Source organism: Arthrobacter sp. FW306-06-A (assembly GCF_021870055.1).
Classification (GTDB): domain Bacteria; phylum Actinomycetota; class Actinomycetes; order Actinomycetales; family Micrococcaceae; genus Arthrobacter.
Genome location: NZ_CP084552.1, coordinates 2,785,341 through 2,899,840, shown reverse-complemented (window position 1 = coordinate 2,899,840; position 114,500 = coordinate 2,785,341). Strand labels below are relative to the sequence as shown.

The following is a 114,500-nucleotide window of genomic DNA, read 5'->3' as shown; positions in this document are numbered from 1 at the left end:
GGGATGCGCAGGGCTTCGAAGATCTCGTCGTAGAAGTTCTGCGCGCCCAGCAGGAGCTGGTGGACCAGCTTCAGGAACTCGCCGCTGCCGGCGCCCTGGATGACCCGGTGGTCGTAGGTCGAGGTCAGGGTGAGGACCTTGCTGATGGCGTTCTGGGCGATGATCTTCTCGCTGGCGCCCTGGAACTCGGCGGGGTAGTCGAGGGCGCCGACGCCGATGATGGCCGCCTGGCCCTTGGAAAGACGCGGTACCGAGTGTACGGTGCCGATGCCGCCGGGGTTGGTCAGGGACACCGTGGTGCCCTGGTGGTCCTCAGCGGTGAGCTTGCCGTTGCGGGCGCGCTTGATGAGGTCCTCGTAGGTGTGCCAGAACTCGGCGAAGTTGAGGGTCTCGGCCTTCTTGATGTTCGGGACCATGAGCAGGCGGGTGCCGTCGGGCTTGGGCATGTCGATGGCGATGCCGAAGTTGACGTGGGCCGGCTGGACCGCGACAGGCTTGCCGTCCACCTCGTCGTAGTACACGTTCATCGACGGGAACTGGGACAGGGCCCGGATCACGGCGTAGCCGATGAGGTGGGTGAAGGACACCTTGCCGCCGCGGGCACGGGCCAGGTTGGAGTTGATGACCACGCGGTTGTCGATGAGCAGCTTGGCGGGAATGGCGCGGACACTGGTGGCGGTGGGCACCTGGAGGCTGGTCACCATGTTGGTGGCGATGGCCTTGGCCGGGCCGCGGAGGACGGAGACGACGTCTTCCTCGGGAGCCGTGGGGGCCTTGACGTTCTTGGGCAGCTGGGCCGGGATGGGCTGCGAGCCGGTGCCGGCTTCGGTCTTCTTGCCGCCATCGCGCGCTTCGGTTGCGGGGGCCTTCTTGACGGGCGCGGGGGCTGCTGCAGGGGCAGCGGCTGCCGGTGCGGCCGGGGGAGTGGCAGGGGCAGCTGCCGGCGACGGTGCCGGTGCTGCGGGAGCCGTTTTTACGACAGGGAGTTCCCGGGTGGGAGGGTTGACGGCGTGCGCGGAATTTCCGTTGGAAGATGAACCGTTGCCCGAGTCGAAGGATTCAAACAGGGGCCACCACTTGGCGTCCACTGCATTCTTGTCCTGTTGGTACTGCTCGTACAGTTCGTCAACGAGCCACTCGTTTCCGCCAAATTCCTCTGGTAGACGGTGGCTTGGCTGCTCTGGCACTTGAAATACGCCTCTTCCATGAGTTTGATTTCTCTTTGGCCCCCCGGTGCTTCAGCACTACGTTCGAACCAGTCTCTGTCCTCTGAACCCGGACCTTTGCAAGTCTAGTGAGCATTCCGTGTTAACTGCCAATAAGGGTGACCCAAATCATGATGTGGCGGACGGGGGCCGAAATATGGCGGCTGTCCGGTGTCGCCGCCAGGTCCCCGGGCCAGGACTTCGCCTCCTTCCGGCCGCCGGAACAGGGCGTTTTCCGCCGTCCGGCCGGGCCTTGCGGCAAGGGGTGCTCCTGTAGACTGAAATTCTTATGGACAGTAAATCTAGGTGCCGGCCTGGGCGCTGTCAGCGGAGCATGAAGAGAAGCGCCGCGCAGTCCGCCCACAGAGCCGGCAAACCCCGACAACGCGCCCATCACCAGCCAACGGCCCAGCTTGCCGCAACCCGCACGGACCAGGCATCGGTATCTGCCGACCATCCTCCGCCGGGACGAAACAGCTTCCCAACATTCCCATTGAGCACGCTTGAGGCATTTTCCGCACGTCAGGCGGGATGCTGAATGGAGTGGCTTCTCCTTGCAGCAGGCTTGCTGCTGATCGCCGGCACCGGATTCTTTGTTGCCGTCGAATTCTCCCTCATCGCCCTGGACCAGCCCACTGTCCAGCGGGCAATTGACGACGGCGACACGGGGGCAGTGCCCCTGCTCACCTGCCTCAAGTCCCTGTCGACCCAGTTGTCCAGTTGCCAGCTCGGAATCACCTTGACCACACTGCTCACCGGTTACGTCATGGAACCGTCAGTAGGCCGCCTCCTTAAGGCGGCGCTGGCCGCCGTCGGGCTTCCCTCCGTGGCGGTGGAGTCCGTCTCGCTCATCCTGGCGATGGTCCTGGCGACGCTGCTGTCCATGCTCCTGGGTGAGCTGGTGCCGAAAAACATGGCGATCGCGCTGGCCTTCCCCGTGGGCCGCGCCCTGGCGGGGCCGCAGCTGGTTTTCACCGCGATCTTCAAGCCGGCCATCCTGGTCCTCAACGGCTTTTCCAACAGGATCCTGCACATCTTTGGGCTGGAAGCCAAAGAGGAAATTTCGGGAGCACGGACGCCGGCGGAGCTTGCTTCCCTGGTTCGCCGGTCCGCGGCTATGGGAACGCTCGATGCCGGGACCGCCAACTTCATTGCCCGCACCTTGAATTTCTCGTCGCGGACAGCAGCCGACGTGATGACCCCGCGCATCCGGCTGGAGACGATCGACGCCGACCAGCCGGTGTCCGATGTGGTGGATGCGGCACGCAGGACCGGGTACTCGCGGTTCCCCGTCATCGGTGACTCGGCCGATGACATCCGCGGCCTGGTGCACATCAAGAAAGCTGTTGCCGTTCCGTGGGAACGCCGCCAAAACCTCGAAGCCGGCGCCATCATGACCGAGGTGCTGCGCGTGCCGGAGACCATCCACCTGGATGCGCTGCTGGCAGAACTGCGGGAAGGAAACCTGCAGTTGGCCGTGGTTCTGGATGAATATGGCGGAACCGCAGGCATCGCCACCCTGGAGGACCTGGTGGAAGAGATCGTGGGGGAGGTGGCGGACGAGCACGACAAGGTCCGCCCGGGACTCCTGCAAAGCGCCTCCGGCGACTGGTATTTCCCGGGGCTCCTCCGGCCCGACGAACTGTCCGAACAGATCCCGGGGTTGAGTGTTCCCGACGAAGCGGCCTACGAAACCGTGGGCGGCTATGTCATGAGCAAGCTGGGCAGGATCGCCGTCGTGGGCGACACGGTGGCCGTCAACGGCGGAACACTGAGCGTCACCAGGATGGACGGACGCAGGATCGACCGCATCTGCTTCCACCCGGCAGCAGCAGAAGCGGCTGCGCAGGATGCCAATGACAGGAGCAAGCCATGAGCGACTGGGCCGGAATACTCTGGCTGTGCTTCCTCCTGCTGGGCAACGCTTTTTTCGTGGCTGCTGAATTCGCAATCATGTCAGCCCGCCGCAGCCAGATTGAGCCGTTGGCAGACACCGGGTCCAAGCGGGCCCAGACCACCCTGCGCGCCATGGAGAATGTCTCCCTGATGCTGGCCTGCGCGCAGTTGGGAATCACCGTCTGCTCGCTGCTGATCCTGCTGGTGGCCGAGCCGGCCATTCACCACCTTCTTGCTGTTCCCATCGAGACGGTGGGCCTGCCGTCGGAAGTGGCTGATGTCGCTGCCTTCGCAGTGGCCCTGATGCTGGTGACGTTCCTGCACGTGACGTTCGGCGAGATGGTGCCCAAGAACATCTCCGTCTCCGTGGCGGACAAGGCAGCCCTGTTCCTGGCTCCGCCGCTGCTGTTCATCTCGCGCCTGGTCCACCCCGTGATTTCAGTCCTTAACTGGTCGGCCAACCACATCCTGAAGCTGATGCGGGTGGAACCCAAGGATGAGGTGACGTCCTCCTTCACACTGGAGGAGGTGCAGTCGATCGTGCAGGAGTCCACGCGCCACGGTTTGGTGGACGACGACGCCGGGCTCATCACCGGCGCGCTCGAGTTCTCCGAACATACGGCGCAGGACATCATGGTGCCGCTTGAAAAGCTCGTCATGCTGCCGGCTTCCACCACCCCGGTGGAGTTCGAAAAAGCCGTCAGCCGTACGGGTTTCTCCAGGTTCCCGATGCTGGATGACGAGGACATGCTTTACGGCTACCTCCACGTGAAGGACGTGCTGTCCATTCCGGAATCAGGTTACGAACTGCCGATTGCCGAAAGCCGCATCCGCTCGCTCGCCAACCTTTCCCTGGGTGACGAGATCGAAAAAGCCATGTCCGTCATGCAGCGCACCGGGTCGCACCTTGCCCGCGTGATCGGCCCTGATGGCAACACAAGGGGCGTCCTCTTCCTTGAGGACGTGATTGAACAGCTTGTCGGTGAAATCCGGGATGCAACCCAGGCCACCGGCATTCGCCGACTGGGGCAGCCGAACGGAGGCTGACTTACCGTGGCGCTCCTCGGGCAGGCAGGGGCGCCACGGTCCAACCAGTCTCCGTGAAACCTAAATAGGAATCATTCGCATTTGGGTATAGGCTTGTGTCTGTTGCCTTCCCTTCCTGTGTGAACTGAGGTTTTTCGTGCGCCGTACAGCCACTGCCAGCTCCTTCCTTGCCGCCGTGACAGGCGTCGGTCTCCTGCTCAGTGCATGCAGCGGCCAACCGTCGCAGGTCCCGGACGCGGAGCAGGGTATCAACGTCGTGGCATCAACGAACGTTTACGGCGACATTGCCCGGACCATCGGTGGTGACAAGGTCAAGGTCACCTCGATCATCAACAACGCCGGGCAGGATCCGCACTCGTACGAGGCGACCGCCCAGGACCGGCTGGCCGTGTCCAAGTCCCAGCTGGTCATCGAAAATGGCGGCGGCTACGACGACTTCATCCATACCTTGGTGGAGGGCAGCAGGATCGACAGTGCAGGCGTGCTGACCGCCGTCGAAATTTCCGGGCTTGCCCACCCGGAGGATGCCACGGCCGGCCCGTCGGCAACACCCGCGGAGGAGTCCGGCGCACACAGCGGACACGACCACGGCGGCCTGAACGAGCACGTGTGGTACAGCCTGCCGGCCATGGAGCGCGTGGCCGATGCCATTGCGGGCAAGCTGGCGTCGCTGGATCCGGCCTCGGCCGCCTCCTTCACCGCCAACGCGGACTCCTTCAAGTCCTCCCTGGCACAGCTTCACTCCAAGGTGGACGCCATGAAGGCGGCCACGCCGGGCAGCCGCGTAGCAGTCACGGAGCCAGTCCCGCTCTACCTTTTGGAGGAGGCCGGCCTGGTCAACGCCACGCCTGAGCAATACACCGCTGCCATCGAAGAGGGCAGCGACGTTCCTCCCGCGGTGCTGAAGGAGGCCACGGACCTGGTTGGCTCGAAGTCCGTACGCCTCCTGGCCTACAACGCCCAAACGGAAGGCCCGCAGACGGAGGCACTCAAGAAGGCAGCCGAATCCGCTGGTGTTCCGGTGGTCGACTTCACCGAGACCCTGCCTGAAGGCAAGACCTACCTGCAGTGGATGACGGACAATGTGAACAACATCAGCAAGGTTCTGGAGACAAACTAGGTGAAATCCGTCGTAAGCCTCAAAGGGGCGTGCCTCGCGTTCGGTCAGCGCACCCTTTGGGAGGACCTGGACCTGGACATCAGGCCCGGGGAGTTTTTCGCCGTGCTGGGCCCCAACGGCAGCGGCAAGACAAGTTTCCTCAAGGTCCTGCTGGGCCTGCAGAAGCTGCAGTCCGGACAGGCAACCTTGGGCGGCCGCCCGGTGGAAGGGGGCAGCAGCCTGATCGGCTACATTCCCCAGCAGAAGTCGTTCGCGCCGGACACCCCCATGCGCGCCCGCGATTTGGTGGCCCTCGGCGTGGACGGCCACAAGTTTGGGATCCGGCTTTCAGCCCGCAAGACCAACCGCAGGGTGGACCAGTTGCTGGAACTGGTGGGAGCCTCCGACTACGCCAAAGTCCCGGTTGGCCAGCTCTCAGGCGGAGAGCAGCAGCGGCTCCGGGTGGCGCAGGCACTGGCCACGGACCCAAAGGTGCTGCTCTGCGACGAACCGCTGCTGTCCCTTGACCTCCACCACCAGCAGGCCGTCAGCGCCCTGATCCACCAACAGAGCCGGGAACACGACACCGCCGTCGTCTTCGTGACCCATGAAATCAACCCGATCATCGACTACGTGGACCGGGTCCTGTACCTGGCGGGGGGACGCTTCCGCGTGGGGGCGCCGGAAGAGGTCATGACCACCGAAGTGCTCTCAGACCTCTACGGCAGCCACGTGGAGGTCATCCATGCCAACGGCAGGATCGTCGTCGTCGGCCTGCCGGATGCCACCACGCATCACCACCACGAGGCGGACGCGCTGGCAGGGGAGGTGGCCTGATGGACGCCGACAGCATCCTGGGCGCCATCTTCAACTTCGACAACTATGGCGAACTGCTGGTCCTGGTCCAGAACTCAATCTGGGCAGGCGCCATCCTGGGCCTCCTCGGCGGGCTGGTGGGAACATTCGTCATGAAACGGGACCTTGCCTTCGCGGTCCACGGCATCTCCGAACTTTCCTTCGCAGGTGCCGCCTTTGCCCTGCTGGTTGGGGCGGACGTGGTGTTTGGCTCGCTCATAGGCTCGGTGGCGGCCGCCCTGCTGCTGGGCCTGATGGGGGTCCGGGCCAGGGATAAGAACTCCATCATCGGCGTCATCATGCCCTTCGGCCTGGGACTTGGCATCCTGTTCCTTTCCCTGTACCAGGGCCGTGCGGCAAACAAGTTCGGCCTGCTGACCGGCCAGATCGTCTCCGTGGACACCGTCCAGCTGCAGGCCCTGGCGGGGACCGCCGTCGTGGTTGTGCTTGTGCTGGTGGCCGTGTGGCGTCCGCTGAACTTCGCCAGCGTTGACCCGGAGCTCGCCGAGGCCAGGGGAGTGCCCGTCCGAACGCTGGGAATCGTGTTCATGATTGTGCTGGGCGTCAGCGTGGCCCTGTCCATCCAGGTGGTGGGGGCCCTGCTGGTGCTTGCCCTGCTGATAACGCCCGCAGCCGCGGCGCTGCGCGTAACGTCGTCGCCGGCAGCGGTGGTGGTCCTGAGCGTGGTCTTCGCCGTGACGGCAACCGTGGGCGGCATCCTGCTGGCCCTGGGGGGACGGATCCCGATCAGCCCCTACGTCACCACGTTGTCGTTCCTGATTTATGTGGTGTGCCGCATCATCGGTTCCGTGCGCGACGCCCGGGGGATCAACGGCCGGGTCCTTACAGTTTCCCGGCAGCCTTAAGGGCGGTGCAGTCGGGGCAAAGGCCGAAAATTTCCACGGTGTGGTCCACCTCGGTGAACCCGTGTTCGGCCGCCATGCGCACCGCCCACGTTTCCACCGCGGGTGCTTCCACCTCCACTGCCTTTCCGCAATTCCTGCACAGCAGGTGATGGTGGTGGCCGGTCACGGCGCAGCGCCGGTACACCGCCTCGCCGTCGCCGTTGCGCAGCACGTCCACCAGGCCTTCGTCGGCCAGTGACTGCAGGATCCGGTAGGCAGTGGCGAGCGAAACGGAGACGCCCTGGTTCTGCAGGATCCGGTAAAGCTCCTGCGTGCTGACAAAGTCATCGAGATCGTCCAGGGCCGCGCTGACGGCCTTCCGCTGTTTGGTGACGCGCTGTTCCTTGCCGCCTCCTGCCGGGGATGGGGCGGCGGAATCAGCCTTGACGCCGATCGGCATGGACGAACTCTCTTCCGTGGGGGGCAGACATCAAGATTACCAGTCGGTGCCTGGCAGCCGGATTTCGCCGGCAGGGTTCGTGGACAGCCTTCAGGAACGGAACCTAGGCTGGCGCTATGAAGCTGACCAAGTACACCCATGCCTGTGTCCGTCTTGAGAAGGAAGGCAGGGTCCTGGTCCTCGATCCGGGCACCTTTTCCGAATCGGCAGAAGCGCTGGCGGGGGCCCAGGCCGTCCTGGTGACGCACGAACACGCAGACCACCTTGACACCAAGGCCGTGGTGGAAGCCCTGGAAAAGGATAAAGACCTGGCGCTGTTTGCCCCAGCGGGCGTCGCCGGCCAGCTGCGCGGGGAAGCCCCGGAGGCAGCGGACCGGATCCACACCGTGGAACCGGGGGCGTCGTTCCAGGCTGCCGGCTTTGACATCCGCAGCTTCGGGGGACAGCACGCCCTCATCCACCCCCAAATTCCCTTGGTGGCGAACATCGGCTTCCTGGTGGACGGCAACGTGTACCACCCGGGCGACTCGTTCATCATCCCGGACGGCATCGACGTCCAGACCCTCCTGGTCCCGTTGCACGCACCGTGGAGCAAGTCCGCGGAGGTGGTGGACTTCGTGATCGGCGTGCGGGCGCCGCGGGCGTTCCAGATCCACGACGGGCTGCTCAATGAGAACGGCCTGGGCATCGTCGAAGGGCACGTGAAGCGGATTGGCGCCAAGTACGGCACGGAATACCGGCACCTGGCCCCGCGCGAGTCCGTGGAAGTCTAGGCCACCGCCCCGGTCCACTCCCCGGTGTCCAGGAAGCGCGCGATTGCCGCTTCGTAGGGTGCCGGATCCAGCCCCTGGGAAGCCAGCCACTCCTGGTTCCAGTGCGTGCCCGCATAGCGGTCGCCGCCGTCGCACATCAACGAAACGACGCTGCCCCGCCGGCCTTCGGACAGAAGCTGCGCGACTGTTTCCCAGACGCCCCAGAGGTTGGTGCCCGTAGACGGGCCGGCATGCAGGCCCGCGTAATGGTGCAGGTGGCGCATCGCGGCAACCGACGCCGCATCCGGCACCCGGACCATCCTGTCTATAACCGTGGGGATGAAGCTCGGCTCCATCCGGGTCCGCCCAATTCCTTCGATCCGCGAGGGAACGCTGGCGGGCTGTCCATCTGCCTCACCCAGCCAGCCGGGGTAGAACGCGGAGTTTTCGGGGTCCACCACCAGCAGCTTGGTGGGATATGAGTGGTAGCGCAGGTACCGGCCGATGGTGGCGCTGGTCCCGCCCGTGCCGGCGCCCACCACTACCCAGTCGGGGACGGGGTGCGGCTCAAGGCTGAGCTGGCCGAAGATGGATTCGGCGATGTTGTTATTCCCGCGCCAGTCCGTGGCCCGCTCTGCGTAGGTGAATTGGTCCATGTAATGCCCGTTGCAGGTGGCGGCTACGTCTTCTGCCACGGCATACACGTCCGGGGCGTTCTCCACCAGGAGGCAGGAGCCGCCGAATTGCTCAATCAGGGCGATCTTTTCCTGGCTGGTGGTGCGGGCCATGACGGCGATGAAGGGAAGTCCCAGCAGCTGGGCAAAATACGCTTCCGATACCGCAGTGCTGCCGCTGGAAGCCTCGACGATGGTGGTGTCCTGCCGGATCCAGCCATTGACCAGCCCGAACAGGAAGAGGGACCTTGCCAGGCGGTGCTTGAGGCTGCCGGAACGGTGTGTCGACTCGTCCTTGAGGTACAGCTGGATGCCCCAGTGCTCCGGGAGCGGTACTGCATAAAGGTGTGTATCCGCGGAGCGGTTGTTCTCCGCTTTGATGGTGCGGATGGCCTGGTCCGCCCACTCCCGGTCCCTTGCGCCGCTGCTCCTGCCGGTGCTGCCCTCGATCGTCACTAATCCAGCGTACCCGCGGTTCGGGAGCCGTCCGTCTAGAGTGGGACCCGTTGGCAAAACAAGGCGTAGGGAGTGCAATGAAGCCGTTGATCGACGTCCCGGAACTTGAGGCAAGGCTTGCCGCCGGATACCGGACGGTCCTACTGGACGTGCGCTGGGCCCTGGGCGATCCGCACGGCCATGAACACTACCTCGCGGAACACCTGCCGGGCGCGGTCTTCGTAGATCTGGCCACTGAACTCTCTGATTCGTCGGTTCCGGACCGCGGGCGGCACCCGCTGCCGGCTCGGGAACAGTTCCAGGAGTCGGCACAGCGCTGGGGAATCCGTAACGGCGACGTGGTGGTTGCCTACGATGACAGTGCCAACATGGCGGCGGCGAGGCTGTGGTGGATGCTGCGTGACGCAGGCTTGGCAGCGGTCTACCTGCTCGACGGCGGCCTGGCCGCCTGGCGGGCAGCCGGACTTCCGCTCGAGTCGGGCCCGGTTCAGCCCAGCCCCGGCGACGTGGAGTTGGGCAGCGGGCACATGCCTGCGCTGGACGCCGGTGCTGCCGCCGGCTGGGCGCACAGCGGACTGTTGCTCGATGCGAGGGCAGGGGAGAGATACCGGGGCGAGGTTGAGCCCGTGGACCCGCGCGCCGGCCATATCCCCGGGGCGGTCAGTGCCCCCACCGCGGGCAACGTCGATAACGCCGGACGCTTCCTGCCGCCGGGGCAGTTGCGGCGGAGGTTTGCGGACCTCGGGGTCCAGGACGGAACGCCGGTGGCGGTTTATTGTGGCTCAGGCGTTACGGCAGCCCATGAGGTTGCTGCGCTGGAAGTTGCCGGGTTCCGGGCAGCGTTGTATCCAGGCTCTTTCTCCGAGTGGTCCAACCGCCCGGAACTGCCGGTCGCGATCGGCGCGGAGCCAGGGGGCGTCGGGTCGGATCCCGGCGACGCCGGAACCCCGGCTGGAAAGTCCGCAGGAGCCGGGGGTAGCGTCGCACTATGACACCAGGACGCCCTGTACCACCGCCCCTTGCCAAACCCATCACCCCGGCCCCGGAAAATGCGCCCGCCCCTGGCAGTGTGCCAGCGACGGAAGCCGGTGCTCTCGCCGCAGCCTACGGTGCAGCGTCCGGGGACAGCGGCCTTGTACCGCTGACAGTGGCCCGCCGGGCACCCAAACCGGACGACGTCGAAATCGCCATCGAATTCTGCGGGCTGTGCCACTCGGACGTGCACGCCACCCGCGGCGAGTGGGGCGGCCAGACCTACCCGCTGGTGCCAGGCCACGAAATCGTGGGAACTGTCAGCAGGATCGGCTCGGACGTCACTGACTTCGCGGTTGGTGAGAGGGTAGGCGTGGGCTGCATGGTGGACTCCTGCCGCGAGTGCGACAGCTGCCTGGACGGCCTGGAGCAGTACTGCGAAAACGGCATGACAGGCACCTACGGTGCAAAGGACCGCAGGAACGGGGACGCCATCACCCAGGGCGGCTATTCCTCGTCGATCGTGGTGGACCGCCGCTATGTCCTGCGCGTCCCGGACTCACTGGACCCGGCCGCCGTCGCGCCCCTGCTGTGCGCGGGCGTCACGACGTTCTCCCCGCTGCGGCACTTCGACGTCGAAGAAGGCGACGTGGTGGGCGTGGTGGGCCTGGGCGGACTGGGCCATATGGCCGTCAAGCTCGCCAAGGCCATGGGCGCGAAGGTGGTGGTGTTCACCACCTCGGAGTCGAAGGTCGCCGCCGCCCTGGGACTGGGGGCCGATGAAGTTGTCCTCTCCCGGGACGAAGCCGCCATGGCTGCCGCGGACCGCACCATCGACCTCATCATCGACACCGTTGCCGCCCCGCACGACCTGAACCCGTTCTTCCGCACCCTGCGCGTGGACGGCGCACTGTTCCAGCTTGGCCTGCCGTCGGAAGCCATGCCGCCGGTCAACCCGGGCGCCCTCATCCGCCGCAGGATCGCGTATGCCGGGTCATTGATTGGCGGCATCGCCGAAACCCAGGAGATGCTGGATTTCTGCGCGGAGCACGGCGTGGTGGCCGATATCGAGATGGTGTCCGCCGGCCAGCTGAATGAGGCCTACGACCGGATGGTCGCTGGAGACGTAAAGTACCGGTTCGTGCTGGATACCAGCACGCTGCAGCCAGCCGCCGAGGAGGCAAACGCATGAGCACGCTGTTCACGAAGATCCTGAAGGGCGAGATCCCCGGCCGGTTCGTATGGCGCGAGGACGATGTGTCGGCTTTCCTGACCACGGGCCCGCTCGCCGACGGCCATACACTGGTGGTTCCCACCGAGGAAGTGGACCGCTGGACGGACGCCCGGCCGGAAACCCTTGCCAAAGTCATGGAAGTGGCGCGGCGGATTGGCGCCGTGCAGGTGGACATCTTCGGTGCGCGGCGTGCGGGCCTGATCGTGGCCGGCTATGAAATCAACCATCTGCACGTCCACGTGTGGCCCTCGCGCAGCATGGCCGACTTCGACTTCGGCTCCGCGGACCAGAACCCGGATCCCGCGGTCCTGGACGCCAACGCGGAGAAGCTGCGTGACGGGCTGCGCGCAGCCGGCTACGGGGAGTTCGTTCCGGCGTCCTAACCTTTGTTCCCTGCCCGCCGCTGCTGCGGCGGGCAGGGAAAGGGTCAGTCCCTGCGTGGCGTCATGGCCACCATGCCCGCATAGGTGAAGCCGCCGCCAAATCCGAACAACAGCGCGGGGACGTCCGCCGGGATCTTCCCGGAATGCCACCATTTGCTCAGTCCCAGCGGCACGCTGGCAGCGGACGTGTTCCCCGACTCGGTGACGTCGGTGATGACGACGCGGTCCGACAGGCCCAGGGCTTCCGCCAGCGGCTCGATTATGCGCAGGTTGGCCTGGTGCGCTGCGAGGACCTGGATGTCGTCCAGTCCCAGCCCGGCGCGGGCCACGATTTCACGGGCGCGCTCCGGTGCCTTGGTGAGGGCCCACCGCAGCACTTCCCGCCCGTTCTGGGAGAACCTGCCCAAGGGAGGCGAGATGCGGACGGCGTCCGCCATGCCACCCTCCGAACCCCAGACCACCGGGCCAATCCGGGGCATTTCGGATGGGCGTACGACGGCGGCCCCGGCGCCATCGGCGGTGAGCACGGCCGTCGCGCGGTCCGTCCAGTCGGTAACTGCCGAGAGGGTCTCGGCGCCGACTACGATCGCGTGCGAGGCGCTTCCGCTGCGGATCGCCTGGTCCGCCACGCCGAGGGCATACTCGAAGCCCGAACACGCCGTGTTGACATCCATGATCGCCGGTCCCCGGCGGTTACCGCCCAGGCCAAGTGCCTCGGCTACGCGGCCGGCAGTGTTGGGGGATCGCTCGGCCGCTGTGGTGGTGGCCACCACCACGAGGTCAATGTCTGTGGCCGCAACCCCGGAATCGGCCAAGGCCATCCGGGCTGCGGGGATTGCGAGGTCCACCACGGTTTCACCCTCACCGGCGATATGCCTGGTGACGATGCCGGTGCGCTGGCGGATCCACTCGTCGCTGGTGTCCATCATGCCTTCGAGCTCATGGTTGTCCATGATGCGCGCGGGCTGGGCGTGGCCGAGCCCGGCGATCTCTGTCCCTGCCGGTCCTTGGGCAAGCGTGAGCTTCATGTGTTCCTCTCGTAGGGGAGTGCTAGGCGGGTGCCAGCGCCTTGTTGAGTACGGCGCGGATACGTTTCTCGGAGACGGAGTAGGCCGTGCCGAGCTCGACGGCGAACAGGCTCACCCGAAGCTCCTCGATCATCCAGCGCACCTGGGTTAACTCCTGGCCCGCACCCCGTCCCGGCAGCAGCGCCGAGACAGCGTCGTCATAGTCGTCCTCGAGCCGCTGCACCACTGCCATATTGAGGGCATCCCGCTGGACGTTTCCGGGCAGGCGTTCCAGCCGCTTCTCAATTGCGGCCAGGTAGCGCGGCAGCTGGCTCAGCTGGGCGTGGCCCGTGCGTGCTACAAAGCCGGGATACACCAGCTGCTCGAGCTGGCTTTTGATGTCGTTCAGTGCGCTGATCAGGGCCAGGCTGGTGGTTCCCTTGAGTTGCTTTTCGATGCGCCGGGTGCTGGACAGGATCCGCTCGACGACGGCAGTGACCGAGAAGACCGTGTCGATCAGTTCCGCGCGCACCACCTCATACAACGCATCGAAGGCCTTGCGGTTCCATGGAAGTTCCACAGGGGTGAGCTTGTCGATGGCCGCCAGCGCGCAGTCTGCGATGAGGGCGGACACCGAACCGTGCGGGTTTTGGCTGAAGGTGAGCTTCTCGGTGTTGCTGAGGTGCTCCAGGACGTACCGGTCAGGCGCCGGAACGCGCAGTGCCAGCAGCCGGATCACGCCGCCGCGCATTGCCTCGGACTGTTCCTCCGCGCTCTGGAACACACGCAGCGACACCGAGGTCCGCTGGTCCACCAGTGCCGGATAGCCGGTGATGGTGTGGCCCTTGACCATGCTGCTCACCTGGCGCTCGATGGTGCCGACAGTCCACTCCGTGAGGCCATCCTGCTCCACAAACCCAGCCGCGGCAGGGGCTTGCGGCACCCGGGCGGCCTCCTGGCGTGTGGCCGGCCCGCCGTCGGACGCCTTCCCGTTGCGCCGCTTGGACGTGCCGGCAGCGCCGGGCGCCGTGGATGCCGGGGTGGCACCGAGCGATTCGGCGATGGCGCGGCGGGTGGCCGGTGCAAGCCGTTCCTGCAGTTCCGCAAGGTCCTTGCCTTCGCCCAGGACCTTGCCCTTGCTGTCCACCACTTTGAAGCTCACCCGCAGGTGCGGCGGGACGGCGTCCCAGTTCCAGGAGCCGGGCGGGATGATGGCGCCCCGGATCCGCCGCAGGGCAAGCTCCAGGGACGGTTCCAACTCGTCCTTGGCGGGATCGAAGTCGGTTTCGAGGACGGCCACCGCCTGCCGGGCGACGTCTGGGGCGGGGACGAAGTTCTTGCGGACCTGCTTGGGCAGTGACTTGATGAGCGCTGTCACCAGCTCCACGCGCTGGCCCGGAATCAGCCACCGGAACGGCGCGTCGTCGAGCTGGTTCAGGAACAGCACCGGCACTTCGGCCGTGACACCGTCGGACGGATCGGGGGCAGAGCCCGGCGCCACGGGATGGAATTCATACGTCAGCGGGAGCTCGAAGCCCTTGTGCAGCCATGTCTTCGGGTACGCCGACTCGTCCAGGTCGTCGGCGTCGTCGCTTAAGAGCAGCGATTTGTCGTAATCCAGGAGGTCGGGGGTGTCCCTGCGGGCATCCTTCCACCATTTGTCGAAGTGCCGCTCGGAGACCACGTCGGGTCCGATCCTGGCGTCATAGAACTCGAACAACGTCTCGTCATCCACCAGCAGGTCGCGGCGGCGCATGCGGGCCTCGAGTTCCTCCACCTCGTGCAGGAGGGCGCGGTTGCGGTGGAAGAACTTGTGGTGGGTTCGCCAGTCGCCCTCCACCAAGGCATGCCTGATGAACAGTTCCCGGGCCACCACCGGATCCACCCGGCCGTAGTTGATGCGCCGCTGCGCGATGATCGGAACGCCGTAAAGGGTGACCTTTTCGTAGGCCATGACGGCGCCCTGCTTGGTGGACCAGTGCGGTTCGCTGTAGCTGTGCTTGACCAGGTCCGGAGCCACCTGTTCGGCCCACAGGGGATCGAACTTTGCGGCCACCCGGGCCCACAACCTGCTGGTTTCCACCAGCTCGGCGGCCATGACGAACGTGGGGGACTTTTTGAACAATGCGGAACCGGGGAAGATGGCGAACCGGCTGCCCCGGGCGCCGGCGTATTCGCGCTTGCGCTCATCCAGGATGCCGATGTGGCTTAGGAGCCCGGAGAGCAGGCTGATGTGGATGCCATCGTGGTTGCCTACGGGGTCGGCCAGGCGCTTGTTGTCCAGCGTGATGCCCAGAGGCCGGGCGAGCTGGCGCAGCTGGGTGAAGAGGTCCTGCCATTCCCGTACGCGCAGGTAGTTGATGAACTCGGCGCGGCACAGCCTGCGGAAGGCTGATGAGGATAATTCCTGCTGCTTCTCCTGCAGGTAGTTCCAGAGGTTGAGGTAGCCGGTGAAGTCGGAATTCTCATCGCGGAACCGGTTGTGTTTTTCCGCAGCCAGCTGCTGCTTGTCGGTGGGACGTTCGCGCGGGTCCTGGATGGTGAGGGCCGCCGCCAGGACCATGACTTCCCGGACGCAGCCCCGTTTTCCGGCTTCCACGATCATCCGGCCCAGGCGGGGATCAACGGGCAGTTGGGCGAGTTTCTGCCCGACGGCGGTGAGCCCGCCGCCTTTGGTTCCGTCCCTGCCGTCGGCTGCTTCCGCCCTGCCGTCCTTGCCCTGCGTGCGTGGGGGAGCAAGGGCGCCGAGCTCGCGAAGGAGGGTGACGCCGTCGTTGATGGCCCGGGTTTCCGGCGGTTCGACGAAGGGGAATTCCTCAACATCCTTGGGGCCTTTCGCCACGCCCATCGCCGTCATCTGGAGGATGACGGCTGCCAGGTTGGTCCGCAGGATTTCGGGGTCCGTGAACCGGGGGCGGGACTCGAAGTCCTCCTCGGAGTACAAGCGGATGGCGATGCCGTCCGACACGCGGCCGCAGCGGCCCGAACGCTGGTTGGCCGATGCCTGGGAGACGCGCTCAATGGGCAGGCGCTGGACCTTGGTGCGGTGCGAATACCGGGAGATGCGCGCCGTACCGGTATCGATGACGTACTTGATGCCCGGAACGGTCAGGGATGTTTCCGCCACGTTGGTTGCCAGCACGATCCTGCGCTTGCTGCCGGGGTGGAACACCTTGTGCTGCTCCTGCAGGCTCAGGCGGGCGAACAGGGGGAGGATCTCGGTGTTGGCGAGTCTCCGGTTGGACTGGATGCGGGACTGCAGGGCCTCGGCGGCGTCGCGGATCTCGCGTTCACCCGAGAAGAACACAAGGATGTCCCCGGGCGCTTCCGCTGCCAGCTCATCCACGGCGTCGCAGACGGCATCCAGGGGATCGCGGTCCTCTTCGAGCTCATCGTCGGAGGCCTCCTCATCGTCCGCGGCCGGCTGCGTGAGGGGACGGTAGCGGATCTCCACGGGGTAGGTCCGGCCGGAGACTTCGATGATGGGTGCCGGATTTTCCGGGGTGCCGAAGTGGTTGGCGAACCGTTCGGGGTCGATGGTGGCCGAGGTGATGATGACTTTCAGGTCCGGGCGCTGCGGGAGGATCCGCTTGAGGTAGCCCAGGATGAAGTCGATGTTGAGGCTGCGTTCGTGCGCCTCGTCAATGATGATGGTGCTGTACTTGCGCAGGAGTCTGTCCCGCTGGATCTCGGCGAGCAGGATGCCGTCGGTCATCAGCTTGACCTTGGTCGCCTTGCTGACCTCACCGGTGAACCGGACCTGGAAGCCGACCTCCTGGCCAATCTCGACGCCGAGCTCCTCTGCGATGCGCTCGGCTACCGTCCGGGCTGCCAGCCGCCGGGGCTGTGTGTGCCCGATGAGGCCCTTCTCACCCAGACCCAGCTCAAGGCACATCTTGGGAATCTGGGTCGTTTTTCCGGAGCCGGTCTCGCCGGCGATGATGGTCACCTGGTTGGCGGCGATGGCGGCCATCAGGTCCTCGCGGCGCTCGGAAACCGGCAGCTCGGCGGGATAGGAGATATGAAAAGTCATGGCTGCAGACAGTCTACTGCCGCCACCAACGGCCCTTTATGCCAATTCCGCCTGCAGCGCAGCCTTCAGCTTTGGGCGTCGGCGTCCGCATCGTCGTCCTGCCCGGGACGGAACGCACCGGCAGATTGCTCGGAGGCAGCCCGTGCGGTGTCGACCAAAATGCGCCACGGGCCCGTAAGGGCCTGTTCAGGCAGGGCAGCCCTCCGCTGCCCTGCCGTGATGGAGTAAATGAAACGGTCCGGCTGCGGAGCCTCGAAGGCGGCGGCCGCGGCCCGCGGGGTGCTGGGGACCGCATCCCACGGGCAGGCCTCCACGATGGGTTGCCACTGGCTCAGGTCGCGGTCTGTCTGGGCGTCCACCGTCCACACCCTTGTCATGGCCGCGATCCCGCCGGTGCGCTCCACCTTGATCTTCATGGCCTGGCCCCTGGGCTTCCATTTGGCCCCGCGGCCACGAGCGGGCCCCAGGGCAGCGGTTAAACCTTGACCTTTACAGTTTCCCACGCGGCCCCTACGGCGTCATGCTCCCGCGAAGCGGCGCCGAAAAGGTCGGCGGCGGCACGCATTGTGGCGCGGGCAAAAACCGTGAAGGTTGCCGCGGCCGGCAATGAGCCATTGGTCAGGGTCTCGTACCAGATCCGGCCGGGCGCCTCCCAGGCACAGCCGCCCAAGGCAGACGCCACCTGGTAAAAGGCGCGGTTGGGGATGCCGGAGTTGATGTGGACTCCACCGTTGTCTGCGCTGGTCCGGACATAGGAGTCCATGGAATCGGGCTGCGGGTCCTTGCCCAGCACGTCGTCGTCGTAGGCGGTCCCCGGTGCTTTCATGGACCGCAGGGCGAGGCCCTGGACCTTGTGGGTGAAGAGGCCTTCGCCGATCAGCCAGCTTGCCTCCGCAGCTGACTGGTTTTTCACGAACTGCTCCACGAGCGCGCCGAAGACGTCCGACATCGATTCGTTCAAGGCACCTGCCTGGTTCCGGTAGGCAAGGCCGGCCGAGTATTGGGTTACCCCGTGCGCCAGTTCGTGTCCAATGACGCTCAGCGACTTGGTGAAGCGTTGGAAGACGTCACCGTCACCATCGCCGAACACCATCTGGCTGCCGTTCCAGAAAGCGTTGTCGTACAGCTTGCCGAAGTGCACCGTGGCGTCCAGCTTCAGCCCGCGCCCGTCAACCGAATCCCGTCCGAAGGCGTCCGCATAAAGGCGGTGCGTGTGCCCCAGCCCGTCGTAGGCTTCGTCCGCGGCGGGATCGCCGGTGGCGGGCCCGCCTTCGCCGCGTACAAGCCTGCCCGGGAGCGTTTCCTCCCGGCCCGCATCATAAATGGTGCGGCTGACGGGACCTGGTTTTACCTGGCGCAGTCCGGGCGGGAGTGCCGGCACAGCCTGTGCGCGGGCGGCCTGGAACGACTCGACGTGGCCCAAGGCGTTCCTGGCAGCGTTTGCCGCCGATGAGAATCCGGGCGCATCCTGCTGCGCGAGCCGCCGCAGCAGGTAGGGCGGAACGATGGAACAGAACTGAACGTGCATGGCGTACTCCCTCAGCTAGGTGTTTTCAGCCTATGAGGGGCCACCGACAATCAGTGGCAGGCCCGCCTCAGGGAATTTATTGGCCTGCCGGGCGCTGCAGCGCGCTCCGGTGGGTACGGTAGGCGCATGGCTCAAACCGAAACCCCCGCCAAGTCCGGCTCCACGCTGCTGACGGTCATCGTCGCCTTCGCGGCCAACACGCTCGTGGCCGCGGCGAAGACGGTGGCGGCTGTCCTCTCCGGTTCCGCCTCGATGGCCGCGGAGGCTGCACATTCCTGGGCAGACACCGGAAACCAGGTCTTCCTGTTCTTTGCCGAGCGGCGGTCTTCCCGCCCCCGGGACAAGAGCCATCCCATGGGCTACGGCCGGGAAGCCTACGTCTGGTCGATGTTCGCCGCTTTCGGTCTGTTCACCGCCGGCGCGGTGGTGTCGATCATGCACGGCGTCCAGCAGATTTTTGAGCCGGAACCCGCATCGGACTTCGTGGTGGCCTACGTGGTCCTGGGCGTGGCCTTCGTCCTGGAAGGGATTTCGTTCGCCCAGGCCTTCCGGCAGACCCGGAAAGCGGCCCATGAGCTGGAACGGCACACGCTTGAACAGGTCCTCATCAGTTCAGATCCCACCCTGAGGGCAGTCTTCGCCGAGGATGCGGCGGCGCTGATCGGCCTCGTCGTGGCCTTCGTGGGCGTGTTCCTGCACCAGGTCACCGGATCACCGCTGCCGGATGCGATCGGTTCGATCGCCGTCGGCGTGCTGCTCGCCGTCGTCGCCGTCGTACTGATCGACCGCAACAGGCGCTTCCTGGTGGGGCAGGGCGTCACACCCGACATTGAACGGTCCATGGCCCGCCGTGTGCTGGAGCACCAGGACATCGCCCGGCTCACCTACCTGCACCTGGAATTCGTTGGCCCGCGCAAGCTGTACCTCGTGGCGGCCGTGGATCTCCAGGGGGACCACCCGGAGCACGAGGTTGCGGTGGTCCTGCGGCGGATCGAGCGCGAGCTGGAGGACCACGAAACGGTGGAGGAGGCTGTGCTCACCCTGGCCACGATGGACGAGGCAGCGCTGCGTTTCTGAGGGCACACGTCCCGCTCAACAAACGAAACCCCGCCGCTTCAATGAAGCGGCGGGGTTCTTTGGTGCCCTCGATAGGATTCGAACCTACGACCTTCTGCTCCGGAGGCAGACGCTCTATCCCCTGAGCTACGAGGGCAATCCGGATATCCTGCCGTTCCCGGCGGGACGTCCTAGAGCTTAGCAGGAAGGTGCCCTGCAAGGGAAAACCGCCTCCGGCGCCGGCTCCGGAGGGCCGGAAAGGCGGGCTCAGTAGCCCGAAAAGGAGTCCGTCCGCACCCGGCGCGCGCCTGCACGGCCGGCTGCACGGCGGAGTGCCGCCACGCTTGCGGGGGAGCCGGAGACGTAAACGTCCCGCCGGGAAATATCGGGTACCAGTGCGGCAAGGGCCGCTCCGTCCAGTCGGCCGTCCGCACCGAAGCTTCCGGCGCCAGAGAGGCTGCCGGCGGCAGGGGCCAGGCCCGACGGCGGCACGGACCCGTCTGCGAGCCGCACCAGCACGCGCACTCCGGAACTCCGTAGTTCCTCCGCGTAGGCCACCTCCTCATTGCTCCTGGCCAGCACCAGGATCACCGCGTCCCGTTCCTGCAGCGCACCCGAGGCCAGATACGAGATGAACGGTGTAATTCCGATTCCCGCCGCGACAAGAAGCACGGGCCGGCGCGGATCGCGTGGCAGGACGAAGTCCCCGCCCACCGCCGTGGCAGCCACCTCATCGCCCGGCCGGAGCGCCAGCAGCGCCTCCTTCGCCGCAGACAATGACCCGTCCGTCCGCACGCCAAACTTCACCAGGCGGCCGCCTGGGCCGCCCGCAAGGCTGAAGACCCGGCGTCGTCCTTTTCCGTCCGGCTTGGCCTGGGGAAGATCCAGCTCCATGTACTGCCCGGGAAGGAAGCGCACCGGCCGGGCAGGTTCGAAGGAGAACTCGGTGGTGGCGGGCGTCAGCGGGCGGGCGCCGGCGAAGCGGAGTTTCACGGCTCCGCGCTGGCCCGCCAGGAAGGCCAGCAGGTTGCCCGCAAGCAGCGCTGCCTCCGGTGAATTGGCAAAGATTCCCAGGTTCCAGGGGACCGCGAAGAGCACGCCCACCAGTGTTGCGAGCGCCAGCTGCTGCCAGCGCCGTGGCGGCAGCGTCAGGGGCTCGGTGAGCATGAATCCCACAAAGAAGAGCACCGGCCGCTGGGCCAGGGCCTGCCAGGCGCCCATCCCCGCTGTCATGCCGGCGCGAAGCAGCTCGAGCATGATGATGGCAGTGGCCACCGCCGTAAACAGCGACGCCATCAGGAGCTTGCGTGTCCGGTACAGGACCAGCAGCACGCCGGGGACCAGCAGCCAGAGCATGGCGGGCGTCGCTGCCCACCACGTGGCGATGTTCAGTCCAGTGAGTCCGGTGGCGAAGGCACCTGCGGCGGCTGGGTTGAAGATGTGCCGGCCACGCCACGCCAGGGTGTATTTGGACGCGGACGCCAGGATGCAGGCCAGCGCCACTCCTGCCAGGTCCATCGACTGCAGGGACGGCCAGAACAGGAAGTAGAGCAGCAACCCGGTGATAAGCGCCGACTCCGTGTGGGGCCGGACCCGGAAGAGCGCCGCCATGGCCCTGTTGGAGGCATAGGTCAGGGCCAGGCACAATGCCAGGTGCGCCAGCATTTCCGGGATGCCGAACGTCAGCCAGCCCAGCACGTTCAGCAGCAGGCTGTAAGCGGCCAGTGCCGACAGGACCAGCAGGACAAGCCGGTACATGGTGAACCTGCCGACGACGGTCTCCACGCGCCCGGCCAGGTAATGCGCAGGGCGGGCTTGGGGTGCTTCCACAGGGTTCATGAAAACAACGCCCCTTCAAATCCGGCGGAATAGGCGGCGCTGCCGTCGGAAAAGACGGTCAGCCAGGAGAAGTCGAAGGTTTCCTGCAGCGTTGCCCCTGGCACGAAGAAGAGCGCCGTGGCGAGCGCGTCAGCCACCAGGGCGGTGTCTGCCAGCGTCCAGGTGGCGACGGCGGTGCGCACCGGGTGGCCGGTGGTTCCGTCCAGCACGTGGTGAAGTCCGTCGCCCCAGGCACGGCGGTTGGCGGCGGAAGCACAAAGAGCCCGGCCGTCCAGATGGATCATGCCGATCGCCTGCTCCGGGTTGTAGGGATGTTCGAGCGCTACGCTGACGGGTCCTGCGCCGCGGGCCAGGAGGTCGCCGCTGGCATCGATGAGGAACTCACCCATTCCGGTGGCCTCAAGTTCCGCCGCCAGGAGGTCCACCAACAGTCCCTTGCCGGCGGCGCCGATGTCCAGTACCACAGGGGTGCTGGCGGTCAGGACTGTTCCGGACCAGCGAAGGACCGCCTCCCATTTTGGCGCCGGGAGGGGCGGGCCGGCGGGCAGGAGCGAATATGCTGCGTCATACCCCAGACGCTCAAGGCTGCCGCCAATCAACGGCGTCATGGCCCCACCGGTAAGCCGATAGAGCCGGCCGTACAGCTCGCCGAGCGCGGCGGCCTCGCCGGGAAATTCATACTGCCCCGGCTCCCTGGCCAGTTCCCCGACCAGCGAGTCGGAGCGGAAACGGGACCAGTCGGCGTCGAACTTTTCGACCCTGTCCAGCAGGCGCCTGCGAACGGACGCCGGCAACGGCAGGGGAGTGCTGACTGCCCAGCCGGTGCCGATCCCCTGAAACGAGAAGTCCTCCCAGTCCGCCACGGGCACCGCCTACTGCGCCTCGGACTTGATCTTCTCCACTGCCTGGTTGAAGCCTCCGCTGGTCAGCGAGGAACCGGCAACCTTGGAAACGTTCAGTTCATCGATGTTCTTACCCACCACCTGGGCTGCAATGCCACCGGCAAACTGGCCCTGGAACTTCCGCGTGTTCGGATTCGACGGGTGCTGGGTGATCTGCACGTCCGTGACCTTTCCCGCGGCAAGGGTCAGCTGGACGCCCACGGTTTCGGTGCCGTTGGGCGAAACGTAGTTTCCATCGGCGTTGTAGGTGCCGTCCTTGTACTCGGCCCCGCTGGCGGCCAGGGAGGAGGATCCTGGGGTGGGTGCCGGGGCGTCGGCGGGTGTGCTGTCGGCGGACGAGGGTGCGCAGCCGGCAACGGTTCCCGCCAGCGACAAGCCGGCGATACCGGCAAAAAGACCGTTGCGGACTGCGTGCATGGATGGGCTTTTAGGGCTGGAGGGTCTCATGAAGGCTCTCGATTCACTTTCGGGGCGGTACCGGATCACCGATGCCGTGCGGCAGTGGCTATGCTCTAGTCAACGCCGGATGCATGCGAATGGTTCACGTATGGCGGGGCTCACTCCTTTCCGTGACGCCGGGCGCAGTCACGGCCGCCAAATTCTTTGCTGTCACTGGCCCCCGGTAGGCTAGAGGGGTGACTCCCGAAGAACTTTCCCTCGCCATATCCGCCTGCCTCAAGGACGCCGTCGCCGCCGGCGATATTGCCCTTGCTGTATCAGCCATTCCGGCTGACGTGCGCGTGGAGCGACCCAAGAACCGGGAGCACGGTGACTGGGCCACCAACATTGCCCTCCAGCTCGCCAAGCAGGCGGGCACCAACCCGCGCGAGTTCGCCTCCATCCTCAGCAGCCGGCTCAAGGCCATCGACGGTGTTTCCGCCGTTGACATCGCGGGCCCGGGCTTCCTGAACATCACCGTGGACGCCGCAGCCGCCGGTGCCCTGGCGAAGGCCATCGTCGAGGCCGGCCCGGACTACGGAACCAACACAGCGCTCGCGGGGCACACGGTCAACATGGAGTTCGTCTCTGCCAACCCCACCGGTCCGTTGCACATCGGGCACACCCGCTGGGCCGCGCTGGGCGACTCCATCGCGCGTGTGCTGCGCGCTTCCGGCGCCGATGTTACGGCCGAGTACTACATCAACGACGCCGGCTCGCAGATGAACACCTTCGCCAACTCCGTGTACTCCCGGCTGCATGGCCTTCCCGTGCCGGACGGCGGCTACCCCGGCCAGTACATCGCCGATCTGGGACATGAGGTACTTTCGGCGCATCCGGACATCCGGGAACTCACCGAAGTTGCCGCCCTGCCGGTGATCCGCGCCGCCGCCTACGAAGCACAGATGAAGGACATCAAGGCCACGCTGGCAGACTTCGGCGTCGCGTTCGACGTCTTCTTTTCCGAGCAGGAACTGCACGACGCCGGCGCCATCGAAAGTGCCGTGGCGCGCCTGCGCGAACAGGGCCACGTGTTCGACGACGGCGGGGCGGTCTGGCTGCGGACCACGGACTTTGGCGATGACAAGGACCGCGTGATGATCCGCGCCAACGGCGAGCCCACCTACTTCGCCGCCGACGCCGCCTACTACCTGTCCAAGAAGGACCGCGGCTTCACGGAGAAGATCTACCTCCTGGGTGCCGACCACCACGGCTACATCAACCGGCTCAAGGCCATTGCGGCCGCTGCAGGCGACGATCCCGAGGTGAACATCGAGGTGCTGATCGGCCAGCTGGTGTCGGTCAACGGAGCAAAGCTGTCCAAGCGTGCCGGCAACATCATCGAGCTCAAGGACCTGATTGACTGGCTGGGCAAGGACGCCGTCCGCTATTCGCTGGCGCGTTTCCCGGCGGATTCGCCCTTGACCCTGGACCCGGACCTGCTGAAGAAACACAGCAATGAGAACCCTGTGTTCTACGTCCAGTACGCCCACGCACGTTCGCGCGGCGCTGCGCGCAATGCCGTTGACGCAGGCGTGGAGCGCACTGTGGACGGCAAGGACAGCTTCGACGCTTCCCTCCTGGACCACGCAACCGAAAACGAGCTGCTGTCCTACCTGGGCAGCTACCCGTCGATTGTGGCCAAGGCCGCGGAGCTGCGCGAACCGCACCGGGTGGCACGGCACCTCGAGGCCATCGCCGGCGCGTACCACCGCTGGTACGACGCATGCCGGATTGCCCCCATGGGTGAAGAACCCGTCACCGACCTGAACCGCACCAGGCTCTGGCTCAACGACGCCACCAGCCAGGTACTGGCCAACGGCCTTGACTTGCTTGGCGTCTCCGCGCCGGAACGGATGTGATTCCCATGCCTGCACAGGACACCAACCCTGCATCTCCGCTGGCCCCTGAATGGCTTTCGGTCCCGGCCGACCTGAATGTCCTGGAGCCAAAGATGTGGGCCAAGGATGCCGGCCGGAACGAGGCCGGTGAACTCACCCTGGACGGCGTTCCCGTGAGCGACCTCCAGCGGAAGTACGGCACCCCGCTGTTCGTTATGAGCGAGAACGATTTCCGGGCCCGGGCCCGGGCCTTCAGCGATGCATTCAACGATGCGTTCGCGGACATCTGCGGCGGAGTGGACGTCTACTATGCCGGCAAATCGTTCCTGTGCACCGCCGTGGTGCGGTGGGTCGAAGAAGAGGGACTGCGGCTGGACACCGCCTCCGGCGGTGAGCTCGCCGTCGCGGCGAAGGCCGGGATTCCTGGTGCCGACGTTGCCCTGCACGGCAACAACAAATCCGACGGCGAGATCCACCGTGCGCTGGACATGAAGCTCGGCCGGATCGTGGTGGACAGCCTGAGCGAACTGGTCAGGGTGGGCGCCATCGCCGAACGCCGGGGGGAAGTGGCCAAAGTCATGCTCCGGCTCACGCCGGGCGTCCATGCGCACACCCACGAATTCATTGCCACGGCCCACGAGGACCAAAAGTTCGGCCTGTCCATGGCCGCCGACACCACTGACCAGGCCGGCGTCTCCGCTGCCGAGGAGGCAGTGGCGGCGGCAGCTGCGCACCCCGCCATCGAACTGCTGGGCCTGCACTGCCACATCGGCTCGCAGATCTTCGAACCGGACGGTTTCGCCCTGGCCGCGCAGAAGCTCCTGCGCTTCCTGGCCGGCATGCAGGAAAAATACTCCATCATCATGCCGGAACTGGACCTCGGGGGCGGCTACGGAATCGCCTACACGCCGGTGGACACGCCCCGCCCCGCAGCGGAGATCGCGAACGCAATGGCCGCCGTCGTGCGTTCCACCTGCGCTGAGCTTGGCATCGACGCACCCCGCATCTCCATCGAGCCCGGACGCGCCATCGTGGGCAGCACCACGTTCACCCTGTATGAAGTGGGCACCCTGAAGACCGTCCACGTGGACGCTCCCGCGGCGTCCGGCGACGGTGACGCGGGCAACAACGTTACGTATCCGCGCCGCTATGTTTCGGTGGACGGCGGCATGAGCGACAACGCCCGGCCGGTGCTCTATGACGCGGATTATTCGGCTGTCCTGGCCTCCCGCACGTCCGGCGCGGCCCCGCAGCTGTCCCGCGTGGTGGGCAAACATTGCGAGAGCGGCGACATAGTTGTTAGAGATGTATATCTGCCCGAGGACGTGGCAGCCGGTGATCTGCTCGCTGTCCCGGGAACCGGCGCCTACTGCTGGGCCCTCTCGAGCAACTACAACTATCTGGCCCGGCCGGGCGTTGTCGCGGTGCGCGACGGATCTGCCCGGCTGATTGTCCGCGGGGAAACCGAAGAAGATTTGCTGAGCCGCGACATGGGAGCCTGAATGACGGAAATGCGAACGCTGAAAGTGGCCCTGCTGGGCTGTGGCAACGTTGGGGCCCAGGTTGCGCGGATCCTCATTGAGGACGCGGACGCCCTTGCAGCACGTACCGGCGCCCGCCTGCAGCTCAGCGGCATCGCCGTGCGCAACGTCAATGCCCCCCGCGACGTGGACCTGCCCCAGGAACTCTTCACTACCGACGCCGACACCCTGGTCAAGGACGCTGACCTGGTCATCGAACTCATGGGCGGCATCGAACCGGCGCGCACGCTGATCCTTTCCGCACTGCGCAACGGCGCCTGCGTGGTCACCGGCAACAAGGCACTCCTGGCACAGGACGGCCCCACCCTCTACGAAGAGGCCGACAAAGCGGGTGTCCAGCTGTCCTACGAAGCCGCCGTGGCCGGAGCCATTCCCATCCTCCGCCCCATCCGCGACAGCCTGTCCGGCGACCGCATCACCCGGGTCCTGGGCATCGTCAACGGCACCACCAACTTCATCCTTGACCAGATGGACAGCACCGGTGCGCAGTTCGCGGACGCCCTCGCAGAAGCCCAGCGGCTTGGCTACGCGGAAGCCGATCCCACTGCCGACGTCGAAGGCCACGACGCTGCCGCGAAGGCTGCCATCCTGGCCTCGCTTTCCTTCCATACCCGTTTCTCCCTGGACGACGTCTACTGCGAGGGCATCACGTCCGTCAGCGCCTCGGACATTGCCGCCGCAAAGGATGCAGGCTTCGTCATCAAGCTGCTGGCCATCGCGGAGAAGTTGGCCGGAGCCGACGGCAACGAAGGCGTCTCCGTCCGCGTCCATCCCACCCTCCTGCCACGCGAACACCCCCTGGCCGCCGTCCGCGGTGCGTTCAACGCGGTGTTCATTGAAGCCGAGAACGCCGGCGAGCTGATGTTCTACGGCCAGGGCGCCGGCGGAACCCCCACCGCGTCGGCCGTCCTGGGCGATCTTGTGTCAGCAGCCCGCCGCCTGGTCCTTGGTGGTCCCGGACGCACCGAAACCACCACCGGCCATGTTCCGGCGCTGCCCATCGATGCTGCCACCACCAGCTACTACATCGGGCTCGACGTCGCCGACCAGCCCGGCGTCCTGGCCAGGATCGCCCAGTTGTTCGCCGAGCACGGTGTCTCCATCGAAATCATGCGGCAAACCATCCACCGCGACGCCGGGTCCAATGTGGAATCGGCCGAACTGCGGATCGTCACCCACCGCGCGTCAGAGGCTGCCCTTGCGGCCACCGTCGAGGCCGTGAAGGGCCTGGACGTCATCAACTCAGTTACATCCGTTCTGCGGGTAGAAGGAGTCTAAGTGGCTCACCAATGGCGCGGAGTCATCCGCGAATACGCTGACCGTCTGCCCGTGACGGAATCCACCAGGGTCATCACCCTGGGCGAGGGCGGCACCCCGCTGGTGCATGCGCAGAAGCTCTCCGAACTCACCGGTTCCGAGGTCTACCTCAAGGTGGAGGGCATGAACCCCACCGGCTCGTTCAAGGACCGCGGCATGACCATGGCCATGACGGCGGCAGTCGCGTCGGGGGCCAAGGCCGTCGTCTGCGCTTCCACCGGAAACACTTCCGCCTCCGCGGCTGCCTACGCAACCGCCGCCGGCCTCAAGTGCGCCGTGCTGGTTCCTGAAGGCAAGATCTCCATGGGCAAGCTCAGCCAGGCCATCGCCCACGGCGCCACGCTGCTCCAGGTGGACGGCAACTTCGACAACTGCCTGGACATCGCCCGCAAGCTGGGGGAGTCCTACCCTGTTTTCCTGGTGAACTCCGTCAACCCCGCCCGCATCCAGGGCCAGAAGACCGGCGCCTTCGAAGTGGTCGACGCCCTGGGCGACGCACCGGACATCCACGTCCTGCCCGTGGGCAACGCCGGCAACATCACTGCGTACTGGAAGGGCTACAAGGAGTACTCCGCTCCCTTCGAATCCGAGACCGCCGGCACCCTGCCCGCAGTGTCCACCAAGACCCCTGCCATGTGGGGCTTCCAGGCCGCCGGGGCAGCCCCCTTCGTTGCAGGCCACCCCATCACCGAACCCGACACGATCGCCACGGCCATCCGCATCGGAAACCCCGCCTCCTGGGACGGGGCCGTGGGCGCCCGTGACGAATCCGGCGGACTCATCGACGCCGTCACCGATGAAGAGATCCTGAACGCCCACCGGTGGCTGTCAGCCAGGGAAGGTGTCTTCGTGGAGCCCGGCTCCGCCGCAGGCGTGGCAGGCCTGCTGAAGAAGCACGCCGCCGGCGAAGTTCCCAGCGGAAAGAAGATCGTCATCACCGTCACCGGCCACGGACTCAAGGACCCCCAGTGGGCCCTGCGCACCGAGGACGGCAGCGACGTCCAGCCGGTCAAGGTCCCGAACGACGTGGTTACCGTCGCCGCCGAGCTGGGACTGGAAGAAAAATAGCCTTGGACACCACCTCGCAGGCCGCTGTTGGACTGCAACTGATTGAGCCGGGCCAGTGCGTCACTGTCCGCGTACCCGCCACCACGGCCAACCTTGGGCCCGGCTACGACAGCCTGGGGCTCGCCCTGGCCCTGCACGACACCCTCACCGTGGAAAGCCTGGATACGGACGAACTCGTGTTCGAGCTCAGCGGCGAGGGTGCCGACACCCTGCCGCAGGACGCCAGCCACCTGGTGATACGCGCCATGGATGCAGCTTTCGAGCGCTTGGGTTACCGTCACGCCGGGCTGAAGGTGACCGCCCAAAACGTCAACCCGCACGGCCGTGGGCTGGGCTCCTCCGCGTCCGCCGTGGTGGCTGCGGTGTCGGCCGCCAACGCCATGGTGCCGGCCGAAAGCCAGCGTGGAAAGGAGTGGATCCTCCAGCTCACCAGCGAACTGGAGGGTCACCCGGACAACGTGGCACCCGCCATTTTCGGCGGACTGGCGCTGTCATGGCAGGACAGTGAGCAGTACAGCAGCACCAGCGCCACCGTTGCCGGAACCGTCATCCCCATCGTGGCAGTCCCGGACTTCGAACTCTCCACCGAAGCGGCCCGCGCACTGCTGCCGGCATCGGTGGGACACCATGCCGCGGCGATGAATTCCGGCCGCGCGGCGCTGTTGATCCATGCGCTGACGCAAAAGCCTGAATTCCTGTTGCCGGGCACGGAGGATTACCTGCACCAGAGCTACCGCGCCGAGGCCATGCGGCCCAGCGCGGCCCTGATCGGCGCGCTGCGCCGGGCCGGGTACGCGGCCGTAGTGTCCGGGGCTGGACCCACCGTCCTGGTCCTGGCCAACGGTGAGCTGCAGGCAGCTGACGCACTGGCTTTCATCCAGGCCTTTACGGCAGAGAACACGCCGGACATTGGCTGGCGTGTGCTGAAGCTCGCAGTGGACGTCGAAGGTGCTAAGGTGGACTTGCACCGGCGGTAATTCCGCCTATCTGATCTGCTCCTGCATTCAGTTGCTATTTGATCTACGACTGTGAATGTATTCCGGTGCCGCCTGCTTGGTCTGTCGCAGGAATCTGCAGCATCCAACTGCCCCTGAACCGTCAGTCCGGCGTTGTGCCATGGGCGCAGCGCAAGGTGAATCAGTATCCGGCCCTGCTGGCCGAAATCCAACCGGCAAGGCCGAACAATCCCGGCTGCAGATCTGAACTGCAGCCCAGATCAAATCATCGCGTCCAGCTCCCAGTCTGGACGCCGTCGAGGGGGAAGGATCCTTCGTGACCGAAACCACTGAGCTGTCACCAGCTGTGGAACACACAACTTCTGCTGCCGAACCAACGGCTGCACCCGCCAAGAGCAGCGGCCTCGCCGGCCTGAAGCTCGCCCAGCTGCAGGCCCTTGCCAGCCAGCTCGGTATCTCCGGCGGATCCCGCATGCGCAAGGGGGACCTGGTCTCGGCCATCTCCGCCCACCGCGCCGGGACCCTCACCGCCAAGGCCCCCGCAAAGTCAGCGGAAAAGGCTCCGGAAAGCACCGTGGCTCCGGCTTCGACCGCACCGGCTTCCGCGGTGGACGCCCCTGCCGCAGAAGCTCCTGCAGCGGAAGGCACCCGTGCCCGTGGGCGTGGCCGCAGCCGCCGCGCCGTCAGTGACGGCGTGGTTGCCCCCGCAGCCGAAGCTCCCGTCGTGGAGACCGCAGCCGCGCCCGCCCCCGCAACTGTCGAAGCGCCGTCGGCCGCTCCTGCGGAAGCACCCGAGGCCACGGAAGGTGCTGCAGAGCGCCGCCAGCCGCGCACCCGCAACCGCCGCCGCAGCGAAGCCCCTGCCGCCTCCGTCCAGGAAGCCCCGGTGGAAACCCCGGCAGAGCAGCCGGCCGCTGAACAGCGTTCCGGCGAGCAGCGTACCGAAGCCCCCGCAACTGAAGCGGGCGACGCCGGCCAGCGCACCGAACGCCGTGAAGGCGGCCGCACCCGTGGCCGTGACCGCGATGCCGACGGCGGCCGCGACAACCAGGGCAGCCGCGAGGCAGGCCAGCGTGAAGGTGGCCGGGATAACCGCGACAACCGCGACGGCGACGATTCGGACGGCGGAAACCGCCGCAACCGCCGCAACCGCCGTGACCGGAACGACCGCTCCGGCGGCCAGGACCGGGACAACTCGCGCAATGACCGCTTCCGGGACCGCAACGACCGCCGCCGCGGCCGCAACCAAGGCCCGGACGTGGACGACGTCGAAGTCACCGAAGACGACGTCCTGCTGCCGGTTGCCGGCATCCTGGACGTCCTGGAGAACTACGCGTTCATCCGCACCTCCGGCTACCTGCCCGGCCCCAACGACGTCTACGTCTCTTTGGCGCAGGTCAAGAAGTACAACCTGCGCAAGGGCGACGCCGTAGTCGGCGCCATCCGTGCACCGCGGGAAGGCGAGGACCGCAGCCAGCAGTCCAACCGCCAGAAGTTCAACGCTCTGGTTCGCGTCACCTCCGTCAACGGCAAGACGCCGGAAGAGCTGAAGGACCGCGTCGAGTTCGCCAAGCTCGTTCCCCTGTACCCGTCCGAGCGCCTGCGCCTGGAGACCGACCCCAAAAAGATCGGCCCCCGCGTCATCGACCTCGTGGCACCAATCGGCAAAGGCCAGCGCGGCCTGATCGTCTCCCCGCCCAAGGCAGGCAAGACGCTCATCCTGCAGTCCATCGCCAACGCGATCACCACCAACAACCCTGAGGTCCACCTCATGATGGTGCTGGTTGACGAACGCCCCGAAGAAGTCACGGACATGCAGCGCACCGTCAAGGGTGAGGTCATTGCCTCCACCTTCGACCGTCCCGCCGACGACCACACCACCGTGGCTGAACTCTCCATCGAACGCGCCAAGCGCCTCGTGGAAATGGGCATGGACGTGGTGGTCCTCCTCGACTCCATGACCCGACTGGGCCGTGCCTACAACCTGGCAGCACCGGCCTCCGGCCGCATCCTGTCCGGTGGTGTGGACTCCGCAGCGCTCTACCCGCCCAAGCGCTTCTTCGGCGCCGCCCGCAACATCGAAAACGGCGGCTCACTCACCATCCTGGCCACCGCGCTCGTCGAGACCGGTTCCAAGATGGACGAGGTCATCTTCGAAGAGTTCAAGGGCACCGGCAACATGGAACTGCGCCTGTCCCGCCAACTGGCCGACAAGCGCATCTTCCCCGCAGTCGACGTCAACGCCTCCGGCACCCGCCGCGAGGAAAACCTGCTGTCGCCCGAAGAAGTCAAGATCATGTGGAAGCTGCGCCGCGTCCTCTCCGGACTCGAGACCCAGCAGAGCCTTGAACTGCTCACCAACAAGATCCGGGAAACCCAGAGCAACGTCGAGTTCCTCATGCAGGTACAGAAGACGACGCTTGGTGCGAAGTCGGATAACGACAAGTAGCTGAGTTACGGGGCGGGGTGCGTATACCTCGCGTGGTTCGCCGCGCGGGTTTTCCGCCCCCGCCTTCGTCGTTCGGTTTTGCCGCCCCCGCCCCTTCGCTGGGCGGCTTACGATCTTCGATCGTTCGCCGCCCAGCTCTGGCAGGCCCGATGCCACTCCCGGGGCGGCAAAACCGAACGCCTCCTCAGCCGGGTCACCTGCCGTGCGCGGAACTGGCCACGGCCACGTCCCGCTTATTACTAGACTTGTACAAGTCGAAAGAGGTTTATAGATGTTTGAGTCCGTACAGGGCCTGCTTGATGAGCATGATGCCATCCAGGCGCAGCTCGGGGATCCTGCTGTTTATGCTGACCAGCGGCTGGCCCGGAAGCTTGGGCGGCGGTCGGCTCAGCTCAATGGCATTGTTGAGGCGTACCACAAGTGGGAGGGCCTCCGGGATGATCTTGCCGCTGCCAAGGAGATGGCTGCCGAGGATCCCGAGTTCGCTGCCGAGGTGCCTGAACTCGAGGCCGCGCTGGAGACTGCTGCGGCCAAGCTTCGCCGCCTGCTCATTCCGCGCGATCCGGACGACGCCCGCAACGTGATCCTTGAGGTCAAGGGCGGCGAAGGCGGCGACGAGGCTGCCCTGTTCGCCGGCGACCTGCTGCGCATGTACACCCGGTACGCGGAATCCCGCGGCTGGAAGACCGAAATCATCTCCGCCACCGAGTCCGACCTTGGCGGGTACAAGGACGTCCAGGTGGCCGTCAAGGGCAACTCCAACGATCCCGCCGAAGGCGTTTACGCGCGGCTCAAGTTCGAAGGCGGCGTGCACCGCGTGCAGCGCGTGCCCGTCACCGAATCCCAGGGCCGCATCCACACGTCCGCCGCCGGCGTGCTGGTCCTGCCCGAAGTGGACGAGCCCGAAGAACTCGAGATCAACCAGAACGACCTCAAGATCGACGTGTACCGGTCCTCGGGTCCGGGCGGGCAGTCCGTGAACACCACCGACTCCGCCGTCCGAATCACGCACCTTCCCACCGGCATCGTGGTGGCCATGCAGAACGAGAAGTCGCAGCTGCAGAACCGCGAAGCGGGCATGCGCGTCCTGCGGGCACGCATCCTGGCACATCAGCAGGAGCAGATCGACGCCGAAAACTCGGCCCAGCGCAAGTCGCAGATCCGCACCATGGACCGCTCGGAGCGCATCCGCACCTACAACTACCCTGAAAACCGGATCGCGGACCACCGCACCGGCTACAAGGCGTACAACCTGGACCAGGTCATGAACGGCGACCTGGAACCGGTCATCCAGTCCGCCATCGAGATGGACGAGCAGGCCCGCCTGGACGCCATCGGCGACTGACCGGAACTACGCCATGATCGAGCCCACCTCAGCGGCGCCGTCCCAGACCCTGGCCGCGGCGGTCCGGGAGGCCGCTGCGCTCCTGGCGGAAGCCGGTGTGCCGAGCCCCCGGGCCGACGCTGAACTCCTGGCTGACCACCTCCTTAACGTAGGGCTGGGGCGACTCCGCTCTTTGATGCTGGGTGACACCCCCGCACCGGAAGGCTATGCCGAACTCGTGGCCGAACGTGCTCGCCGCATCCCGCTGCAGCACATCACCGGGGTTGCGCATTTCCGCTACCTGGAACTGGCAGTGGGGCCCGGGGTGTTCATTCCGCGACCCGAGACGGAGTCCGTTGTCCAGCTGGCCATCGACCGCGTCAAGGGCATGCCGCATCCCCGGATCGTGGACCTGGGGACCGGCTCCGGTGCCATCGCCGGCTCCATTGCCCACGAGGTACCCGGCGCAGAGGTCCACGCCGTCGAATACAGCCCCTTCGCGCACGCCTGGGCAGCTAAGAACCTGGCGCCGCTGGGCGTGAACCTCATCCTGGGGGACCTGCGCGACGCTTTCGCCGAACTTGACGGAACTGCCGACGTCGTTGTTTCCAACCCCCCGTACATCCCCGCCGAAGCCATCCCCAACGAACCCGAAGTAGCCCTGCACGATCCTCCCGAGGCACTGTACGGCGGGGGAGCGGACGGCATGGAACTGCCGACGGCGGCCGCGGCCTCCGCTGCCCGGCTGCTGCGGCCCGGGGGGTACTTCGTCATGGAACACGCCGAAGTCCAGGCGGGCTGGATTGCCGCCATGCTTGCCAGGAGCGGAACCTGGACAGCCATCACCACGCACCTGGACCTGAACGGCAAGGAGCGCGCCACCAGTGCCGTGCTCGCGGACCAGTCCACACGGAATGAAAGAATGGGCCAGTGACCACAACTTATGACTGCACCATTGACGACGAGCGGGCCCGGGGCCTGGAACACGCGGAGCGTGCCATCAGCGAAAAGAAGTGCGTCGTGCTCCCCACGGACACGGTTTACGGCATCGGCGCGGACGCATTCTCACCGCAGGCCGTCACGATGCTGCTGGTATCGAAGGGACGCAGCCGCACCATGCCGCCGCCCGTCCTGATTCCGCGCATCAACGCCCTGGACGGCCTGGCCACCGAGGTGTCGGCGGACGCCCGGAAGCTCGCCGAGGCCTTCTGGCCCGGCGGCCTGACCCTCATCCTGCATGCGCAGCCGTCCCTGGACTGGGATCTTGGCGAAACCAAGGGCACCGTGGCGCTGCGGATGCCCGCCGACGACGTTGCCCTGGAACTGCTGACCCTGACCGGTCCGCTTGCCGTTTCCTCCGCCAACCGCACCGGCCAGGCCCCCGCCCAGACGGCCGCAGCGGCGCGCGAACAGCTTGCAGACTCGGTGGAGGTGTACCTTGAAGGCGGCGCCCGCCCGCTGGAAGGTGAGGCCGGCGTACCCTCAACCATCGTTGACGCCACAGGGCCCGTCCTGCGCGTGGTGCGCACCGGCGCCGTGAGCCTGGACCAGTTGCGGGAGCACGTCCCGGGCGTCCTTGGCCTGGGCGAGATCCCGATGGCTGAAGCGGAACCCGCACCGGAGCAGCAGGCCTCAGGGGATGCAACGGACGACGCCGGTCACGCACCTGCGGTGTCCGGCTCCTCCGCGGTGACGGCTACTGACGCAGAACCGACCACGCCGGCCGGGAACCAGCAGCCTTGATGGCCCTGGACCGCCAGCAGATCCCCGTCCTGGACGTCCACGCGACACCCCTGCGCGTTTCCGAGCTGGTCGAGGAGCTCAACCGGTTCATCGAAGACGGATCAACCCGAACCGTCCTGGGCCATAACCTGCACAGCGTCACGCTCACCTTGTCCGATGACGGCTTCCGCCGCTTATATGAAGAAAGCGACGTGGTGCTCCTGGACGGCGCCCCGGTGCTGTGGCTGTGGGGGAGGACCGGTAACGCCGAGGGCCCAGTGATGGATTACCGGCTGGGTTCCACCGACTGGCTGCCTGCCCTCCACGAGGTGCGCGGCCTGGAGCGGATTGCCGTGATCGGCGCAGGCGCGGAAGCGAACGCGGGCGCCGTCAGCAGGTTGAAGGACATCGTTCCCAGCGCCCATGTCGCCGGCTTCCCGGGGGAGGGCTGGGGACCTGCCCTTGAGGACGAGGTTGTGGCGTGGCTGCACCATGAGCAGCCCCAGTTGGTCCTGCTCGGACTCGGCATGCCACTCCAGGAGGAAGTCCTGCAGCGGCGGCTGCGCGACGTGCCACCTGCCGTCTACTGTGCCGTGGGCGGCGCCATCGAACAGTTGGCCGGTGTGCAGAAACTTGCTCCGCGCTGGCTGGGCAGGATGGGACTTGAGTGGGCATGGCGCCTGCTCCTGCATCCCCGCCGTGTTGCCTATCGCGTGCTGGGGGAGCCGTGGGTCCTGCTGTGGCTGCTGGTTGCCAGGCGGATGAAAAACCGGGGCAGGGCCTAGAACTTCTGGTCCTCCAGCGGAGCGAAGCCCTTGCCGCGAAGGCCGGTGCTGAACGAACGCGCCCAACCCAGGAAGCCCCGCAGGTCGCGACGCTGCAGGAAGTAGCCCAGGTAACCGCCGACGTCGGCCACGAACGATCGCACCCGGAAGTACCGGCGGATGAGGTAGCCCCGGTTCCGGTAGTAATAGAAGCGCTTGAAGGCGGAGTCTGGAACGATTACGTGCCAGCGGGCACCGTAGACATGCTGGGTTTCCGAGAAGGCATGCGGGTGCGTAATGGCGGTGGTGGTCACCGTGCCGAACCGTACCCCCGCCTTGCGGAGCCGGATGGTGAAATCCACCTCGTCGCCGCGGATGAACAGGCGCATGTCGGGCAGGCCGACTTTGAAGAACACGTCTGACCGGATCAGCGCGCCGTTGAAGAAGTGCCCGTCGTCGGGCAGAAAGCCGCGCTTTTCAACCTCCGCGCGGTCGTGCGTGACTTTGCCGTCAAGGCGGAAGAAAAAGGACAGCCGGTCGGGATTTCCGGGCGCTATCACCAAGGGGACCACCGCTTCCAGGTCGCGGGCCTCAGCCTCACGAAGCAGCGTGGCGAGGCATTCCGGATCGGCCGGCTCGGCGTCGTCGTCCATCATCCAGACCCAGCGCGCGCCGCTGGCCACCGCCTTGAGCGCAGCCAGCGCGAACCCGCCGGCGCCGCCCAGGTTGGCTTCGGAGCGGACATAGTCAACGTTGGGGTGCGCCGCCGCCACCTCCGCAGCCGGGGTGGTGCCGCTGTCCACCAGGCAAATGGTGTCCACGTGGCGGCTCTGGGCGTTGATCGACTCCAGCAGGACGGACAGTTCCTTGGGCCGGTCGAAAGTCACGGCGGCAACCGCAATGCGGGGGGTCATGGGGGTCCTTTCCGCATGGCTGCCAGGGAGTTCCCCACCTGTTGTGCGCCCGTGTGGCGCGGAGCCATGGTGCCGGTGGCACTAGTATCTTTGACTAGAGTCCACTGTAATACAGCCCTGTAAGGCGCTGCGCGTAAGTCTGGCGCACTGCCTGCTGCGCGCTCGGCGACGGAGAAGTTTCATTTATCGAAGAACAGATTCCCGGCCAATGAGCCCTTCCACCACGGACCGGCTGCCGGCACAGCTGAACGGCTTCGACACCATTACTCCCCAGACGGTGCCTGCCCCATGATCATGTACCTGCTTATGGGGCTGACGGCTGCCATCGTGTCCTACGCTGCCACGTGGGGCGCCCGGGTGGTGGGCCACAGGCTCGAGCTGCACCTTCCCATCCGCAGCCGGGACATGCACTCCATCCCCGTTTCCAGGCTGGGCGGTGTTGCGATCTTCCTGGGGATCATGGTGGCGCTGGTCGTGGCCAGCCAGTCTTTCTTCGTCAAAGACATCTACCGGAACAATTTCTCACCCTGGGGGGTCCTGGCCGGCGCAGCCGTTATCGTCCTGGTGGGCGTGGCGGACGACCTGCTGGACATCCGGTGGTGGGTCAAGCTGATCGGGCAAAGCGCAGCCGGCCTGACAGTGGCCCTCTTGGGGGTCCGAATGACCATCATCCCCTGGATTCCAGAGCCCATCTACCTGCAAAACGAAACGCTCCGGGTGGTGCTGACAGCGGGGCTGATCGTCACCACCATGAATGCCTTCAACTTCATCGACGGACTGGACGGCCTCGCCGCCGGGGTGGCCATTATCGGCGGCACGGCTTTCTTCTTCACCGCCTACTGGGTGCACCGTAATGCGGTGCTGCTGGACTACTCGGATCTGGCGACCCTCATCACGGCCGTGCTGGTAGGCGGCTGCCTGGGATTCCTGCCGCACAACTGGTTTCCGTCGAAGATCTTCATGGGTGATTCCGGCGCCATGCTGATCGGACTGCTCATGGCTTCGGCCGGTGTGGTGTCCACGGGGCAGATCTCCTCGGGCCTCTACGACCGCGCGAACGGCATCTCGACGGTGATCCCCATCCTGCTTCCGTTCGCCGTCCTGTTCCTTCCGCTGCTGGACCTGGGACTGGCCGTGGTGCGCCGGACGGCCCGTGGACGTTCCCCGTGGTCGGCGGACCGCGGCCACCTGCACCACAAGCTCCTGGACATCGGCTACTCCCACCGCACCGCCGTGATCCTGATGTACCTGTGGACGGCAGTGCTCTCCTTCGGTGGCCTGGCGTTCGCAATCTTCCCCTGGCAGATCGTGCTTGCGGTCGACATCTTTGCCACGCTGGTCATGGGACTGGTCACCGCGTGGCCCTACCTGGCGCGGGGAAACGGGGAAACCAGGGCGTAACGCCGGTTCTGAATTATTTCTATCTCGTGTAGAATTTAGGGGCAGCCCAAGCTGCCACTCCACCCCCTGCCTCCTGGCGTTTTGCCATGTGGTGCCGACGATTGGGATCGAATGACCTCCAACGCCGAGTCCGGACCTGCCTCCGGCAATGGTCCCGTTGGCGCCTCCGGTCCCACGCCTTCACTGTGGCTGAACCTGCTCAAGCGCAGTTCCATCGCCGCGGCGGCGGGACTTGTGCTGTGTGCCATCCCGGCCGCCCTCCTGAACGGGTTCACCGGCGCCGTGTCGAGCGTCCTCGGTGGCCTGCTGGTGATGCTGTTCTTTGGCATCAGCCTGCTGGTGGGGCATTTCGTGGGACGCCGCAACCCGTCGGGGGCGATCGGCATGTTCGTCGCCACCTACTTCATCAAGGTAGTGGGCTTTGCCGTGGTCCTGTTTGCCATCGGTGCTCCGGAATGGCTCCACGGCCGATGGTTCATCATCGGCGCGGTGGTTGCCGTCGTCCTTTGGCAGGCTGCAGAGATCCATGGCTTCAGCCGCGCCCGCCTCCAGATCTACAACGATCCAGAAGACAGCGGAGCAACCGATGAGTGACCCGAAGAAGTCCGCGGGCGCTGCCCACGGCAAACGTGGATCCAACAGCTCCGCGCCCGCTGCTTCCGACGCTTCCAACGATGGCGGCTACAACGCTGGAATGGCTGTATTCAGCTACATCATTGGCGGAATCATCGTCTGGAGTTTGATAGGGTGGGGACTGGATTATCTGTGGGGAACGCGCTGGATCGTGCTCGCAGGCGCTCTGCTTGGAGCCGTCGGAGGTTTCTACCTTTCCCACATGCACGGCCTCACCAGTTCCCGCAAAAATGCTGATGAGCGCCATGCTTCCAGCGCACCGTCCCAGGACGGAGAAGATAATGCCAAATAATTTCACAGGGGGAACAGCAGGCTGTCAGGCTGCCGGACCCCGCCCAACGCCCAATGATGGACACTGCAGAGAGGAAACGCGTTGATCGCGCTTGCGCTCCCGGCCCAAGATTCAGGAGAGTTCACTCCTCCTGGTATTAACGAAATGCATTTGCCGGCAATCCTGCCGTGGGGTGCCGCAGAAGGATTCTCCAAGCAGATGCTGCTGGTCCTCCTCTCTGTCGTCTTTATCGCCGTCTTCTTCGTGCTGGCCGCACGCAAGCAGCAGCTGGTACCCGGCAAGCTCCAGTTCGCCGGCGAGGCCGCCTACGGCTTCGTCCGCAACGGCATTGCCAAGGACATCATCGGCGGCAGGGACTTCATCAAGTACGTCCCGCTGCTCTTCAGCCTGTTTTTCTTCATCCTGGTCAACAACATCTACGGTGCCATCCCGGTGTTCCAGCTCCCCACGTTCTCGCACGTGGGTGGAGCGTACGTGCTCGCCGGCCTGGTCTACATCACCTGGATCGCCATCGGCGTCAAGAAGAACGGCCTGCGCTACTTCAAGCTGGCCACCGTCCCCTCGGGGGTACCGTGGTACATCCTGCCGATCGTCATCCCCATTGAGATCATCTCCAACTTCGTCGTCCGGCCGGTCACCCACAGCCTCCGTCTGTTCGCCACGATGCTCGCAGGCCACCTCATCGTGATGATCGCCGGCTCCGGCATCGAGTACCTGATCATGCAGGAGAACGTCCTGCTGAAGGGCACCTCGGTCCTGGTCCTCGCCGGTGCCATCGCCATGTACATGCTCGAGGCCCTGATCATGGTCCTGCAGGCCTACGTCTTCACGCTGCTGACCGCGATTTACATCGAAGGCGCGCTGCACGCCGACAGCCACTAGGCACCCCGCCGGGGGAGCCATGCTCCGCCGGCACACCACAGTCTTCCCCTCGCGGGGATGAAGCAACCCAAACAACCTGCCGCACAAAGCGGCATCTTGAAAGGAAAAAAAATGGAAGGCTCCATCAACGGCTCCCTCAACCTCATCGGCTATGGCCTCTCGGCTATCGGCGGTGGTATCGGTGTGGGTCTCGTGTTCGCTGCCTACATCAACGGCGTCGCACGCCAGCCGGAAGCCCAGCGCGTCCTGCAGCCGATCGCATTCCTTGGCCTGGCGCTGACCGAAGCACTCGCCATCCTGGGCCTGGTCTTCGCTTTCGTTCTCAAGTAAACCTTCAGAACCTCAGCGAACATTCAGAACCGAGTAGATAAGGACGGGTGAAATATGCATCAGCTGATCATCTCAGCCGCCGCTGAAGGCGACGTCAACCCCCTTGTTCCCAATGCCTGGGAAATGCTGGTTGTCTTCGTGGGCTTTGCCATCCTCTTCTTCATCGTGGTCAAGTATGTTGTCCCGATGTTCGAGAAGACCTTTGCAGAGCGTGCCGAGGCCATTGAAGGCGGCATCGCCAAGGCTGAAAAGGCCCAGGCTGAGGCGTCTGCTGCACTCGAAGAGTACAAGCAGCAGCTGACCGACGCCCGCACCGAAGCCAACCGCATCCGTGAGGAAGCCCGCGCCGAAGGTGCCCAGATCCTCGCGGATCTCAAGGAGAAGGCGGCAGCAGAGTCTGCCCGCATCACGGCACAGGCTCACGCGCAGATCGAATCCGAGCGCCAGGCGGCCGTTGTGTCCCTGCGCTCTGAGGTTGGCACCCTGGCCACCACCCTTGCCGGCCGCATCGTGGGCGAGTCCCTCGACGACGACGCACGCGCAGCGCGGGTAGTGGACCGCTTCCTGGCAGATCTGGAGTCCCAGAACGCAGGTGCAGCAAAGTAATGGCAGGCGTATCGAGCGAATCGCTGGCAACAGCGCTGGCAGAGTTGGAAGCAAAGCTTCCGACTGCGTCGCTGCAGCTGGCAAAGGAACTCTTCGGAATTCTGGGAATGGTGGACAGCTCGGCTGGCTTGCGCCGCGCCCTGACTGACCCGTCCCGCAACGGTGACGAAAAGTCGGCGCTGGTCAAGCAGCTGGTTGGCGGAAAAGTCTCCGCTGATGCTGCAGACATCGCAGGCGGACTGGCCAGCCTACGCTGGGCCAACGCACGTGATATCGGCGATGCACTCGAGACTCTTGCCGCAACGGTGGTCATTTCCGTTGCTGAAAACAAGTCGGCCGTTTCTGCCTCCGGAATCACTGGCCTGGAAGAGCTGGAGAACGACCTGTTCTCCTTCAACCAGGCTGTTGCCTCCAGCCACGAGGTACAACGTGCTCTGTCCGAACCACAGGCCAGCAGTGCAGCCAAGGTTGCACTCGCGGAGAAGCTTGTGCCAGGTGCCAGTGAGGAAGCGAAAGTCCTCATTGCCCAGGCTGTGACCCAGCCCCGCGGTATCAAGCCCACCCGGTTGGTGCAGCGGTTCGCTGAATTGGCAGCCAAGCGGCAGCAGCGCTGGATTGCAACGGTCAGCGTAACCCGTCCTTTGACGCAGACACAGCTTGCCCGCTTGCAGGCTGGCCTGAATGCCATGTACGGGCGGGAACTGAAGGTCAACCTCAATGTTGACCCGGCACTCATTGGCGGCATCCGCGTCCAGGTTGGTGACGAAGTGCTTGACGCTTCGGTCCTCACCAAGCTGGGTGAGCTGCAGCGCCAGCTGGCCGGCTAGCCGGACAAGCACAATACAACTGATAGAAACCCCGGTCACCGCTTGCGGTGATCACAAACAGGAGAGCAGGGACTGCAGATGGCCGAATTGACCATCAACGCCGACGACGTCCGTAATGCGCTGAACGAGTTCGCGGCGTCCTACGAACCCGGGAACGCAGAGCGCGTAGAGGTCGGCCGCGTAACCACCGCTAGTGACGGCATCGCCCGTGTTGAGGGTCTTCCCTCGGTCATGGCGAACGAGCTGCTGCGCTTTGAGGACGGCACCCTGGGCCTGGCCCAGAACCTTGACGTCCGCGAAATCGGCGTCATCATCCTCGGCGACTTCACCGGCATCGAAGAAGGCCAGGAAGTCCACCGGACCGGGCAGGTTCTGTCCGTGCCCGTGGGCGATGCCTTCCTTGGCCGCGTTGTCGACCCGCTGGGCGTGCCCATCGACGACCTCGGCGAGATCAAGGCCGAGACCACCCGCGCACTGGAGCTTCAGGCCCCGGGCGTAACCCAGCGCAAGTCGGTCCACGAGCCGATGCAGACCGGCCTCAAGGCCATTGACGCGATGATCCCGATCGGCCGCGGCCAGCGCCAGCTGATCATTGGCGACCGCCAGACCGGCAAGTCCGCCATTGCCATCGACACCATCATCAACCAGAAGGCCAACTGGGCCTCCGGTGACGTGACCAAGCAGGTCCGCTGCATCTACGTTGCCATCGGCCAGAAGGCGTCCACCATCGCCGCCATCCGCCAGACCCTCGAGGACAACGGCGCATTGGAGTACACCACCATCGTGGCTTCTCCCGCCTCTGACCCCGCTGGCTTCAAGTACCTGGCACCGTACGCCGGCTCGGCCATCGGCCAGCACTGGATGTACGGCGGCAAGCACGTCCTCATCGTGTTCGATGACCTGTCCAAGCAGGCCGAAGCCTACCGCGCCGTGTCGCTGCTGCTGCGCCGCCCGCCGGGACGCGAGGCTTACCCGGGCGACGTCTTCTACCTGCACTCCCGCCTGCTGGAGCGTTGTGCCAAGCTCTCCGACGAGCTCGGCGCCGGCTCCATGACCGGACTGCCGCTGATCGAGACCAAGGCGAACGACGTGTCCGCCTACATCCCGACCAACGTCATCTCCATCACGGACGGCCAGATCTTCCTGCAGTCCGACCTCTTCAACGCCAACCAGCGCCCCGCTGTTGACGTGGGTGTCTCGGTGTCCCGCGTTGGCGGTGCCGCTCAGGTGAAGTCCATGAAGAAGGTCTCCGGTACCTTGAAGCTGGACCTGGCCCAGTACCGCGACATGCAGGCGTTCGCGATGTTCGCATCCGACCTGGATGCAGCGTCCCGCCAGCAGCTGACCCGTGGTGCCCGCCTGATGGAACTGCTCAAGCAGGGCCAGTACTCGCCGTTCCCGGTCGAGGACCAGGTCGTCTCCATCTGGGCCGGTACCAACGGCTACCTGGACGACGTTCCGGTCGAGGACATCAGCCGCTTCGAGTCTGAGTTCCTTGAGCACCTGCGCCACAAGTCCTCGATCCTCACCACGCTGGCCCAGACCAACGTGCTGGACGATGACACCGTTGCAGCCTTGAAGTCCTCGATTGTGGACTTCAAGAAGGGCTTCTTCGGCGAGGGCGACAACCTGCTGGTCGGTGCCGGGCATGAAGAGCATGCCCCCATCGACGAGGCCCAGGTTGACCAGGAAAAAATCGTCAGGCAGAAGCGCTAGTTCCACTGGCCGAGTGTGCCGGGCCCACGGGTCCGGCACACCCGGTTCACGGAACGCTAGGAAAGGATAAGTATGGGAGCCCAGATCCGGGTCTACCGCCAGAAGATCAGCTCGACCACGTCGATGCGCAAGATCTTCAAGGCGATGGAACTGATCGCTACCTCGCGCATCGGCAAGGCCCGTGCACGTGTAGCAGCTTCACTGCCTTACGCGAACGCGATCACACGCGCCGTTTCTGCTGTCGCCAGCCAGAGCGAGATCGACCACCCGCTGACCACTGAGCCCGAGCAGATCCGCCGTGCCGCCGTCCTGGTAATCACCTCGGACCGCGGCCTTGCCGGCTCCTACTCGGCCAGCGTCCTCAAGCAGGCGGAAGGTCTCATCGAGCTTCTTCACGAAGAGGGCAAGGAAGTCAAGACCTACGTCGTCGGACGCAAGGCACAGGCCTACTTCGATTTCCGGAACCGCGAGTATGCGCGGGTCTGGACCGGAGGGACCGATGCGCCTGAGTTCGCCACGGCACGCGAGATCGGCGAAGCACTGCTGTCGGAATTCGCAACTGAGTTCGAAGAGGGCGGCGTGGAGGAGATCCACGTTGTTTACACCCGCTTCAAGTCCATGGTCACCCAGGAGCCGACGGTCATCCGCCTGCTGCCGCTGGAGGTCGTGGAAGAGCAGGCCGAATCTGAGTCTGACCTTCTGCCGCTGTACGAGTTCGAGCCGGAAGCGGAGCGGGTCCTTGACGCCCTCCTGCCGCGCTACATCGAATCCCGTATCTTCGCGGCCATGTTGCAGGCAGCAGCCTCCGAGCTCGCCGCGCGCCAGCGGGCGATGAAGTCCGCGGGCGACAACGCAACAGACCTGATCAAGAAGTACACGCGTCTGCGCAACACGGCCCGCCAGGCTGAAATCACGCAGGAACTCTCCGAGATTGTTGCCGGTGCCGACGCCCTCGCGTCCTAGCCTCCACTGCCTCGGTTCCCGCGGAACCTGCACCACCACAGATACACTTAACCCCACGCCATCTACTGAATGAAGTGAGAGAGATGACTGCCACTGCTACCGAACACGTAGCCGCAACGTCCGGTGCATCCGGCCGTATTGCGCGCGTAATCGGCCCGGTTGTCGACGTCGAATTTCCGGCTGACGCAATCCCGTCCATTTACAACGCTCTGACAACCGAGATCACCCTCAACGGTGTCACCAAGACCATCACGTTCGAGACCTCCCAGCACCTGGGTGACAACCTCGTTCGCGCCATCTCCCTCCAGGCCACCGACGGACTCGTCCGCGGCACGTCCGTGGTGGACACTGGTGCCCCCATCTCCGTTCCCGTCGGTGACGGCGTCAAGGGCCACATCTTCAACGTCCTGGGACAGCCCCTGGACGTTGCCGAGTCAGAGTTGGAAATCACCGAGCGCTGGCCCATCCACCGCAAGGCTCCCAGCTTCGCTTCGCTCGAAGGTTCCACCGAGATGCTGGAGACCGGCATCAAGGTCATCGACCTCCTCACCCCGTACATCAAGGGTGGAAAGATCGGCCTCTTCGGTGGCGCCGGCGTGGGCAAGACCGTGCTGATCCAGGAAATGATCACCCGTGTTGCGCGCAACTTCGGTGGTACGTCGGTATTCGCCGGTGTTGGCGAGCGTACCCGTGAGGGCAACGACCTCTGGGTTGAAATGGAAGAGGCAGGCGTCCTCAAGGACACCGCCCTTGTGTTCGGCCAGATGGATGAGCCGCCGGGAACGCGCCTGCGCGTGGCCCTGTCCGCGCTGACCATGGCGGAGTACTTCCGCGATGTGCAGAACCAGGACGTGCTGCTCTTCATCGACAACATCTTCCGCTTCACCCAGGCAGGTTCCGAGGTTTCCACCCTCCTCGGCCGCATGCCTTCGGCCGTGGGTTACCAGCCCAACCTTGCGGATGAGATGGGCCTCCTGCAGGAGCGCATCACCTCCACCAAGGGCCACTCGATCACCTCGATGCAGGCCATCTACGTTCCCGCGGATGACTACACCGACCCGGCACCGGCCACCACCTTCGCGCACCTCGATGCGACCACGGAACTCTCCCGTGAAATCGCCTCCCGTGGTCTGTACCCGGCCGTGGACCCGCTGACGTCCACCTCCCGAATCCTGGACCCCCAGTACATCGGCAAGGACCACTACAACACGGCCGTCCGTGTTAAGCAGATCCTGCAGAAGAACAAGGAACTCCAGGACATCATCGCCATCCTCGGTGTCGATGAGCTCTCCGAGGAAGACAAGATCGTCGTGTCGCGTGCACGCCGCATCCAGCAGTTCCTCTCGCAGAACACCTACACCGCCAAGCAGTTCACCGGTGTTGAAGGCTCCACGGTCTCCATCAAGGACACCGTTGAAGGCTTCGCGGCGATCTGCGACGGTGAACTCGACCACATCGCGGAGCAGGCGTTCTTCAACGTCGGTGGCCTTGATGACGTCGAGCGCCAGTGGGCCAAGATCCAGGAACAGACCAAGTAATATGGCTGAGCTTGAGGTTGAGATTGTCGCAGCGGACCACTTCGTGTGGTCCGGAGCGGCCAAGATGGTCAAGGCCCGCACCAGCGATGGTGAAATCGGAATCCTGCCCGGCCACTCGCCCCTGCTGGCGATCCTGGCCGAGGGTGAACTGGCAATCCAGCCGGTGTCCGGAGACCGTATTGCGGTGGACGTCGACGGCGGGTTCTTCTCCGTCGACAACAACCGCGTGGTGATCGTTGCTGACAACGCCCAGTTGGGCGGCTCGGCTACCGCTGGGATCCGCTAGCACGACCTTGATGGACGCACCGGGTATTACGTTCATCGCACTGGCAGTCGTGTTCGGATTGCTTATTTTTGCACTGTGCCTTTCGGGGGTGCGCCGCTTCAACCTGCGGCGTGCCCTCGGCACGGTGGACGCCTCCATTTGCGTAGCTGGAAACAGCTGGCAGATGGGGGTTTGTCGTTATCAGGACAACGACCTTGAATGGTTCAAGCTCATCTCGTTGAGTGTCCGCCCCAAGTACACGTTCAAACGCAGCTCCCTTGAGCTGCTCGGCCGCCGGAAGCCTACTGAAGCGGAGGCGGTGAAGGTACAGCCGGACGTGGTGATCGTCGAACTTCGCTACGAGGGGCAGGACCTGCACCTGGCCATGAAGTTCGACGCCTATACCGGACTGTCATCCTGGCTGGAAGCAGGTCCTGTCATTGGCGTGGGGACCTGGCGCTAGCCAACGTGGACTGGCTTTTAGACATCCGGCTCACCGACGGTCCACTCTATGGAACCGTGCTGGTATTGGGAATGGGCGGCGCCGCCTACCTCCTGGTGCCGCCTTGGCGCGCCGCCATGGTTCCGGTCCATCGCGTCCGGGCGTGGGCGGTCCGTATCCTCACGGCCACAGCAGCCGCATTTGCCCTGGTCGGCACGGTCCACTGGGCGCTCATCAACATCTTCACCATCTTCCCCGAGGACCTGCCCGACCCCGTCCTGCTGTGGCTGGTGCCGGGTGTGGCGGCCCTGCTCCTGTGCCTGCTCCGGCTGCCCAGGACGAGTTGGAGCGGCCGCGGGGGAGGGATCCTCGCTGCGCTGCTGGTGGTGCTGCTCTCGGCGATCCAGATCAACGCCTACTTTGGCCTGAACAGGACCGTCAGTGACCTGCTGGGTACGGCCCTGGCCCGCATTCCCGCGCTGGAGCAGGACCTCATGCGCCATGCCGGGGAACCCGACGGCCTGCCCCTGCGGGGCTGGAAGCCGCAGGGGGAGTTGCCTGCCGGAGGTGTCCTGCGCAAGTCCGCGATCCCCGGAACGTTGTCCGGGATGAACACCCGCGACGCCTACATTTACCTTCCGCCCGCCTACTTCGCAGCCAACCGCCCCGCCCTGCCGGTGCTGGTCCTGGTCGCGGGCCAGCCTGGCGGCCCTGCCGACTGGCTTACCGGCGGCGCCATCCGCGGCCATATGGATTCTTTCGCCGCTGCCCACGGCGGGGTGTCTCCGGTGGTGGTCATCCCCGATCCCAACGGCTCGCAGTCCGCCAACACCATGTGCATGGACAGCCGGATCGCCAAAGCGGACACGTACCTTTCCCAGGACGTTCCACAATGGATCGGTTCCACCCTGGCGGTGGACACCAACCACAGCCACTGGGCCATCGGAGGTTTCTCTTTCGGCGGCACGTGTGCGGTGCAAATGGGGACCAGGCATCCCGACATTTACGCCGACGTGCTGGCTTTCTCCAGCGAAGCGGAACCGGCAATTGCCAAGGAACGGCAGAAGACCATCGACGCGGCGTTCCCGGGGAACCCCGACGAATTCACCCGTCAGACTCCACTGGAGATTATGAAACACCAACGGTTCGAGACCCACGGCATGTACCTCACCGCAGGGCAAAACGATCCGGAGTTCGTGGCCAACCTCCAGACGCTTGCCGCGGCAGCGCAGAATGCCGGCTTTACGGTGCAGGCACACGTGGTGGAACACACCGGCCATTCCTGGGACACCTCATCCAAGCGTTTTGCCGACGCGCTGCAGTTCCTTGGCGACCAGTGGGGGTTGCAGTGGTGACCACCAGGCAACCCAACCGCACGGCCGCCCTGATGTGGGCCTCCGTCGGACGCCCCGCAGTGCAGCAGGTCCTGCGCACGCTGAAGTCCATGCCGTTCACCCTCGGCGTGGTTGTTGCCTTCCTCGCCACCGCTGCCCTGACCGGAAGCTTCCTGGACGGCCCGCCGGAGCAGCTGCTGGGGCTTGCGTCCGTCAGTGGCCCTGGCCTGCGGGGCGGGCAGTGGTGGTCGCTGTTTACCAGCCTCTTCTTCGCCACCAACCCGCTTGCGTACATCACCGCATCGCTGATGATTGTCCTGCTGCTGGGACTCGCCGAACGAAGGCTGGGCCGCCGGGCCGCCGTCGGACTGTTCTTCGGCGGCCAGTTCGCGGCCGTCACCGTGTTCCTCCTGGTGACCCAGTTGGCGGGATATGTGGGTGACGGCTGGTTGGACACCATGGCCGACGACAACCTGATTGGACCCTACGCCCCGGTGCTGACGGCCGGGCTGGCCGCCAGCGCACGGATCACCCTCCTGTGGCAGCGCCGGCTCCGTACGGTGGTGTTGTCCATCTCGCTGCTCCTGGTTCTCTATGTGGGGCACGCAGAGACGGTCATCGGCCTTATCGGCGCGCTCCTTGGCCTGTTGGCCGGTTGGTGGATCCAGGGGGACCAGGGGCGCCTCCACCGCCACCGGTCCACGGGGCGCGAGACCAGGAACCTGCTGGCCCTCACTGTTGCCGTCTTTGCCGTGGGGCCTATACTGACCGGCATCACGCGGGCGCCCACGGGCCCGCTGGCCCTGCTGCGCGACGTCGTGCTCAGCCCGATGCCCACCCTCAGCCAGCTTGTGTTCAACTGCGGCGCCACGGTGGACGCGTCCTGCCTGGAGACCGGAAGGGCAGGATTTGCCGGGCCGTTCGGTTTGGCCCTGGCGGTGGTGCCGGTCATCCTGCTGCTGATCTGCGCGGACGGCATGCGGCGCGGCCGCCGGCTGGCCCTTAACATCGCCCTGGCCATCCAGCTGGCTGTTACCGCGCTGGCCGCCGTCTACCTTGCCTTGTTCGCCCTTGTCCCGTCCCGCCTGCAGGGCACGCATGCCACGCCGCTGTCCTCGGCCTTCGCGCACGTGCTTCCGCTCGTGGTTGTCCCGCTGCTGCTGGCGGTCGTCCTGTGGCTGAACCGGCGGCAGTTCCGCGTGCAGACGCGGCCAGGCGCCCGGCGCGTGCTCGGTGCGGTGGTCTGCGGAACCTGGCTTGCCCTGGCCAGCTCCTACACGGTGGCCTGGTTCTGGTCCGGGGGACTGGCCCGCGACGGCGGTCTGCTGGGTCTTTTCGCCGAGCTGGCCCGGCAGTACGTTCCGGTGCCCATTCCACAACATTTCCGCCGGGTCTTTCCTGAGCAGGACAGCGCTGAGGCGATGCTGTTCGCCTACTCGGGTCCGGTGTTCTGGCTTGTAGCCCTGGTGGCCGTGTGGTGGGTGCTGGTGGGCCGGCACCACGGCCTCAACTTCGGGCGGCAGGACCGGGACCGCGCCCGGGAGCTGCTCCACCGGGGCGGCGGGCCCCTGTCCTGGATGGCACTCTGGGAGCCCAACACCTACTGGTTCAGCCCGGACGGTGCCGGTGCCATGGCGTTCCAGCAGCATGGGACGGTGGCGCTGACCCTGGGCGGCGCCATCGGTGACCGGGCGGCTGAGCAGCGGGTGACCGAGGGGTTCCTGGATTACTGCCGCAGCCAGGCCCTGGTCCCCGCGCTGTATTCCTGCGACGACACCATGTGGCCGATGCTCAGGGAACGCGGGTTTTCCCGCGTGGCCGTTGCCCAGGAGACCCGGCTGGCGCTGAACGAGCTCGAGTTCAAGGGCAAGGAATGGCAGAACGTCCGGACAGCCCTGAACCGCGCCGCCAAGCTGGGGGTCCACGCGGTCTGGGGCTCCTACCACTCGCTGCCGCCGGCGCTGCGGTCGCGGTTGAACGAAGTGTCCGAGGAGTGGGCGGCCACCAAGTCGGTGCCGGAAATGGGCTTCACGCTTGGGGGAGTGGACGAACTTGATGACGAGGAAGTCCTCTGCTGCTTGGCTGTGGACGGTAACGGCACGGTCCACGGCGTGACAAGCTGGTTGCCCGTGTACGACGGCGGGCGGCTGGTCAGCCGGACATTGGACGTCATGCGCCGGGGCAGCGAGGGATTCCCTGGGGTAATGGAATTCCTGATCGCCTCGGCTGTCCTTGAGCTGCGGGATTCCGTGGACGTTATTTCCCTGTCCGGCTCGCCGCTGGCCAGCCGTCCGGACATCGAGCCCGAGACTGGAGCCGCTGCAGAGGATACGGCCGCGGCTAAGGGCCAGGAGGACGCGGGTGCCACCGACGAGGGAGCGCAGAACCTGGTCAGGATCCTGGATCTGGTAGGCCACGCGCTGGAGCCTGTCTACGGCTTCCGTTCCCTGGCGGCCTTCAAGTCCCGGTTCAAGCCGGAGTACCGGGCGCTCTACCTGTATTACCAGGACCCGCTGCACCTGCCCGCCATCGGCCGGGCGCTGACCCGGGCCTACCTCCCCGGCCTATCCCTGGCGCAGGGCGCCCGGCTGGTCCGTAAATTGGTCACCTGACGCCGGATAGGCTGCCAAAATTGTGCCGCTGTAAAGCACCCCGGGAGAAATCCTGCATTTAGGCTGCGTAATTCCGGACAAAACAAAATGGTCCCCGGCGAAAATTGCCGGGGACCATTTGTCGCTGGCGGCCACGGAAAGCGGCCGGGCGGTTTACTTAGACGACAGTTACGCCGGTGGCCTGGGGGCCCTTGGCACCCTGGCCGATTTCGAACTGAACGCGCTGGTTCTCGTCGAGGGTCTTGAAGCCGCCGGTCTGGATTTCGGAGTAGTGAACGAAGACATCGCCATCGGAGTCGTCCGGGGTGATGAAGCCGAAGCCCTTTTCAGCGTTGAACCACTTGACGGTTCCCTGTGCCATTTATTTCTCCTCATTGTGGAACTTTTTAAGAACGGCACACCTCGTGCCGCCCTTGGTCACTCCGCGAGAAGAATCCTGGATTGCCTTCCCCGGGAGGGGTCCGGCGCTGCAGGAGCTTCGCGCTCGCAACATGTCTTGCGAGCATGAAAAACACCTACACAAAGACTGAGATAAGAATTTCATGCCCATTCCCGCAGGTCAACGGCCCGGACAGCAAAAAAGCGAAAATTTAGGTAAAAAACAGGTGACGAAGAGGTCTGGCCTGAACGCAGCCATTTAGGTGCCTGAAGCAACAAAGGAAAGTCGCTTAGAAGAGCCGCGATTCGCTGTCGTCAACTCCGCGCATGGCGTCGTAATCAAGGGTTACGCAGTCGATCCCGCGGTCGTTGGCCAGCACCTTTGCCTGCGGCTTGATCTGCTGGGCCGCAAAGATGCCCCGCACCGGTGCCAGCAGCGGGTCGCGGTTAAGGAGTTCCAGGTACCTCGTGAGCTGCTCCACGCCGTCGATGTCCCCCCGGCGCTTGAGCTCAATGGCCACCGTGGCGCCGTCAGCGTCCCGGGCCAGGATGTCCACGGGACCAATAGCGGTGAAGTACTCGCGCCTGATCAGCGAGTAGCCCTCGCCCAGCGTTTCGATCTGCTCGGCCAGCAGTCGCTGCAGGTCCGCTTCCACGCCGTCCTTGATCAGGCCGGGGTCTACCCCAAGGTCGTGTGAGGACTCACTGATCTTCTCGTGGATGTTGATGATGAGCCGGTCATCGGTCTTGGCCGACTGCACGGTCCACTGCTCCACCACCCCAAGCTCCAGGTCCACCTCGTCAGGGGACGAAACCCGGAGCGTGGCCGGCGGGCTCATCCAGTTCAACGGCTTGTAGGAACCGCCATCGGAGTGCACCAGCACGGAGCCGTCCGCCTTGACCAGCAGGAGCCGGGTGGCGAGGGGGAGATGGGCTTTGAGCCGGCCAACGTAATCAACGGAGCAATGGGCTATGACAAGTCGCACGCCGTACAGACTATCGCGTGGGCTCCGGCAGGTTATGCCCGACGGCGGGACGCACCTTGGGGGAAGCGGCGCGGGTCAGCGGGCAGGCTGGGGCAGAATGGATACATGCCGCGCTCCAACCGTCCCCGCCGTCCCGTTTCCGGCAGGGCTCCCGTTTCCGGCAAAGGTGCAGGGCGGAAAAGGAACGGGGACGTCCCCGAACTGGACCTGGAGCGTGCGCGGGCCGGAATTGCCCGCCGGGAAAGCGCCCCCGATGGTGAGTGGATGGTGCGGACCATGACTGCCAAAAACGCCGAGAAGACCTACATCTGCCCGGAGTGCTCCACGGCGGTGCTGCCCGGGGTCGCACACCTGGTGGTATGGAAGGACGACCACCTCTTTGGCGCCGCCGCCGGCCTTGCCGAACGCCGGCACTGGCACACCAACTGCTGGCTGACGCGCAGCTACCGCTACCGCTGACCGGCCGGGAACGGCGGATGCCCCCACTGTCGCTAAGCTGGCAGGCATGACTTTTGATCCGGCGTCGTACCAGTTCACCCAGGGCCAGGGCCCCGTTCCCATCCGTGCCTCCACAGTCCTGCCGGCCCGGCGGGAGAACATCGAGCTGCAGACGGAGGACGGCCACACGCTGGTGGGGGAGCTGGCACTGCCTGAATCGGGGCCAGTGAAGGCCACATTGATCACGCTCCACCCGCTGCCGACGCACGGCGGCTTCATGGACTCCCATATCTACCGCAAGGCCTCATACCGGCTGCCGGCGCTGGCGGGCATCGCCGTTCTGCGCTTCAACACCCGCGGTACCGCCTCTCCGCGCGGCACCAGCAGCGGCGGCTTCGAGGAAGGAATCGGCGAACGCTATGACGTGGAGGCGGCCGTCCGTTTCGCCGTGGAACGGAACCTGCCCAACCGTTGGCTGGTGGGCTGGTCCTTCGGCACCGAACTTGCGCTGATGTACGGCGCCATCGAGCCCGTGGCGCCCCAGATCGAGGGCGCGGTGCTGCTGTCGCCACCGCTGCACCGCGCAACGGACAAGCACCTGCAGCTGTGGGCGGAATCGGGCAAGCCGCTCACGGTCCTGGTACCGGAGCACGACGACTTCCTGCAGCCGTCGGAGGCCACCGCCCGGTTCAGCGTGGTGCCGCAGGCCCGGGTGGTGGGCGTGGCCGGGGCCAAGCACCTGTGGGTGGGGGAGAAGTATGCTGCCAGGGTCCTGAACGACATCGTGGCGCAGGTCACTCCCGTCCAGGCCGACGCGGAACTGCCGCAGGAGTGGGACGGTCCGACGGCGACTGCCGGGGCCTAGCGGTCAAGCCCCGGGCGCAGCGCCAAAGGCAGGCGCCAAGGGACGACCCGTTTCAGTGCTGGTCCTGCCGGACCCTCAGTGCTGGTCCTGCCGAACGATGTAAATCTCCCGGAGCAGCAGCAGCACGGCAGCGGCGGTGGGGATGGCGATCAGGGCCCCCAGGACGCCCAGGAGGCTGCCGCCGGCGATCACCGAGATCACGGCCACCGCACCGGGCACGGCAACTGCCTTCTGCATGATGCGCGGTGAGATGAAGTAGGCCTCGAACTGCAGGTAGGCGAAGTAGCAGATGGCGTAGATGGCCGCCACCTGCCAGCCCTCGGTAAGGGACACGAGCGTTACTACAATGCCTGCGATCATCCCGCCAACCAAAGGGATGAATGCCAGCAGGACCACCACGAACGCCAGGAGCAGCGCGAAGGGGACGCCCACGATGGACATCACCACGAAGGCGAAGGTGGCGTTGAGCAGGGCCACGCACGCCTGGCCGATCACGTAGTTTCCCACCGACCGGGTGATTTCCTCCGAGAGGGCGGCCACGCGCTTTCGGCGGGAGCGCGGCGCCAGGCGGTAGCCCCACTTCTTCATGGCCGGCAGCGCTGCCAGGAAGTACAGGCTCAGAACCAGGACGATGAGGGCGCCAAAGAGGCCGTTGGCCACGGTGGACCCGAAGCCCAGCACGCCACCGAAAATACCGCCCATCGCGGCGGGGTCGTTGACGAACTTGTTGACCTCCTCCGTGATGCGGTCGCGCACGCCGAACTGGTCGTCAAGGCTGCGGAAGAAATCCGAGTCCATGAAGTTGCGCATCCAGTCCGGTGCCTGCCGCACGATCTCGGAGACCTGCTCCACGATGGTGGGAATGAGCGTGGCGAAGAATCCGACGACGGCGCCCATCAGGACCGCCACAGAGACCAGGATTCCGGCGGGCCGGGGAATTTTGCGGCTCTCCAGCCAGCCCACCACGGGCTCCAGGCCCAGGGCGATGAACAGCGCCGCCACGATCCACAGCAGCAGCTGCGTGGTGTGGGAGCCGATCCAGTAGACCAGCAGCGCCAGGCCCACGCCCACAGTCCCCATGAAGCCCATGTACAGCGGGTGTTGCGGGGACATGCGCGGACCAGGGTGGCCGAACTGCGGCTCCTCGTCACCGCCGTGCTCCGTTTCCGGGGCCTGCCCCGTGTATTCGGGTGGCATCTCGAACCGGAGCCTGGGCTGCGCCCCGGGCAGGGGCTGGCGAAGCCGCCGGACCACCTGGCCAAGGGCGGCGGCGGCAGTACCCCTGCGGCGGGCGGTTGCCGCCATGCCCAGGGGAGGCACCGGAGCAGGGACAGGGTCCCTGGGATCCCCGGGATTTGCGGCTGCCGCCGAGGACGGGTCCGTCTTGTCTGTCACTGGTTCTAGGGGCCTGTTCCGTGCGTGGCTCCGCCTTCGCGGGCCGGTGTGATGATCATCGCAAACACTATCAGCAGGCTTGCCACCGCCTGCCTAAGGCGCTGCCCGGGTGCCCACTGGGAAAGGCGGGGAACCGCCTGACAGGGGCCCCTGATAACAGAAAGGTTACTATTGAAGGTAAACCCCCGCTGATGATAGGTGTTTCCCTTGCGTTTAAAGACTGCAGCCGCACTTGTGCTGCTCGGCCTCCTGACACTTTTGGCCGGCATCGGCCAGAGAACCATCTGGGCTCCATCCGAGACGTTTACCGCTTCCGCGCCGGCCGATGCCGCCGCGGCGCCGCTGACGGTCATTGACCAGAAGCTGCGCACCCTGCACGGCGGAACCGTGAAGATCAACATCCAGGGTGACGGCAACTTCATGCTGGCATCGGGCCGCCCCGACGACGTCAATGCCTGGGTCGGCAAGACGGCCCACAACACCATCAGCGGGGTTTCCGAGGACGAAAAGTCCCTCCAGGTTGACCACACTGACGGCGATGCTGCCGCCCCCAACCCGGCCGGCTCCGATCTGTGGGTGTCCAGCGAGAACGCGGGCGGCGAGCTTGAGTACACCTGGACCCCGCCGGCTGACGGCGAGTGGACCCTCCTGCTGGCCTCCGACGGCACCAAGCCGGCACCCGCCTCTGTGTCCATGACGTTCCCGAACGACACTTCCACGCCTTGGGCGGTGCCGCTGATGGTCCTGGGCAGCCTGCTGATCGTCGCCGGAATCGTCCTGGCGTTGCTCGCCGCGCGCAGGAAGAACGGAGAAGATGCCGGTGACAGCACCGACGGTGACATCAGCGACGGCGGCAGCAGCAGCTATGCGCGCCGGGCCCGTGCACGCAAAGCCAAGTCGGCGGATGCCGGCTCGCAGAACGAAGGCTCACTGAACCCGGACACATCGAACGCCGGCAACCAAAACCAGGCGCCGTCGTCGTCCTCCTCCAAGGTGACCATGGTGGCAGCGGCTGTTGCTGCCGCCGTGCTGGCTGGTTCCGCCACCGCCGCCCAGGCGGCCACCCCCAGCCCGCAGCCTTCCGGCAGTGCCTCGTCACCGGCCAAGGAAGCATCCGGTCTGCCGGTGCTGCTCGATGCCCAGTTCCGGCGGATCCTGGAGCAGGTCTCCAGCGCCACCGATGCCGGAGACGCAGCCAAGGACGCGGCGAAACTTGCCGGCCGGGTGGGCGGACCTGAACTGGAGATCCGCACGCAGAATTACAAGATCCGCTCGCAGGTCGGCTCCTACGAACCGCGGATGCCGGTGCGCTCCACCAAGCTGCTGACTTACGTGGTCACCAGCGACCGGAACTGGCCGCGTTCGGTGCTGGCCGTGACCCAGGGTGAAGGCAACGTGGTTCCGCAGATCCTGACGCTGGTCCAGAAGTCGCCGCGCGAAAACTACAAGCTGACGGAAACTACGCCCCTCCAGCCGGGCACCACGTTCCCCAACATCAGCCGCGGGGGCACTGAGACCCTTGCCGCGTCGGACAAGTCCGGCCTGCTCTACAGCGGCGAGGAAGCGATGTCCGGACTCGCCGACCGGCTTACGTCGGCGGACTCGCCCTTCAAGGACAAGCTCGTCGAGGGCCAGTCCTCGCCGTACATCGCCGACACCCTGTCCTACCAGGCGGAGGTGGTGAAGTCCGGCCAGAACGGCAACTTCTCCTTCACGCACAAGGTGGTTCCGGAGAACACCGTGGTGTTCCGCACCGCTGACGGCGGGGCGCTGGTCCTGGGCCGGATCAACTTCGGCTTCGAAGGCACACCGAAGGCGGCCGGCGACAAGCTCAGCATCGGGGACGACGCCGCTGCCCTGGCCGGCGGCAAGGAAACCACCACGGGAATGGTCCTGAGCTTCGCCGAATCCATGGCGGTCTACGTGCCCCCGGCAGGATCCACGGACCCGATGAAGCTCGTTGCCGCCACCCGCGGCCTGGTCGGCGCCAGCTTCAAGTAGCGCCTGGCTGTATTACCACCGGCAGCGGCCGGAGTGGCTAGAGTGGGAAACATGAGTTCGCCAGCTTCCCGCCCAGTCCCTCCTGCCGCTGCCAACCTGCTTAACCTGCGCGGCGCCGTCGACCTTTCCTCGCTGAAGCGCCCCGCATCCCCATCCGGCCCGGCTCCTTCCGGTCCCGCCGCTGGGGCGGACCAGGGTGCGCAGCCCGGCGGACCCGACGGCGGACCCGAACTCACGGTCAACGTCACTGAAGCGAACTTCCAGCAGCTGGTGGAGTTGTCCGCGCAGGTGCCGGTGGTGTTTGCCCTGTGGGCCGCCTACTCGCCGGAGTCCAGCAGGATGCTTGACACCCTGGACCGCGTGGTGGCCTCCTACGGCGGCCGTTTGGTCCTTGGGGCAGCCGACATCGAAGCCTTCCCGCAGCTTGCCCAGGCCTTCCAGGTGCAGGCCGTTCCCACTGCCGTTGCCGTCCTCAAGGGACAGCCGGTGCCGCTCTTCCAAGGCGCGGCGGATGAGCAGCAGGTGCGCAGCCTCTTCGACGAACTCCTCAAGGTTGCCGCGGCCAACGGGGTCACCGGCAGCCTGGACGCCGGTGCCGCCGGTGCCCAGGAGACTGCGCCGCTGCCGCCCCTGCACCAGGCGGCGTTCGACGCCATCGAGGCCGGCGATTATGCCGCAGCCGCCGAAGCTTATCGCCAGGCCCTGAAGGAAATGCCGTCGGACCATGAAGCCAAGGCCGGGCTGGCGCAGGTGGAGTTGATGGACCGGCTGCAGTCGCTGTCCGCCCAGGACAGCGACGCACTGCGTGGGCTTGCCGCCAATGAGCCGGACAACCTGGACGCGCAGCTTGGCGTGGCGGACCTGGACGTGGCCGGCGGGCACGTGGAGGACGCACTGAACCGCCTGGTGGCCTTCATTGGCAGGAATTTCGGCCCCGAACGCGAGACCGCCCGCGTCCGGCTGCTGGAACTCTTCGACGTGGTGGGCGCCGGTGATGAGCGTGTGGCAAAGGCGCGCCAGGCGCTCGCGCGGGTGCTGTTCTAATGCCGGCCCTGTTCCAGCCGCTGGCCCTGCGGTCCATGGAGCTGCAGCACCGGGGCTGGGTGTCGCCCATGTGCCAGTACAGCTGCGATCCCGACGACGCCCCCGGCGTCCCGCACGACTGGCACCTGGTGCACCTGGGCGGCTTCGCCGTGGGCGGCGCGGCGATGATCCTCACCGAGGCCGCGGCAGTGAACGCCGAGGGCCGCATCAGCCCCCGCGACGCAGGCCTCTACAACGACGAGCAGGCGGCGGCGTGGGAGCGGATCATTTCCTTCGTCCACCGGAACGGCGTGGCCGGCACCAAGATCGGTGTCCAGCTGGCCCACGCCGGCCGGAAGGCCTCCACGTACTGGCCTTTTTCCGGCAAGCACGGCAGCGTTCCGGCGTCCGAGGGCGGCTGGGAAACTGTGGGCCCGTCCACCACTTCCTTTGAGGGCTACGCGGCGCCTGCGGCCATGACCGTGGAGCAGATACAGGGCGTCATCGATGACTTTGCCGCCGCCGCTGTCCGCGCGGTGGATGCGGGTTTTGACACCATGGAAATCCACGGGGCGCACGGCTACCTGCTGCACCAGTTCCAGAGCCCGCTGATCAACCAGCGCGAGGACGAATGGGGCGGGGACGAAGCCGGACGGAACCGGCTGATGTTGTCCGTTGTAGATGCAGTCAGGGCCGTGATTCCGGATTCCATGCCGCTGCTGCTCCGGGTCTCGGCCACCGACTGGGCACCGGGCGGCGTGGACCAGGCGGCGTCCGTCCGGCTGGCCCGGGAAGCGGCCGCCCGCGGTGTGGACCTGGTGGACGTCTCCAGCGGGGGAGCCGTGGCGCACCAGCAGATCAAGCCGGGGCTGGGCTACCAGACCGGTTTCTCGGCCGCCATCCGGGACGAAGCCGGCGTCGCCACCGGCACCGTGGGGCTGGTGACCACTCCCGGCCAGGCGGAGCACGCCATTGCCACCGGACAGGCCGACGGCGTCTTCATCGCCCGGGCCGCGCTGCGCGATCCGCACTGGTGGCTTCGCGCCGCCTTCGAATTGGGCTACGACCTTCCCTGGCCGCCCCAGTACGAGCGGGCTGTCCCGCGGCGCACGTTCTAAGCGTCGTCTTTTGACCGAGGAGACCGGCCTGGCCGGCAGCAGCAGGCATGATCAGCAAAACCCGGTTGAAGGGCAGCTGGAAGCGAAGATCCTGGAACTCCTGGCGGCAAGGGCGGCAACCTCCACCATCTGCCCGTCCGATGCTGCCAGGGCCGTAGGCGGCGACGACTGGCGCCACCTCATGGAGCCGGCACGGGAGGCTGCCCGGCGCCTGGTGGACGCCGGTCAGGTGCACATCACCCAGGGCGGATCCGTCGTCGATCCCGCCACGGCAAAGGGACCGATCCGCATCCGCAAGGCGCCCTGAGACACCACCCTGTCAGCCCAGCAGCTCGTCCACGTAGCACCAGCGCCAGTCTTCGCCGGGTTCTGCGCTGCGCATGACGGGGTGGCCCGTGTCCTTGAAGTGCCGGCTGGCGTGGCGCCCAGCGGAGGAGTCGCAGCAGCCGACGGTCCCGCAGGCAAGGCACATGCGCAGGTGCACCGGCGAGGTGCCCTCCCGCTCGCACCCGGAACAGGCCGGGTTGTCGGGGACCGGCGCCGGCATGGCAGCCGTCAGGTGGTCGCACACACCGCCCGGCTGGGACAGCCCCTCGCCGCCGCCACCGTCGGCGGCGGAATCGAGCTCATTGAGGGAGGCGTCGAGCATGGACTCCTCCACGTCCAGCCGTTCCAGGACTTCGCTGAGGACCTCATGGGCAAATTCCCCGCCGCGCCTGAGCTCCAGCACCTTGTCCCGCTCAGCCTCCAGCATCGCCATCCGCAGCTGGGCATAGCGCTGGCTGGGCGTGGCCGCCTCGGCCGTCGGCCTGCCCAGGCGCTCCCAGGCTGCCAACCCGCGTTCCTGCGTCCGGCGCCGCAGCATGTCCATGACCTCCGGCGGGTCGCTCTCGCGCCGCAGCTGCTCCAGCCGCTCCATCCCCGCAGCTGTAGCCAGCTGCATCAGCGAGGCCTGGTTCAGGGCGTCCTCCCGCCGGTCCGGCCCCGGCAGCCCCAGTGCCCGGACCAGGGCCGGCAGCGTGAATCCCTGCAGTACCAGCGTGCCGCCCACCACCACCATGGCCGCCAGGACCAACACGTTGCGGTGCTCCAGGTCGTCGGGCAGCGTGAGTACCGCGGCCAGGGTGACCACACCCCGCATTCCTGCCCACGACACGATGGCCGGGAACTGCCAGGGCGGCGCCGGGTCCGACCGCCGTACCGAAGGGATCAGGCGGGGCAGGTAGGTCGCGGGGAAGACCCAGACCGGCCGCAGTACCAGCACGGCCAGCAGGACCACCGCGCAGCCGAACCACACGCGGCCCGCGCCGAGCGAATCGTCCTGGACGCTCTCGACGATGGTCCGTACCTGCAGACCGATGAGCAGGAACACGGAGTTCTCCAGCAGGAACTGGATGGTGTCCCAGTTGCTCCTGGCGCTTTGCCGCGCGGCGCCGTTGGGCATGGACGGCGCCTTGGTGCCCATCACCAGGCCGGTGACGACGACGGCGAGCACACCGGAGGCGTGGATGGCCTCGGCCGGGAGGTATGCAACGAAGGGTGCCATCAGCGATGTGGAGGTGTTGATGGCCACGTTGTGCACCCGTTTCCGGATTTCGGTGAGGACATACGCCACGGCGAGGCCCACCGCCAGGCCGCCGCCCGCGGCCACCACGAACCCGCCGGCCACGTCCAGCGCGGACACCGAGCCCGCGATGGCGGCCACTGCCGCCCGCAGGCACACCAGCGCTGTGGCGTCGTTGACCAGCGATTCGCCTTCCAGGATGTTGACGATCCGGCGCGGCATTCCCACTTTCCGGGCGATGGCGGTGGCCGCCACTGCATCCGGAGGCGCCACCACCGCGCCCAGGGCGAAGGCGGCCGCCAACGGGATCTCCGGAAACAGCCACCACACCACCAACCCCACGCCCAGGGTGCCGAAAATGACGTATCCCACGGACAGCAGCCCAATGGAGCGGCGGTTGGTCTTGAAGTCGAACAGCGACGTGCGGAAGGCGGCCGCGTACAGCAACGGCGGCAGCAGGCCAACCAGCACCAGCTCCGGGTTCAGCACAACCGGCGGAATGAGCGGCAGGAACGATCCCGCCACCCCGGCCAGGACCAACACCAGGGGAACCGGGATATTCAGTTTGCGGCCCAAGGCACTGCCGGCGCACACCACGGCAACGATCACCAGCAAACCCAACGCGATGTCCATTCCGTAAGTCTCGCACCCCGCGGAGCTGGCCCGCGGACTAGGCTGGCACCATGACTGCTCCGACACCTGGCCCGGCGCCGAGTTCCGGCCAAACGGCGGCCCTTTCCCTCCGTGGGCTGGCCAAACGGTTCGGCGGGAAAATCGCGGTGGACGGCATCAGCCTGGAGGTGCCTGCCGGTTCGTTTTTCGGCATCGTCGGACCCAACGGTGCAGGCAAGACCACCACGCTTTCCATGGCAACGGGCCTCCTGCGTCCGGACTTCGGCACCGCCGTGGTGCACGGCGTGGACGTGTGGCAGCACCCGCTGGAAGCCAAACGGCTCATGGGCATCCTGCCTGACGGCGTCCGCCTGTTCGACCGGCTCAGCGGAGAGCAGCTGATCACGTATGCCGGGCTGCTGCGGGGCATGGACAAGGCGGTGGTGGCGGCCCGGGTGGGCGAGCTGCTGGCAGCCATGGACCTTACCCAGGATGCCGGCACGCTGGTGGTGGACTACTCCGCAGGCATGACCAAGAAGATTGCCCTGGCGTCGGCCCTGATCCATGCGCCGCGGCTCCTGGTGCTGGACGAGCCCTTCGAAGCCGTCGATCCGGTTTCGGCCGCGAACATCCGCTCCATCCTGGACCGGTATGTGGCCTCCGGCGGAACCGTCATTGTCTCCAGCCACGTGATGGACCTGGTGCAGCGCATGTGCGACCACGTCGCGGTGGTGGCCCGGGGCAGGCTCCTGGCCGCAGGAACCGTTGACGAAGTGCGGGCCGGCATGTCCCTTGAGGACCGGTTCGTGCAGCTGGTCGGCGGACACAGCCACACGGAGGGGCTGGAATGGTTGCGCACCTTCTGAGGCTCAAGCTCACGCTGCTGCGCAACGGCCTGCGCCGCAGCCCCTGGCAGCTGGTGGGCATGGCCATCGCCGGGCTCTACGCGCTGGGAGTCGTGGCAACGCTGGTCCTTGCCCTCATCCTGCTCCGGGGCGCCGGACCAGCGACCGCCCATACGGCGGTGGTCCTGGGCGGTTCCGCAGCGGTGCTGGGCTGGGGTGTGGTTCCGGTGGTGGCCTCGGCCACGGACATGACCCTCGACCCGGCCCGCTTCACCACCTTCGCCATACCCATGAAGCAGCTGCTCGCCGGCCTGGCACTTGGCGGGCTGATTGGCATCCCCGGCCTGGCCACCGCGCTCGTGGCCTTGTCCACCGTGGTCACCTGGTCCCGCGGGGTGCTGCCCGCGCTCGCAGCCCTGCTCGGCGCATGCCTTGGCGTCATGACCTGCGTGGTCCTCGCCAAGGTGGTGACCACAGCTACGGCAAGCCTGGCTGCTTCCCGCCGGTTCAAGGACATCAGCGCCATCGCGTTCATGGTGCCCCTGGTCCTGCTGGGCCCCATCGTGGCCGGCGTCGGGCGCGGCATCTCCGCATCCACGGGGTTCCTGCCGGAGTTCGCCCGGACCCTGTCCTGGACACCGCTGGGCGCCCCGTGGGCGCTCGGCGGTGATATTGCGTCGGCCCGGCCCGGTGAGGCCGGGGTGAAACTGCTGCTTTCGGTGGCTGTCCTGGGTGCCCTCGCCTGGTGCTGGAAGCTGCTGCTTGAGCGCGCCCTGGTCACCCCGCCCTATGCCGGTGCAGGGAAGCGCAGGAGCGGCAGGCTGGGGCTGTTCGGTGTGCTGCCTGCCACCCCTGCCGGTGCCGTGATGGCAAGGTCGCTCACCTACTGGTTCCGGGACCCGCGCTACTCAGGTTCCCTGGTGGTAATCCCGCTGCTTCCCGTGGTGCTGGCGTTCCAAGGGACACAAACCGGAAGCTACGGCAGCCTAGCCTTCCTGGCGCCGCTGGCCGCCTTCATCCTGGCCTGGTCAATCTCCGCCGACGTCTCCTACGACAACACCGCTTTCGCGCTGCACCTGGCCACTGGCGTCCGCGGCGTGGCCGACAGGCTGGGCAGGGCATTGGCGTGCCTGGCGTTCGCCCTGCCGGTGGTGTTGGTGTTCTCGGTGGGCTACGCGGCGTTCACCGGCAATTGGGCGGCGTTGCCCGGGCAGCTGGGCTCAGCCTGGGCATCCTCTTCACCGGCCTGGGCCTGTCCTCGGTGGTCTCTGCCCGTTATGCAGTCATCGTCCCGCTGCCCGGGGACAGCCCGTTCAAGAAGCCTCCCGGAAACGTGGGGCAGACCATGGCCGTGCAGTTCGTCGGCATGCTGGTCCTGATCGTTTTGGTCCTGCCCGAGGCCGCGCTGCTGGTGGCAAACGCAGTGACCGGGAACATCCTGTTCGGCTGGCTCACCCTGGCGGCAGGCATCGTCCTGGGCCTGGTCCTCTTCCTGGCCGGTGTCCGGCTGGGCGGCAAGTGGCTGGACGCGCGCGGACCCGAGCTTCTGGCACAAGTCACCGTCAACCGCTGACTTCAAGGAAGGAACACCATGGAGATTGTGATCCTTGGCGGCAGCAGGCAGATCGGAAAGCTCGCTGCCGACGCCATTGAACAGCTGATCCGGAGAAAACCCGACGCTGTCCTGGGCCTGGCCACGGGCTCGTCACCGCTGCCCGTCTACAACGAGCTCGCGGCGCGGCATGACCAGGGCCTGGACTTCAGCAGGGCCTCGGCATATGCGCTGGACGAGTACGTGGGCCTGCCCGCCGGCCACCCCGAGTCCTACCGCGAGGTGGTCCGCCGGGAATTCACCAACCGGGTGAATATCGCGCCGGAGAACGTCCATGGCCCCGACGGAACCGCGGCCGACATCCCCGCTGCCTGCGAAGCCTATGAACAGGCCATCATCTCGGCAGGCGGAGTGGACCTGCAGTTGCTCGGCGTGGGCACCGACGGGCACATCGGCTTCAACGAACCGGCCTCTTCCTTCGCCTCCCGGACGCGGATCAAAAGCCTGATCGAGCAGACACGCCGGGACAACGCCCGGTTCTTCAACAGCCTTGCCGAAGTGCCCCACCACGTCATCACCCAGGGCCTGGCCACCATCATGGCGGCGCGCCACGTGGTCCTCGTGGCCACCGGCGCGCAGAAGGCCCAGGCCGTCCGCGACTTCGTGGAGGGGCCGGTGGCTGCCATCTGCCCGGCATCCGTGCTCCAGTTCCATCCGCATGCCACGGTCCTGTTGGACGAAGCCGCTGCCTCGGCCTTGAAACTGGCGGATTTCTACCGCCACACCTACGAAAACAAGCCCGCCTGGCAGGGACTGTAGCAACGCCTGCGGGTGCGCCGCCAGGGAGCAAAAAGTACGGCGGCGGCCGGTGCCGGACCCCGCTGCGGGCGTGCCGCCGTCGAACGTCCGGCCGACGGAACGGCTAAGATGGATGGCATGACTAGCATGACGGACCCTCTCGAAAACGACCCGATGCGCGAGCTTTCCGGGGCTGGAACGTCCACGGCCACCATTGAGCGCGAGGAACTGCGCCAGGAAGTGGAGCCGGGCGACCGGGAGCGCTTCGCACACTATGTGCGGAAGGAAAAGATCATGGAGTCCGCCATGACCGGGGAACCTGTCATTGCGCTGTGCGGCAAGGTTTGGACCCCGGGCCGGGACCCGAAGAAGTTCCCGGTCTGCCCCGAGTGCAAGGAAGTCTATGAAGGCCTCCGGCCGGGCAACGACGGCGGAAAGGGTCCGGGCGGCTCGGGCAACGACAAGTAGTGACGGAGACGCTCTTTGGCGGCCCCACCCTGCCTCCGGCCTACCCGGAACGTGCAGCCTGGGGAACCGCCCCGAAACTCCGTGCCTGGCAGCAGGAAGCGCTCGACGTCTACCTGAAGAACAGTCCCCGCGACTTCCTCGCGGTGGCAACCCCCGGTGCCGGTAAAACCACCTTTGCGCTGCGGATCGCTTCCACCCTGATCGATTCGGGTGCCGTGAACCGCGTGACCATCGTTGCGCCCACGGACCACCTGAAGCGCCAGTGGGCCGACGCGGCCGCCAAGGTGGGTATCGCCATCGACCCCAACTTCAAGAACTCCGACGGCCAGCACGGCCGTGGCTTCATCGGCGTCGCCGTCACCTATGCCCAGGTAGCCAGCAAGCCAATGCTGCACCGCGCCAAGACAGAGGCTGCCCGCACCCTGGTGATCCTGGACGAGATCCACCATGGCGGCGAAGCCCTGTCCTGGGGTGACGGACTGCGCGAAGCGTTCGATCCCGCCGTGCGCCGGCTGTCCCTGACCGGTACGCCGTTCCGCTCGGACACCTCGCCCATCCCGTTCGTGGAGTATGCGGAGGACCGGGACGGCATCCGGCGCTCCAAGGCCGACTACACCTATGGTTACGGCAACGCCCTCCGGGACCACGTGGTGCGTCCTGTGATGTTTATGGCCTACTCGGGCCAGATGCGCTGGCGCACCAGCGCCGGCGAGGAAATGGCGGCGTCGCTTGGCGAGGCGGCGGTAACCAAGGACATCACGTCCCACGCCTGGCGGACGGCGCTGAACCCCGCGGGGGAGTGGATTCCCGCCGTCCTGGCCGGCGCCGACAAACGGCTCAGCGAGGTACGGCGGACCGTGCCCGACGCCGGCGGCCTGGTCATCGCCACCGACCACGAGGACGCCCGCGCCTATGCCGGGCAGCTGAAGAGGATCACCGGCGAATCACCCACCGTCATCCTCTCCGACGACGCCAAGGCGTCCAGCAAGATCGAGGAATTTTCCGCCGGCGACAAGCGCTGGATGGTGGCCGTGCGCATGGTGTCCGAAGGCGTTGATGTGCCCCGGCTCTCCGTCGGTGTTTACGCCACCTCGACGTCCACTCCGCTGTTCTTCGCCCAGGCCGTGGGCCGCTTCGTGCGTGCCCGCAAAAGGGGCGAGACGGCGTCGGTCTTCCTGCCTTCTGTCCCGCAGCTGATGGCGCTGGCCAACTCCATGGAGATGGAGCGGGACCACGCGCTGGACCGGCCGGAAAAGGAGGACGGCGACGGCCTGTTCAACCCGGAAGACTCGCTGATGGACGAGGCCAACCGGGAGGAGAAGGCCTCGGACAACCTGACCAAGGGCAAGTTCGAGGCGCTCGACTCGCAGGCCTCCTTTGACCGGGTCCTGTTCGACGGCGGCGAGTTTGGCACCGGCGGCGAGGTGGGGTCCGACGACGAGATGGACTTCCTGGGCATCCCGGGGCTCCTGGACGCGGAGCAGGTGGGGATGCTCCTGCGCCAACGCCAGCACGAGCAGTTGAACCGGAGGAACCGGAAGGCTCCTGCCGCGGCCGCCGAGAGTTCGGTGCCGGCCGTGCCTGACCACAGGATGCTGATGGACCTGCGCAACGAGTTGGCCAAGAACGTGGCCGCCTGGTCTGCCCGGACCGGAACGCCACACGGCGTGGTGCATACCAAGCTACGGACCGTTTGCGGCGGCCCTCCCGTGGCCCAGGCCAACGAGGAACAGCTGAAGTCCCGGCTGCGCAAGCTTCAGGACTGGTTCGTGGGCCGCAAGTAGCGGCTCAGGCGATATCGGCCCCGCCGAGTTCCAGTTCGGCAACGGTGTCCTCCAGGTCCTCGGCGATGCCGGCGGTCAGCGACCGCACCACCGTGACGCCGTAGCCTGCCTGGACGGCGTCAAGGGCGGTGGCCTTGACGCAGTAGTCGGTGGCGATGCCAACCACCACCAGGTCCTCCACGTCGTGGCTCTGGAGCCAGTCATCAAGGCCGACGGCGTCGTCATCCGGCTCCAGCGACTCGGCGTCCATGTCAGCGGCGCCACCGGCCTTGCGCTCCCCGGTGGGGACGGCGTCTTCGGGAGCCAGCAGGCCCTCGAATCCTGAGTAGGCGGCAGCGAACTGGCCTTTCCGGAAGTACGCGTCCACATATTCGGTGTCCAGGTCCGGGTGGAGCTCCGCTCCGCGGCTGCCTGCCACGCAGTGCCGTGGCCAGCTGTCCTTGTAGTCCGGCGTCTCCGAGAAGTGGCTGCCGGGATCAATGTGCCAGTCCTGGGTGGCCACCACATAGTCGAATTCCCTGTGGTGGGCGTCCAGGTACTCGCTGATGGCCCCGGCGACGGCCGCCCCGCCCGGAACGGCGAGCGAGCCACCCTCGCAGAAATCGTTCTGGACATCCACGATGATCAAAGCGCGGGCCATCAGTGCTCCTCAGTTGTCTTCATAGAGAGTGGGAATTGCGGCTTCGCCGCGCTGCAGGCGGTTGACCACGGGCGGCAGTTCCGCCATGGAGTCCTCATGGCGCTGCCGCGCGCGGAGCACGCCCTCGTGCCCGGTCCAGCCCGGAATCAGCTCGCCATTTTTCATGAACTGCTGCAGCAGTGGACGGTCGTTGCCGTCGTCCTCCGGGCGGTGGCCCACGCCCACCACCTCGGCGGTGGCCCTGCCGCGTTCGTCCAACTTCCGCAGTGCGTACTTGCGCCCGCCCACGCTTGCCTTGTTCTTGGCCGCTTTGGCCACGGACACGAAGTTGCCGTCATCGTCCGTGCGGCTGACAAGTTTGTAGACCATGCTGGCCGTGGGGGCGCCCGAACCGGTCACCAGCGAGGTGCCTACCCCATAGGAGTCCACGGGGGCTGACTGCAGCGCCGCGATGGCGTACTCATCCAGGTCGGAGGTGACCACGATCTTGGTGTGCTCGTTGCCGAGGTCGTCCAGCAGTCGGCGCACCCATTGCGCCTGGGCCACCAGGTCGCCCGAGTCCAGCCGGACGGCGCCCAGCCGCGGCCCTGCCAGGTCAACGGCCGTGCGGACTGCCTTTTCGACGTCGTACGTGTCCACCAGGAGGGACGTTCCCTCGCCCAGCGAGGCAATCTGGGCCTCGAACGCCTCCCGCTCGGTATCGTGCAGCAGGGTGAAGGAGTGGGCGGCGGTGCCCACGGTCTTCACGCCGTAGCGGATGCCCGCCTCAAGGTTGGAGGTGCTGTCAAAGCCCGCGATGATGGCGGCCCGCGCCGATGCGGTGGCGGCTTCCTCATGGGTGCGCCGTGAACCCATTTCGATGCAGGGCCGGCCACCCGCCGCGCTCACCATCCGCGAAGCGGCGGAGGCGATGGCGGTGTCGTGGTTGAGTACGGACAGCAGGTAGGTCTCCAGCATGCAGGCCTCCGCGAATGACGCCTCCACGATCAGGATGGGGGAGTTGGGGAAGTACGCGTCGCCTTCGGCATAGCCCCAGATGTCGCCGGAGAATTTGTAGTTGGCCAGGTAGTCCAGCGTCTCCCGGTTGACCACGTGCGTACGCTCCAGGAATTCCAGTTCGGCCTCGCCGAACCGGAAGTTGGCGATGCCCTCCAGGAGCCGCCCGGTGCCGGCGACGATGCCGTAGCGCCGGCCGTCGGGCAGCCGCCGCGCGAAAGCCTCGAACACGGACCTGCGGTGCGCGGCCCCCGAGTGGAGGGCTGCCTGCAGCATGGTCAGCTCATAGTGGTCGGTGTAAAAGGACGTGCGGGGATGGTCCCAGCCGGCTGAGGTGCTCACGAAAGTCACTCTAGTAGCCAGCCCCATAGAATGGACAGATGACCATAAGCGTTGCGCCCGGCCCTGATACACAGGAGGGCATCCGGACCGGCACAGCAGAGTCCACCGACTCCCTGACCGCGCCGGACATCCCCTGGAACCTGGTGATCTGGAACGATCCCGTCAATCTCATGAGTTACGTCAGCTACGTGTTCCAAAGCTACTTTGGCTACTCGGAGACCAAGGCGAACAAGCTGATGATGGAGGTCCACAAGAAGGGCAGGTCCATCGTCGCCTCGGGCAGCAAGGAACAGGTGGAGCGCCACGCCGTGGCCATGCACGGGTTTGGGCTTTGGGCCACGGTGGAAAAGGCCAGCGGAGGCTCCGGCGGCAACTCGGGCAGGTCCGGCGGTTCGGGCCAGGGTAAGGGGAAGCGTGGCTAAGGCATTCAAGTACGGACTCAAAGGCATCACCGGTTACCTGGAACCGGCCGAACGGGACCTGCTGCGCAGCCTGATTGACGATGTCATTTCCATGCTCCAGCCGGAGGACCGTGCCGGGCAGGACCCGCTGGCGGCCCTGATCGGACTCGACATGGACGTCGCGGAGCCCACCGACCGTGCCGTCAAGCGGCTGCTGCCCAACGTGGTGAAGGACGACGGCGGTGCGTCCCTTGAGTTCCGCCAGCTCACCGAGCGTTCACTGCGGGAAACAAAGATCGGGGCGCTGCGTGCGGCGGCGCTGGACCTGGACAAGGACGAGATCGTGCTGACGCCCGAGGGCGCAAGGCACTGGTCCATGGCGCTGAATGACGTCCGCCTTGTGCTGGCAGAGCGGCTGGATATCAGGGATGAGGCCGACGCCGAGCACGTCCACCGCATGCAGGACTGGTCCCAGGCCGAGGACGTGGAGAGCTACCTGGCGCTGGTGTACAACTTCACCACCTGGCTGCAGGAGTCCCTGGTCCAGGCCATGCTGCAATCGATGGAATCCCGCCGGTGAGCGACGGCGGCCAGGGGGAGGCCGTCCTTGTGACAGAGCAGACACGAGTCGCTGGACACAAGATGATGACTGACGCTTCCGGCACCGCCTATCCTCGAATAACCATGACAACAGCCTCGAGCGCGGACCCGTCGGCGGAAACACAGCCCGCGGCCGCCGCAAGTGACCTGCCGGCCGCCGCCCCCGAAGCCCGGCCCATCGGCGTCTTCGATTCCGGCGTTGGCGGCCTCACCGTGGCGCGCTCCATCATCGACCAGCTTCCAAACGAGTCGATCCTCTACGTGGGGGACACTGCGCACGGCCCTTACGGGCCGCTGCCCATCGCAGAGGTGCGGGCCAACGCCCTGGGTGTGATGGACGAACTCGTGGACTCCGGCGTCAAGTTGCTCACCATCGCCTGCAACTCGGCGTCGGCCGCTGTCCTGCGGGATGCCCGTGAGCGGTACACCGCCAAGTACGGCATTCCGGTCATCGAGGTCATCCAGCCCGCGGTGCGGCGCGCCGTTGCCGCCACCCGCAGCGGGAAAGTCGGCGTGATCGGAACCTCCGCAACTGTCGGCTCGCGGGCGTACGAGGACACCTTCGCAGCAGCTCCGGACCTGGACATCACCTCGGTGGCCTGCCCCGAGTTCGTCAGCTACGTGGAAGCCGGCATCACCACAGGACCGGCGCTGCTCGCCGTTGCGGAGGAATACCTGGCGCCGCTGAAGGCGGCCGGCGTGGACACCGTGGTGCTGGGTTGCACGCACTACCCCCTGCTGACAGGCGTTATCTCCTTCGTCATGGGCGCCGACGTCACCCTCGTCTCCAGCGCAGAGGAAACCGCCAAGGACGTCTACCGCGCCCTGGCCACCCACAACCTGCAGCGGACCTCTGATACCCCTCCCGAGCACCACTTCGTGGCCACCGGCGACGCCGGGCAGTTCGAGGCGCTCGCCCGGCGGTTCCTGGGCCCGGAGGTGCTGTCCGTACGCCACGTGGACCACGTCGCGGCGCAGTACCCCACCGGCAGCCTGGCCCGCATCACCCCGGAGATGATCGCCGCCGCGCAAAGCGCACGGAACCGGCCCAGGATCTCCAACTTCGTAGGCGGCGGATTTGCCAACGCGCGGCGCACCGGAGGTCCCGGCCTGTGAAGCTGACCATCGTGGGATGCACGGGCTCGTTCCCCGGGCCCGGCTCCCCGGCGTCGTGCTACCTCCTGACCGCCACCGACGGCGACCGGACCTGGAAGGTGGTGATGGACCTCGGCAGCGGTGCGCTGGGGGCGATCCAGCGCTACACGGACCTGGAGGACATCGACGCGATCTTCCTCACCCATTTGCACCCGGACCACTGCATGGACCTCTGCGGGCTGCACGTGGCCATCCGCTGGAAGCCCGGAGGCTGGGGCCGCGGCCGGATCCCCGTCTGGGGCCCCGCCGCCACGGCAGACCGGATGGCCACCGCCTACGGGCTTGAGCTGGACCCGGGCATGCACGAAGAGTTCGACTTCACTAACTGGACCGAACGCGAACCGGTGACCGTGGGCCCCTTCACCGTCACCCCATTCTCCGTCAACCATCCCATCGAGGAGGCCTACGCCCTCCGGGTGGAAGTGGTTGAACCCGGCAAGGACGGCACCCCGGTGTCCCGCGTCCTGACCTATTCCGGCGATACCGATTCCTGCGCGGGGCTTGAGGAAGCTGCCAAGGACGCAGACCTGTTCCTGTGCGAGGCAGCCTTCGAAGAGGGCCGGGACGACGGCATCAACGACGTCCACCTCACCGGCAAGCGGGCCGGCGAGGCGGCAGCAGCTGCCGGTGCGCGGCGGCTCCTGCTGACCCACATCCCGGTATGGACGTCGCAGACCACCGTCATGGCTGAAGCCCGCCCGGTGTTCCCGGGCGACGTTGCCGTCGCCGTGGCGGGCGTGCACTACACCATCTAGCTGCACCTGCCGTCTGTGTGCTGGGGACGTCCGGCGGAGCGGCACTCGATAAGCTAAAGGCATGACATCTGAAGCAACTGCAGTGCCCATCGTGCGCGCCGACGGCCGTGCCCCCGACCAGCTCCGGCCCATCAGCATCACCCGCGGATGGTCCAACCAGGCTGAAGGTTCGGCACTGATCGAATTCGGCAACACCAGGGTGCTCTGCACGGCATCGCTGACACCAGGCGTCCCGCGCTGGCTCAAGGGCGAGGGCAGAGGCTGGGTCACGGCGGAGTATGCCATGCTGCCCCGCGCAACCAACACCCGCTCCGACCGCGAGTCCGTCAAGGGCAAGATCGGCGGCCGCACGCACGAGATCTCGCGGCTGATCGGCCGTTCGCTGCGCTCCATCATCGACACCAAGGCCCTGGGCGAGAACACTATCGTTCTGGACTGCGACGTCCTGCAGGCCGACGGCGGCACCCGCACCGCAGCGATCACCGGCGCCTATGTTGCCCTGGCGGATTCCATCCGGTTTGCCCGCGACAACAAGCTCATCGCCCGGAACGCGCAGCCGCTGATCGATACCATCGCCGCCGTTTCCGTGGGCATCATCGACGGCGTCCCCATGCTGGACCTGCCGTACGTGGAGGATGTCCGGGCCGAGACCGACATGAACGTGGTGGTCACGGGCTCGGGCAAATTCGTGGAGGTGCAGGGAACCGCGGAGGGCGCCCCCTTCGACCGTGACGAGCTGAACCAGCTCCTGGACCTGGCGCTGTTGGGTACGGCCCAGCTCGCTGCCATCCAGCGCGAAACCCTGGCGGACACCCTGTGAGCAGCGTGGCGCCCCGCCTGGTGCTCGCCACGCACAACAAAGGCAAACTCCGGGAGCTCCGCGAACTGCTGCGCGGGCAGGTGCCAGGGCTCGACGTCGACACCCAGGTGGTGGATGCCGCCGCGGCAGGTGCGCCGGACGTCGTCGAAACCGGCGTGACGTTCGCCGAGAATTCGCTGCTGAAGGCGCGGGCGGTGGCCGGCGCCACCGGCCTGGTGGCCATCGCCGATGACTCCGGGCTGGCCGTGGACGTCATGGGCGGGGCCCCCGGCATCTTCTCCGCCCGGTGGGCCGGACGGCACGGTGACGATGCCGCCAACCTGGAACTCCTGTTGAACCAGCTGTCGGATGTCCCGGACGAACACCGTGGGGCCGCGTTCGTGTGCGCTGCCGCCCTGGCCCTGCCAGCGGACGCGGATGGCCCCGGCCGGGAAGTGGTGGAGTACGGGCAGCTGGAAGGCATCCTCTTGCGCGAACCGCGGGGAGGCGGCGGATTCGGTTACGATCCGGTGCTGCAGCCGGCCGGCGAGGACCGCAGCTGCGCCGAACTGTCTGCTGAGGAAAAGAACGCCATCAGCCACCGCGGCAAGGCGTTCCGGGCGCTGCTGCCGTCGATCGTGGCAGCTTTGGAAGCGGCGGGCTAGGAGAAACACGCAAAAAAGGTGCGCACCCGCGTGGGTGCGCACCTTTTTTGCTGCCGCTGGAGGCTGGAGCGTTGCTACTCCGGCCGGCTGCCGCGGATGTTGCGGGGCGTCTTCTGATCCTCTTCCGGGCCGTGTTCCTCGATGAACTCATCCACGGCATCGGTGCCGTAGGCCTGCGCCTGGCGCCTGGCGGACAGGCCGCGCAGGACTTCGATGCCGATGGGAATCACCGAGACCAGCACGATGGCGATGAAGATAATGTCCAGGTTGTCGCGGACCCACGGCACCTTGTCGCCCAGCAGGTAGCCGAGGAGGGTCACGCCGCCGCCCCACAGCACCGCGCCGATGACGTTGAACACGAAGAACTTCCGCTTGCTCATCTGGGCAACACCGACGATCACGGGAACAAAGGTGCGGATGATCGGCACGAACCGGGCCAGGATCAGCGCCTTGCCGCCGTGCTTTTCAAAGAAGGCGTGGGCGTTCTCCACGTTCTCCCGCTTGAACAGCCGGGAGTTTGGCTTGTTGAAGATGGCAGGGCCCGCCTTGGACCCGATGAGGTAACCGGTCTGGTTGCCGATGATGGCCGAGACCACGATCAGCAGGGCCAGGAGCCAGATGTTGAACTTGATGGTGTCCGTGGCCACCAGCAGGCCGGCGGTGAACAGCATGGAATCGCCCGGCAGGAAGAACCCCACCAGCAGGCCGGTCTCGGCGAAGACGATTCCGCATACCAGCAGGACCACCCAGGGGGCGAGGGCCGGATCGGCCAGGAAGACCTGGGGGTTCAGCCAATCGGGCAGGAACGACGCCATTTTCGGCTGGACCGGTCCCGCACCGCCCAGCATGGACACAGCGAGGTCATTCATCACAGGAAAGTTCACCCCTCAAGGGTACTTGACGGGCCTGTCCCGCCCAGGGTGGGGCGCGTGCGGCGGTAAGGTAGGGGCCGTGGGTTTGGACTTTACGGCGATCGACTTCGAAACGGCCAACGGCTTCCGCGGCTCCCCTTGCTCCGTGGGACTGACGAAGGTGAGGGGCGGCAGGATCGTCGAGGAGGCCTCCTGGCTGATGCGCCCACCCTCCGGGTACGACCACTTTGACCATCACAATGTCAGGATCCACGGGATCACTCCTGCCCACGTTGCCGGTATGCCCCGCTTCGGTGAGCTGTTTCCTGAGATCGGTGCCTTCATCGGCGGGGATGTACTGGCAGCCCACAACGCCGCGTTCGACCTGGGCGTGATCCGCTCGGCGCTGGAGGTGTCCGGCCTGCCCGGCCCAGCCTACGACTATGTGTGCACCGTCATGCTGTCCCGCCGCTGCTACTCGCTGGTCTCCAATTCGCTCCCGTTTGCCGCCGAGGAAGCGGGCGTCCCGCTGGTCAACCACCATGACGCCACGGAGGACGCCCGTGCCTGCGCCGGCATCCTCATTGACATCGCCGCCCGCAACGGCGCCAACAGCATCGCCGAACTCTATCTCTCCCTGGGCCTGGACATGCCCCGCCAGCAGGCCTTCGATCCCGCCACGGGCGAGCTGTCCAAGCCCAGCCTCGCGGCCGTGGCCGGTGCTTCCGGGAACGGCGCCGCGCTGGTCCGCCGGTTCCAGTCCGGCTGGCCCGAGGAAGGGGCCAACCCCGAGCCGAACGCGGATGCCGAGCCCGGCCACCCCCTGTACGCGCAGACGGTGGTGTTCACCGGGCAACTCTCCATCGAACGCCCGGAGGCGAAGCTCCGCTCGGCCCGGTGCGGCGCCCGCACCGAAAGCCGCGTCACCGCCCGGACTACCGTCCTGGTGGTGGGGGACGGGTTCGTTGCCTCGGACCTGCGCTCGGGCAGGCTCACCGGCAAGGCGCGGCGCGTCCTGGAACTCCACGAGCGGGGACAGGCCATCGAGGTGCTCTCCGAGGGCGAGTTCCTCCAGATGGTGGGCGGGGACATTCCCGGCGGCCCGCAGGGTGCCGGCGCGGACAGCTGGAAGGGCGCGTTGGCATCTGCGGTCAGCGCCTGAGCCCCATGCCCTGACCTCAGCCCCCTGAGCATCTGCCCTGACCCGTCATGCCCTCCGTTGCCTGCAGTCACGCGGCGCAACAAAGCTTGGCCGCCCGGGCAACAGGCTCCTAACCTTGCGTCATGTCCTCCCTGTTCGCTTTTCCCAATCCCGTCAATGAGTACGCCGCCAGGGTCACCGCCGCGCTGGTGGTGCTGCTCGCCGTCGTCACCGCCGTGGCAGGTTCCGCGTGGGGGCTGCTGGCCATTGCCATCGGGTTCTGGCTCCGGCTGCTTTTCGGCCCGCGGATTTCACCCCTGGCGTTGCTGTCAGTGAAGGTCATCACTCCCCGGCTGGGAAAGGTGCGGCTGGTTCCCGGGCCGCCCAAGCGCTTTGCCCAGGGGATCGGTGCGGCAGTGTCCACCGCCGCCCTGCTCCTGTTCGCTGCAGGCGCGGCACCGGCAGCCTGGACGCTCCTCGGCGTCCTGGTGGTCGCAGCGTCGCTGGAAGCCTTCGCCGGATTCTGCCTGGGCTGCACCATCTTCGGGTTCCTGCAGCGCCGTGGACTCATTCCGGAGGATGTCTGCGAAGCCTGCAACAACATCAGCCTTCGCCGGTCGTAACCTTTACCAACTGATCGGCCATGCCCCGGATGACCTCCGGTGCTTCGAGGCCATTAAGCCATTCCGCCGGCAGGCAGGCCTCCCCGTACAGGGCGCCCAGGATGTTTCCCGCCAGGGAGCCTGCCGTATCGCTTCCGCCGCTGTGGTTCACGGCCACTGCCAGGGCATCCCGGAAATGCTGGTCCGGCTGCCCGTCGGCAGCGCCGGCCGGGAGCGTGGCAAGGACGGCGTAAAGCGCGACGGCGAGGGCCTCCTCCGCGGTCCGGCCCCCGCCCAGTGCCTGGACCAGTTCCTCCGGGCCGGCCAGTTTCCCCAGGGCACCAGGTGACTTCTCCGCCAGGCGGATGGCGGCCTCCAGGCGCTCCGGCAGTTCCGGTGCGGCCTCCGGAAGGGTGGCGGCGTGGGCAGCGACTGCGGCCGCAGCGCCCCGCAGCGGCTCCCCGGTCACCAGCCGGTGGATCAGCAGGCTGAAGATTCCGGCGCTCTGGTGGGCCGCGGGATGCCCGTGCGTCAGGGCGGCGGCATCGGCACTCAGTTTGTAGACGGCGTCGGGCGTGATGTGGGGAATCAGCCCAAAGGGCGCTGAACGCATCACCGTACCGGGGCCCTTTGCGCCGGCATTAACGGGGCGCACCGCGGTTCCCATTTCGCCGGTGGCCAGCCCGCTGATGCAGTCCCTATCGGGGTGCCGGCGCTGCCGGAGCACCTCGTTGCCGTCGATCCAGCGGGGCTGGGGTGCCGGCGCAGACGCCCCGGCGTCCTCGCCCTGCGTCGCCAGCCAGCGCAGGTAGGCCAGCCAAAGGCAGGCGTTCACGTCCGCGCCAACCCCCGCGTTGGCCCATTCCAGTGCCTCCACCAGGCCGTCAACGGTGTAGAGCGTCAGTTGCGTGTCATCCGAAAAGTGGCGGGGGCCGGACAGCTCGCCAAGCCCGGTCAGCCCCCGGGCACCGAAGCGTTCCCGGATGTCGTCGATGGAATCAAACTCCACCGCGTAGCCCAGCGCATCTCCCAGCGCCCCGCCCAGCAGGCAGCCGTGGATCCGGGACTTGAGGGTGGGCGCGGGAATGCCGGGGTCAGTGCTCATGCTGTCAATGTACCGTCCCCCGTACAAACTCCGCCCAACCCAAGGGGTCCCGGGGCGCCGCCAACAGCTGGTGCCCAGCAAACGTACAGCCTGGGCTGGAATACTGCTCGGGTTGCCGTGGCCAGACCGCCGGCACGCACCTGCCTCCCACACGTAAGGTTTCCCCATGAGCACCCCAGCCCCAGCCCGCGACGCACTGCAGCCCGGCGGTACTGACACCGCCCCCGGCTTGCTGCCCCGCCTGGTGGCCGAGGCCTTCGGCAGCCTCTTCCTCGCCGTGGCCGGGCTGGGTGTGCCGTTGTTCAGCATTCCGCAGTCCAGCCCAGTTCCTGCCGCGCTTGCTGCCGGCCTGGCCATCACCGCCGCCATGCTCGCCTTCGGGCATGTCTCCGGCGGCCACTTCAACCCGGCCATCACCCTGGGGCACCTCCTCGCCGGCCGGATCCGTGCCGGTGCCGCCGCGGCATACGCCGCCGCCCAGGTGGTGGGTGCCCTGGTAGGCGCCCTTGCCCTGTTCGGGATCCTCCGGACGCTTCCCAGCATCCCGGACAGCCGCACGGCCTTCGACACCGTGGCAGCCGGTTTCGCTGCGCACTCCATCATCCAGGCGCCGCTGGCCGCCGTCGTGCTCCTGGAACTGCTGGGCGCCGCCATCATCGTGGCAGTCTTCCTCGGCGCAGCCGGCCGCAGCGGCAACCGCACCGTGGCCGCCGTCGCCGTCGGCCTGTCCTTCGCGGCCCTGCTCCAGGTGGGCCAGTCGGTGGGAAACCTGCCGTACAACCCCGCCCGTGCCGTGGCCTCAGCCGTATTCAGCTCGGGCTGGGCCATGGAGCAGCTGTGGGTCTTCCTGGTGGCGCCGCTGGCCGGCGCTGCCATCGCCGGCCTGGCGTTCCGGATCACCACGGGCGCTGAGCCTGCCGCGGCCGCTGCGCACCAGGCCTCCGACGACGGCAAGGCCGGTGGCAACCGGAAAGGCACCGACGTGACAGAGGCGGGCGACGTCGACGCCGGTGGCCTCGACGCCGACGGTGTAAACCCGGACGGCCTGGACGGGGACCTCACGGGCAATGACGACGACGGCGCCGCGGCCCCCAGGACAGGTGCCGGTACGCCCGCCACGGCCCAGCGCCAGGCCAGCGCCCGGCAGCAGGAAAGGATCCGCGTCAGCGAGGCCCAGGAATTCTTTGACGGCAAACGGTCCTGAACGCTGCACCGCGGCACTGCGTCGCGGCTATTTTCTGAAGTGTCAGTGGCTGCCGATAGCTTAGGAACATGCGGTTACTTCACACCTCGGACTGGCATCTTGGCCGTTCGTTCCACGGCGTTGGCATGCTGGACGCCCAGCGTGCCTTTGTTGACCAGCTGGTGGCAGCGGTCCAGCGCGACGGCGTCGACGTCGTCCTGATTGCCGGGGACGTATACGACCGCGCCCTCCCGGGCGTGGACGTGGTCCACCTGCTTGACGACGCGCTGGTCCGGCTCACTGCCGCAGGTGCCAAAGTGGTCCTCACCAGCGGCAACCACGACTCCGCCATCCGGCTCGGCTTCGCGTCCCGGCTGCTGGAGCGTGGGGGAGTGCACCTGCGCACCAGGGTGGAAGATTTGGCCCAGCCTCTCCTGCTTCCGCTGGGAACCGATGCGGCCGGCAAGGACGCCGTGCTGGCGCTCTACGGTATTCCGTGGCTGGAGCCCCGGCTCGTCAGTGAGCAGCTCGGGGTGGAGACGGCGAGCCATTTCGAGGTCACCCGTGCAGCAACCTCCCGGATCCGGGAGGACATTGCCCGCCGGTCGGAGTCCGCCACCGTCCACTCGGTGGTCCTGGCCCACACGTTCGCCAGCGGAGGCATCAGTTCGGACAGCGAGCGGGACCTCAGCATCGGTGGGGTCGGCGCAGTGCCGCTGGACCTGTTTAACGGCTTCAGCTACACGGCGCTGGGTCACCTGCACGGCCGGCAGGAACTGTCCGGCTCCGTCAGGTATTCGGGCTCTCCGCTGGCCTATTCCTTCTCCGAGTCCACCCACCGGAAGGGGGCATGGCTCGTGGACATCGGTCCGGAAGGAGTCGCCGCTGTGTCGGAGGTCCAATGGGAAGCCCCGCGCGCCCTGGCTGTACTGCGGGGAGAGCTGGAGGACCTCCTGGCTGAACCCGCCCATACCTGGGCCGAAGCCGCCTATTGCCAGATCACCCTGACCGACGCCCAGCGTCCCGCCCGCGCGATGGAACGGCTCCGCACCAGGTTTCCGGACACGCTGGTCCTGGCATTCGATCCGCAGGGCGGGGCGGCCACCGCGCAGGCCAGCTATAGCAGCAGGCTTGCCGGGGCACCGGATGACCTGTCTCTCTGCTGCGGCTTCCTTGAACACGTACGGGGACGGAGCGCGGACCAGGCGGAAAAGGCTGCGCTTGCCGCCGCCCTGGAAAACGTCAGGCTGCTGGAGGCATCGCGGTGAGGATCCACCATCTGCGCATTTCGGGGTTCGGCCCTTTCGCGGGCACCGAGGACGTCGACTTCGACCGGCTTAGTGCCCATGGTCTTTTCCTGCTGAACGGGCCTACGGGTGCGGGAAAGACCAGCGTGCTGGATGCCATCTGCTTTGCACTGTACGGGTCTGTTCCCGGGGCCCGGCAGGACGGCAAGCGGTTGCGCAGCGATCACGCAGAGCCCGGGCAGGAACCGGCCGTCACGTGTGAGTTTTCCGCGCAGGGCCGCCGCTTCGAGGTGACACGCTCCCCGGCCTGGGAGAAGCCCAGTGCCAGGGGTAAGAACGGCTTCACGGTTCAACAGGCCAAAACACTGCTCCGGGAGCGGGTGGACGGAACGTGGGTGGAAAAGTCGGCCCGCAACGATGAAGCGGGTGCCGAAATCATGGCGCTCCTGGGCATGGACCGTGAACAGTTCACCCGCGTGGTAATGCTGCCCCAGGGTGACTTCGCTGCCTTCCTCCGCTCCAAGGCTGCCGACCGACTGGACCTGCTGCAGAAGCTTTTTGGTACCCAGCGGTTTGAGGCCCTGGAACAGGAACTGTCCCGCCAGTCCGCTGCCGCCCGCGAGGACGTGGCGGCACTGTCCGGGCAACTCGGACTCCTGGCCTCCCGGGCGGAAACCGAAGCCGCCCCGTTGCAGCTTCCGGAGGACGACGCACCGCCCGCCGAAGATGTTCCCCGCCGCCTTGCATGGCTGCAGGCTTCCGCCGCGCGGCGCCTTGAGGAACTGAGGGACCGCGCCGCTGCCGCGGAGGCCGCAAGCCAGGACCGCCGCAACCAGGCGGATCAGGAGGCCGCGCGGCAGGGGAGGAACCGGAAACTCCAAGCTGCCATGGAGCGGCAGGAGGCCGTGAAGGAAGGGGCCCAACGGCAGGAGGAGCTTCTGTCCCGGCTCAGGCGCCACCGCCAGGCCGAAGTCCTCCAGGGACAGCTGCAGGTGGTGGACGCCGCATCGGCCAAGGTGCGCAGTGCTGCAGCCGGCGCCGAATCCGCCATGACGCTGCTCCGGCTCGCCGTTGGCGATGGCGGGGAACTGGCCCAGCTCGGCCTGGAAACGGCGGCGGAAGCTGCCGATGCGGTGCTGGAGTCCTTCACTTCCGCCGAAACCGCCGGAGCCGGTGAATGTGGCGATGCCGCCAAGGACGGCATGCCCGGGGCCGCGGAAGAACTCGGCCGGCTGCGTTCGCTGCTGGCGGTGGTCGAGGCGCGGCTGCCGGACGAGGACAAGCTCCGGGACCTCCGAAAGCGGCACCAGGCACTGTCCGGGAAGCAGGCAGAACTCCAGCAGGCCGCGGAGACGCTGGGCAACACCGTCTCGCAGCTGCTGGTGGAACGCGAACAGCTGGTGGACGGCATGGACCGGCTGGAAACCCGGTCCACCGATGCCGCACTTCGCCGCAAGGAAGCTGCCGCCGCCGCGGAACTGCTGGACGTGGTCCGGCGCCACGGTTCCGCCGTTAGGGCCCTGGGCCTCGTCAGGGGCCGTCACGGAGACTCGCGGGAGAACCTGTTGGAGGCCAAGCGCCGCTGGTTGGACGTGAGGGAGGCACGCCTGGCCAATGCGGCATCCGAACTGGCCGCGAAGCTGGTTGATGGAGAACCCTGCGCCGTCTGCGGCAGCGGCCACCATCCCAGCCCCGCAGATGCCGGCAGCGGAGGCCCCGGCCTGGCCCAGGAAGAGGAGAAAGCCCACGACATTTACGAGGCTGCGGAGGCAGCCCACGCCTCGGTTACCGCCGAACTTACCCAGGCTGAGCAGGCGGTGGCTGTCCTCGCCGGACAAGGCGGAAACACCCCCGAGGCAGAAGCCCGCGCTGCCGCGGACGGTGCCCTCGCTGCGGCAAACGACGCCGAGCAGGCAACGGAGGAACTCCAGGGCAGGCGGCAACGGCTCGAAGTACTGGATGCGGGCATTGGTCAGGCCCGGTCCGGCATGGCCGAAGCCGAGGCGGACCTCTCCCGGGTCGCTGCCTCCCTTGCCGAACTGGCTGAACAGGCTGCTTCATTGGACAAAGGCCTGGCAGGGCTGCGCGGCGGCCACCGTAGCCTGGACCGCCGGTTGCGGGTACTTGAGGAAGCCGTAGCGGTCCTCGATAAAGCGGTCGAAGCGCAGGCGCGGCTGGATGCTGCACTGCTGCAGGCTGCTGAAGCGCGCGAACACCTTGAGCGTGCCCTGCCGGAGGCCGGCTTCGCCACAGTCGCCGACGTCCGTGGCCAGCTCCTCGGAGCCTCTGAAGCCGCGGCCCTGGACGCCGCAATCCGTGCTTTCCAGGACGAAGCCGCCCGGGTGGCCGGATTGTTCGAGTCCGAGGACATCGTGTTGGCAATGGCTGAAGCCGCGGAGGGCTTCCAGATGGACGAGGAACGGCTGGCAGAAATGCGTGCGGGAGCGGCGGCTGCCCAGAACGACGCACGGGAGGCGGATTTGGCGGCGGGTCTGGCGGACCGTTGCCTGGCCTCGCTGACGTCAATTGCTGCTGAATACGAGACGCTGGTCTGCTCGTCACGGGAGCCCGCGGAGAAGGCACAAATGCTCGCCGGACTGGCTGATGCGGCGTCCGGTCGGGGCGAGAACACCTACCGTATGAGCCTCAACAGCTACGTCCTGGCCGCCCGGCTGGAACAGGTGGCCCTCGCCGCGTCGGAACGGCTGGTGGCCATGAGCGATGGTCGCTACCTGCTCCAGCACACAGACGCCAAAGCCGCCCGCGGTGCCAAGTCAGGGCTGGGGCTTGAAGTGGTGGACCAGTGGACGGGCTTCCGCCGGGATACGTCCACCCTGTCCGGCGGCGAGTCCTTTATGGCGTCGCTGTCCCTGGCCCTGGGCCTGGCGGACGTTGTCCAGCAAGAGGCCGGAGGAGTTGAAATCGAGACCCTGTTCGTGGATGAGGGCTTTGGAAGCCTGGACGAACAATCGCTGGAACAGGTGATGGATGCCCTTGAAGGGCTTCGCGACGGCGGCAGGGTAGTGGGCCTTGTCAGCCATGTAGCCGAGATGAAACAGCGGATCGGCACGCAGCTGCAGGTACTCAAGAGCCGGAACGGCTCCACGCTCCGGATCTCCGAAAGCCTGGACGCGCTCGTCTGACCGGGGCCGATATACTATAACGCGTTACCGGGTTGCGCGCATCGGGAGGAGGGACGGTGCGCACCGACTGAACGAGCCCGGAATTGACTACACAATCTACTCCTTCAAGCACCAGCGACACCCCTGCCCGCGTCACCGCCGCGAACCCGGCGGAAGGGAAAGCGCGCGGACGCTTTTCGCGCCTCCCGCAGCTGGCAGGCCGGAGCTTCATCCCCCTGGGACTCTTCGCCCGGCTTCCCCTGGCGATGCTCACCATGGGCACACTCACCCTCGTCACTTCCGTCAGCGGCTCCGTTGCCGCGGGCGGAACAGCCGCGGGCGCGGTGGGCATCGGCTCGGCGCTTGGCGCGCCGCTGCTGGGATCCTTGGCAGACACGAGGGGACAGCGTCCAGTCCTGTTGCTCGCAGCTGCGCTCAATACCCTGGCGGTACTGGCCCTGGTGCTCGCCGCCAATGCCTCTGCGGCAGCCGAAGGTTTTCCGCTTGCTGTGCTGGCAGTTGCCTTCGCAGCCGGCGCCACCAGTCCCCAGGTGGGCCCCCTGGCGCGGGTGCGGTGGATGTCCCTGACGGCCACCGCGGACGCTACGGCTCCGCGCCCCGATCCTGTCCGTGACCTGGATACGGCCCTCTCCTACGAAAGCACCGCGGACGAGGTGACGTTCGTCCTGGGACCGGCACTGGTGGGAATCCTGGCCAGCCTCGTTGCGCCCTGGCTTCCGCTGGCACTGGCCGCGGCCATGACCATCACGCTTGTACCGGCCTTCGCAGTCCATCCCACCCACCGCGCGGTTCCGGCCGCCCGCCGGTACCGCCGTGGGCAGCGTCATGCTGAAACGGGCCGGGGCGCAGCAAAGCTGCCGTGGGTGGTGGCCCTGCCCGTCTTTGCCATGGTGTGCATGGGGACCTTCTTTGGCTCTACCCAGACTGCCCTCAGCGCCTTCTCCGCTGGGCTCGCCGGCACCGAAATCGCGGGGCTGCTGTACGCCGTCATGGGGCTCAGCTCGGCTGCCGCGGCACTCTCGGTTGCCTATTGGCCGCGCCGCGCCGGGCTCGCGCTGCGCTGGGTGCTCTGTGCTGTCCTGATGGCGGGACTGGCCGTCCTGCTGCTGGTGCCGTCGTCGCTTTCCATGATGGCGGCGGTCCTGCTGCTTCTCGGGCTGCCCGTGGGCCCGGTGATGGTCACGGTCTTTGCCGTGGGCGGAAGGGTGGCTCCCGCCGGCATGCTGGGCACCGTCATGACCGCGCTGGCCAGCGGGATTGTCGCCGGAACCGCCCTTGGATCCTCTGTTGGCGGGCAGTTGGCGCAGCTGCACGGACACGGTGCCGCGTTCCTTGTCCCGGTCGGCGCCGCGCTGGCGCTGGCGCTGCTGGGTGCGGCAGCCGCCGTCGTGCTCCGCCGAAAGGCCTGACAGCACACCCGGCACGGCGCATCCCGGCCCGTCCGGCCGCTGGTTCGACCTGTTCTGCTACGCGAGCTGGCTCTCGATCCGTGCCGCGCTTTCGGCGATGGCCGCGCCCACGGCTTCCGGGTCCTGGGCGGAACGGATATAGACGACGGCGAGTGCGGCCGGACGTCCGCCGGGCACCCGGACCGGGGCTGCGAGTGAGGAGACCCCGGCAATGACCTCGTCGTGGCTGGCCGAGTAGCCCTTCCTCCGCGCTTCCACCGCCTCCGGCCGGTACGGGATCCCCGTGTCCAGCCGGTCCCACTCCGGCTCGGTAAGGGCCGATTGTATGGCAATACCGGGCGCCCCGGCGTTGATGGGGTGGCGCGTGCCGGGACGCTGGGCCACGCTGGCCCCCGAGTGCCTCGGTTCGACCGTAACGAGCGTGATGCAATCGTGGTGGTCCCACACCGCCACGAAAGCCGTCATGTCCAGCGAGTTTGCCAGCTGGGTGAGCTCCGGGAGGGCGGCGCTCTGAAGGTTGCGGGAGACGCCGCGGGCCAGGACCGCCAGGCCGGGTCCAGGCTGGACCCGGCCGGCGTCGTCGCGGACCAGGAGGGAATGGTCTTCGAGGGTGCGCAGGATCCGGTATGCCACCGAACGGTGGACGCCCATGGCCTCGGCCAGCTCGGCGATGGTCAGCGGTCCGGAGGCAGCTGCAAGGATTTCCAGCGCACGGATGCCGCGCGACAAAGTCTGGGAGGGCGAAGCCTGCGGCACCGCTCCGGCCTGTGCTGCGGCTGCTGGAGGAGTCATGTGTCCATCCTAGGTTGCGGGCCACCGGGTGACCCTTGTCTCACTTCGCGTGAAGCGGTATTGTCCTGTATACGAACTCGCAGTTCAAATATAGAACATCTATTTCGAGTGCGCATGCCTCGTTAAAATCCCCGGAGTTCGTGTTCCGCATCACAATCTCGTAGTACCCTACTAACTAACTGACCGTTCTGTCGGTAATTCTGAAGGCGTCCGGGTGGCATTGCTGCCCAATAAACAATGGAGTTTCAATGACCACACCTTCCAAGGTGGATACCCTCGCTGGTCCCAGCAGCCGGCGTGAGGAGCGCAAGGTCCTCGCCGGCACCCTGGTCGGCACCACTATCGAGTGGTACGACTTCTTCATCTTTGCCCAGCTGACCGCAACGCTGCTGTCACCGCTGTTCCTCGCACCCTTGAACGAATCAAACCCCGGCCTGGCCCAGATTCTCTCCTTCGCCCTCATCGGCATCAGCTTCCTGTTCCGCCCCCTCGGCGCCGTCATCGCAGGGCACCTGGGCGACCGCCTGGGCAGGAAGGCCATGCTGGTCTTCACCCTGGTAATGATGGGCGCGGCCACTGCCCTCATCGGCATGCTGCCCACCTATGCGCAGATCGGCGCCTGGGCTCCTGTGCTGCTGATCCTGCTGCGGGTCATCCAGGGCTTCTCCGCCGGCGGTGAATGGGGCGGTGCAGCCCTCATGGCCGTGGAGCACGCACCAATCAACCGTCGTGGCCTGTTTGGCGCCTACCCGCAGATTGGCGTGCCCGTGGGCATGATCCTGGCCACCGGCCTGCTGTTCTTCCTCAACACGGGCATGTCCAAGGAAGACTTCGCGGCCTGGGGTTGGCGGGTGCCGTTCCTGCTCTCCATCGTCCTGATCGTGGTTGGCTACCTGATCCGCCGGGCCGTCGCAGAGAGCCCGGTCTTCCAGGAAATGGCCCTGCGCAAGAAGGAGAGCAAGGCGCCCCTGGGCGAGCTGATCCGGAACCACAAGCTGCCGGTGCTGTACTCCACCCTGATCTTCATCGGCAACAACGCGGCAGGCTACCTGCTTATTGCGTTCTTCATCTCCTACGCCACCAAGACCCTGAAGATGCCCACCCCGCAGATCCTCCTGGCCACCACGCTGGCGTCCTTCGGTTGGCTGATCTTCACGCTGGTGGGCGGATGGCTGTCCGACCGCATTGGCCGCGTCAAGACCTTCCTGATCGGCTACGCCATCGTCTTCGCATGGATGATTCCGATGTTCGCCTTGATCGACACCAAGAACATCATGCTCTACGGCATCGCCCTGTTCGTCCTGACCGTGGGCCTGGGCCTTTCCTACGGACCCATGTCCGCCATGTACGCAGAGATGTTCCCCGCCAACGTGCGCTACTCCGGCATCTCCATCGGGTACGCCTTCGGCGCCATCCTGGGCGGAGCCTTCGCGGCCACCATCGCGGAATCGCTGCTGCAGGCCACCAGGTGGACCGGCTCGATCGGCATCTACATCATGATCCTCTGCGTCATCTCCGCCGTCGGCGTGGTGCTGGCCAAGGAAACCAAGGGCCGTCCGCTGGGGGTCAGCAGCCACCACTAGTCCCCGCCGTCCCCAACTGAAGCAGACCCGGACCCCTTTGGGTCCGGGCCTGCTTCGTATCCTGATCGGTCAGGTAGCCAGCAGCCTGACCGCGTCGGCGTCGCTCAGTTGCGGAAAGTGCCGGTAGTAGCTGCCCACGGCCCGGAACTTGCCGGGCAGGTGCAGGCAGATCACCGCGTCGCACACCCGCTCAAGCGATGCCTGTGCGTCAACCGAACCCACGGGGGCGGCAGCAACCACCGCAGCAGCACCGCCTTCCCGCAGGGCCTCGACGGCGGCGCGCATCGTAGCGCCAGTGGCCAGGCCGTCATCCACCAGGAGCACGGTCTTGCCCGCCACGTCCATGCCGGCTCTCGGGTACAGCTCCGCCCGGCGAAGCAGTTCGGCCCGCTCGCGGTCTTCCACGGCGTCCAGCGCTTCCTGGCGAACCCCGTGTTCAAGGACCCGCTCCAGCAGCGGCTTGTTGATCAGCCGGACCGTGCGGCCTCGAGCCAGGGCCAAGGCACCGTACGCGGTCTCCTCGTGCCCGGGGATCCCCAGCTTCCGCACCAGGACGGTGCCCTGGGGCAGGCGCAGCTCCGTTGCCGCGGCCGCCGCGACGGCAATGCCCCCGCGGGCCAGGCCCAGGACCACGGTGTCAGGGCGTTCCCGGAACTGGGCCAGGGCAGCGGCAAGGCGTTGTCCGGCCTCCGTACGGTCTTCGAAACGCGTCCCCATGTGTCCTTTCCGGCGCTCTGTCCCTCACCGCTGCGGCCTGCCGTCGGCGTACCGTTCCCAAGGCCGCCGTCGGCAGCCCGCGTGCCGCTTAGGCAGCCAGGAACGAAATCGCGGCCTGCTTGAAGGCCCGGCTGGTGATGGCGTTGGTGTGGTTCCGGCCCGGGAGGATCACTTGCTCAGCCGTCGCCCCTGCGCCGCGGGCCAGTTCGGCAAGCTTGGGCAACGTGGCAGCGCGTTCGTCCTTGTCTCCCGCAACCAGCAGCATCGGAACGCGGGGGACCGCTTCGGCCGGGTCATAGGGTTCGGCCTTGATGGCCTCCACGAGGGACAGGAGCGCGAAGACGTTGTTGCTGGGCAGCAGCAGCGCCATCTTGAGCAGCTGGGCGGTGGACTCGTCCTTGATTGGAGTGCCGTCGGCGAGGTAGTCCTGGGCGGCTACCAGGTCGAAGGCCGCCAGCGGATCAGAATCGTTGGGGCCGCCGAGCACCAGCCGGTGCACCAGTTCGGGCTGGGTTGCCGCGAACTCCCAGGCGAGCCGGGAACCCAGGGAATAGCCCACCACGTCCAGCCCGCTGGAAGGATCCCCGTCCTGCAAGGGGCGCGCGCCGGCGTCGAAGGCTGCCTGCAACAGGTCCGCGCGGATCCGGCTGGGGGAGTAGGAATCCATGTCCTCGGGGGCACCGCTGCGGCCGTGGCCCGGCAGGTCGACGGTGATCACGCGGCGTCCGGCGTCGAGCAGGGCAGAGACCCATCCCGTGTCCTCCCAGTTGAGCTTGGACGAGGAGGAAAAGCCGTGCAGCAGCAGGACCGGCCGGAGGCCTGCGTCAGCCGCGGGTTCATGGACCGCCACATACAATTGCGGGTCGGTGCCTTCGACGGTGTGCGCCTGCTGCTGGCCGCTGTGCCTGCCGGTCATGGTGTCAGTTCCCCAATCAGGTACGGCGCCTGGGCGGGCCCGGCGCATCGGTGCGTCTTTTGTGGAAAGGTAGGCACCACTCTACCTGTTGACGGCCTGCTTCCTGCCGGTCAGGCGGGCGCCTGCGGCGCAGGCCAGTGCGATGCCGGCGATCAGGGCGAAGGTGCTGAAGAGCTGCACGCGGCTGGCGTCAGCACTGAACCCGACGGCGAAGATGAGTCCCAGCAGCACCAGCCCCAGGATGGTCAGGCCGGGAAAGCCCTTCATCCGCAAGGGCAGCGGGGTCCCGTCCCGGTCCGCCCGCCGCCGGAGGACCAGCTGGGACACCAGGGCGCTGCCCCAGACCACCAGGCACGTCGATCCCACCAGCTGGAACAGTGCGGGCAGGATACGGTCCGGGAACAGGAGTTCCAGGACGGTGGCCACGAAGCCGAAGGCCACGGAGACCGCCACCGCGGGCACGGGCACGCCGGCACGGTTGAGCCGGGTCAGGACGCGGGGGGCCTCGCCCCGCTGGGACAGGGAGTAAACCATGCGGGAGGCGCCGTAAAGGTTCGCGTTCAGCGCCGAGAGAAGTGCGACGACGGCCACCAGGGTGATGGCGGTGGAGGCGCCAGGGATCCGGGCGGCATCCAGAACGCCGGCGAAGGGGGAAGCAAGGCTTTTGGAAGTGGCGGGAAGGACGGCGGCGATGACGAAGACGGAGCCGATGTAGAAGACCAGGATCCGCCACACCACCGTGCGGATGGCCTTGCCCACGCTGCGTTCCGGGTCCTCGGTCTCGGCTGCCGCCACCGAGACAATCTCCGTGCCGCCAAATGCGAAGATCACCACGAACAGGGCCGCAGCAACGCCGCCCAGGCCTTGCGGCGCGAAGTTGCCGGTGAGGTTTTGCGGGCCAGGGGAGTCGACGCCGGGGAGCAGGCCCAGGAGCAGCGCTGCACCGACTCCAAGGAACAGGACGATGGCGGCCACCTTGAGGATGGCGAACCAGAACTCGAACTCGCCAAAGTTCCGGACCCCGGCCAGGTTGATGGCGGTGAAGACCACCATGAACAGCAGCGCCAGGGCCCAGACCGGGACCACCGGCCAGACGGAGAACAGCAGCCCGGCTGCGCCCAGGGCCTCGGCTGCGATCACCACCACCAGCTGCAGCCACCACAGCCAGCCGATGGTGGCGCCTGCCGTGCGGCCCAGCGCGCGCTGCGCATAGACGGAGAAGGCTCCGCTGTTCGGATGTGCCGCCGCCATCTCGCCGAGGGCCCACATGACCAGGATGATCAGCGTTCCGGCCACCAGGTAGGAGATGAGGACTGCCGGCCCTGCCGCCTGGACACCCGCGCCCGACCCCAGGAACAACCCGGCCCCGATGGCACTGCCGAGCCCCATCATGGTCAGCTGGCGGGGCTTCATGCTGTGGACGGCCGAGGCCTTGGATGGGGGGCTGGATGTGGTGGTCGATGGCGTGTGGGCAGACTTCATCGTCATGGGCAGGTGCACCTTCTGGGGTGGTTGGGTCCGGGGGGAGGCCCGGGGGCCCTTTTGGGACCTATTGAATTTACCGCTTCTGAAAGGCTGCCCGGAAACCGGAGGGCGAAGTCCGCAGCCGGCGGCCCGCGCCCGTTGCAGCAGTCCAAGCGCGGCCGGCACCTGATGTGAAGGCTCCATGCCCGGGGTGGCCTGGAAATGTGCGGGCAGAAACATTTCCCTTTCGGGGACGCCCGGCCGTAGAATTAGTTTTGGTCAAGATGACCATAACTAGCGATGACCGCCTCCAAAGCGGGCAGTCGAGGATGACGGAAGGCGGTGGGACGGGTGTACTACAGCTCGGCTAATGTTTCCGAGCGGCAGGCCGCGCCGCCGTCGTTGGCCATCTCCACGGTGATCTTCGCCCTCCGGCCCAGTGCCACCTCCGGCCGTCCCACCCTGTGGCTTCCCCTGGTGCGCCGCATCCGGGAACCGTTCAAGGGGTTGTGGGCCCTCCCGGGAGGCCCGCTCAGCCACGACGAGTCACTCCAGGACGCCGCCGCCAGGAACCTGCGGGAAACCACTGGGCTTGCACCGAGCTACCTTGAGCAGCTGTACGCCTTCGGCGGCCTCCACCGTTCACCCACCCAGCGCGTGGTCTCCATCGTCTACTGGGCCCTGGTCCAGCCCACGGAAGCAGCGCTCGCGGACGAGTCCGAAAACGTGAAGTGGTTCCGCGCGGACCGCCTGGGCGAGCTGGCCTTCGACCACAACGCCATCGTGGACTACGCGCTCTGGCGCCTGCGCAACAAGCTGGCGTACGGCTCGGTGGCGTACCACCTGCTGGGGGAATACTTCACACTGGCCCAGGTCCGCGAAGTCTACGAAGCCGTCCTCGACCGCCAACTGGATCCCGCCAACTTCCGGCGGCAACTCAAAGCCACCCCGGAAATCGAAGAAACCGGGGAATACCTCCAGGGCGGCAAGCACCGCCCGCCACGCCTCTACCGCTTTACCGGCCGGCCAGGCCTTGACCCAGATAACAGGAGCACACCATGAGCAGCGTCAACACGGCAATCCAGCTGATCACGCGCGAACAGGCCGAAAAAGGCGCAGCCGCTGAACGCAGCACCTGCAGCCCGGCGCTGGCCGAGGGCCCGTGGGATTACGACCTGGCCGAGGCGCTCGCAGGGGTCCCGGCCTATGGCCCGGGTGCATCCAGCGCCGATCCGGCACCGGCCACCACACCGCGCCAGGGCCAGCTGCCGGAAGAGTACAAGCTGGCCAGCGACGCCGAGCTCGGGGAGCGCATCAAAGCTGCCAAGGCCGCCCTGGGAGACCGGGCGGTGATCCTGGGCCACTTCTACCAGCGGGATGAAGTCATCCAGTACGCGGACTTCGTGGGCGATTCCTTCCAGTTGGCGAACGCCGCACTGACCCGCCCGGACGCGGAGGCGATCATCTTCTGCGGCGTCCACTTCATGGCTGAAACGGCGGACATCCTCTCCACGCCGGAGCAGGCCGTGATCCTGCCCAACCTCGCCGCCGGCTGTTCCATGGCCGACATGGCGGACGCGGATTCGGTGGAGGAATGCTGGGAGCAGCTCGAAGACATCATCGGGACAGAGCCCGACGCCGAAGGCCGGGTTCCGGTCATCCCCGTCACCTACATGAATTCCTCCGCAGCCCTCAAGGCGTTCTGCGGCGAACACGGCGGCATTGTCTGTACCTCCTCCAACGCGAAAACGGTGCTGGAGTGGGCCTTCCAGCGGGCCCAGCGCGTGCTGTTCTTCCCGGACCAGCACCTTGGACGCAATACGGCCAAGGCCATGGGTGTGCCGCTGGAGCAGATGCCCATGTGGAACCCGCGCAAGGACCTGGGCGGCAACGACGAACAGGCGCTGTTGGACTCCCGGGTGATCCTCTGGCACGGGTTCTGCTCCGTGCACAAGCGCTTCAGCGTGGCGCAGATCCAGAAGGCCCGGGCGGAGTTCCCCGGCGTCCAGGTCATCGTCCACCCCGAGTGCCCCATGGAGGTGGTGGACGCAGCGGATTCCGCGGGTTCCACGGACTTCATCAAGAAGGCCATCGCCGCCGCCACCGAGCCCACCACGTTCGCCATCGGCACCGAGATCAACATGGTGAACCGGCTTGCCGCCGAGTACCCGCAGCACACCATTTTCTGCCTGGACCCGGTGATCTGCCCATGCTCCACCATGTACCGCATCCACCCCGGCTACCTGGCCTGGGTGCTGGAGGAACTGGTGGCCGGCCGCGTGGTCAACCGCATCACAGTTGACGACGAGGTACAGGCCAACGCCAGGATTGCGCTCGAACGCATGCTCGCGGCGAGGCCCTGATGGCAAGCCGCCTCGCTGTCATCGGAAGCGGCATCGCCGGCCTGTACGCAGCGCTCCTCGCCGCCGATGCCGGCGCTGACGTGGTGCTCCTGACCAAAGGCGCGCTGGACCAGAGCAACACCTGGTACGCGCAGGGCGGCATTTCCGCTGTACTGGCCACGCCCGCGCCCGGGGACACCGTGGCTGCGCACATCGCGGACACGCTCCGTGCCGGTGCCGGGCACTGCAACGAAGCCGCCGTCCGGCTGATGTGCACGGAAGCACGCCGCGATATCGAGGGCGTCCAGCGCTACGGAGTCGCCTTCGATGCAGGGCAGGCGGGGGCAACGCAGGCTGAAGCAACGTACGACGGCGGCCCGGCCCTTGGGCTCGAAGCGGCCCACAGTGCCCCGCGCATCCTGCATGCAGGGGGAGACGCCACGGGTGCGCGGGTCGCCGGCGCGCTGATCCAGGCAGTGCGGTCCCGGCGGGACGAAGGAAAGCTCACCCTCCTCGCACATGCCCGCGCCACCTCCCTCGTCACCCACCGCGGAAGGGTGACCGGACTGGAGTACCTGCAGGACGGCCGGACCAGCAGGCTGGACGCGGACGCCGTCCTGCTCGCCACCGGGGGAGCGGGCCAGCTGTTCGCCCAAACCACCAACCCCGCCGTGGCCACCGCCGACGGACTGGCGCTCGCCGTCCGCGCCGGGGCAGCCACCGCAGACCTGGAATTCTTCCAGTTCCACCCCACCTGCCTGGTCAGCTCCGCCACCGCCCTCCCTGACCGGTTGGACGGCCCGCTGCTCATCTCCGAAGCGGTGCGCGGCGAAGGCGCCATCCTGCGTGACTCCGGCGGCCGCCGCTTCATGCAGGCCTACCACCCCGATGCCGAGCTGGCGCCCCGCGATGTCGTCTCCCGCAGCATCGCCCTCCACCTGGCCAAGCTCGGCGACCCCACAGGCCACGTCTACCTCGACGCCCGCGTCATCGAGCAGGCCAGGGGGGAAGGCTTCCTGCAGCAGCGGTTCCCCACCCTCACCCGCAAGACCCTCGACGCCGGCATCGACTGGACCCGCGAACTGGTCCCCGTCGCCCCCGCCGCCCACTACTGGATGGGCGGGGTACGCACCGACCTCTCCGCCCGCACCACCGTTCCCGGCCTCTACGCCGCCGGGGAAGCTGCCTGCACGGGCGTCCAGGGGGCAAACAGGCTGGCCAGCAACTCCCTCCTCGAGGGACTCGTCTTCGGCCGCCGCGCTGTTGAATCTTTCCTGGAGGGCAGCTCCGCAAGTCCCTCGGCGCCTGCACTCGCGACTCGCACCGGCGATCGCCTCGCAAGCTCGGCGGCCGGTGCGGCCGCTCACGCAACAACGGCGCTTTCGGGACCCCAGGAGCTGCCATACGTTTCCGCATCCCTGCCGCGAAATGCGAGTGCGCCCGTCACCGTCCCTGCTTCTTTGGACAGCGCGACGGACGGACTGGACCTAACCCGCGGGAGTTGGCCGTCCAGCTTCGGTAGGGGAGGGGAAGCCGGGGAACCTTTCTCGCGGGAGGCGCTCCGTTCCCTCATGACGTCGCATGCCGGGGTGCTGCGCTCAGGGGGGCTGCTGCTTGAGGCGGCTGCCACGCTTGACCGGTGGGCCGGCGTCGTCCGTCCGCTCTCCTCTGCTGACCCCTCCCCTGTTGACCCTGGGGTTCTTGAGGACCGAAACCTTTTGCTGGCTGCGCGGCTGCTTGTGGCCGCTGCCCTCAACCGCCGTGAATCCCTGGGGGCGCACTACCGCGATGACGGCCCCGACCAGACTGAACCTTCCTACCCTCCGCGCCTGAAAGCGAGCCTGCTCCATGACTGAATCCGCCGTGATCGACCTCGCTGCCGCCGCGCGTCCGGCACTGGACCTCACGCTCCCGTCGGCCCCCGTCCGGGAGATCCTCGAACGGGCCTTCGCCGAGGATGCGCCAGGCGGCGACATCACCTCGCAGTTGCTCATACCGACGCATGCCCGTGCCATCGCCGTCCTCAACGCCCGCGTCCCCGGTGTCCTTAGTGGCGCCACCGTGTTCCGCGACGCCATGCAGCTGGTGGACCCCGACACCCGGGTGGAGCTCCTGGTGGCGGACGGAGAAAGGTTCGACGCCGGCACGCATCTCGCGCGGGTCAGCGGCGCCGCGCGCTCGGTGCTGATGGCAGAACGGGTGGCGCTGAACCTGGTCCAGCGGATGTCCGCCATCGCCACGAAGACTGCAGAATTCGTGCGGCTCACCGAGGGCACAAGGGCCCGCATCACCGACACCCGGAAAACTACCCCCGGCCTGCGCATCCTGGAACGCTTCGCGGTCAGGTGCGGCGGCGGAGCAAACCACCGCTACAGCCTCTCCGACGCCGTCCTGGCCAAGGACAACCACCTCGCTGTGATGACCGGGGGAGACCCTGCAAAGCTCACGGAGCTTCTGCTGGCGGCCAAGGCGCAGCTGGGCCACACCACGCACTTTGAGGTGGAAGTGGACCGCATGGACCAGATCGAACCCGTGCTGGCCGCGGGAGTGGACACCATCATGCTGGACAACTTTTCGGTGCCGGAGCTGAAGGACGGCGTTGCGCTCGTGGCCGGACGTGCCCGCGTGGAAGCCAGCGGCAACGTCAACCTGAACACGGTTGCCGCCATTGCCGCGGCAGGCGTGGATGTCATCTCCGTGGGCGCGCTCACCCACACTGTGGCCGCCCTCGATCTGGGCCTTGACGTTGAATTGACCGCTGGGTGAGGCTGCCGTGATTTTCCTTGACGCCGCCGCCACCACCCCCGTCCGCCGGGAAGTGCTGGACGCCATGTGGCCCCACCTCACCGGCGGGTTCGGGAACCCGTCCAGCCACCACACCCTCGGTGAGTCGGCCGCCGCGGCGCTTGCGGGGGCGCGGTCAACCTTGGCGGGGGTCCTTGGCTGCCGGCAGGGCGAGGTGGTGTTTACCTCCGGCGGTACCGAGGCGGACAACCTGGCCGTCAAGGGAATCGCCCTGGCCCGGCAGGCGAAAAACCCGCAGCTGGACCGGGTGGTGATCAGCGCCGTCGAGCATCCTGCCGTGGAGGAATCCGCGCGGTACCTGGAACGCTTCCACGGCTTTACCGTGGACGTGGTGCCGGTGGACGCCGCCGGCTGGGTCACGCCGGAGGCCTTGGCAGCCGTGTTGCGTCCGGAAACCGCCTTGGTGAGCATCATGTACGCCAACAACGAGGTGGGAACCGTCCAGCCCATCCCCGCGCTAACGGAACTCGCCCATGTCCGGGGCATCCCGTTCCATACCGACGCCGTCCAGGCCGCCGGCTGGCTGCCGCTGGACACCAGATTCCTGGGCGTGGACGCCATGAGCATCTCCGGGCACAAGCTCGGCGCACCCAAAGGCTGCGGCGCACTGTTTGTCCGGAGCCGCACGCGGCTGGAACCGGTCATCCACGGCGGCGGCCAGGAGCGGGGCCGACGTTCCGGCACCGAAAATGTGGCAGGGGCGGTGGGGCTGGCTACTGCCCTCACGCTTGCCCAAGACCGCCAAGCGGAGCAGCAGGCACGGGTGGAAGCACTGCGTGACGGGTTCATCGGCGCCGTGCTGGCAGGAGTGCCCGACGCCGTCCTCACCGGCCACCCCTCGGAACGCCTCCCGTCGGTGGCCTCGTTCTGCTTTCCTGGAACCAGCGGTGAGTCGGTTCTCCTGGAACTGGAACGGCGCGGCGTGGTCTGCTCGAGCGGCTCGGCCTGCGCTGCCGGGTCCGATGCGCCGTCGCCCGCACTCACCGCCATGGGGATTTCCGCCGAGGTGGCCCAGACCGCTGTCCGATTCAGTTTCGATGCTTCAGTGACGCAGGAGGACCTGGACGCTGCAGCGGTTGCCGTCCAGGCGGCAGTCGGCAGCGTCAAGACCCTGGGCGCGGGCCAGCGCTCCTGACCGTCCCGGCCTCCGGGTCAGCGGTGCCGTGCAATCAGCGGTGCCGTGCCCGGCGGAAGATCCAGTGCCGCAGCATGCTGAACCGCACCGCCGTGGCCAGGAACCCGGACAGCGTGGTGGCCACGAGTTCGTCCCCTACCGTGGCGGCGGGGTTGAACCAGTGCAGTACGCCCAGGCTGCTGCCGGTGATTACCAGGGCCACGCCGATCACCACCAGGCCGTTGAGGTGGTCCCGCGTGCGGCGTTGCTGGCCCGCGATCTTGAAGGTCAGCCGCCGGTTCAGTGCGGTGTTCAGCAGGGATGTGAGGATCAGCGCCACCGCGTTGGCCAGCTGGGCGCCAAGCCAGGGCCGCAGCAGCGCGTAGATCCCCAGGGATGCGGCCGTGCAGATGACGCCTACACCGGAGAATCGGATCAGTTGGCGGATGACCGGAAAGCGCAGGACACCCCGGTAGTGCCTGGTGGCGGGAAGGCGCCGGGTGGTGGTCTCCGGTCCTGGGGGTGCTGACGTTTCCTCCCTCACGCGGCCGCACCCGCAGCATGGTCAGTGCAGCAGGCCGTGAACGCGGACGGATGGCGCGCAGGGCGCAGGGAAAGACCCGCCACAGGTCAGTACAGCTCGCCCACGGGGATGTCCACTGCCAGCCGGTTGGACGGTCCGGGCAGGGGACAGGCCCATGCCTCGTTGTACGCGCAGGATGGGTTGTAGGCGAAATTGAAGTCCAGGACGAAGGTGGCGTCTGGACCGCTGCCGTTGACACCGTGGAAGGCACCCTTGATGGTGTCCAGCAGATAGCGGCCGGCCCCGTAACTTCCACCCGGCTGCCCGGCCGTGGCATCCCGGAACGGGACGAAGATGCCGCCGCCGTAGCCGTGGATCTTCCATACCCCCAGCTGGCCCATTTCCGGAAGATCGAAGGTGCCCAGACGGACAAGGTGGACCACGCCGTCGGTCCCCGTGTCCACGCTCAATTCCCGGCCGGCGCCTTCCTTGGTCAACGGGACGTGGAATCGGTAGATGGGATCGTAGTCGGCAGTCTTCAGGCCGGAGAAGTGCGCCTTGTCCGCGGCGGTCAGCGCGGATGCGGGGTGCGTGGCGAACATCAGGTCCCGCTGGTGGCGCCAGTATGAGTGCGCCTCGGACGGGCTCTCCGCGGAGATCCGGCGGACGGCGTCGTACAGCGCAAAGGTCCGCAGGCGCCAGTCGGCGACGTCCACGGCGGACATGTTCAGGGCGGAGGTGTCCGCGGGATTGTCTTCAGCTGCGCCGTTCTGCTCTTCCGCCATAGCTTCCAGCCTAGTCCCAGCCCGGGGTGGTAAATGTCCGACGGCGGCACGCCGGGCAGGTGCCAGGGCTTGGGGCTGCCCAGGTGGTTGGCGGAGGGGGCGCCAGCAATGCGAAAAACACCCCCGCGTATGCGCAGGGAAGCGGACGGAGCGCCGCTAGGCTGGCTTCCATGACAGGCAAGGCAGCGTCCACCCTTCTTTCCGGCGCCTCCCTTGTTGCCGCCGCAATCCTGCTGACGGCCTGCTCCGGGACACCGGCCGGAAGTCCTGGCTGGACAGCGCAGCCGGCATCATCGGGAGCGGCTGCGAACGGGGCGGCGACGCCGGGCAGCCCAACGCAGGAAGCGGCACCAGGAGACAGCGGCAGCAGCCCCGCGTCCACCTCCACAACGCCTGCCGGGCCGCAGGGCGCTGCCACCGCCGCTGCCTGGAAGACGTTCTCCGATTCCGCCAAGACGGTCAGCTTCGACCTGCCGGCGGACTGGATCGCCCAGTCCGTAGCACCGGAGGAGGGCGTCCTTCCCGGCGGCCTGAAGGTTGACGTGAAGAAGCCCGACGGAACATTCGTTGCCGCGCTCAGGACGGGACTCCCGCCGTCGTCCGGTGACTGCCCGGACAGCGCAAAGCACCCGTATACGGTGATCAGCAGCGTACCCTTCGAGTTCGCCGCGCAGGGCGGGGAGGGAACCATCCCGCCGCGGATGGTCTACCGGGTGATCCAGGGCTACCGCTACTTCGGTTCCTATGGCATCACCAACCTGGTGGGCGGAGCGGACGGGAAGGCCTGCGAGCTGCGGAATGTGGTGCGCGGCCCCGCAGGCAAGGGAGACTACTCCTTCGGCGACCTGGTGGCGCTTAGGGCCTTCGCTCCGGACGAGAAGGTGGCTCCGGCCAAGGCCTTCGACACCCTGGGCCAGGCCGCACAGTACGTCAACGAGAGCAGTGACTTCGCCAACGTGCAGCGGATGCTAATGTCGCTGAAGGTCAAGAACTAGTCCCGCTGCCCGCACTTACCAGGTGCCGGGGCAGGCGACTTTCCGTCCGCCCCCAACACCCCTGGAGAGACATGGAACGCTCTGTTTCCGCACGCCTGGTTTTCAGGACCATCGCCAACACCAAGGTGGCCATGGCCATCGCCGTAGCGAGGAACAGCGGCTACTCGTCATTCGAGGAATCACTGTCCGTGACTGCAGGCGGAGCGGACGTTCCGCTCACGGATGTTTCGGACCACCACGGCGGCCGGTTTCACTACATGGAGTTCGCCGAGCCCACCGATGTCACCGTGGAATACTCCGCCACGGTGACCGGGCGGGGCGTGCCGGAAGAGGCCAGCCTGGCAGACCGGATCCGGTACGTGCGGCCAAGCCGCTACGCCGAATCGGACCGGCTCCTGCCCACGTCGTACGCCGAGTTCGAGGGCGTTCAGGGCGCGGACCTGGTCCACGCCGTCCGCAACTGGGTCAACGGTGAACTGCGGTACATCAGCGGCTCCTCCCGAGGCACCGACGGTGCGGTGGAAACCCTGCTCAGCAGGCGTGGTGTCTGCCGGGACTTCGCCCACCTCGCCATCGCGCTGCTCCGTTCCAAGGACATCCCCGCCCGCCTGGCGGCCGTCTACGCCCCCGGCCTGAATCCCATGGATTTCCATGCCGTGGCGGAAGCCTATGTGGAGGGCGCCTGGCACATCATCGACCCCACGGGGCTGGCCCCGCGGGAGTCGATGCTGCGCATCGCTGCCGGCCGCGACTCGTCGGACACGGCCTTCCTGTCCACGGTGGGCGGCAGCCTGGTGCTGAACCAGCTGCGCGTCACCGCGGTGGTCAACGGTGACCTGCCGGCCGAGGATCCCGCCCGGCTGGTCCAGCTCGGCTAGCGCTTCCGCGGCAGGGGCCCCAGCGAGTTCCGCAGTTTGTCCGTAAGCCGCATCAGTTCCTTTTGCTCGGCGGCCGTCAGGGCGGGACCCACCAGCGCCGAGATGTCCCGCACGTGCTCGCGGCCGATCTCCTTCTGCAGCTCCCGCCCTTCGTCGGTCAGCTTCAGCAGTACGCCCCGGCCGTCCTCCGGCGCGGGCATCCTGGCTACCAGCCCCCGCTTTTCGAGCCGCTCCACCAGCCTGCTCAGGCTGGACTGGCTCAACAGGACGTTGTCGTTGAGCTCGTTGAGCCGCAGCCAGCCGGACGGGCAGCGGGAGAGCGTGAACAGGACGTCGTACTCATTGAGTGCCACCTTCCGGAATGCCGGCGCGGACTGCAGCTTCCGCATCACGGCAACCTGGGCCCGGAACAGTGATTCCCAGGCTTCGGCCGCAAGCCGCACCGGCGATTCCGATCCTCCCGCGGCCATTACGCCTCCGAGGTGGCTTCTGCGGCATCCTGCGATGCCAGCAGGGCCGCCACGCGGCCGGCGTGGGTGGGCGGCTCCGGGACGTGTGCGGGCTTGAGGGCCGCGTACTCCTTGCGCAGGACGGGCAGGACTTCCTCGCCGAACAGGTCCAGCTGTTCCAGCACGGTTTTCAGCGGCAGGCCGGCATGGTCGATCAGGAACAGCTGGCGCTGGTAGTCACCGAAGTACTCGCGGAACGTCAGGGTCTTTTCGATGACCTCCTGGGGGCTGCCCACGGTCAGCGGGGTCTGCGAGGTGAAGTCCTCCAGGGACGGCCCGTGGCCGTAGACGGGGGCGTTGTCGAAGTACGGCCGGAATTCCTTCACGGCGTCCTGGGAGTTCTTCCGCATAAAGAACTGGCCCCCGAGGCCCACAATCGCCTGGTCCGCCTTGCCGTGGCCGTAGTGTTCGTACCGCTCGCGGTACAGGCCGATCAGCTGCTGGTAGTGCTCCTTGGGCCAGAAGATGTTGTTGGCGAAGAAACCGTCACCAAAGTAGGCCGCAACCTCGGCGATCTGCGGGGTACGGATGGAACCGTGCCATACGAAGGGCGCCACGCCGTCCAGCGGCCGGGGCGTGGAGGTGAAGTTCTGCAGCGGGGTGCGGAACTTGCCGGACCAGTTGACGGTGTCCTCATCCCAGAGCTTGCGCAGGAGGCTGTAGTTTTCGATGGCCAGCTCCACGCCGTCCTGGATGTTCTTGCCGAACCAGGGGTACACGGGGGCGGTGTTGCCGCGGCCCAGGACCAGGTCCACGCGCCCGTCCGCGAGGTGCTGGAGCATGGCGAAGTCCTCGGCGATCTTCACGGGGTCGTTCGTGGTGATCAGCGTGGTGGCCGTGGAGAGGATGATCCGCTCGGTCTGTGCTGCGATATACGCCAGGGTGGTGGTGGGGGAGGAGGAGAAGAAGGGCCGGTTATGGTGCTCGCCCAGGGCGTAGACATCCATGCCTATTTCCTCGACCTTTTTGGCGATGGCCACCGAGGCCTTGATGCGTTCGTGCTCGGTGGGGGTGCGGCCCGTGGTGGGGTCCGTGGTGATGTCGCTGACGCTGAAAACACCGATCTGCATGACAATGCCTTTCCGTTCCTGGACTTGCTGGGCTTGGTTCCACTCTAGACCAATTTAGATGCATTTGCATCTATCGCCTTCTGTAACGTCAGGCCGCGGTGATTATTCCCGGCCCAAGTCCAGCATCGGATCCTTTGTTAAAGAGCGATGCCCGCACCGCAGGGCGGTACGGGCATGCCTTGGCGGGACGGGCCCTATTCGGCGCCGCCGGGGGCCGCGCGGCGGCCGCTGACCTTGGGAACCTGGCCGGTGGTCCAGTCCCGGAACTCCGCGTCGACGTCGGAACCCGGGCCCGTCTTCACGCTGGCCTCCGGACGGGCCTGCAGGTCCTTCAGCAGTGCCTTCTTCTCCCGCCGCCCCTCCACCAGGCGGTACAGCACGGGGACCAGGATCAGGGTCAGGGCGGTGGAGGACACCAGGCCGCCGATGACCACCACCGCCAGCGGCTGCGAGATGAAGCCGCCACCGCCGGTGAGGCCCAAGGCCATGGGGGTCAGGGCGAACACGGTGGCCAGCGCCGTCATCAGGATGGGCCGCAGGCGTTGCCTTGCTCCGTTGGTGATGGCATCCTCCACGTTCATGCCGGGCCGGCCGTCGCGCGGCTGCCGGTACTGGTTGATCAGGTCGATCAGCACGATCGCGTTGGTGACCACGATGCCCACCAGCATCAGCATGCCGATCAGCGACGGCAGTCCCAGGGGCACTCCGGTGAGCAGGAGCAGGGCCACGGCACCGGTGGCCGCGAACGGAACCGAGACCAGCAGGATCAGCGGCTGGATGAGGGACTTGAAGGTGGCCACCATGATCACGTACACAATGGCGATGGCGGCCAGCAGGGCCAGGCCCAGCTGCCGGAAGGATTCGGCCTGCTGGGTGGTGGCGCCTCCGATCGTGGCGGTGACCCCCGGCGGCAGCTGGACATCGGCCAGGCGCTTCTGGACTTCGCCGTTCACCGCGCCCAGGTTGGAGCCCGACGGCGTGATGGACACCTTGGCGGTGCGCTCACCGTTGCTGGCGGTGATGGAGACGGGGACGTCCACCTGCTCCACGGTGGCGATGCTGCCCAGCGTCACCGGACGGCCGGCGGCAGGCAACGGGATGTTCCGGACCGCGTCAATGCTGGTGAACCTGGTGCCCTGGCCGATCCGGACGGGGAAGTCGTTGGTGTCGATCCGCACGGTCCCGGCCGGGATGGGGCTGATGGTGGATGCCAGGACCCCGGCCACCTGTTCCTCATTCAGGCCGGCGGCCGTGGCTTTGGCCCGGTCTACCTTGACCTGCACCACGGGGTTGCTGGCGGCAAGGTTGCTGGCCACTTCGCTGGTGCCGGGCACACCGGTCATGGCGGCGACCATGGTGTCGCTGGCGGCCCGCAGGTCGCCGCTGGTGGCAGCCTTCAGGGTGATGTCCACGGTGGAGGAGGTGCCGAAGCCGCCCTGCTGGGTGCCTACGGAAACCTTGCCGGCGTCGGGCACCTTGGCAAGCTCCGAGCGCACGGTGTCCTGGAGCCGTTCCTGGTCGGCCTTTTCATCCGTGACCACGGTGAAGGTGGAGTAGGAGGATCCGGTGGAGGTGAGGGCAGCGAAGCCGGCCTGCGCGTTGCCCGAGGTCACCTGGACGTCCTTGATGCCGTCGATGCCGCGCAGCACCTCCTCAAGGCGGATGGCGGCGGCACTCGTGTCCCCGAGGCTCGTTCCGGCCGGCAGCACCTGGCGGACCGTCAGGCTGTTCTGCCCGGAACTGCCCAGCAGGTTCGTAGCCAGCAGCGGGGTCATGGCAGCGGTGGCACCGAGTACCAGGACAGCGGCAACCAGGGTGATGACCGGGTGCTTCTGGGTTGACCGAAGGATGGGAAGGTAGCCGCGCTGCAGGCGGCTGCGCTGTTCGGCGTCGTGGGCCTTTGCCTTCGCCTCTTCCGCGATCCGCCGGGCATCCGCGGAACCTGCGGGCGCCCAGCCGGTCTTGGGGTTTTTGAGGAACCAGTAGGCGAGCACCGGAACGATGGTGAGGGAAACCAGCAGCGAGGCCAGCAGCGCCATGGTCACCGTCAGGGCAAACGGCCGGAACAGCTCGCCGGCAAGCTCGCCGACGAAGGCGATGGGCAGGAAGACCGCCACCGTGGTCAGGGTGGACGCCGTGATGGCGCCGGCCACCTCCCGGATGGCGGTGAGGATCGCCGTCGACTTTTCCTCACCGTAGCTAAGGTGCCGCTTGATATTTTCGATGACCACGATCGAGTCGTCCACCACGCGGCCGATCGCGATGGTCAGCGCGCCCAGCGTCAGGATGTTCAGGGAGTAGCCTGTGCCCGACAGCCCGATAAAGGTGATCAGCAGGGACAACGGGATGGACACCGCCGTGACCAGCGTGGAGCGGGCGGACATCAGGAACAGCAGGATGACGGCGACGGCGAACCCGAGACCCAGCAGGCCTTCGGTGGTGAGGTCCTTGATGGACTTTTCGATGAAGGGTGCCTGGTCGAAGACGGGGGTGAACTTGGCGTTGGAGCCCAGTTCCGCTTCCAGCTCGTTCAGCGAGTTACGCACCGCGTGCGAAATTGCCACCGTGTCGCCCTCGGGCTTCTTGGTCACGGAGACAGCCAGGGTCTCTGCCCCGTTGGTGCGGGTGATGGAGGTGCGTTCGTCGTCCTTGATCGAGACGTCGGCCACCGAGCCGATGGTCGCGGCATTTTTGGCGCCGGCCAAGGGCAGCGCCTTGATGGCATCCAGGGAATCCACCGGGCTGCCGATCTGCAGCGAGAGGGTCCGGCCCTGGTCCTCGAGGGTGCCCGCAGGAATCAGCGCGCCGTTGTTGGACAGGGCATCCCGGATGGCGGCGAGGGTTGTCCCTGCCGCCGCCATGGCGTCAGCCCGGGGGAGGATCTCGATGTGCTGGGTGGCGCCACCGGTCACATCGGCGCTGCGGACACCGTCAATTTTCTGCAGCCGGGGCACGCTGAGGCGCTGCAGGTCCGCGTTCAGGTCGCTGAGCGGCTTGTCCGAGGAGACGGCCAGGAAGACGATGGGGAAGTCGCTGATGCTGCCGGCGATGGCCTGCGGCTGGACGTCGCTGGGCAGGGTCCGCTTTGCGTTCGAGATGGCCCGGTCGATCTGGTTCCGGGCCCGGTCCAGGTTCGATCCGTAGGTGAACACCATGGTGATCTGGGAAACGCCGGTGCGCGACGTGGAGGAGGTGGATTCCAGCCCCTCCACACCGTTCAGCGCCTTCTCGAGCGGGCCGCTGACCTGCTTGTCCACCACCTCGGGCGATGCGCCGGGCATGGAGCTGAGCACCGTGATCTGCGGGAACTCAATGGAGGGGATGAGCTCCTGCTTCAGCGATGACATTGTGATCACGCCGAAGACCGAGGCGAAGACGGTGATCAGCGCGATCAGGGCCCGGTTCGCCAGGGAAAGCTGTGCCAGCCGGAACATGGGTGGTCTCCTGGGGGTCTAAGTGACTGGTACATGCCCTGGGGGTGCCAGCCACTGGCCCCGGCAGGGTCAGTGGCTGGCGGAAACGCTCTCCAGCTGGAGGGACTTGGCCGTGGCCCGTTCCAGCTCCGCGGCGAGGTCCGGATTCTCATCCAGCTTCACCCCGTAGCCGGGCATCATGTCCTTGAGCTTGGACTGCCAGCCCTTGAAGTTCCGGGGGAACGTCTTCTGGAGCAGCTCGATCATGATGGGGACAGCGGTCGAGGCTCCGGGCGAAGCGCCCAGGAGCGCGCCGATGGAGCCGTCGCGGCCGGCGATCACTTCGGTTCCGAACTGAAGGATGCCGCCCTTTTGCGGGTCTTTCTTGATGATCTGTACACGCTGGCCGGCGGTGATGAGTTCCCAATCCCCGCCCTTTGCCTCCGGGTAGTACTCGCGAAGCGCTTCAACCTTCTGGTCGTGCTTCTTAACCACTTCCTTCACCAGGTACGCGGTGAGGTCCATGTTGTCCTTCGCTACGGCAAGCATCGGGATGATGTTGCCCGGGCGGATGGACAGGGGCAGGTCCAGGTAGGAACCGTTCTTGAGGAAGTTGGTGGAGAAACCCGCGTACGGTCCGAACAGGAGGGAGCGCTTGCCGTTGACGTAGCGGGTGTCCAGGTGCGGAACGGACATGGGGGGAGCGCCCACCGATGCCTGGCCATACACCTTGGCGCTGTGCTGGGCGGCGATGGCCTCATCGGTGCAGCGGAAGAACTGGCCGGAGACAGGGAATCCACCGTAGCCCTTGCTCTCGGGGATGCCGGAGGCCTGGAGCAGGTGCAGGGCACCGCCGCCGGCGCCGACGAAGACGAACTTGGCGTGGATCTTGCCGTGTTCTCCGGACTTGGGGTGCTTCAGCGTCAGGTCCCAGCCGCCGTCGGACGCGCGGGTGATGCCGGTGACGTCGTGGCCGTAGTTGATCTCGACGCCGTTGTTCCCCATGTAGGTGATCAGTTCGCGGGTCAGCGCGCCGAAGTCCACATCGGTACCCTCGGCTGCGCGGGTGGCGGCGATGCGCTGCTTGGGGTCGCGCCCCTTGACGATCAGCGGGGCCCACTTGGCGATCTGCGCGTGGTCCTCGGAGAACTCCATGCTCCGGAACAGGGTGTGCGGCTTCAGTGCCTCGTAGCGGGTCTTCAGGAACCGGCTGTGGTCCTCGCCGATCACGAAGCTCATGTGCGGGACCGTGTTGATGAAGCCCTTGGGTGACCCGATGAGGTTGTTGTCCACCAGGTGGGACCAGAACTGGCGGGAGAGCTGGAACTGTTCGTTGATGAGCAGTGCCTTGGCGGGGTTGACCGAGCCGTCCTTGGCTGCGGGGGAGTAGTTGAGCTCGCAGAGGGCGGCGTGGCCCGTTCCTGCGTTGTTCCAGGGATCCGAGCTTTCGAGCCCCGGCTGGTCCAGCCGCTCGAACAGGGAGATGGTCCAGTCCGGCTCCAGCTGCTTGAGGAATGCCCCCAGCGTGGCGCTCATGATGCCGCCGCCTATAAGGACAACGTCGGCGTGTGGGGTCTTGGAAATGAAGGTCACGATCAGTCTCCGATTGCAGCGGCTCTGGCTGTCACAGAATATCCCCGCGCGGGCCGCATACTGAAATTGGCCCGGCCCGTCAAGACTTCAGCTGGACCTTGGTAAAAACTTCGTTTAAGACCGGGGATGCCGGGTAGCTCTGCACCCGGTCCGAGAGGGCCAGCGCGGAAATGGGGAAGGCGACGGGAACGGCCGGTACGGTCGCCGCTATCTGGGCATTGATGGTGTGATAAAGGTCATCCCGCTCCTTGCCGTCGGGCAGTCCACGGGCGCGGTTGATCTTGGAAAAGACCTGTGGATCCTGGTACCCGAACTCGCCGTTTTTCTCCCCGAAAAGCGGGCCCACGAAGTTGTCCGCGTCCGAGTAGGAGCCGTTCCAGCCGAGGATGTGGAATGCGTGGTCGCCGGCGGACTGGACCTTCTGCAGGTACCCGTCGGACCAGTCCACCGGGACGGGCCGGATGTTGAAGCCTACGGCGGTGAGCTGGCGGCTGAGTTCGGCGTAGACCTTCTCGGGGGTGGGCAGGTACGGCCGGGTGACGTTCAGGGGGTAGTAGAACTTCAGTTCCTCGCCCGCGTACCCCCCTTCCTTCAGATAGTCCTTGGCCCTTACCGGGTCGTGGCCCAGTGCCGGAGCTTCGTTGTTGAAGCCGCTGATCTTGGGCGGGACGAACTGTGTGGCCTTGGCGGTGTTGTCGATGAAGAACTTCCGGATCAGGGTTTCCTTGTCGATGGCAAGCTCCACCGCCTGCCGGATCTTCTGGTTCTGGAGTACCGGGATGTCCTGGTTCATGCCCACATACATCACCGAGAACGGGTCGCGCTGGACAATTTGCTTGCCGCGCTTCACCAGCTGGTCGAAGTTGCCGACGGTCACGGCGTCGTAGCCGTCGATCGTGCCATCCAGCAGCGCCTGGAGCCGGGTCTGCGGGTGGTTGTAGGCCAGGAAGTTGATGGTGGCGATCTGCCCGCGGTCGCCCCAGTAGTTCCGGTTGCTGGACAGGGTCACGTTGTCATTGCCCCAGGCAGCGAGGGTGAAGGGGCCCGTGCCCACGGGGGTTGTGGCGAATGCTGACATGGCCTGGCCGCCGCGGTTCTGGTCCAGGACATCGGCCTTTCCGGACGCAAGGGCCGCAGGCGATGCGATGGCAAAAGCCGGCAGTGTCAGTGCCTGGAGGAACGCGGTGAAGCGCTGGGTGAGGTCGATCTGCACGGTGTCCGGGGCAGGCGCCGTGCAGCTCTTGAAGATGGAGAGGCCGGGCTCGTCCGAGTGTGCCTTGAACACGCCCTTGAAGGAACTGCCCGGTGCCTGCTTCCGCAGTGCAACGGGGAAATTGAACCAGCGGTTGAAGTTGGTGCAGACGGCGTCGGCGTTGAAGGGGGTGCCGTCCTGGAAGGTGACTCCCGTGCGGAGTTTGAACGTGTAGGTCCGGCCGTCGTTGGACTCATTCCATTCGGTGGCCAGCAGCGGGGTGGGCTTGCCGGTGGTCTGGTCCACGCCCACCAGGCCTTCGAGGATCTGCCGGGTGATCCGCTGCGACTCCACGTCGTTGGACAGCGCCGGGTCCAGGCCCAGGGGCTGGGCGGCCGTACCGAAGTTGAAGGTCGCTGCAGGTTCTGCTGCCTTGGTGCTGGGGGTGCCGGAGGTGGGGGAGGGCGACGGCATGCCTGTGCATGACGTCACGCCCAGCGCCATGAGGACGGCACCGGCCTTGATGACCGTACGCCGCGAAGTACTGCTGGGCACTCGTTTATCACCTCTGGATGCTGCCGGCTCCGCCGCGTGCGGGCCGGGATCCAGTCTAGGGGACACGAGCCGGAGCCGGTCCCGGAAGGACACCCGGCGCGCCAAAGCCGGGTCCGCTGTTGCCAGCGGACCCGGCCTGGTGTTGGGGGGCCGTAAGGGGGCTTACTTGGGCATGAGGACCGAGTCGACCAGGTAGACCGTTGCGTTCTTGGTCTTGACGCCACCGCAGATCACGTTGGCGTTGTCCACCTTGAGGTTGTCACCGCTGCCGGTCACAGTCACTGAACCACCCTGGACCGTGGCATGGGTGCCGGCGATCTTGTCAGGGGTGATCTGGCCGGGGACCACGTGGTAGGTCAGGATCTTGCTCAGCAGGGCATCGTCCGTCTTCAGGGTCTCGATGGTGGCGGGATCGATCTTCTTGAAGGCGTCGTCCACCGGAGCGAAGACGGTGAATTCGCCACCGTTGAGGGTGTCCACCAGGTTGACCTTCGGGTTCAGCTTGCCGGAGACCGCCGCAGTCAGGGTGGTCAGGATGGGGTTGTTGGACGCTGCCACGGCCACCGGGTCAAGGGCCATGCCCTCCACCGAGCCTGCACCGGTGGGAACCTGCTTGGCATAGGCGGCGCAGCCGGGCCCAACCAGGTTGGCTGCCGGGTCCATCATGCCGGCCGAGGAGCTGGCGGAGGGGGACGCCATGGCGGAGCTGGACGGGGATGCCATGCTGGAGCTGGGGGCGGATGACATCGGCGCCGACGACGCCGAGGATCCTGAGGTGCTGCCCGAGCCGCCGCATGCGGTGAGGCTGAGCAGAGCGGCCGCTGCAACGCCTGCGACGGTGAAAGTGGTGCGCTTAAAGGTCTGCATTTCAGTTCTCCTTGATCGTTTGCCTGCCGCGGTCCGACATCGTGCTGTCGGCGTGCGGTCTGCCTTGCGGTAAGCACCTGCCCTTGGCTGGTGTCTCAATGGCTATTCGGCCGATGGGCAGCGGCGGATGGGTGGATCTTTGGAGTTTTTCGAATCGAAGCAGGAACCGGCGCAAAACCGGCGGCTGCTTAACGCAGGAATCCCCCGGCCGGGGCCGGGGGATTCCTCGGGTGCGCAAGGGGGGACTTGAACCCCCACGCCCGAAGGCACAGGAACCTAAATCCTGCGTGTCTGCCAATTTCACCACTCGCGCGCGTCATCGGTCGTGACAAAAGTACGACGGCGGATGACAGATCCCATTGTAGCGTCGCCCCGGCGGTGGCCGGGGCAGCCGGGGCCGGGTCAGGCGTCCAGGTTGAGGTCCCGCCTTAGCTTCGCCACGTGGCCCGTGGCCCGCACGTTGTACTGGGCCAGTGCCACCTTTCCTTCCGGGTCCACCACGATGGTGGACCGGATCAGGCCCTCGTAGGTCTTGCCGTAGTTCTTCTTTTCGCCCCAGGCGCCGTATGCCTCGGCCACCGCGTGGTCCGCATCGGAGAGCAGCGGAAACGTCAGGGACTCTTTCTCAGCAAACTTTGCGAGCTTTTCAACGGGGTCGGGTGAGATACCCAGGACATCGAAGCCGGCGGCCTGCAGGGAAGCCAGGCTGTCGCGGAAATCGCAGGCCTCCTTGGTGCAGCCGGGGGTGGAGGCGGCCGGGTAGAAGTAGACAATGGTGGAGCGTCCCGGCCGGGGGGCCAGGCTGACGTCCTTGCCGGTTGAATCCTGCAGGGTGAAAGCGGGTGCATTGTCGCCGGTAACGAGTCTTTCAGCCATTGTTTTTCTCCTTGTTGCGGGCGGGACACAACAGCCTAGTAAGCAGGTGGAGCGAGTGCTAATCGGCACTTGGTTATACTTGCTGCTATGCCTGATATGGATCACTGGCCCACAGGGCGCCTTCTGTCCACTGCTGCGCGCCTCGTCGAACACTCATGGAACGAAAAACTTGGCGCCATCGGACTCACCCACGCCGGTGTTATCGCCATCGAAGTCCTTGCCGCGCAGGGACCCATGACCCAGGCCCAACTAGCCCAATACGTCCGCGTCCAGGCCCAGACCATGGGCAAGACGCTCAGCCGGCTTGAGTCCCACGGCCACATCGCCAGGGTTCGCAGCACCTCGGACCGCAGGAGCCATGTGGTGTCGCTGACCGAGCAGGGCAAGGAAGCGGTTGCCCAGGCCGTGGAGATGGAGCGTTCGGTGCTGGCATCGGCGTCGATCGACCCTGAGCTGCTGCGCCAGGAACTCAAAGCCGTTGTGCGTGAACTCGCCAGCCAGTTCTCCACCACCCCCAGCAACGCCGGAGCCCTGATGGACAACATGGCAAAGTAGCCGCTGCCGCATTCGGCAGCCTAAGCGCGGACCTGGTCTCACAGACCGGGCCGCGCTTTTTTGTGCCCCGCAGCCGCCCGCCGTCGTACTTTTCCACCCCACCATCGATTGCTCCGTACCTGTCGTTCTGAGGCGTGAAAACGACAGGTACTCAGCAATCGATAGGGGGGCGGGCAAAACAAAACAGCCCCGGTTTGTGTTTCCACAAACCGGGGCTGTTTTCCCAGTGGTGCACCCCCCGGGACTTGAACCCGGAACCCATTGATTAAGAGTCAATTGCTCTGCCAATTGAGCTAGAGGTGCATCTTCTTTGCTTCCATCTTCGGGCTTTTTCTTTCCCGTTGATCTCCGCAACGACATGAAACTCTACACGAACTTTTGGTGCAAGTGAAATCGGCCCCGCCGGAGGTCTCCGTGTCACCTCGAAGGCCGCAAAACCAGCACGAAATCAGGGTTTTCGTTGTTCGTCAGCAACCAAAAGCCACCCTCCGGAGTGCGGACTACGTCCCGGATCCGCCCGTACTGCCCTGTGAAATAGGCCACAGGAACTCCTGCTTCTGTCCCCGACAGCGGCACCACCCATAACCTCTCGCCACGGAGGGCTCCCAGGTAGGCGACGCCATCAACGATTTCCAGCCCACTGGGGGAGGACTCGCGGGTGGAGGGCCATACGACCTTTGCGTCCTGGAAGCCGGAGCGGTGAGGTGCGCCGGTGACTTCAGGCCAGCCGTAGTTGGCACCCGGCAGGATCAGGTTCAGTTCGTCGTCCACATCCGGTCCGAACTCGCTGGCCCACAGCCTGCCGGCGCTGTCCCAGGCCAGGCCCTGCACGTTGCGGTGGCCCAGGCTGTAGACGGCGTTGCCGAACGGATTGCCCGGTGCGGGACCACCCTCGGGCGTGAGCCGAAGTATCTTCCCGCCCAGGGCATTGCGGTCCTGGGGTTGGTCGCGGCGCTGGGCGTCGCCGGTGCCCACATAGAGGAACCCGTCTGGACCGAAGCGGATCCTGCCGCCGTTGTGGGTGCTGGCTTTGGGTATTCCCGGGAACACCGTTTGGGGTTGGCCAAGTACCAGGGAGCCGTCGGGAGCACTGTCGAGGACAAGCCGGACAATTCGGTTGTCCTCCTGGCCGGTCAGGTATGCGTACAGGTAGCGGTCCGAGGCAAACCGCGGGGAGAGCGCCAGGCCCAGGAGGCCGCCTTCGCCGCCGGCCACCACGCCAGGAACCTTCCCGGTGGTGGTGGCCTTCCCGTCCCGAACGGCTTTCAGCAGTGCTGTACCGCGCTCGGAGACGACGGCTGTGCCGTCCGGGAGGAAGACGGCAGCCCAGGGTGTGTCCAGCTGCACGTCAAGGCGCTCTTGGACTTCGGGCACAGGAGCGGGCGCACCAGGTGGAATGGGGACGACGCCGGTTCCCGCCGGAGTGCCGGAGCCGGCGGGGCTTGTGGCAGGTGCCGGCGCCGGGGTTCCTGTACAGGCAGCCACCACAAGGCAGGTGACCAGCCAGGAAAGGCCCGCCGCAAAGCGACGGGCCTTTGTCCTGCTAGAGCCGCTTGCGCCGGGGAGTGCGGAAGCCCGCGGCCTCGGCGTGGGCAGCGGATTCAAACCAGACTTCCGCCGTGGCCTGCTCATAGTCGGGGTGTCCTTCTTCGTAGTAGACCATCGCGGAGGCGTCACCCTTGACCGTGTAGTCCTCGGGGCCGCTCCCGTCGGGACCCGGTGCTGCTGAGCCGGCACCGTAGGGCTCGTCGGCTGCGAGGTGTCCGGAAGGTTCCGGGACGGCCGTGTACTGCCCTGGGGTGCTTGTCGATTCCTGCCCCTGGCCGGAGGGCTGGTGGTGGTCGGCCCCGTTCTCTACCAGTGCGGAAGAATGTGCTCGTTCCAGCGTTTCCGCCGCGCCGGTGCCGCCTGGGGCCGCGCCGGAGGAGGTTGGCTCAGCAGCCCCGCCCTGTGGGCCTGCTGAGCCGGAGGTGTCTGCCCGGTGCTGGGGTGCCTGCCCGCCGGCGGGTCCGGCAGCCGGTGTGCCGCCGTCGTCCACGCTTTCCACAGCTGCCGTTTCCGCGCCCGGAAGCGTGGGGGCGTGGGGCGCCGTGTATTCGTCATGGTGCACGGGGCGTGCCGTGGCGGGGGAGGGCTGGGCTGCGGGAGCCTCTGCCGCTGCACCCTGACGTGCGGGCGTTTCCGGGCCGGTGGTACCTGGGGAGGAGGGCGGCGTTGCCGTCCCGCTTGTGGTGGAGGAGCCGGAGCGGGATCCGGTCCCGGCCTCGGACCACTGGGTTTCCCACTCCGCCTTGTCGGCGGCAAGGTCAGCGGCCTCGTCCTGGCGCCGGTGTTCTTCCCGCCCGGCGCTGCTGCCCGAAGTGCCCTCGCTGGCCGTGGCGCGGTCCGCGGATCCTGCGGCGCCTGCCGCCGTTTCAGGCGTGGACGTGGCCGCGGAGTCCGCCGGCTCCTGGGCTGTTGTAGGGGCTGCCGGTTCAGCCGGCCGGCCGAATCCCGCTGCAGTGGGGATGCCGGTGGTTCCAGCGGCCTGGGCGGACGCCGCGGCGCTGCCGCCCCCAAGGGCCCCGTCGGTCCGGGTCCCGCCTGTCCCGGCTCCGGCTGACGGTCCGCCGGGCGGGTTGGCTTTTCTGTTGCGGTTCAGCAGCCACAGAATGATGGCGGCGACGATGACGATGAGGATGATCCAGAAAATAATGTCCATTGCAGGCCTTTCGGTCCAAGGTGTATGGGTGTCCTGCCCCGACGCTACGTCGGGTCACCACCGCTGTCCAGAGACGCCGCGCGGAGCAGTGATACACGTGCCGGCCGCCGCTGCCGCCGGGCAAGCGGGCGGGCTGGAAACAACCTTCGTCTCGAAATATGAGACGAACGTCCACTAGTTGGGCACCGATCCGCCGCGTTTTCGCGAAAATGTGGCCGCCGCTGTCGTTTCCGCCACTGCCCGAGCCCTAGACTTTCCCGTATGAGTGAGAGCCGGTTCGCAACCGATACCAAGCCTGACATCAAGCCCCGCAGCCGCGTCGTAACTGACGGAATCCACGCAGCCCCCGCGCGGGGCATGTTCCGGGCCGTCGGCATGGGTGATGACGACTTCGCCAAGCCCCAGGTGGGTGTCGCGAGCTCGTGGAATGAGATCACCCCCTGCAACCTTTCCCTTAACCGGCTTGCCCAGGGCGCCAAGGAAGGCGTCCACGCAGGCGGTGGCTTTCCCATGCAGTTCGGCACGATTTCCGTGTCCGACGGCATCTCCATGGGCCACGAAGGCATGCACTTCTCCCTGGTCTCGCGCGAAGTCATCGCCGACTCCGTCGAGACCGTGATGCAGGCCGAGCGGATCGACGGTTCCGTCCTGCTGGCCGGCTGTGACAAGTCCCTGCCAGGCATGCTGATGGCTGCGGCCCGGCTAAACCTTGCCAGCGTCTTCCTCTACGCGGGGTCCATCATGCCCGGCTGGGTCAAGCTCGAGGACGGTTCCGAAAAGGAAGTCACCCTCATCGACGCATTCGAAGCCGTCGGCGCCTGCGCGGCGGGCAAGATGAGCATGGAGGACCTGACCCGCATTGAAAAGGCCATCTGCCCGGGCGAAGGCGCCTGCGGCGGCATGTACACGGCCAATACGATGGCGTGCATCGGCGAGGCCCTGGGCATGTCCCTCCCCGGCTCCGCAGCCCCTCCCTCGGCAGACCGCCGTCGTGATGAATTCGCCCGCAAGTCCGGCGAAGCGGTGGTTAACCTGCTGCGTCTGGGCATCACCGCCCGCGACATCATGACGCGGGAAGCCTTTGAGAACGCCATTGCCGTCACCATGGCCTTCGGCGGCTCCACCAATGCCGTCCTGCACCTGCTGGCCATCGCCCGCGAAGCCGAGGTGGAACTGACCCTCGACGACTTCAACCGCGTCGGGGACAGGATTCCGCACCTGGGCGACCTCAAGCCCTTCGGACGGTACGTCATGACCGACGTGGACCGCATCGGCGGCGTGCCGGTGATCATGAAGGCACTGCTCGACGCCGGCCTGCTGCACGGCGACTGCCTCACCGTCACGGGCAAGACGGTCGCGGAAAACCTCGCCGCCATCAACCCGCCGGACGTCGACGGCAAGATCCTGCGCGCCCTGGACAACCCCATCCACAAGACGGGCGGCATCACCATCCTGCACGGTTCCATGGCTCCCGAAGGCGCCGTGGTCAAGAGCGCCGGATTCGACGCTGATGTCTTCGAAGGAACAGCCCGGGTCTTCGAGCGCGAACAGGGCGCGCTGGACGCCCTCGACAACGGCCAGATCCACGCCGGTGATGTCGTGGTGATCCGTTATGAAGGTCCCAAGGGCGGCCCGGGCATGCGCGAAATGCTTGCGATTACCGGCGCCATCAAGGGTGCCGGCCTGGGCAAGGACGTCCTGCTCCTCACCGACGGTCGGTTCTCCGGCGGCACCACGGGCCTGTGCATCGGGCACGTTGCGCCGGAAGCGGTCGACGGCGGCCCTATCGCCTTCGTGAAGGACGGGGACAGGATCCGGGTGGACATCGCCGCACGCACCTTCGACCTGCTGGTGGACGAAGCGGAGCTCGAGGCCCGCAAGGTGGGCTGGGAGCCGCTGCCTGCCAGGTACACCAAGGGCGTGCTCGCAAAGTACGCCAAGCTGGTGCACAGCGCGAGCCAGGGCGCCTGGACCGGCTGATTTTAGGTCCTCAGGCCGCCCGTCGGGAACTTGCCCGCTTGAGGCGGCAGGGCTTAATAAGGGGTGACCCGAGGGGCCCCGGGCTAACGGCGCTCGCGCCGGAAGTTTGGGGTAGGGTCATTCCGTGGACAATGACGTCCACATGGTGAGATAGGGTTGTCTCTCGTTGACACCCATCTTGCCAAGAGGGAAAACTGAACGCATGACTTTCGTTACCGCCGGCACCGTCGTCGTCCTTAGCAAGCGCGTGGCACATTAGCCCCCTGGTAACGAACCGTCACGCGCAAACCCCTCAAACGCCGCCAGGCCGAGGGGTTTTTTTATTCCCACCGCTTTACCAGTTCCAAAACCAGAGAAGATCCACAAGGAAGAGTCCGATGAGCAAAGGATCGCCCATCAGCCCCTCGCTGATGGCCACCAAGTCCGCTGGAGCCGCCAAGGCTCCGGAACGCGCCGACCGGACGGCTGACCATGCCGCCGTCGTCGCCGACCTTGCTGCCGTCTCTCCTGTCCTTGGGCCGAACAACGTCGTACCCCCGACGGTGATGACCGGCTCGCAAGCAATCGTCCGCTCGCTCGAAGAACTCGGCGTCGACGATATCTTCGGTTTGCCTGGTGGCGCGATCCTGCCCACCTACGACCCCTTGATGGCCTCCACCATGAACCACGTGCTGGTCCGTCACGAACAGGGAGCCGGCCACGCCGCGCAAGGCTACGCCATGGTCACCGGGCGGGTGGGCGTCTGCATCGCCACCTCCGGACCCGGTGCCACCAACCTCGTCACCGCCATCATGGATGCCCATATGGACTCCGTTCCCCTGGTGGCCATCACCGGCCAGGTATCCAGCGGCGTCATCGGCACCGATGCCTTCCAGGAAGCAGACATCGTGGGCATCACGATGCCCATCACCAAGCACTCCTTCCTGGTGACCGACCCCAACGACATCCCGCACGTGATGGCCGAAGCCTTCCACCTGGCCTCCACGGGCCGTCCCG

101 protein-coding genes, 3 tRNA genes and 1 pseudogene (2 of these 105 cut by a window edge) are annotated in these 114,500 nt (G+C 66.6%); 68 read left to right on the top strand and 37 right to left on the bottom strand.

Annotated features, from left to right (window positions below):
• Positions 1–1,187 carry the 5' end (the start) of a multifunctional oxoglutarate decarboxylase/oxoglutarate dehydrogenase thiamine pyrophosphate-binding subunit/dihydrolipoyllysine-residue succinyltransferase subunit gene (locus tag LFT49_RS13535; protein ID WP_236820022.1) on the bottom strand. Its footprint begins 2,623 nt before the window's first position, so only the first 1,187 of its 3,810 coding nucleotides appear in the window; the start codon lies at positions 1,185–1,187; its stop codon lies beyond the left edge, outside the window.
• Positions 1,188–1,743: 556 nt separating this feature from the next.
• On the opposite strand from LFT49_RS13535, the gene LFT49_RS13530 reads away from it, so the two are divergent.
• The 5 genes from LFT49_RS13530 (at position 1,744) to LFT49_RS13510 (ending at position 6,968) form a co-directional block, all read left to right on the top strand.
• Positions 1,744–3,081, top strand: a complete 1,338-nt coding sequence (locus LFT49_RS13530; protein ID WP_237428504.1) for a hemolysin family protein — start codon at positions 1,744–1,746, stop codon at positions 3,079–3,081.
• The gene (locus LFT49_RS13525) at positions 3,078–4,148 is read left to right on the top strand and encodes a hemolysin family protein (RefSeq protein WP_236820018.1); all 1,071 of its coding nucleotides are present in this window, start codon (positions 3,078–3,080) and stop codon (positions 4,146–4,148) included. Before LFT49_RS13530 ends, LFT49_RS13525 begins: the two co-directional genes overlap by 4 nt.
• A gap of 136 nt (positions 4,149–4,284) precedes the next feature.
• Positions 4,285–5,268, top strand: a complete 984-nt coding sequence (locus LFT49_RS13520) for a metal ABC transporter solute-binding protein, Zn/Mn family (protein WP_237428503.1) — start codon at positions 4,285–4,287, stop codon at positions 5,266–5,268.
• Positions 5,269–6,084, top strand: coding sequence for a metal ABC transporter ATP-binding protein (locus LFT49_RS13515; RefSeq protein ID WP_237428502.1), 816 nt, complete (start codon positions 5,269–5,271; stop codon positions 6,082–6,084). It abuts the gene before it with no gap.
• Positions 6,084–6,968: a metal ABC transporter permease gene (locus LFT49_RS13510; RefSeq protein WP_236798821.1), complete on the top strand. Its 885-nt coding sequence runs from the start codon at positions 6,084–6,086 to the stop codon at positions 6,966–6,968. The genes LFT49_RS13515 and LFT49_RS13510 overlap by 1 nt, the downstream gene beginning before the upstream one ends.
• On the opposite strand, the gene LFT49_RS13505 is transcribed toward LFT49_RS13510, so the two are convergent.
• The gene (locus tag LFT49_RS13505; RefSeq protein ID WP_236798820.1) at positions 6,946–7,407 is read right to left on the bottom strand and encodes a Fur family transcriptional regulator; all 462 of its coding nucleotides are present in this window, start codon (positions 7,405–7,407) and stop codon (positions 6,946–6,948) included. The two genes, LFT49_RS13510 and LFT49_RS13505, sit on opposite strands and share 23 nt — an antisense overlap.
• Positions 7,408–7,523: 116 nt before the next feature.
• On the opposite strand from LFT49_RS13505, the gene LFT49_RS13500 reads away from it, so the two are divergent.
• A complete protein-coding gene (locus LFT49_RS13500; protein ID WP_237428501.1) occupies positions 7,524–8,180 on the top strand; it encodes an MBL fold metallo-hydrolase in 657 nt (218 codons plus the stop codon).
• Here the strand turns inward: LFT49_RS13500 and LFT49_RS13495 are convergent.
• On the bottom strand, positions 8,177–9,289 hold the full coding sequence (locus LFT49_RS13495) for a PLP-dependent cysteine synthase family protein (RefSeq protein ID WP_272910857.1): 1,113 nt from the start codon (positions 9,287–9,289) through the stop codon (positions 8,177–8,179). The genes LFT49_RS13500 and LFT49_RS13495 overlap by 4 nt on opposite strands.
• Before the next feature lie 77 nt (positions 9,290–9,366).
• Here LFT49_RS13495 and LFT49_RS13490 point away from each other — a divergent pair, with 77 nt between their 5' ends.
• From LFT49_RS13490 to LFT49_RS13480, 3 genes are read left to right on the top strand one after another with little or no spacing between them, the layout of a single operon-like run.
• A complete protein-coding gene (locus LFT49_RS13490; protein WP_237428500.1) occupies positions 9,367–10,281 on the top strand; it encodes a sulfurtransferase in 915 nt (304 codons plus the stop codon).
• Positions 10,278–11,453, top strand: a complete 1,176-nt coding sequence (locus tag LFT49_RS13485) for an NAD(P)-dependent alcohol dehydrogenase (RefSeq protein WP_236798815.1) — start codon at positions 10,278–10,280, stop codon at positions 11,451–11,453. The genes LFT49_RS13490 and LFT49_RS13485 overlap by 4 nt, the downstream gene beginning before the upstream one ends.
• Positions 11,450–11,878, top strand: a complete 429-nt coding sequence (locus LFT49_RS13480; protein WP_236798814.1) for an HIT family protein — start codon at positions 11,450–11,452, stop codon at positions 11,876–11,878. The genes LFT49_RS13485 and LFT49_RS13480 overlap by 4 nt, the downstream gene beginning before the upstream one ends.
• A 44-nt stretch (positions 11,879–11,922) precedes the next feature.
• Here the strand turns inward: LFT49_RS13480 and LFT49_RS13475 are convergent, their stop codons facing one another.
• The 4 genes from LFT49_RS13475 to LFT49_RS13460 form a co-directional block, all read right to left on the bottom strand.
• A complete protein-coding gene (locus LFT49_RS13475) occupies positions 11,923–12,906 on the bottom strand; it encodes a beta-ketoacyl-ACP synthase III (protein ID WP_237428499.1) in 984 nt (327 codons plus the stop codon).
• Positions 12,907–12,928: 22 nt separating this feature from the next.
• Entirely contained in the window at positions 12,929–16,918 is a 3,990-nt protein-coding gene (hrpA, locus tag LFT49_RS13470) for an ATP-dependent RNA helicase HrpA (protein ID WP_237428498.1), read from the bottom strand.
• 65 nt (positions 16,919–16,983) lie between these two features.
• On the bottom strand, positions 16,984–17,334 hold the full coding sequence (locus LFT49_RS13465) for a protealysin inhibitor emfourin (protein ID WP_236798807.1): 351 nt from the start codon (positions 17,332–17,334) through the stop codon (positions 16,984–16,986).
• A 59-nt stretch (positions 17,335–17,393) separates the two neighbouring features.
• The gene (locus LFT49_RS13460; protein ID WP_236798806.1) at positions 17,394–18,446 is read right to left on the bottom strand and encodes a M4 family metallopeptidase; all 1,053 of its coding nucleotides are present in this window, start codon (positions 18,444–18,446) and stop codon (positions 17,394–17,396) included.
• A 126-nt stretch (positions 18,447–18,572) separates the two neighbouring features.
• Here LFT49_RS13460 and LFT49_RS13455 point away from each other — a divergent pair, with 126 nt between their 5' ends.
• The gene (locus LFT49_RS13455; RefSeq protein ID WP_236798804.1) at positions 18,573–19,523 is read left to right on the top strand and encodes a cation diffusion facilitator family transporter; all 951 of its coding nucleotides are present in this window, start codon (positions 18,573–18,575) and stop codon (positions 19,521–19,523) included.
• A gap of 60 nt (positions 19,524–19,583) precedes the next feature.
• Here the strand turns inward: LFT49_RS13455 and LFT49_RS13450 are convergent.
• The 4 genes from LFT49_RS13450 to LFT49_RS13435 all read right to left on the bottom strand — a co-directional run bounded on the left by LFT49_RS13450 (position 19,584) and on the right by LFT49_RS13435 (position 22,660).
• Positions 19,584–19,659, bottom strand: a tRNA-Arg gene (locus tag LFT49_RS13450).
• A 110-nt stretch (positions 19,660–19,769) separates the two neighbouring features.
• Entirely contained in the window at positions 19,770–21,341 is a 1,572-nt protein-coding gene (locus LFT49_RS13445; protein WP_236798803.1) for a ferredoxin--NADP reductase, read from the bottom strand.
• Positions 21,338–22,210 carry an FAD:protein FMN transferase gene (locus LFT49_RS13440; protein ID WP_236798802.1) on the bottom strand — a complete coding sequence of 291 codons (873 nt, stop codon included), beginning with the start codon at positions 22,208–22,210 and terminating at the stop codon, positions 21,338–21,340. The genes LFT49_RS13445 and LFT49_RS13440 overlap by 4 nt, the downstream gene beginning before the upstream one ends.
• Before the next feature lie 3 nt (positions 22,211–22,213).
• Positions 22,214–22,660, bottom strand: a complete 447-nt coding sequence (locus LFT49_RS13435; RefSeq protein WP_237428497.1) for an FMN-binding protein — start codon at positions 22,658–22,660, stop codon at positions 22,214–22,216.
• 218 nt (positions 22,661–22,878) lie between these two features.
• On the opposite strand from LFT49_RS13435, the gene argS reads away from it, so the two are divergent.
• From argS to LFT49_RS13385, 10 genes are all read left to right on the top strand, one after another.
• A complete protein-coding gene (gene argS, locus LFT49_RS13430) occupies positions 22,879–24,543 on the top strand; it encodes an arginine--tRNA ligase (protein WP_236798798.1) in 1,665 nt (554 codons plus the stop codon).
• Between the two features lie 5 nt (positions 24,544–24,548).
• Positions 24,549–26,024 carry a diaminopimelate decarboxylase gene (gene lysA / locus LFT49_RS13425; RefSeq protein WP_237428496.1) on the top strand — a complete coding sequence of 492 codons (1,476 nt, stop codon included), beginning with the start codon at positions 24,549–24,551 and terminating at the stop codon, positions 26,022–26,024.
• Complete coding sequence (locus LFT49_RS13420) at positions 26,025–27,341, top strand: homoserine dehydrogenase (RefSeq protein WP_236798795.1); 1,317 nt, start codon at positions 26,025–26,027, stop codon at positions 27,339–27,341.
• Positions 27,342–28,448: a threonine synthase gene (thrC, locus tag LFT49_RS13415; RefSeq protein ID WP_236819978.1), complete on the top strand. Its 1,107-nt coding sequence runs from the start codon at positions 27,342–27,344 to the stop codon at positions 28,446–28,448.
• Positions 28,449–28,450: 2 nt separating this feature from the next.
• The gene (gene thrB, locus LFT49_RS13410; protein WP_237428495.1) at positions 28,451–29,425 is read left to right on the top strand and encodes a homoserine kinase; all 975 of its coding nucleotides are present in this window, start codon (positions 28,451–28,453) and stop codon (positions 29,423–29,425) included.
• A gap of 295 nt (positions 29,426–29,720) precedes the next feature.
• Positions 29,721–31,853 carry a transcription termination factor Rho gene (gene rho, locus LFT49_RS13405; protein ID WP_236798788.1) on the top strand — a complete coding sequence of 711 codons (2,133 nt, stop codon included), beginning with the start codon at positions 29,721–29,723 and terminating at the stop codon, positions 31,851–31,853.
• A 271-nt stretch (positions 31,854–32,124) separates the two neighbouring features.
• Complete coding sequence (gene prfA, locus LFT49_RS13400; protein WP_236819975.1) at positions 32,125–33,198, top strand: peptide chain release factor 1; 1,074 nt, start codon at positions 32,125–32,127, stop codon at positions 33,196–33,198.
• A 13-nt stretch (positions 33,199–33,211) separates the two neighbouring features.
• The gene (gene prmC / locus LFT49_RS13395) at positions 33,212–34,111 is read left to right on the top strand and encodes a peptide chain release factor N(5)-glutamine methyltransferase (protein WP_236798784.1); all 900 of its coding nucleotides are present in this window, start codon (positions 33,212–33,214) and stop codon (positions 34,109–34,111) included.
• Positions 34,108–34,920 carry an L-threonylcarbamoyladenylate synthase gene (locus tag LFT49_RS13390; RefSeq protein WP_236798782.1) on the top strand — a complete coding sequence of 271 codons (813 nt, stop codon included), beginning with the start codon at positions 34,108–34,110 and terminating at the stop codon, positions 34,918–34,920. The genes prmC and LFT49_RS13390 overlap by 4 nt, the downstream gene beginning before the upstream one ends.
• Positions 34,920–35,684 carry a WecB/TagA/CpsF family glycosyltransferase gene (locus LFT49_RS13385; protein WP_236798779.1) on the top strand — a complete coding sequence of 255 codons (765 nt, stop codon included), beginning with the start codon at positions 34,920–34,922 and terminating at the stop codon, positions 35,682–35,684. The genes LFT49_RS13390 and LFT49_RS13385 overlap by 1 nt, the downstream gene beginning before the upstream one ends.
• Here the strand turns inward: LFT49_RS13385 and LFT49_RS13380 are convergent.
• Positions 35,681–36,577, bottom strand: coding sequence for a glycosyltransferase (locus LFT49_RS13380; protein WP_236798778.1), 897 nt, complete (start codon positions 36,575–36,577; stop codon positions 35,681–35,683). The genes LFT49_RS13385 and LFT49_RS13380 overlap by 4 nt on opposite strands.
• Before the next feature lie 288 nt (positions 36,578–36,865).
• On the opposite strand from LFT49_RS13380, the gene LFT49_RS13375 reads away from it, so the two are divergent.
• From LFT49_RS13375 to LFT49_RS13310, 14 genes are all read left to right on the top strand, one after another.
• Positions 36,866–37,978 carry an MraY family glycosyltransferase gene (locus tag LFT49_RS13375; protein ID WP_236798776.1) on the top strand — a complete coding sequence of 371 codons (1,113 nt, stop codon included), beginning with the start codon at positions 36,866–36,868 and terminating at the stop codon, positions 37,976–37,978.
• 111 nt (positions 37,979–38,089) lie between these two features.
• Positions 38,090–38,572, top strand: coding sequence for a hypothetical protein (locus LFT49_RS13370; protein WP_236798774.1), 483 nt, complete (start codon positions 38,090–38,092; stop codon positions 38,570–38,572).
• A complete protein-coding gene (locus LFT49_RS13365; RefSeq protein WP_236798772.1) occupies positions 38,565–38,903 on the top strand; it encodes an AtpZ/AtpI family protein in 339 nt (112 codons plus the stop codon). The genes LFT49_RS13370 and LFT49_RS13365 overlap by 8 nt, the downstream gene beginning before the upstream one ends.
• A gap of 81 nt (positions 38,904–38,984) precedes the next feature.
• On the top strand, positions 38,985–39,785 hold the full coding sequence (atpB, locus tag LFT49_RS13360; protein WP_236798771.1) for a F0F1 ATP synthase subunit A: 801 nt from the start codon (positions 38,985–38,987) through the stop codon (positions 39,783–39,785).
• Between the two features lie 111 nt (positions 39,786–39,896).
• Entirely contained in the window at positions 39,897–40,115 is a 219-nt protein-coding gene (gene atpE / locus LFT49_RS13355; RefSeq protein WP_003804776.1) for an ATP synthase F0 subunit C, read from the top strand.
• A 54-nt stretch (positions 40,116–40,169) separates the two neighbouring features.
• On the top strand, positions 40,170–40,721 hold the full coding sequence (locus LFT49_RS13350) for a F0F1 ATP synthase subunit B (RefSeq protein ID WP_142133430.1): 552 nt from the start codon (positions 40,170–40,172) through the stop codon (positions 40,719–40,721).
• Entirely contained in the window at positions 40,721–41,548 is an 828-nt protein-coding gene (locus LFT49_RS13345) for a F0F1 ATP synthase subunit delta (RefSeq protein WP_236798769.1), read from the top strand. The genes LFT49_RS13350 and LFT49_RS13345 overlap by 1 nt, the downstream gene beginning before the upstream one ends.
• A gap of 78 nt (positions 41,549–41,626) precedes the next feature.
• On the top strand, positions 41,627–43,264 hold the full coding sequence (gene atpA / locus LFT49_RS13340; RefSeq protein ID WP_018768403.1) for a F0F1 ATP synthase subunit alpha: 1,638 nt from the start codon (positions 41,627–41,629) through the stop codon (positions 43,262–43,264).
• Between the two features lie 72 nt (positions 43,265–43,336).
• A complete protein-coding gene (locus LFT49_RS13335) occupies positions 43,337–44,227 on the top strand; it encodes a F0F1 ATP synthase subunit gamma (RefSeq protein WP_236798768.1) in 891 nt (296 codons plus the stop codon).
• An 83-nt stretch (positions 44,228–44,310) separates the two neighbouring features.
• Positions 44,311–45,765 carry a F0F1 ATP synthase subunit beta gene (gene atpD, locus LFT49_RS13330; RefSeq protein WP_236798766.1) on the top strand — a complete coding sequence of 485 codons (1,455 nt, stop codon included), beginning with the start codon at positions 44,311–44,313 and terminating at the stop codon, positions 45,763–45,765.
• Between the two features lies 1 nt (position 45,766).
• Complete coding sequence (locus LFT49_RS13325; protein WP_018760117.1) at positions 45,767–46,051, top strand: F0F1 ATP synthase subunit epsilon; 285 nt, start codon at positions 45,767–45,769, stop codon at positions 46,049–46,051.
• Between the two features lie 10 nt (positions 46,052–46,061).
• The gene (locus LFT49_RS13320; protein ID WP_236798765.1) at positions 46,062–46,493 is read left to right on the top strand and encodes a DUF2550 domain-containing protein; all 432 of its coding nucleotides are present in this window, start codon (positions 46,062–46,064) and stop codon (positions 46,491–46,493) included.
• Between the two features lie 5 nt (positions 46,494–46,498).
• The gene (locus tag LFT49_RS13315; protein ID WP_236798763.1) at positions 46,499–47,827 is read left to right on the top strand and encodes an alpha/beta hydrolase; all 1,329 of its coding nucleotides are present in this window, start codon (positions 46,499–46,501) and stop codon (positions 47,825–47,827) included.
• A 32-nt stretch (positions 47,828–47,859) separates the two neighbouring features.
• Positions 47,860–50,418 carry a bifunctional lysylphosphatidylglycerol flippase/synthetase MprF gene (locus LFT49_RS13310; protein ID WP_236802890.1) on the top strand — a complete coding sequence of 853 codons (2,559 nt, stop codon included), beginning with the start codon at positions 47,860–47,862 and terminating at the stop codon, positions 50,416–50,418.
• 157 nt (positions 50,419–50,575) lie between these two features.
• Here LFT49_RS13310 and LFT49_RS13305 read toward each other — a convergent pair whose 3' ends face one another.
• Entirely contained in the window at positions 50,576–50,779 is a 204-nt protein-coding gene (locus LFT49_RS13305; protein WP_003804766.1) for a cold-shock protein, read from the bottom strand.
• A gap of 307 nt (positions 50,780–51,086) precedes the next feature.
• Positions 51,087–51,782, bottom strand: coding sequence for an endonuclease NucS (gene nucS, locus LFT49_RS13300; RefSeq protein ID WP_236798762.1), 696 nt, complete (start codon positions 51,780–51,782; stop codon positions 51,087–51,089).
• Between the two features lie 105 nt (positions 51,783–51,887).
• Between nucS and LFT49_RS13295 the strand changes: the two genes are divergently transcribed.
• Together LFT49_RS13295 and LFT49_RS13290 are read left to right on the top strand one after the other, a co-directional pair.
• Positions 51,888–52,241: an ATP/GTP-binding protein gene (locus tag LFT49_RS13295; protein ID WP_236798761.1), complete on the top strand. Its 354-nt coding sequence runs from the start codon at positions 51,888–51,890 to the stop codon at positions 52,239–52,241.
• A 46-nt stretch (positions 52,242–52,287) separates the two neighbouring features.
• Complete coding sequence (locus LFT49_RS13290) at positions 52,288–53,085, top strand: alpha/beta hydrolase (protein ID WP_237428494.1); 798 nt, start codon at positions 52,288–52,290, stop codon at positions 53,083–53,085.
• A gap of 75 nt (positions 53,086–53,160) precedes the next feature.
• On the opposite strand, the gene LFT49_RS13285 is transcribed toward LFT49_RS13290, so the two are convergent.
• Positions 53,161–54,480, bottom strand: a complete 1,320-nt coding sequence (locus LFT49_RS13285; protein WP_373462115.1) for an AI-2E family transporter — start codon at positions 54,478–54,480, stop codon at positions 53,161–53,163.
• Between the two features lie 234 nt (positions 54,481–54,714).
• Here LFT49_RS13285 and LFT49_RS13280 point away from each other — a divergent pair, with 234 nt between their 5' ends.
• The 4 genes from LFT49_RS13280 to LFT49_RS13265 are packed head-to-tail and all read left to right on the top strand — an operon-like array spanning position 54,715 to position 58,929.
• On the top strand, positions 54,715–56,481 hold the full coding sequence (locus tag LFT49_RS13280; RefSeq protein WP_236802888.1) for a hypothetical protein: 1,767 nt from the start codon (positions 54,715–54,717) through the stop codon (positions 56,479–56,481).
• 51 nt (positions 56,482–56,532) lie between these two features.
• The gene (locus LFT49_RS13275; RefSeq protein WP_237428493.1) at positions 56,533–57,525 is read left to right on the top strand and encodes a tetratricopeptide repeat protein; all 993 of its coding nucleotides are present in this window, start codon (positions 56,533–56,535) and stop codon (positions 57,523–57,525) included.
• Positions 57,525–58,622 carry an NADH:flavin oxidoreductase/NADH oxidase gene (locus LFT49_RS13270; RefSeq protein ID WP_237428492.1) on the top strand — a complete coding sequence of 366 codons (1,098 nt, stop codon included), beginning with the start codon at positions 57,525–57,527 and terminating at the stop codon, positions 58,620–58,622. Before LFT49_RS13275 ends, LFT49_RS13270 begins: the two co-directional genes overlap by 1 nt.
• Before the next feature lie 28 nt (positions 58,623–58,650).
• On the top strand, positions 58,651–58,929 hold the full coding sequence (locus tag LFT49_RS13265) for a DUF3253 domain-containing protein (RefSeq protein ID WP_306967775.1): 279 nt from the start codon (positions 58,651–58,653) through the stop codon (positions 58,927–58,929).
• Positions 58,930–58,941: 12 nt separating this feature from the next.
• Here the strand turns inward: LFT49_RS13265 and LFT49_RS13260 are convergent, their stop codons facing one another.
• A complete protein-coding gene (locus tag LFT49_RS13260; protein WP_236798756.1) occupies positions 58,942–60,819 on the bottom strand; it encodes a Na+/H+ antiporter in 1,878 nt (625 codons plus the stop codon).
• 50 nt (positions 60,820–60,869) lie between these two features.
• Between LFT49_RS13260 and LFT49_RS13255 the strand changes: the two genes are divergently transcribed.
• From LFT49_RS13255 to LFT49_RS13235, 5 genes and pseudogenes are all read left to right on the top strand, one after another.
• The gene (locus LFT49_RS13255) at positions 60,870–61,664 is read left to right on the top strand and encodes an ABC transporter ATP-binding protein (protein ID WP_237428491.1); all 795 of its coding nucleotides are present in this window, start codon (positions 60,870–60,872) and stop codon (positions 61,662–61,664) included.
• Positions 61,646–63,216, top strand: a pseudogene (locus tag LFT49_RS13250) (transporter). The gene LFT49_RS13255 and the pseudogene LFT49_RS13250 overlap by 19 nt, the downstream one beginning before the upstream one ends.
• An 18-nt stretch (positions 63,217–63,234) precedes the next feature.
• Positions 63,235–64,014, top strand: coding sequence for a glucosamine-6-phosphate deaminase (gene nagB / locus LFT49_RS13245; protein WP_237428490.1), 780 nt, complete (start codon positions 63,235–63,237; stop codon positions 64,012–64,014).
• Positions 64,015–64,122: 108 nt separating this feature from the next.
• Positions 64,123–64,461 (top strand): DUF3039 domain-containing protein, encoded by a 339-nt coding sequence (locus tag LFT49_RS13240; protein ID WP_236798752.1) that lies wholly within the window; start codon positions 64,123–64,125, stop codon positions 64,459–64,461.
• Positions 64,461–66,245, top strand: a complete 1,785-nt coding sequence (locus LFT49_RS13235) for a DEAD/DEAH box helicase (RefSeq protein WP_237428489.1) — start codon at positions 64,461–64,463, stop codon at positions 66,243–66,245. The genes LFT49_RS13240 and LFT49_RS13235 overlap by 1 nt, the downstream gene beginning before the upstream one ends.
• A gap of 4 nt (positions 66,246–66,249) precedes the next feature.
• Here the strand turns inward: LFT49_RS13235 and LFT49_RS13230 are convergent, their stop codons facing one another.
• Together LFT49_RS13230 and LFT49_RS13225 are read right to left on the bottom strand one after the other, a co-directional pair.
• The gene (locus LFT49_RS13230) at positions 66,250–66,885 is read right to left on the bottom strand and encodes an isochorismatase family protein (RefSeq protein WP_236798749.1); all 636 of its coding nucleotides are present in this window, start codon (positions 66,883–66,885) and stop codon (positions 66,250–66,252) included.
• 9 nt (positions 66,886–66,894) lie between these two features.
• Positions 66,895–68,223 (bottom strand): nicotinate phosphoribosyltransferase, encoded by a 1,329-nt coding sequence (locus LFT49_RS13225; protein WP_236798748.1) that lies wholly within the window; start codon positions 68,221–68,223, stop codon positions 66,895–66,897.
• 38 nt (positions 68,224–68,261) lie between these two features.
• Between LFT49_RS13225 and clpS the strand changes: the two genes are divergently transcribed.
• The 6 genes from clpS (at position 68,262) to rdgB (ending at position 72,598) form a co-directional block, all read left to right on the top strand.
• Positions 68,262–68,645, top strand: coding sequence for an ATP-dependent Clp protease adapter ClpS (clpS, locus tag LFT49_RS13220; RefSeq protein WP_236798747.1), 384 nt, complete (start codon positions 68,262–68,264; stop codon positions 68,643–68,645).
• Positions 68,638–69,204: a DUF2017 domain-containing protein gene (locus tag LFT49_RS13215; RefSeq protein WP_236798746.1), complete on the top strand. Its 567-nt coding sequence runs from the start codon at positions 68,638–68,640 to the stop codon at positions 69,202–69,204. The genes clpS and LFT49_RS13215 overlap by 8 nt, the downstream gene beginning before the upstream one ends.
• Before the next feature lie 65 nt (positions 69,205–69,269).
• Positions 69,270–70,340, top strand: a complete 1,071-nt coding sequence (gene murI / locus LFT49_RS13210) for a glutamate racemase (protein ID WP_373462122.1) — start codon at positions 69,270–69,272, stop codon at positions 70,338–70,340.
• Positions 70,337–71,134, top strand: coding sequence for an MBL fold metallo-hydrolase (locus LFT49_RS13205; protein ID WP_236819928.1), 798 nt, complete (start codon positions 70,337–70,339; stop codon positions 71,132–71,134). The genes murI and LFT49_RS13205 overlap by 4 nt, the downstream gene beginning before the upstream one ends.
• A 61-nt stretch (positions 71,135–71,195) precedes the next feature.
• Positions 71,196–71,954, top strand: coding sequence for a ribonuclease PH (rph, locus tag LFT49_RS13200; protein ID WP_272910796.1), 759 nt, complete (start codon positions 71,196–71,198; stop codon positions 71,952–71,954).
• Positions 71,951–72,598: an RdgB/HAM1 family non-canonical purine NTP pyrophosphatase gene (gene rdgB, locus LFT49_RS13195; protein ID WP_237428488.1), complete on the top strand. Its 648-nt coding sequence runs from the start codon at positions 71,951–71,953 to the stop codon at positions 72,596–72,598. Before rph ends, rdgB begins: the two co-directional genes overlap by 4 nt.
• Before the next feature lie 74 nt (positions 72,599–72,672).
• Here the strand turns inward: rdgB and LFT49_RS13190 are convergent, their stop codons facing one another.
• Positions 72,673–73,467 (bottom strand): DedA family protein, encoded by a 795-nt coding sequence (locus LFT49_RS13190; protein ID WP_236802886.1) that lies wholly within the window; start codon positions 73,465–73,467, stop codon positions 72,673–72,675.
• Positions 73,468–73,549: 82 nt separating this feature from the next.
• Here LFT49_RS13190 and LFT49_RS13185 point away from each other — a divergent pair, with 82 nt between their 5' ends.
• Positions 73,550–74,611 (top strand): exonuclease domain-containing protein, encoded by a 1,062-nt coding sequence (locus tag LFT49_RS13185; RefSeq protein WP_237428487.1) that lies wholly within the window; start codon positions 73,550–73,552, stop codon positions 74,609–74,611.
• Positions 74,612–74,733: 122 nt separating this feature from the next.
• The gene (locus LFT49_RS13180; protein ID WP_236798736.1) at positions 74,734–75,213 is read left to right on the top strand and encodes a DUF4395 domain-containing protein; all 480 of its coding nucleotides are present in this window, start codon (positions 74,734–74,736) and stop codon (positions 75,211–75,213) included.
• Here LFT49_RS13180 and LFT49_RS13175 read toward each other — a convergent pair.
• Positions 75,194–76,297: an ADP-ribosylglycohydrolase family protein gene (locus tag LFT49_RS13175; protein WP_237428486.1), complete on the bottom strand. Its 1,104-nt coding sequence runs from the start codon at positions 76,295–76,297 to the stop codon at positions 75,194–75,196. The genes LFT49_RS13180 and LFT49_RS13175 overlap by 20 nt on opposite strands.
• A gap of 166 nt (positions 76,298–76,463) precedes the next feature.
• On the opposite strand from LFT49_RS13175, the gene LFT49_RS13170 reads away from it, so the two are divergent.
• The 4 genes from LFT49_RS13170 to LFT49_RS13155 all read left to right on the top strand — a co-directional run bounded on the left by LFT49_RS13170 (position 76,464) and on the right by LFT49_RS13155 (position 83,279).
• Positions 76,464–77,501, top strand: a complete 1,038-nt coding sequence (locus LFT49_RS13170) for an aquaporin (RefSeq protein ID WP_237428485.1) — start codon at positions 76,464–76,466, stop codon at positions 77,499–77,501.
• Between the two features lie 68 nt (positions 77,502–77,569).
• The gene (locus tag LFT49_RS13165; RefSeq protein WP_237428484.1) at positions 77,570–78,748 is read left to right on the top strand and encodes an exonuclease SbcCD subunit D; all 1,179 of its coding nucleotides are present in this window, start codon (positions 77,570–77,572) and stop codon (positions 78,746–78,748) included.
• On the top strand, positions 78,745–81,870 hold the full coding sequence (locus LFT49_RS13160) for an AAA family ATPase (protein ID WP_237428483.1): 3,126 nt from the start codon (positions 78,745–78,747) through the stop codon (positions 81,868–81,870). Before LFT49_RS13165 ends, LFT49_RS13160 begins: the two co-directional genes overlap by 4 nt.
• An 83-nt stretch (positions 81,871–81,953) precedes the next feature.
• Positions 81,954–83,279, top strand: a complete 1,326-nt coding sequence (locus LFT49_RS13155) for an MFS transporter (RefSeq protein WP_237428482.1) — start codon at positions 81,954–81,956, stop codon at positions 83,277–83,279.
• A gap of 57 nt (positions 83,280–83,336) precedes the next feature.
• Here LFT49_RS13155 and LFT49_RS13150 read toward each other — a convergent pair whose 3' ends face one another.
• Positions 83,337–84,071: an IclR family transcriptional regulator gene (locus LFT49_RS13150; protein WP_236798729.1), complete on the bottom strand. Its 735-nt coding sequence runs from the start codon at positions 84,069–84,071 to the stop codon at positions 83,337–83,339.
• 248 nt (positions 84,072–84,319) lie between these two features.
• On the opposite strand from LFT49_RS13150, the gene LFT49_RS13145 reads away from it, so the two are divergent.
• Positions 84,320–85,654 (top strand): MFS transporter, encoded by a 1,335-nt coding sequence (locus LFT49_RS13145; RefSeq protein ID WP_236819917.1) that lies wholly within the window; start codon positions 84,320–84,322, stop codon positions 85,652–85,654.
• A gap of 69 nt (positions 85,655–85,723) precedes the next feature.
• Here the strand turns inward: LFT49_RS13145 and LFT49_RS13140 are convergent, their stop codons facing one another.
• The 3 genes from LFT49_RS13140 to LFT49_RS13130 all read right to left on the bottom strand — a co-directional run bounded on the left by LFT49_RS13140 (position 85,724) and on the right by LFT49_RS13130 (position 88,775).
• Positions 85,724–86,371, bottom strand: coding sequence for a phosphoribosyltransferase (locus LFT49_RS13140; protein WP_236798725.1), 648 nt, complete (start codon positions 86,369–86,371; stop codon positions 85,724–85,726).
• 88 nt (positions 86,372–86,459) lie between these two features.
• Positions 86,460–87,287 (bottom strand): alpha/beta fold hydrolase, encoded by an 828-nt coding sequence (locus LFT49_RS13135; protein WP_237428481.1) that lies wholly within the window; start codon positions 87,285–87,287, stop codon positions 86,460–86,462.
• Positions 87,288–87,368: 81 nt separating this feature from the next.
• Positions 87,369–88,775 (bottom strand): amino acid permease, encoded by a 1,407-nt coding sequence (locus tag LFT49_RS13130; protein WP_373462114.1) that lies wholly within the window; start codon positions 88,773–88,775, stop codon positions 87,369–87,371.
• 327 nt (positions 88,776–89,102) lie between these two features.
• Here LFT49_RS13130 and LFT49_RS13125 point away from each other — a divergent pair, with 327 nt between their 5' ends.
• The 5 genes from LFT49_RS13125 to LFT49_RS13105 are packed head-to-tail and all read left to right on the top strand — an operon-like array spanning position 89,103 to position 95,033.
• Positions 89,103–89,813 (top strand): NUDIX hydrolase, encoded by a 711-nt coding sequence (locus LFT49_RS13125; RefSeq protein ID WP_236798721.1) that lies wholly within the window; start codon positions 89,103–89,105, stop codon positions 89,811–89,813.
• The gene (nadA, locus tag LFT49_RS13120; RefSeq protein WP_237428480.1) at positions 89,810–91,114 is read left to right on the top strand and encodes a quinolinate synthase NadA; all 1,305 of its coding nucleotides are present in this window, start codon (positions 89,810–89,812) and stop codon (positions 91,112–91,114) included. The genes LFT49_RS13125 and nadA overlap by 4 nt, the downstream gene beginning before the upstream one ends.
• Positions 91,114–92,949: an L-aspartate oxidase gene (locus LFT49_RS13115; protein ID WP_237428479.1), complete on the top strand. Its 1,836-nt coding sequence runs from the start codon at positions 91,114–91,116 to the stop codon at positions 92,947–92,949. The genes nadA and LFT49_RS13115 overlap by 1 nt, the downstream gene beginning before the upstream one ends.
• The gene (gene nadC, locus LFT49_RS13110) at positions 92,942–93,859 is read left to right on the top strand and encodes a carboxylating nicotinate-nucleotide diphosphorylase (RefSeq protein ID WP_237428478.1); all 918 of its coding nucleotides are present in this window, start codon (positions 92,942–92,944) and stop codon (positions 93,857–93,859) included. Before LFT49_RS13115 ends, nadC begins: the two co-directional genes overlap by 8 nt.
• A gap of 7 nt (positions 93,860–93,866) precedes the next feature.
• Positions 93,867–95,033, top strand: a complete 1,167-nt coding sequence (locus LFT49_RS13105) for a cysteine desulfurase family protein (RefSeq protein WP_237428477.1) — start codon at positions 93,867–93,869, stop codon at positions 95,031–95,033.
• Between the two features lie 34 nt (positions 95,034–95,067).
• On the opposite strand, the gene LFT49_RS13100 is transcribed toward LFT49_RS13105, so the two are convergent.
• Together LFT49_RS13100 and LFT49_RS13095 are read right to left on the bottom strand one after the other, a co-directional pair.
• A complete protein-coding gene (locus LFT49_RS13100; protein ID WP_237428476.1) occupies positions 95,068–95,556 on the bottom strand; it encodes a GtrA family protein in 489 nt (162 codons plus the stop codon).
• A gap of 86 nt (positions 95,557–95,642) precedes the next feature.
• Complete coding sequence (locus LFT49_RS13095; protein WP_237428475.1) at positions 95,643–96,320, bottom strand: DUF1684 domain-containing protein; 678 nt, start codon at positions 96,318–96,320, stop codon at positions 95,643–95,645.
• A 170-nt stretch (positions 96,321–96,490) separates the two neighbouring features.
• Here LFT49_RS13095 and LFT49_RS13090 point away from each other — a divergent pair, with 170 nt between their 5' ends.
• Positions 96,491–97,315, top strand: a complete 825-nt coding sequence (locus LFT49_RS13090; RefSeq protein WP_237428474.1) for a hypothetical protein — start codon at positions 96,491–96,493, stop codon at positions 97,313–97,315.
• A 71-nt stretch (positions 97,316–97,386) separates the two neighbouring features.
• A complete protein-coding gene (locus LFT49_RS13085) occupies positions 97,387–98,193 on the top strand; it encodes a transglutaminase-like domain-containing protein (protein WP_237428473.1) in 807 nt (268 codons plus the stop codon).
• Here LFT49_RS13085 and LFT49_RS13080 read toward each other — a convergent pair.
• The 8 genes from LFT49_RS13080 to bcp all read right to left on the bottom strand — a co-directional run bounded on the left by LFT49_RS13080 (position 98,190) and on the right by bcp (position 108,268).
• Complete coding sequence (locus LFT49_RS13080; protein ID WP_237428472.1) at positions 98,190–98,663, bottom strand: MarR family winged helix-turn-helix transcriptional regulator; 474 nt, start codon at positions 98,661–98,663, stop codon at positions 98,190–98,192. The two genes, LFT49_RS13085 and LFT49_RS13080, sit on opposite strands and share 4 nt — an antisense overlap.
• Positions 98,663–99,772, bottom strand: a complete 1,110-nt coding sequence (locus LFT49_RS13075) for an LLM class flavin-dependent oxidoreductase (RefSeq protein WP_142133480.1) — start codon at positions 99,770–99,772, stop codon at positions 98,663–98,665. The genes LFT49_RS13080 and LFT49_RS13075 overlap by 1 nt, the downstream gene beginning before the upstream one ends.
• A 194-nt stretch (positions 99,773–99,966) precedes the next feature.
• Positions 99,967–103,206: an efflux RND transporter permease subunit gene (locus LFT49_RS13070; protein ID WP_237428471.1), complete on the bottom strand. Its 3,240-nt coding sequence runs from the start codon at positions 103,204–103,206 to the stop codon at positions 99,967–99,969.
• A gap of 69 nt (positions 103,207–103,275) precedes the next feature.
• Positions 103,276–104,778 (bottom strand): malate:quinone oxidoreductase, encoded by a 1,503-nt coding sequence (locus LFT49_RS13065; RefSeq protein ID WP_237428470.1) that lies wholly within the window; start codon positions 104,776–104,778, stop codon positions 103,276–103,278.
• Between the two features lie 79 nt (positions 104,779–104,857).
• Positions 104,858–106,525 carry an ABC transporter substrate-binding protein gene (locus LFT49_RS13060; protein WP_237428469.1) on the bottom strand — a complete coding sequence of 556 codons (1,668 nt, stop codon included), beginning with the start codon at positions 106,523–106,525 and terminating at the stop codon, positions 104,858–104,860.
• A 162-nt stretch (positions 106,526–106,687) separates the two neighbouring features.
• On the bottom strand, positions 106,688–107,392 hold the full coding sequence (locus LFT49_RS13055; RefSeq protein ID WP_236798701.1) for a fasciclin domain-containing protein: 705 nt from the start codon (positions 107,390–107,392) through the stop codon (positions 106,688–106,690).
• A gap of 231 nt (positions 107,393–107,623) precedes the next feature.
• A tRNA-Leu gene (locus LFT49_RS13050) sits at positions 107,624–107,705 on the bottom strand.
• An 89-nt stretch (positions 107,706–107,794) separates the two neighbouring features.
• Entirely contained in the window at positions 107,795–108,268 is a 474-nt protein-coding gene (gene bcp / locus LFT49_RS13045) for a thioredoxin-dependent thiol peroxidase (RefSeq protein WP_237428468.1), read from the bottom strand.
• A gap of 96 nt (positions 108,269–108,364) precedes the next feature.
• Here bcp and LFT49_RS13040 point away from each other — a divergent pair, with 96 nt between their 5' ends.
• The gene (locus LFT49_RS13040) at positions 108,365–108,823 is read left to right on the top strand and encodes a MarR family winged helix-turn-helix transcriptional regulator (protein WP_236802884.1); all 459 of its coding nucleotides are present in this window, start codon (positions 108,365–108,367) and stop codon (positions 108,821–108,823) included.
• Positions 108,824–109,050: 227 nt separating this feature from the next.
• Here the strand turns inward: LFT49_RS13040 and LFT49_RS13035 are convergent.
• The 3 genes from LFT49_RS13035 to LFT49_RS13025 form a co-directional block, all read right to left on the bottom strand.
• Positions 109,051–109,126 (bottom strand) — tRNA-Lys (locus LFT49_RS13035).
• Between the two features lie 114 nt (positions 109,127–109,240).
• Positions 109,241–110,326 (bottom strand): PQQ-dependent sugar dehydrogenase, encoded by a 1,086-nt coding sequence (locus LFT49_RS13030; protein WP_373462121.1) that lies wholly within the window; start codon positions 110,324–110,326, stop codon positions 109,241–109,243.
• A gap of 40 nt (positions 110,327–110,366) precedes the next feature.
• Positions 110,367–111,524, bottom strand: coding sequence for a sunset domain-containing protein (locus tag LFT49_RS13025; protein WP_236798698.1), 1,158 nt, complete (start codon positions 111,522–111,524; stop codon positions 110,367–110,369).
• A gap of 261 nt (positions 111,525–111,785) precedes the next feature.
• On the opposite strand from LFT49_RS13025, the gene ilvD reads away from it, so the two are divergent.
• Positions 111,786–113,504, top strand: a complete 1,719-nt coding sequence (ilvD, locus tag LFT49_RS13020; RefSeq protein WP_236798697.1) for a dihydroxy-acid dehydratase — start codon at positions 111,786–111,788, stop codon at positions 113,502–113,504.
• A gap of 377 nt (positions 113,505–113,881) precedes the next feature.
• A protein-coding gene (locus tag LFT49_RS13015) for an acetolactate synthase large subunit (RefSeq protein ID WP_236798696.1) crosses the window boundary here: on the top strand, positions 113,882–114,500 show its 5' end (the start). Its footprint extends 1,289 nt past the window's final position; the window shows 619 of its 1,908 coding nt (coding positions 1–619); its start codon is at positions 113,882–113,884; its stop codon lies beyond the right edge, outside the window.

Bases quoted from the DNA above. Each gene is read 5' to 3' on its own strand.
- LFT49_RS13530 (WP_237428504.1), top strand. From the start codon at position 1,744: ATGGAGTGGCTTCTCCTTGCAGCAGGCTTGCTGCTGATCGCCGGCACC.
- LFT49_RS13525 (WP_236820018.1), top strand. From the start codon at position 3,078: ATGAGCGACTGGGCCGGAATACTCTGGCTGTGCTTCCTCCTGCTGGGC.
- LFT49_RS13510 (WP_236798821.1), top strand. From the start codon at position 6,084: ATGGACGCCGACAGCATCCTGGGCGCCATCTTCAACTTCGACAACTAT.
- LFT49_RS13505 (WP_236798820.1), bottom strand. From the start codon at position 7,407: ATGCCGATCGGCGTCAAGGCTGATTCCGCCGCCCCATCCCCGGCAGGA.
- LFT49_RS13500 (WP_237428501.1), top strand. From the start codon at position 7,524: ATGAAGCTGACCAAGTACACCCATGCCTGTGTCCGTCTTGAGAAGGAA.
- LFT49_RS13490 (WP_237428500.1), top strand. From the start codon at position 9,367: ATGAAGCCGTTGATCGACGTCCCGGAACTTGAGGCAAGGCTTGCCGCC.
- LFT49_RS13485 (WP_236798815.1), top strand. From the start codon at position 10,278: ATGACACCAGGACGCCCTGTACCACCGCCCCTTGCCAAACCCATCACC.
- LFT49_RS13480 (WP_236798814.1), top strand. From the start codon at position 11,450: ATGAGCACGCTGTTCACGAAGATCCTGAAGGGCGAGATCCCCGGCCGG.
- LFT49_RS13475 (WP_237428499.1), bottom strand. From the start codon at position 12,906: ATGAAGCTCACGCTTGCCCAAGGACCGGCAGGGACAGAGATCGCCGGG.
- hrpA (WP_237428498.1), bottom strand. From the start codon at position 16,918: ATGACTTTTCATATCTCCTATCCCGCCGAGCTGCCGGTTTCCGAGCGC.
- LFT49_RS13465 (WP_236798807.1), bottom strand. From the start codon at position 17,334: ATGAAGATCAAGGTGGAGCGCACCGGCGGGATCGCGGCCATGACAAGG.
- LFT49_RS13460 (WP_236798806.1), bottom strand. From the start codon at position 18,446: ATGCACGTTCAGTTCTGTTCCATCGTTCCGCCCTACCTGCTGCGGCGG.
- LFT49_RS13455 (WP_236798804.1), top strand. From the start codon at position 18,573: ATGGCTCAAACCGAAACCCCCGCCAAGTCCGGCTCCACGCTGCTGACG.
- LFT49_RS13445 (WP_236798803.1), bottom strand. From the start codon at position 21,341: ATGAACCCTGTGGAAGCACCCCAAGCCCGCCCTGCGCATTACCTGGCC.
- LFT49_RS13435 (WP_237428497.1), bottom strand. From the start codon at position 22,660: ATGCACGCAGTCCGCAACGGTCTTTTTGCCGGTATCGCCGGCTTGTCG.
- lysA (WP_237428496.1), top strand. From the start codon at position 24,549: ATGCCTGCACAGGACACCAACCCTGCATCTCCGCTGGCCCCTGAATGG.
- LFT49_RS13420 (WP_236798795.1), top strand. From the start codon at position 26,025: ATGACGGAAATGCGAACGCTGAAAGTGGCCCTGCTGGGCTGTGGCAAC.
- prfA (WP_236819975.1), top strand. From the start codon at position 32,125: ATGTTTGAGTCCGTACAGGGCCTGCTTGATGAGCATGATGCCATCCAG.
- prmC (WP_236798784.1), top strand. From the start codon at position 33,212: ATGATCGAGCCCACCTCAGCGGCGCCGTCCCAGACCCTGGCCGCGGCG.
- LFT49_RS13385 (WP_236798779.1), top strand. From the start codon at position 34,920: ATGGCCCTGGACCGCCAGCAGATCCCCGTCCTGGACGTCCACGCGACA.
- LFT49_RS13380 (WP_236798778.1), bottom strand. From the start codon at position 36,577: ATGACCCCCCGCATTGCGGTTGCCGCCGTGACTTTCGACCGGCCCAAG.
- LFT49_RS13375 (WP_236798776.1), top strand. From the start codon at position 36,866: ATGATCATGTACCTGCTTATGGGGCTGACGGCTGCCATCGTGTCCTAC.
- LFT49_RS13370 (WP_236798774.1), top strand. From the start codon at position 38,090: ATGACCTCCAACGCCGAGTCCGGACCTGCCTCCGGCAATGGTCCCGTT.
- LFT49_RS13365 (WP_236798772.1), top strand. From the start codon at position 38,565: ATGAGTGACCCGAAGAAGTCCGCGGGCGCTGCCCACGGCAAACGTGGA.
- atpE (WP_003804776.1), top strand. From the start codon at position 39,897: ATGGAAGGCTCCATCAACGGCTCCCTCAACCTCATCGGCTATGGCCTC.
- LFT49_RS13350 (WP_142133430.1), top strand. From the start codon at position 40,170: ATGCATCAGCTGATCATCTCAGCCGCCGCTGAAGGCGACGTCAACCCC.
- LFT49_RS13345 (WP_236798769.1), top strand. From the start codon at position 40,721: ATGGCAGGCGTATCGAGCGAATCGCTGGCAACAGCGCTGGCAGAGTTG.
- atpA (WP_018768403.1), top strand. From the start codon at position 41,627: ATGGCCGAATTGACCATCAACGCCGACGACGTCCGTAATGCGCTGAAC.
- LFT49_RS13335 (WP_236798768.1), top strand. From the start codon at position 43,337: ATGGGAGCCCAGATCCGGGTCTACCGCCAGAAGATCAGCTCGACCACG.
- atpD (WP_236798766.1), top strand. From the start codon at position 44,311: ATGACTGCCACTGCTACCGAACACGTAGCCGCAACGTCCGGTGCATCC.
- LFT49_RS13325 (WP_018760117.1), top strand. From the start codon at position 45,767: ATGGCTGAGCTTGAGGTTGAGATTGTCGCAGCGGACCACTTCGTGTGG.
- LFT49_RS13320 (WP_236798765.1), top strand. From the start codon at position 46,062: ATGGACGCACCGGGTATTACGTTCATCGCACTGGCAGTCGTGTTCGGA.
- LFT49_RS13310 (WP_236802890.1), top strand. From the start codon at position 47,860: ATGTGGGCCTCCGTCGGACGCCCCGCAGTGCAGCAGGTCCTGCGCACG.
- LFT49_RS13305 (WP_003804766.1), bottom strand. From the start codon at position 50,779: ATGGCACAGGGAACCGTCAAGTGGTTCAACGCTGAAAAGGGCTTCGGC.
- LFT49_RS13295 (WP_236798761.1), top strand. From the start codon at position 51,888: ATGCCGCGCTCCAACCGTCCCCGCCGTCCCGTTTCCGGCAGGGCTCCC.
- LFT49_RS13290 (WP_237428494.1), top strand. From the start codon at position 52,288: ATGACTTTTGATCCGGCGTCGTACCAGTTCACCCAGGGCCAGGGCCCC.
- LFT49_RS13275 (WP_237428493.1), top strand. From the start codon at position 56,533: ATGAGTTCGCCAGCTTCCCGCCCAGTCCCTCCTGCCGCTGCCAACCTG.
- LFT49_RS13270 (WP_237428492.1), top strand. From the start codon at position 57,525: ATGCCGGCCCTGTTCCAGCCGCTGGCCCTGCGGTCCATGGAGCTGCAG.
- LFT49_RS13260 (WP_236798756.1), bottom strand. From the start codon at position 60,819: ATGGACATCGCGTTGGGTTTGCTGGTGATCGTTGCCGTGGTGTGCGCC.
- LFT49_RS13255 (WP_237428491.1), top strand. From the start codon at position 60,870: ATGACTGCTCCGACACCTGGCCCGGCGCCGAGTTCCGGCCAAACGGCG.
- nagB (WP_237428490.1), top strand. From the start codon at position 63,235: ATGGAGATTGTGATCCTTGGCGGCAGCAGGCAGATCGGAAAGCTCGCT.
- LFT49_RS13240 (WP_236798752.1), top strand. From the start codon at position 64,123: ATGGATGGCATGACTAGCATGACGGACCCTCTCGAAAACGACCCGATG.
- LFT49_RS13230 (WP_236798749.1), bottom strand. From the start codon at position 66,885: ATGGCCCGCGCTTTGATCATCGTGGATGTCCAGAACGATTTCTGCGAG.
- clpS (WP_236798747.1), top strand. From the start codon at position 68,262: ATGACCATAAGCGTTGCGCCCGGCCCTGATACACAGGAGGGCATCCGG.
- murI (WP_373462122.1), top strand. From the start codon at position 69,270: ATGACTGACGCTTCCGGCACCGCCTATCCTCGAATAACCATGACAACA.
- rph (WP_272910796.1), top strand. From the start codon at position 71,196: ATGACATCTGAAGCAACTGCAGTGCCCATCGTGCGCGCCGACGGCCGT.
- LFT49_RS13190 (WP_236802886.1), bottom strand. From the start codon at position 73,467: ATGAATGACCTCGCTGTGTCCATGCTGGGCGGTGCGGGACCGGTCCAG.
- LFT49_RS13180 (WP_236798736.1), top strand. From the start codon at position 74,734: ATGTCCTCCCTGTTCGCTTTTCCCAATCCCGTCAATGAGTACGCCGCC.
- LFT49_RS13175 (WP_237428486.1), bottom strand. From the start codon at position 76,297: ATGAGCACTGACCCCGGCATTCCCGCGCCCACCCTCAAGTCCCGGATC.
- LFT49_RS13170 (WP_237428485.1), top strand. From the start codon at position 76,464: ATGAGCACCCCAGCCCCAGCCCGCGACGCACTGCAGCCCGGCGGTACT.
- LFT49_RS13165 (WP_237428484.1), top strand. From the start codon at position 77,570: ATGCGGTTACTTCACACCTCGGACTGGCATCTTGGCCGTTCGTTCCAC.
- LFT49_RS13150 (WP_236798729.1), bottom strand. From the start codon at position 84,071: ATGACTCCTCCAGCAGCCGCAGCACAGGCCGGAGCGGTGCCGCAGGCT.
- LFT49_RS13145 (WP_236819917.1), top strand. From the start codon at position 84,320: ATGACCACACCTTCCAAGGTGGATACCCTCGCTGGTCCCAGCAGCCGG.
- LFT49_RS13140 (WP_236798725.1), bottom strand. From the start codon at position 86,371: ATGGGGACGCGTTTCGAAGACCGTACGGAGGCCGGACAACGCCTTGCC.
- LFT49_RS13135 (WP_237428481.1), bottom strand. From the start codon at position 87,287: ATGACCGGCAGGCACAGCGGCCAGCAGCAGGCGCACACCGTCGAAGGC.
- LFT49_RS13130 (WP_373462114.1), bottom strand. From the start codon at position 88,775: ATGACGATGAAGTCTGCCCACACGCCATCGACCACCACATCCAGCCCC.
- nadA (WP_237428480.1), top strand. From the start codon at position 89,810: ATGAGCAGCGTCAACACGGCAATCCAGCTGATCACGCGCGAACAGGCC.
- LFT49_RS13115 (WP_237428479.1), top strand. From the start codon at position 91,114: ATGGCAAGCCGCCTCGCTGTCATCGGAAGCGGCATCGCCGGCCTGTAC.
- nadC (WP_237428478.1), top strand. From the start codon at position 92,942: ATGACTGAATCCGCCGTGATCGACCTCGCTGCCGCCGCGCGTCCGGCA.
- LFT49_RS13095 (WP_237428475.1), bottom strand. From the start codon at position 96,320: ATGGCGGAAGAGCAGAACGGCGCAGCTGAAGACAATCCCGCGGACACC.
- LFT49_RS13090 (WP_237428474.1), top strand. From the start codon at position 96,491: ATGACAGGCAAGGCAGCGTCCACCCTTCTTTCCGGCGCCTCCCTTGTT.
- LFT49_RS13085 (WP_237428473.1), top strand. From the start codon at position 97,387: ATGGAACGCTCTGTTTCCGCACGCCTGGTTTTCAGGACCATCGCCAAC.
- LFT49_RS13080 (WP_237428472.1), bottom strand. From the start codon at position 98,663: ATGGCCGCGGGAGGATCGGAATCGCCGGTGCGGCTTGCGGCCGAAGCC.
- LFT49_RS13075 (WP_142133480.1), bottom strand. From the start codon at position 99,772: ATGCAGATCGGTGTTTTCAGCGTCAGCGACATCACCACGGACCCCACC.
- LFT49_RS13070 (WP_237428471.1), bottom strand. From the start codon at position 103,206: ATGTTCCGGCTGGCACAGCTTTCCCTGGCGAACCGGGCCCTGATCGCG.
- LFT49_RS13055 (WP_236798701.1), bottom strand. From the start codon at position 107,392: ATGCAGACCTTTAAGCGCACCACTTTCACCGTCGCAGGCGTTGCAGCG.
- bcp (WP_237428468.1), bottom strand. From the start codon at position 108,268: ATGGCTGAAAGACTCGTTACCGGCGACAATGCACCCGCTTTCACCCTG.
- LFT49_RS13040 (WP_236802884.1), top strand. From the start codon at position 108,365: ATGGATCACTGGCCCACAGGGCGCCTTCTGTCCACTGCTGCGCGCCTC.
- LFT49_RS13025 (WP_236798698.1), bottom strand. From the start codon at position 111,524: ATGGACATTATTTTCTGGATCATCCTCATCGTCATCGTCGCCGCCATC.
- ilvD (WP_236798697.1), top strand. From the start codon at position 111,786: ATGAGTGAGAGCCGGTTCGCAACCGATACCAAGCCTGACATCAAGCCC.